At 50.7% G+C, this 115,343-nt stretch carries 99 protein-coding genes, 2 tRNA genes and 5 pseudogenes (2 of these 106 cut by a window edge); 59 read left to right on the forward strand and 47 right to left on the reverse strand.

Annotation, left to right across the window (positions count from 1 at the left end; all coding sequences use genetic code 11):
• From madM to BFW38_RS18450, 5 genes are all read left to right on the forward strand, one after another.
• On the forward strand, positions 1-45 hold the 3' end of the coding sequence (gene madM / locus BFW38_RS08290; protein ID WP_068997962.1) for a malonate transporter subunit MadM. It extends 726 nt beyond the left edge of the window; the window shows 45 of its 771 coding nt (coding positions 727-771); its start codon lies beyond the left edge, outside the window; its stop codon occupies positions 43-45.
• 263 nt (positions 46-308) lie between these two features.
• Entirely contained in the window at positions 309-1,226 is a 918-nt protein-coding gene (locus BFW38_RS08295) for a LysR family transcriptional regulator (RefSeq protein ID WP_068997963.1), read from the forward strand.
• A gap of 468 nt (positions 1,227-1,694) precedes the next feature.
• Positions 1,695-3,569, forward strand: a complete 1,875-nt coding sequence (locus tag BFW38_RS08300) for a methyl-accepting chemotaxis protein (protein ID WP_218186390.1) — start codon at positions 1,695-1,697, stop codon at positions 3,567-3,569.
• 206 nt (positions 3,570-3,775) lie between these two features.
• A complete protein-coding gene (locus BFW38_RS08305; protein WP_175400955.1) occupies positions 3,776-4,612 on the forward strand; it encodes an esterase-like activity of phytase family protein in 837 nt (278 codons plus the stop codon).
• Positions 4,593-4,916 carry an esterase-like activity of phytase family protein gene (locus tag BFW38_RS18450; protein ID WP_425427935.1) on the forward strand — a complete coding sequence of 108 codons (324 nt, stop codon included), beginning with the start codon at positions 4,593-4,595 and terminating at the stop codon, positions 4,914-4,916. The genes BFW38_RS08305 and BFW38_RS18450 overlap by 20 nt, the downstream gene beginning before the upstream one ends.
• 7 nt (positions 4,917-4,923) lie before the next feature.
• On the opposite strand, the gene BFW38_RS08310 is transcribed toward BFW38_RS18450, so the two are convergent.
• Entirely contained in the window at positions 4,924-6,198 is a 1,275-nt protein-coding gene (locus tag BFW38_RS08310; RefSeq protein ID WP_425427896.1) for a D-amino acid dehydrogenase, read from the reverse strand.
• A gap of 433 nt (positions 6,199-6,631) precedes the next feature.
• On the opposite strand from BFW38_RS08310, the pseudogene BFW38_RS18455 reads away from it, so the two are divergent.
• The 4 pseudogenes from BFW38_RS18455 to BFW38_RS18470 all read left to right on the forward strand — a co-directional run.
• Positions 6,632-7,297, forward strand: a pseudogene (locus BFW38_RS18455) (PAS domain-containing protein); the annotation flags it as partial.
• A 186-nt stretch (positions 7,298-7,483) separates the two neighbouring features.
• Positions 7,484-7,837 (forward strand): annotated as a pseudogene (locus BFW38_RS18460) (methyl-accepting chemotaxis protein); the annotation flags it as partial.
• A 355-nt stretch (positions 7,838-8,192) separates the two neighbouring features.
• Positions 8,193-8,879 (forward strand): annotated as a pseudogene (locus BFW38_RS18465) (PAS domain-containing protein); the annotation flags it as partial.
• A 159-nt stretch (positions 8,880-9,038) separates the two neighbouring features.
• A pseudogene (locus tag BFW38_RS18470) lies at positions 9,039-9,413 on the forward strand (methyl-accepting chemotaxis protein); the annotation flags it as partial.
• 15 nt (positions 9,414-9,428) lie between these two features.
• Here BFW38_RS18470 and BFW38_RS08325 read toward each other — a convergent pair.
• Positions 9,429-10,409 carry a LysR family transcriptional regulator gene (locus tag BFW38_RS08325; RefSeq protein WP_068997968.1) on the reverse strand — a complete coding sequence of 327 codons (981 nt, stop codon included), beginning with the start codon at positions 10,407-10,409 and terminating at the stop codon, positions 9,429-9,431.
• 362 nt (positions 10,410-10,771) lie between these two features.
• Between BFW38_RS08325 and rhmD the strand changes: the two genes are divergently transcribed.
• The 4 genes from rhmD to BFW38_RS18335 all read left to right on the forward strand — a co-directional run bounded on the left by rhmD (position 10,772) and on the right by BFW38_RS18335 (position 14,700).
• Positions 10,772-11,956, forward strand: coding sequence for an L-rhamnonate dehydratase (gene rhmD / locus BFW38_RS08330; RefSeq protein ID WP_068997969.1), 1,185 nt, complete (start codon positions 10,772-10,774; stop codon positions 11,954-11,956).
• 106 nt (positions 11,957-12,062) lie between these two features.
• Positions 12,063-13,421 (forward strand): GntP family permease, encoded by a 1,359-nt coding sequence (locus BFW38_RS08335; RefSeq protein WP_068997970.1) that lies wholly within the window; start codon positions 12,063-12,065, stop codon positions 13,419-13,421.
• Positions 13,422-13,616: 195 nt separating this feature from the next.
• Entirely contained in the window at positions 13,617-14,414 is a 798-nt protein-coding gene (locus BFW38_RS08340; protein WP_068997971.1) for an HpcH/HpaI aldolase family protein, read from the forward strand.
• Between the two features lie 115 nt (positions 14,415-14,529).
• A complete protein-coding gene (locus BFW38_RS18335; RefSeq protein ID WP_281180450.1) occupies positions 14,530-14,700 on the forward strand; it encodes an aldehyde dehydrogenase family protein in 171 nt (56 codons plus the stop codon).
• An 85-nt stretch (positions 14,701-14,785) separates the two neighbouring features.
• Here BFW38_RS18335 and BFW38_RS08345 read toward each other — a convergent pair whose 3' ends face one another.
• Positions 14,786-15,664, reverse strand: coding sequence for a GNAT family N-acetyltransferase (locus BFW38_RS08345; protein ID WP_068997972.1), 879 nt, complete (start codon positions 15,662-15,664; stop codon positions 14,786-14,788).
• Between the two features lie 225 nt (positions 15,665-15,889).
• On the opposite strand from BFW38_RS08345, the gene BFW38_RS08350 reads away from it, so the two are divergent.
• The 5 genes and pseudogenes from BFW38_RS08350 to BFW38_RS08370 all read left to right on the forward strand — a co-directional run bounded on the left by BFW38_RS08350 (position 15,890) and on the right by BFW38_RS08370 (position 22,478).
• A complete protein-coding gene (locus BFW38_RS08350; protein ID WP_068997973.1) occupies positions 15,890-16,804 on the forward strand; it encodes a class I SAM-dependent methyltransferase in 915 nt (304 codons plus the stop codon).
• 431 nt (positions 16,805-17,235) lie between these two features.
• Positions 17,236-18,534: a DUF3100 domain-containing protein gene (locus BFW38_RS08355; protein WP_068997974.1), complete on the forward strand. Its 1,299-nt coding sequence runs from the start codon at positions 17,236-17,238 to the stop codon at positions 18,532-18,534.
• Positions 18,535-18,614: 80 nt separating this feature from the next.
• Positions 18,615-19,769, forward strand: coding sequence for a M20 aminoacylase family protein (locus BFW38_RS08360; RefSeq protein ID WP_068997975.1), 1,155 nt, complete (start codon positions 18,615-18,617; stop codon positions 19,767-19,769).
• 185 nt (positions 19,770-19,954) lie between these two features.
• Positions 19,955-20,887 (forward strand): annotated as a pseudogene (locus BFW38_RS18385) (NAD(P)-dependent oxidoreductase); the annotation flags it as partial.
• A gap of 25 nt (positions 20,888-20,912) precedes the next feature.
• Positions 20,913-22,478, forward strand: coding sequence for an aldehyde dehydrogenase family protein (locus tag BFW38_RS08370; protein WP_068997977.1), 1,566 nt, complete (start codon positions 20,913-20,915; stop codon positions 22,476-22,478).
• A gap of 57 nt (positions 22,479-22,535) precedes the next feature.
• Here the strand turns inward: BFW38_RS08370 and BFW38_RS08375 are convergent, their stop codons facing one another.
• Positions 22,536-22,895, reverse strand: a complete 360-nt coding sequence (locus BFW38_RS08375) for a substrate-binding domain-containing protein (RefSeq protein WP_281180385.1) — start codon at positions 22,893-22,895, stop codon at positions 22,536-22,538.
• Positions 22,896-23,043: 148 nt separating this feature from the next.
• Between BFW38_RS08375 and BFW38_RS17695 the strand changes: the two genes are divergently transcribed.
• A complete protein-coding gene (locus BFW38_RS17695; RefSeq protein ID WP_084004541.1) occupies positions 23,044-23,400 on the forward strand; it encodes an HlyD family secretion protein in 357 nt (118 codons plus the stop codon).
• A 483-nt stretch (positions 23,401-23,883) separates the two neighbouring features.
• Here BFW38_RS17695 and BFW38_RS08380 read toward each other — a convergent pair whose 3' ends face one another.
• Together BFW38_RS08380 and BFW38_RS08385 are read right to left on the reverse strand one after the other, a co-directional pair.
• Complete coding sequence (locus BFW38_RS08380) at positions 23,884-24,813, reverse strand: LysR family transcriptional regulator (RefSeq protein WP_068997979.1); 930 nt, start codon at positions 24,811-24,813, stop codon at positions 23,884-23,886.
• A 34-nt stretch (positions 24,814-24,847) separates the two neighbouring features.
• Positions 24,848-25,585, reverse strand: coding sequence for a GntR family transcriptional regulator (locus tag BFW38_RS08385; protein WP_068997980.1), 738 nt, complete (start codon positions 25,583-25,585; stop codon positions 24,848-24,850).
• 308 nt (positions 25,586-25,893) lie between these two features.
• On the opposite strand from BFW38_RS08385, the gene BFW38_RS08390 reads away from it, so the two are divergent.
• From BFW38_RS08390 to BFW38_RS08410, 5 genes are all read left to right on the forward strand, one after another.
• The gene (locus BFW38_RS08390; protein WP_084004542.1) at positions 25,894-26,946 is read left to right on the forward strand and encodes a TRAP transporter substrate-binding protein; all 1,053 of its coding nucleotides are present in this window, start codon (positions 25,894-25,896) and stop codon (positions 26,944-26,946) included.
• Between the two features lie 71 nt (positions 26,947-27,017).
• Positions 27,018-29,033: a TRAP transporter large permease subunit gene (locus tag BFW38_RS08395; protein WP_218186391.1), complete on the forward strand. Its 2,016-nt coding sequence runs from the start codon at positions 27,018-27,020 to the stop codon at positions 29,031-29,033.
• Positions 29,034-29,075: 42 nt separating this feature from the next.
• Entirely contained in the window at positions 29,076-29,198 is a 123-nt protein-coding gene (locus BFW38_RS08400) for a dihydroxy-acid dehydratase (protein WP_068997982.1), read from the forward strand.
• Positions 29,199-29,220: 22 nt separating this feature from the next.
• Positions 29,221-30,531: a glucarate dehydratase family protein gene (locus BFW38_RS08405; protein ID WP_245686114.1), complete on the forward strand. Its 1,311-nt coding sequence runs from the start codon at positions 29,221-29,223 to the stop codon at positions 30,529-30,531.
• Positions 30,532-31,030: 499 nt separating this feature from the next.
• Positions 31,031-31,888, forward strand: a complete 858-nt coding sequence (locus BFW38_RS08410; RefSeq protein ID WP_218186392.1) for a formate/nitrite transporter family protein — start codon at positions 31,031-31,033, stop codon at positions 31,886-31,888.
• Positions 31,889-31,985: 97 nt separating this feature from the next.
• On the opposite strand, the gene BFW38_RS08415 is transcribed toward BFW38_RS08410, so the two are convergent.
• Positions 31,986-32,918, reverse strand: coding sequence for a DMT family transporter (locus BFW38_RS08415; protein WP_068997984.1), 933 nt, complete (start codon positions 32,916-32,918; stop codon positions 31,986-31,988).
• A 371-nt stretch (positions 32,919-33,289) separates the two neighbouring features.
• On the opposite strand from BFW38_RS08415, the gene BFW38_RS08420 reads away from it, so the two are divergent.
• Positions 33,290-34,126 carry a helix-turn-helix domain-containing protein gene (locus BFW38_RS08420; RefSeq protein ID WP_245686115.1) on the forward strand — a complete coding sequence of 279 codons (837 nt, stop codon included), beginning with the start codon at positions 33,290-33,292 and terminating at the stop codon, positions 34,124-34,126.
• Positions 34,127-34,386: 260 nt separating this feature from the next.
• On the opposite strand, the gene BFW38_RS08425 is transcribed toward BFW38_RS08420, so the two are convergent.
• Both BFW38_RS08425 and BFW38_RS08430 read right to left on the reverse strand, forming a co-directional pair.
• Positions 34,387-34,965, reverse strand: a complete 579-nt coding sequence (locus tag BFW38_RS08425) for an NAD(P)H-dependent oxidoreductase (RefSeq protein ID WP_068997986.1) — start codon at positions 34,963-34,965, stop codon at positions 34,387-34,389.
• A 48-nt stretch (positions 34,966-35,013) separates the two neighbouring features.
• Complete coding sequence (locus tag BFW38_RS08430) at positions 35,014-35,391, reverse strand: MerR family transcriptional regulator (RefSeq protein ID WP_245686116.1); 378 nt, start codon at positions 35,389-35,391, stop codon at positions 35,014-35,016.
• A 473-nt stretch (positions 35,392-35,864) separates the two neighbouring features.
• Between BFW38_RS08430 and BFW38_RS08435 the strand changes: the two genes are divergently transcribed.
• Genes BFW38_RS08435 through BFW38_RS08445 form a run of 3 tightly spaced genes read left to right on the forward strand, consistent with a single transcriptional unit; the run spans position 35,865 to position 38,809 of the window.
• Entirely contained in the window at positions 35,865-36,815 is a 951-nt protein-coding gene (locus BFW38_RS08435; protein WP_068997987.1) for a tripartite tricarboxylate transporter substrate binding protein, read from the forward strand.
• Positions 36,812-37,267, forward strand: coding sequence for a tripartite tricarboxylate transporter TctB family protein (locus BFW38_RS08440; RefSeq protein WP_068997988.1), 456 nt, complete (start codon positions 36,812-36,814; stop codon positions 37,265-37,267). Before BFW38_RS08435 ends, BFW38_RS08440 begins: the two co-directional genes overlap by 4 nt.
• Before the next feature lie 30 nt (positions 37,268-37,297).
• Positions 37,298-38,809, forward strand: a complete 1,512-nt coding sequence (locus tag BFW38_RS08445) for a tripartite tricarboxylate transporter permease (RefSeq protein WP_068997989.1) — start codon at positions 37,298-37,300, stop codon at positions 38,807-38,809.
• Between the two features lie 28 nt (positions 38,810-38,837).
• On the opposite strand, the gene BFW38_RS08450 is transcribed toward BFW38_RS08445, so the two are convergent.
• Complete coding sequence (locus BFW38_RS08450) at positions 38,838-39,722, reverse strand: LysR substrate-binding domain-containing protein (RefSeq protein WP_068997990.1); 885 nt, start codon at positions 39,720-39,722, stop codon at positions 38,838-38,840.
• 350 nt (positions 39,723-40,072) lie between these two features.
• Here BFW38_RS08450 and BFW38_RS08455 point away from each other — a divergent pair, with 350 nt between their 5' ends.
• From BFW38_RS08455 to metC, 3 genes are all read left to right on the forward strand, one after another.
• Positions 40,073-40,702: a cysteine dioxygenase family protein gene (locus BFW38_RS08455; protein ID WP_245686117.1), complete on the forward strand. Its 630-nt coding sequence runs from the start codon at positions 40,073-40,075 to the stop codon at positions 40,700-40,702.
• Between the two features lie 2 nt (positions 40,703-40,704).
• Entirely contained in the window at positions 40,705-42,294 is a 1,590-nt protein-coding gene (locus BFW38_RS08460; protein ID WP_068997991.1) for a rhodanese-like domain-containing protein, read from the forward strand.
• Positions 42,295-42,388: 94 nt separating this feature from the next.
• Positions 42,389-43,561 carry a cystathionine beta-lyase gene (metC, locus tag BFW38_RS08465; RefSeq protein ID WP_068997992.1) on the forward strand — a complete coding sequence of 391 codons (1,173 nt, stop codon included), beginning with the start codon at positions 42,389-42,391 and terminating at the stop codon, positions 43,559-43,561.
• A 159-nt stretch (positions 43,562-43,720) separates the two neighbouring features.
• On the opposite strand, the gene BFW38_RS08470 is transcribed toward metC, so the two are convergent.
• The 3 genes from BFW38_RS08470 to BFW38_RS08480 all read right to left on the reverse strand — a co-directional run bounded on the left by BFW38_RS08470 (position 43,721) and on the right by BFW38_RS08480 (position 47,340).
• Positions 43,721-44,461 carry a hypothetical protein gene (locus BFW38_RS08470; protein WP_068997993.1) on the reverse strand — a complete coding sequence of 247 codons (741 nt, stop codon included), beginning with the start codon at positions 44,459-44,461 and terminating at the stop codon, positions 43,721-43,723.
• 455 nt (positions 44,462-44,916) lie between these two features.
• Positions 44,917-46,578, reverse strand: a complete 1,662-nt coding sequence (locus tag BFW38_RS08475) for a methyl-accepting chemotaxis protein (protein ID WP_068997994.1) — start codon at positions 46,576-46,578, stop codon at positions 44,917-44,919.
• A gap of 246 nt (positions 46,579-46,824) precedes the next feature.
• Positions 46,825-47,340, reverse strand: coding sequence for a GNAT family N-acetyltransferase (locus tag BFW38_RS08480; RefSeq protein ID WP_175400956.1), 516 nt, complete (start codon positions 47,338-47,340; stop codon positions 46,825-46,827).
• 345 nt (positions 47,341-47,685) lie between these two features.
• On the opposite strand from BFW38_RS08480, the gene BFW38_RS08485 reads away from it, so the two are divergent.
• A complete protein-coding gene (locus tag BFW38_RS08485) occupies positions 47,686-47,913 on the forward strand; it encodes a hypothetical protein (RefSeq protein WP_068997996.1) in 228 nt (75 codons plus the stop codon).
• 275 nt (positions 47,914-48,188) lie between these two features.
• Here BFW38_RS08485 and BFW38_RS08490 read toward each other — a convergent pair whose 3' ends face one another.
• Genes BFW38_RS08490 through BFW38_RS08505 form a run of 4 tightly spaced genes read right to left on the reverse strand, consistent with a single transcriptional unit; the run spans position 48,189 to position 52,177 of the window.
• Positions 48,189-49,052: an ABC transporter permease gene (locus tag BFW38_RS08490; RefSeq protein WP_068997997.1), complete on the reverse strand. Its 864-nt coding sequence runs from the start codon at positions 49,050-49,052 to the stop codon at positions 48,189-48,191.
• 5 nt (positions 49,053-49,057) lie between these two features.
• The gene (locus BFW38_RS08495) at positions 49,058-49,924 is read right to left on the reverse strand and encodes an ABC transporter permease (protein WP_068997998.1); all 867 of its coding nucleotides are present in this window, start codon (positions 49,922-49,924) and stop codon (positions 49,058-49,060) included.
• 19 nt (positions 49,925-49,943) lie between these two features.
• Positions 49,944-51,104 carry an ABC transporter ATP-binding protein gene (locus tag BFW38_RS08500; protein WP_245686118.1) on the reverse strand — a complete coding sequence of 387 codons (1,161 nt, stop codon included), beginning with the start codon at positions 51,102-51,104 and terminating at the stop codon, positions 49,944-49,946.
• The gene (locus BFW38_RS08505; protein WP_068997999.1) at positions 51,101-52,177 is read right to left on the reverse strand and encodes an extracellular solute-binding protein; all 1,077 of its coding nucleotides are present in this window, start codon (positions 52,175-52,177) and stop codon (positions 51,101-51,103) included. Before BFW38_RS08505 ends, BFW38_RS08500 begins: the two co-directional genes overlap by 4 nt.
• A gap of 449 nt (positions 52,178-52,626) precedes the next feature.
• On the opposite strand from BFW38_RS08505, the gene modA reads away from it, so the two are divergent.
• From modA to modC, 3 genes are read left to right on the forward strand one after another with little or no spacing between them, the layout of a single operon-like run.
• Positions 52,627-53,445: a molybdate ABC transporter substrate-binding protein gene (modA, locus tag BFW38_RS08510; protein WP_245686119.1), complete on the forward strand. Its 819-nt coding sequence runs from the start codon at positions 52,627-52,629 to the stop codon at positions 53,443-53,445.
• On the forward strand, positions 53,445-54,152 hold the full coding sequence (modB, locus tag BFW38_RS08515; protein WP_245686120.1) for a molybdate ABC transporter permease subunit: 708 nt from the start codon (positions 53,445-53,447) through the stop codon (positions 54,150-54,152). The genes modA and modB overlap by 1 nt, the downstream gene beginning before the upstream one ends.
• 10 nt (positions 54,153-54,162) lie before the next feature.
• The gene (modC, locus tag BFW38_RS08520) at positions 54,163-55,245 is read left to right on the forward strand and encodes a molybdenum ABC transporter ATP-binding protein (RefSeq protein WP_068998000.1); all 1,083 of its coding nucleotides are present in this window, start codon (positions 54,163-54,165) and stop codon (positions 55,243-55,245) included.
• A 67-nt stretch (positions 55,246-55,312) separates the two neighbouring features.
• Here modC and BFW38_RS08525 read toward each other — a convergent pair whose 3' ends face one another.
• Positions 55,313-55,708 carry a winged helix-turn-helix domain-containing protein gene (locus BFW38_RS08525; protein ID WP_218186393.1) on the reverse strand — a complete coding sequence of 132 codons (396 nt, stop codon included), beginning with the start codon at positions 55,706-55,708 and terminating at the stop codon, positions 55,313-55,315.
• 171 nt (positions 55,709-55,879) lie between these two features.
• On the opposite strand from BFW38_RS08525, the gene BFW38_RS08530 reads away from it, so the two are divergent.
• Complete coding sequence (locus BFW38_RS08530; RefSeq protein ID WP_218186394.1) at positions 55,880-56,704, forward strand: DUF481 domain-containing protein; 825 nt, start codon at positions 55,880-55,882, stop codon at positions 56,702-56,704.
• A gap of 238 nt (positions 56,705-56,942) precedes the next feature.
• Here BFW38_RS08530 and BFW38_RS08535 read toward each other — a convergent pair.
• The 5 genes from BFW38_RS08535 to BFW38_RS08555 all read right to left on the reverse strand — a co-directional run bounded on the left by BFW38_RS08535 (position 56,943) and on the right by BFW38_RS08555 (position 59,158).
• Positions 56,943-57,018 (reverse strand) — tRNA-Ala (locus tag BFW38_RS08535).
• A gap of 151 nt (positions 57,019-57,169) precedes the next feature.
• Positions 57,170-57,245, reverse strand: a tRNA-Ala gene (locus BFW38_RS08540).
• 87 nt (positions 57,246-57,332) lie between these two features.
• Positions 57,333-57,527, reverse strand: coding sequence for a DUF3185 family protein (locus tag BFW38_RS08545; protein ID WP_068998001.1), 195 nt, complete (start codon positions 57,525-57,527; stop codon positions 57,333-57,335).
• A gap of 69 nt (positions 57,528-57,596) precedes the next feature.
• A complete protein-coding gene (locus tag BFW38_RS08550) occupies positions 57,597-57,875 on the reverse strand; it encodes an acylphosphatase (protein WP_068998002.1) in 279 nt (92 codons plus the stop codon).
• Positions 57,875-59,158, reverse strand: coding sequence for a YihY family inner membrane protein (locus tag BFW38_RS08555; RefSeq protein ID WP_068998003.1), 1,284 nt, complete (start codon positions 59,156-59,158; stop codon positions 57,875-57,877). Before BFW38_RS08555 ends, BFW38_RS08550 begins: the two co-directional genes overlap by 1 nt.
• A gap of 157 nt (positions 59,159-59,315) precedes the next feature.
• On the opposite strand from BFW38_RS08555, the gene arsC reads away from it, so the two are divergent.
• From arsC to BFW38_RS08570, 3 genes are all read left to right on the forward strand, one after another.
• A complete protein-coding gene (arsC, locus tag BFW38_RS08560) occupies positions 59,316-59,669 on the forward strand; it encodes an arsenate reductase (glutaredoxin) (RefSeq protein ID WP_068998004.1) in 354 nt (117 codons plus the stop codon).
• Positions 59,670-59,742: 73 nt separating this feature from the next.
• Positions 59,743-60,366 carry an NAD(P)H:quinone oxidoreductase gene (gene wrbA, locus BFW38_RS08565; protein ID WP_068998005.1) on the forward strand — a complete coding sequence of 208 codons (624 nt, stop codon included), beginning with the start codon at positions 59,743-59,745 and terminating at the stop codon, positions 60,364-60,366.
• Complete coding sequence (locus tag BFW38_RS08570; RefSeq protein ID WP_068998006.1) at positions 60,363-60,761, forward strand: DUF2069 domain-containing protein; 399 nt, start codon at positions 60,363-60,365, stop codon at positions 60,759-60,761. The genes wrbA and BFW38_RS08570 overlap by 4 nt, the downstream gene beginning before the upstream one ends.
• Before the next feature lie 76 nt (positions 60,762-60,837).
• Here the strand turns inward: BFW38_RS08570 and BFW38_RS08575 are convergent, their stop codons facing one another.
• The 4 genes from BFW38_RS08575 to BFW38_RS08590 form a co-directional block, all read right to left on the reverse strand.
• The gene (locus BFW38_RS08575) at positions 60,838-61,992 is read right to left on the reverse strand and encodes a carboxylate-amine ligase (RefSeq protein ID WP_139116581.1); all 1,155 of its coding nucleotides are present in this window, start codon (positions 61,990-61,992) and stop codon (positions 60,838-60,840) included.
• Positions 61,993-62,197: 205 nt separating this feature from the next.
• Positions 62,198-63,118, reverse strand: a complete 921-nt coding sequence (locus BFW38_RS08580; RefSeq protein WP_068998007.1) for a sensor domain-containing diguanylate cyclase — start codon at positions 63,116-63,118, stop codon at positions 62,198-62,200.
• 88 nt (positions 63,119-63,206) lie between these two features.
• Complete coding sequence (hda, locus tag BFW38_RS08585) at positions 63,207-63,926, reverse strand: DnaA regulatory inactivator Hda (RefSeq protein ID WP_245686121.1); 720 nt, start codon at positions 63,924-63,926, stop codon at positions 63,207-63,209.
• A 241-nt stretch (positions 63,927-64,167) separates the two neighbouring features.
• Positions 64,168-65,343, reverse strand: coding sequence for a DUF2066 domain-containing protein (locus tag BFW38_RS08590; RefSeq protein ID WP_068998008.1), 1,176 nt, complete (start codon positions 65,341-65,343; stop codon positions 64,168-64,170).
• 440 nt (positions 65,344-65,783) lie between these two features.
• Between BFW38_RS08590 and purM the strand changes: the two genes are divergently transcribed.
• From purM to BFW38_RS08650, 12 genes are all read left to right on the forward strand, one after another.
• Entirely contained in the window at positions 65,784-66,842 is a 1,059-nt protein-coding gene (purM, locus tag BFW38_RS08595; RefSeq protein WP_068998009.1) for a phosphoribosylformylglycinamidine cyclo-ligase, read from the forward strand.
• Positions 66,839-67,498 (forward strand): phosphoribosylglycinamide formyltransferase, encoded by a 660-nt coding sequence (gene purN, locus BFW38_RS08600; RefSeq protein ID WP_068998010.1) that lies wholly within the window; start codon positions 66,839-66,841, stop codon positions 67,496-67,498. The genes purM and purN overlap by 4 nt, the downstream gene beginning before the upstream one ends.
• Positions 67,499-67,887: 389 nt before the next feature.
• On the forward strand, positions 67,888-69,780 hold the full coding sequence (gene thrS / locus BFW38_RS08605; protein WP_068998011.1) for a threonine--tRNA ligase: 1,893 nt from the start codon (positions 67,888-67,890) through the stop codon (positions 69,778-69,780).
• Positions 69,781-69,863: 83 nt separating this feature from the next.
• Positions 69,864-70,451, forward strand: coding sequence for a translation initiation factor IF-3 (gene infC, locus BFW38_RS08610; RefSeq protein ID WP_084004545.1), 588 nt, complete (start codon positions 69,864-69,866; stop codon positions 70,449-70,451).
• A gap of 293 nt (positions 70,452-70,744) precedes the next feature.
• Positions 70,745-70,939: a 50S ribosomal protein L35 gene (rpmI, locus tag BFW38_RS08615; protein ID WP_068998012.1), complete on the forward strand. Its 195-nt coding sequence runs from the start codon at positions 70,745-70,747 to the stop codon at positions 70,937-70,939.
• Positions 70,940-71,004: 65 nt separating this feature from the next.
• Entirely contained in the window at positions 71,005-71,361 is a 357-nt protein-coding gene (gene rplT / locus BFW38_RS08620) for a 50S ribosomal protein L20 (protein WP_068998013.1), read from the forward strand.
• 249 nt (positions 71,362-71,610) lie between these two features.
• Complete coding sequence (gene pheS / locus BFW38_RS08625) at positions 71,611-72,594, forward strand: phenylalanine--tRNA ligase subunit alpha (RefSeq protein WP_068998014.1); 984 nt, start codon at positions 71,611-71,613, stop codon at positions 72,592-72,594.
• A gap of 65 nt (positions 72,595-72,659) precedes the next feature.
• Complete coding sequence (gene pheT / locus BFW38_RS08630; RefSeq protein ID WP_068998015.1) at positions 72,660-75,035, forward strand: phenylalanine--tRNA ligase subunit beta; 2,376 nt, start codon at positions 72,660-72,662, stop codon at positions 75,033-75,035.
• 20 nt (positions 75,036-75,055) lie between these two features.
• Entirely contained in the window at positions 75,056-75,370 is a 315-nt protein-coding gene (gene ihfA / locus BFW38_RS08635) for an integration host factor subunit alpha (protein WP_068998016.1), read from the forward strand.
• Between the two features lie 144 nt (positions 75,371-75,514).
• Positions 75,515-76,180, forward strand: coding sequence for a hypothetical protein (locus BFW38_RS08640; RefSeq protein WP_068998017.1), 666 nt, complete (start codon positions 75,515-75,517; stop codon positions 76,178-76,180).
• A gap of 144 nt (positions 76,181-76,324) precedes the next feature.
• Complete coding sequence (xthA, locus tag BFW38_RS08645) at positions 76,325-77,140, forward strand: exodeoxyribonuclease III (RefSeq protein ID WP_068998018.1); 816 nt, start codon at positions 76,325-76,327, stop codon at positions 77,138-77,140.
• Positions 77,141-77,223: 83 nt separating this feature from the next.
• The gene (locus BFW38_RS08650; RefSeq protein ID WP_068998019.1) at positions 77,224-77,673 is read left to right on the forward strand and encodes a YaiI/YqxD family protein; all 450 of its coding nucleotides are present in this window, start codon (positions 77,224-77,226) and stop codon (positions 77,671-77,673) included.
• A 148-nt stretch (positions 77,674-77,821) separates the two neighbouring features.
• On the opposite strand, the gene BFW38_RS08655 is transcribed toward BFW38_RS08650, so the two are convergent.
• From BFW38_RS08655 to BFW38_RS08690, 8 genes are all read right to left on the reverse strand, one after another.
• On the reverse strand, positions 77,822-79,228 hold the full coding sequence (locus BFW38_RS08655) for a tetratricopeptide repeat protein (RefSeq protein ID WP_068998020.1): 1,407 nt from the start codon (positions 79,226-79,228) through the stop codon (positions 77,822-77,824).
• Positions 79,225-79,887 (reverse strand): energy transducer TonB, encoded by a 663-nt coding sequence (locus BFW38_RS08660; RefSeq protein WP_068998021.1) that lies wholly within the window; start codon positions 79,885-79,887, stop codon positions 79,225-79,227. The genes BFW38_RS08655 and BFW38_RS08660 overlap by 4 nt, the downstream gene beginning before the upstream one ends.
• On the reverse strand, positions 79,887-80,300 hold the full coding sequence (locus BFW38_RS08665; RefSeq protein ID WP_068998022.1) for an ExbD/TolR family protein: 414 nt from the start codon (positions 80,298-80,300) through the stop codon (positions 79,887-79,889). The genes BFW38_RS08660 and BFW38_RS08665 overlap by 1 nt, the downstream gene beginning before the upstream one ends.
• Positions 80,297-80,761, reverse strand: a complete 465-nt coding sequence (locus tag BFW38_RS08670; protein WP_069000330.1) for a MotA/TolQ/ExbB proton channel family protein — start codon at positions 80,759-80,761, stop codon at positions 80,297-80,299. Before BFW38_RS08670 ends, BFW38_RS08665 begins: the two co-directional genes overlap by 4 nt.
• An 11-nt stretch (positions 80,762-80,772) precedes the next feature.
• Positions 80,773-82,155, reverse strand: a complete 1,383-nt coding sequence (locus tag BFW38_RS08675) for a MotA/TolQ/ExbB proton channel family protein (protein ID WP_068998023.1) — start codon at positions 82,153-82,155, stop codon at positions 80,773-80,775.
• Positions 82,152-82,985, reverse strand: coding sequence for a DUF3450 domain-containing protein (locus BFW38_RS08680; RefSeq protein WP_068998024.1), 834 nt, complete (start codon positions 82,983-82,985; stop codon positions 82,152-82,154). The genes BFW38_RS08675 and BFW38_RS08680 overlap by 4 nt, the downstream gene beginning before the upstream one ends.
• A 430-nt stretch (positions 82,986-83,415) precedes the next feature.
• On the reverse strand, positions 83,416-84,345 hold the full coding sequence (locus BFW38_RS08685) for an electron transfer flavoprotein subunit alpha/FixB family protein (RefSeq protein WP_068998025.1): 930 nt from the start codon (positions 84,343-84,345) through the stop codon (positions 83,416-83,418).
• Entirely contained in the window at positions 84,342-85,094 is a 753-nt protein-coding gene (locus tag BFW38_RS08690) for an electron transfer flavoprotein subunit beta/FixA family protein (protein ID WP_068998026.1), read from the reverse strand. The genes BFW38_RS08685 and BFW38_RS08690 overlap by 4 nt, the downstream gene beginning before the upstream one ends.
• Positions 85,095-85,674: 580 nt before the next feature.
• On the opposite strand from BFW38_RS08690, the gene BFW38_RS08695 reads away from it, so the two are divergent.
• Positions 85,675-87,318, forward strand: coding sequence for an electron transfer flavoprotein-ubiquinone oxidoreductase (locus tag BFW38_RS08695; RefSeq protein WP_069000331.1), 1,644 nt, complete (start codon positions 85,675-85,677; stop codon positions 87,316-87,318).
• A gap of 86 nt (positions 87,319-87,404) precedes the next feature.
• On the opposite strand, the gene BFW38_RS08700 is transcribed toward BFW38_RS08695, so the two are convergent.
• From BFW38_RS08700 to BFW38_RS08710, 3 genes are all read right to left on the reverse strand, one after another.
• Entirely contained in the window at positions 87,405-87,968 is a 564-nt protein-coding gene (locus tag BFW38_RS08700; RefSeq protein ID WP_218186395.1) for a GNAT family N-acetyltransferase, read from the reverse strand.
• Positions 87,950-88,594 carry an MOSC domain-containing protein gene (locus BFW38_RS08705; RefSeq protein ID WP_069000332.1) on the reverse strand — a complete coding sequence of 215 codons (645 nt, stop codon included), beginning with the start codon at positions 88,592-88,594 and terminating at the stop codon, positions 87,950-87,952. The genes BFW38_RS08700 and BFW38_RS08705 overlap by 19 nt, the downstream gene beginning before the upstream one ends.
• Positions 88,595-88,694: 100 nt before the next feature.
• Positions 88,695-89,591 (reverse strand): LysR family transcriptional regulator, encoded by an 897-nt coding sequence (locus BFW38_RS08710; protein ID WP_068998028.1) that lies wholly within the window; start codon positions 89,589-89,591, stop codon positions 88,695-88,697.
• A gap of 267 nt (positions 89,592-89,858) precedes the next feature.
• On the opposite strand from BFW38_RS08710, the gene BFW38_RS08715 reads away from it, so the two are divergent.
• Both BFW38_RS08715 and fghA read left to right on the forward strand, forming a co-directional pair.
• A complete protein-coding gene (locus BFW38_RS08715) occupies positions 89,859-90,968 on the forward strand; it encodes an S-(hydroxymethyl)glutathione dehydrogenase/class III alcohol dehydrogenase (protein ID WP_068998029.1) in 1,110 nt (369 codons plus the stop codon).
• Positions 90,969-91,044: 76 nt separating this feature from the next.
• Complete coding sequence (gene fghA / locus BFW38_RS08720) at positions 91,045-91,902, forward strand: S-formylglutathione hydrolase (RefSeq protein ID WP_068998030.1); 858 nt, start codon at positions 91,045-91,047, stop codon at positions 91,900-91,902.
• Between the two features lie 72 nt (positions 91,903-91,974).
• Here the strand turns inward: fghA and BFW38_RS08725 are convergent, their stop codons facing one another.
• Positions 91,975-92,751: a DUF3750 domain-containing protein gene (locus BFW38_RS08725; RefSeq protein WP_068998031.1), complete on the reverse strand. Its 777-nt coding sequence runs from the start codon at positions 92,749-92,751 to the stop codon at positions 91,975-91,977.
• A 471-nt stretch (positions 92,752-93,222) separates the two neighbouring features.
• Between BFW38_RS08725 and BFW38_RS08730 the strand changes: the two genes are divergently transcribed.
• Positions 93,223-93,582, forward strand: coding sequence for a hypothetical protein (locus BFW38_RS08730; RefSeq protein ID WP_068998032.1), 360 nt, complete (start codon positions 93,223-93,225; stop codon positions 93,580-93,582).
• A 93-nt stretch (positions 93,583-93,675) separates the two neighbouring features.
• Here the strand turns inward: BFW38_RS08730 and BFW38_RS08735 are convergent, their stop codons facing one another.
• The 5 genes from BFW38_RS08735 to BFW38_RS08755 all read right to left on the reverse strand — a co-directional run bounded on the left by BFW38_RS08735 (position 93,676) and on the right by BFW38_RS08755 (position 107,148).
• Positions 93,676-94,500 carry an HDOD domain-containing protein gene (locus tag BFW38_RS08735; protein ID WP_068998033.1) on the reverse strand — a complete coding sequence of 275 codons (825 nt, stop codon included), beginning with the start codon at positions 94,498-94,500 and terminating at the stop codon, positions 93,676-93,678.
• Between the two features lie 289 nt (positions 94,501-94,789).
• The gene (locus BFW38_RS08740; RefSeq protein ID WP_425427936.1) at positions 94,790-95,914 is read right to left on the reverse strand and encodes a dienelactone hydrolase family protein; all 1,125 of its coding nucleotides are present in this window, start codon (positions 95,912-95,914) and stop codon (positions 94,790-94,792) included.
• 348 nt (positions 95,915-96,262) lie between these two features.
• Positions 96,263-97,753, reverse strand: a complete 1,491-nt coding sequence (locus tag BFW38_RS08745) for a Ca2+-dependent phosphoinositide-specific phospholipase C (RefSeq protein ID WP_068998034.1) — start codon at positions 97,751-97,753, stop codon at positions 96,263-96,265.
• A 12-nt stretch (positions 97,754-97,765) separates the two neighbouring features.
• Complete coding sequence (locus BFW38_RS08750) at positions 97,766-106,183, reverse strand: RHS repeat-associated core domain-containing protein (RefSeq protein WP_068998035.1); 8,418 nt, start codon at positions 106,181-106,183, stop codon at positions 97,766-97,768.
• Positions 106,184-106,269: 86 nt separating this feature from the next.
• Positions 106,270-107,148, reverse strand: a complete 879-nt coding sequence (locus BFW38_RS08755) for a hypothetical protein (protein WP_068998036.1) — start codon at positions 107,146-107,148, stop codon at positions 106,270-106,272.
• A gap of 350 nt (positions 107,149-107,498) precedes the next feature.
• Here BFW38_RS08755 and BFW38_RS08760 point away from each other — a divergent pair, with 350 nt between their 5' ends.
• From BFW38_RS08760 to BFW38_RS08770, 3 genes are read left to right on the forward strand one after another with little or no spacing between them, the layout of a single operon-like run.
• Positions 107,499-107,924 carry a diacylglycerol kinase gene (locus BFW38_RS08760; RefSeq protein WP_281180388.1) on the forward strand — a complete coding sequence of 142 codons (426 nt, stop codon included), beginning with the start codon at positions 107,499-107,501 and terminating at the stop codon, positions 107,922-107,924.
• Complete coding sequence (locus BFW38_RS08765) at positions 107,909-108,655, forward strand: phosphatase PAP2 family protein (RefSeq protein ID WP_139116583.1); 747 nt, start codon at positions 107,909-107,911, stop codon at positions 108,653-108,655. Before BFW38_RS08760 ends, BFW38_RS08765 begins: the two co-directional genes overlap by 16 nt.
• A 41-nt stretch (positions 108,656-108,696) precedes the next feature.
• The gene (locus tag BFW38_RS08770; RefSeq protein WP_068998038.1) at positions 108,697-110,382 is read left to right on the forward strand and encodes a phosphoethanolamine transferase; all 1,686 of its coding nucleotides are present in this window, start codon (positions 108,697-108,699) and stop codon (positions 110,380-110,382) included.
• On the opposite strand, the gene BFW38_RS08775 is transcribed toward BFW38_RS08770, so the two are convergent.
• Positions 110,374-111,228, reverse strand: a complete 855-nt coding sequence (locus tag BFW38_RS08775; RefSeq protein ID WP_068998039.1) for a DUF1853 family protein — start codon at positions 111,226-111,228, stop codon at positions 110,374-110,376. The genes BFW38_RS08770 and BFW38_RS08775 overlap by 9 nt on opposite strands.
• A 207-nt stretch (positions 111,229-111,435) precedes the next feature.
• Between BFW38_RS08775 and BFW38_RS08780 the strand changes: the two genes are divergently transcribed.
• Entirely contained in the window at positions 111,436-112,518 is a 1,083-nt protein-coding gene (locus BFW38_RS08780; RefSeq protein WP_068998040.1) for an AI-2E family transporter, read from the forward strand.
• A 179-nt stretch (positions 112,519-112,697) separates the two neighbouring features.
• On the opposite strand, the gene BFW38_RS08785 is transcribed toward BFW38_RS08780, so the two are convergent.
• The gene (locus BFW38_RS08785; RefSeq protein WP_068998041.1) at positions 112,698-114,380 is read right to left on the reverse strand and encodes a methyl-accepting chemotaxis protein; all 1,683 of its coding nucleotides are present in this window, start codon (positions 114,378-114,380) and stop codon (positions 112,698-112,700) included.
• 310 nt (positions 114,381-114,690) lie between these two features.
• Positions 114,691-115,343 carry the 3' portion of a 5-oxoprolinase subunit C family protein gene (locus BFW38_RS08790; RefSeq protein WP_084004551.1) on the reverse strand. It continues 295 nt past the right edge of the window, so the window shows 653 of its 948 coding nt (coding positions 296-948); its start codon lies beyond the right edge, outside the window; its stop codon occupies positions 114,691-114,693.

Raw genomic sequence — 115,343 nt, forward strand, 5'->3', positions numbered from 1 at the left:
TCTATTCTCTTCTTTATTATGCTAGCCCTTACCGGCGGCGCTTAATCTTTAAGCTATCCGCCTATTCTTCACGGCAGAAGTACATAGGAAAGCTTCATGGAAAGGCTTCTCTCAATCTGCCAACCGCCTCAACCCCCTGCTCTGCGGGGGGTTGTCTTTGAAGTCTTCGAGCAGGGCAAAACCAGAAACTTCCGGGTCTCCTGAGCTCAGGTATAATGCCGACTAATGTCATACTTTCCGGCACCCTACGATTTCCGACATCCTAAGGTCTTACTTTCCATCATCTGACGGTACCGCGGAGGCGCTCCATGGACGACGCGATTACACTCAAAAAACTTGAGATATTCCTGACTTTCATGCGCACAGGCACATTGGCAGGAGCTGCTGAAGCCTTGGATATCAGTAGCGTCAGCGTGCATCGCGCCATTCACTCTCTGGAAGAAGCATTGAAGTGTCCACTCTTCCGCCAGGAAGGGCGCTTACTAGTGCCGCTCCCTAGTGCCGAAACCCTTGCCGAACAAGGCTTGCAAGTCATGCAGCTGATGGATGATGCCATCAAAGCCACGCGCGAGACGGCAGGCGTCTATTCGAACCAGTTCAAGCTTGGTGCCCTTTACTCACTCACATTAAATACGGTGCCACAGCTCATTGCAGGCTTAAAACTACGTAAGGGGGATCTCAATATTGAGCTGATGCTGAACTCCAATACACAGCTGTTCAAACAGCTACGCTCACTGGAATTGGACGTTATTCTGGTTGCACTACCGGAAGAGTTTCATGAAGCCGATGTGCTGACTTTGCCGCTTTACCAGGATGACATTTGCCTCGCCGTCCCCCCTGACTCACCACTACGTCACTTAAAAGAGACAGATTTATCTGGATTGGATCAAGCCACTTTTGTGACATTGAACAAAGCCTTTGCCACCAGCAGAGATAGTTACCGCGCGTTTGAAAACGCCGGTATGACACCCAATGTTGTGATGGAAGTTTCCGATATTTTTTCTTTAATCAGCATGGTCAGTGCGGGCGTAGGGTTAGCGCTACTGCCTCGACGGGTTGAGGCCGTATTTGAAAACAAAATTCGTTTGATCCCACTGGCAAAAGATTGCCAAGTGATCCAAAACATTACCATGGTTTGTCTGGCCAACCGTGAGCGAGACCCGAGAATTCTCAGCTGTATTGCAGAATGCCGACATTATGCCAGAAGACAGCACCCAGCCCCTTAAAACGTTTTGATTGTTTGAAATCGTTGACACCGAAACAAAGCGTCTTTTAACCATTCAACGACAATCAAAAAATGAGACTTATTCAGACTGAAAGCAATACGATTCCCTGCCTTTTCCAGACTCTTTAAGATCCAGCACACAGATAAAGCTGCCTTTCATTTTCATCTATTAAAAGCCATTTCTTAGATGAAAACCTCAAAAATATTTCACGCTTTTCGCCTAAAAACGACTCATTTAAATGAAAAGCGATAAAAGCCTATCATTCAAACCCCAAAACCTAGACATATAGATGAATTCAACAGAGAAATCTCGCCCCTGCTCATGACAAATGTCAGAGACCCAGTCTCATAAGACATGCATAATATACAAAATATTTTACTGACTTCTACTTAAAATCAACGACGTCGCAGGCCTCATATGAAAAAGATGGGTTTAAAAACATCATTGATATTGTCAATCACGGTGCTGGTGGCACTATCTGTTTCCATATCAAGTTATGTGCTCTACCTTCAACAAAAAGACATGCTGGCTGAGAGCATTATTCAGAAAAGCAAGGGGGATGCTAAAGCCAAAGCCTCTGCTGTCGAAACCATCATGAACGAAAAGGTAGGTGGAATCACCAAGCTGGCCAATCAATATCGTCAGAAGCCCATCACCGGCACTGATAGCGCTTTAACCGATGAAGTCTTTTTTATGGCCAACGCCATGAACCTGAAAAGCGCGGTGATCGTCAAAGACAACGGGGATGGCTATTGGACCTTAGGGACAACGTTAGCCCCTGAAACCTGGCCTAACAATAAAATGAACGGCGATGCCCGCACATTGTCTTGGTACCCCTCTACCCAACAAGCCAATGGCGTCTTCATTACGGATCCCTATATTTATGATGTCACTGGGAATGACCTCTACTGGGTCACCATTGCACACCACATTGTCAATGGGGCAGTAGCCATCAATATGCGCCTGCAATTTCTCGATGAACTGGTGCAGCAAACCAACGACATCGAGGGCGCCACAGCCGCGATTATGACCGAAGACAGCACTGTTTTGGCATCCACCTCACCGCTGCTCAAATTAGGCCAAAAGGCCTTGAATGTTACAGCGGTGAGTAACGCGGTCCAACAGGCCATTCAAGATGACAACGCCATGTCGACTTACACGATCAATGGCCAGAACTATCTATTGTTTAGCCATCCGATCAATGTCGGCGATAAGCGCTGGTATTATATGATGAGCGTGGATGAGTCTGTCGCGATGGCCAAGCTCAGCGAAGCACGTAATAGCGCCATTATGATTTCAATCATGGCGACTCTGATCAGCATTGCCGTCGGCTTATTCCTGCTACAACGGCTATATCAACCGATTCTTTCCTTGAAATCGACCATCATGGGGCTTTCTAGCGGTAATGGCGATCTCACTCAACGCTTAGTCGTGAACAATAACGACGATTTGGGGCAGATTGCCCAAGGCGTCAATCGGTTTATTGAAACCCTGCAAAAAATGATGCAGGAAATCCAGGTCGCCAGCACCTCGCTCAACAATAATATTGATCGTATCAAGCAGCAGTCAGAGCGCAATAGTACTGTTTTGCAAAATCACGCGGCCGAAACCGAGCAAGTGGTGACCGCGATAGAAGAAATGAGCTCGACCGCCGATGCAATGGCCCAGGATGCCGCTAACACAGCCAACCTCACGCAGCAGGCCAATGAAACCAGTGTTAACTCTCAACAGGCCGTTGAAAGCTCACAGCACATTGTCACAGCGTTAATCAGTGACGTTGATCAGTCTGCACAAAATGTGCAACAAATGGCTGAAGAAACACAACAAATCAACGAAATCCTCAGTGTTATCGGGGATATTGCAGAGCAAACGAACTTATTGGCACTGAATGCCGCTATAGAAGCGGCACGAGCCGGTGAACAAGGACGCGGCTTTGCCGTGGTTGCCGATGAAGTTCGTAATTTGGCCAGTCGTACCAAGGCCAGCACAGAGGAAATCGAAACAGCGCTTGAACGGTTGGGAGGCGGCACACGGAACGTCGTCAACTCCATGGAAACCACTAAAACCCGTTGTCAGGAAACAGCCGAAAGCTCAGGTGAAGTTGCCGTCAGCCTTGAAACCATGGCCACTTATGTTAGCGAAATCAACAACTTAAGCACTCAAATCGCCACAGCCGCTGAAGAGCAAAGCTCCGTCACCCAAGAACTCAGCCAAAATATGTCGGCGATTAATGGCATCGTGGTTGAGCTCAGAGCCAGCGGCGAACAGGCCTTACATGAAGCGGAAGATATTGCTCAAATCAATCAGCAACTGGTCGCCATTGTGAATCGATTTAAAGTCTAGCCTTAAGATTTAAGGTCTAGCCATAAAAGTGGATATCACCACTGACGGTCCTGGCTTGATCTCTTAGATCAGCTCTGTTCAGATGAAGCTTATAAGGGAGCCCTCAAGGCTCCCTTTTTTACATCGATTTCTTTGGTCGACTCACCAGTACGGGCTAGACTATCTCCTTGAGGAGAATCGACGAGCCAAGCATACAAGAGATGGTCATGCGAGCGTTGCGCCCTTCACTAAAAGACAACATCGTATCCAAGCTGATACTCGCCTGGACGCTGAACACACTATCAAGCCTGATAGTGCATGCCTCGGCGGAGACGGTGCCTCGTTCAGATGAGGTTCATTATCTAGGGATGGCGGTTTTTGATTATCACCTCACCCTGGATGATATACCCGTTGGCGGGTTATCAGGGTTGACCTATCTAGGCCGACACCAGTACCTAGCCATTTCCGATGATCGCTCTCGTCTTGCCCCTGCACGCTTCTACCATCTCGATATCAACTTAGATGATGGTCAGATTAAGCAAAACGATGTTCACTTCACTCAGTTAACGCCATTACGGCGAAAAGATGGGCAGCATTATGGATGGGGACAAATAGATCCAGAAGGGATTGGTTACGACGCTCAACGAGGCGTATATATTGCCTCGGAAGGCGATAACCTCAGTGCGATAGCGCCGCGTCTTGATCGTTACAGCCTTGAGGGTCAATGGCAACAGCAACTTCCTCTACCCGATGAATTCATCCCCGCCGAGCAACAAGGTGTGCGCAATAACCGCTCATTGGAAAGTCTTGCGTTAACGCCTGATGGGCAATTTCTTTTCACCGCGACAGAACAAGCGCTCATCCAAGATGGGCCCGAAAGCGATGAAACGCATTCAAGCCCGAGTCGTATTGTCATGATCAACCTCAACACAGCACAGGTGGTCCATCAGTATCTTTACTTAACCGATCGAAAGGGTCATGGCCTTGTCGACCTCATCGCCCTGTCCAAGACCCAGCTGCTAGCCCTTGAACGCAATCAATTATGTGCCCAGCCAAGGGAATAATATTCGTATCTATCACGTTCAACTTGAGCCAGCGACGGAGTTAACAGGGGTCGTCTCACAGAGATCGCTTATCCCCGCCCCAACACCTGCCCATAAAACTTTGCTTATCGATCTGCACGACCTGGGCATTAAGCCTGACAATATCGAAGGCATGGCCTTAGGTCCTCGCCTTTCTGAACACAGGCGTGCACTGATCCTCGTTTCCGACAATAACTTCAGCCGCGCTCAGACCACGCAGGTGATTGCGCTGGCGATACCGTCATCTCTTCTCACTGACCCACCTATTCTGACGGGTCGGCCATAATCGGGGCTCACTCAGGCCTCACCATTTGACTTGAAATCTCAATGTCTGAAATAGCCCGGCCCTCTATTTGATCGGCGACCCACTCGGCTGTCGCAGCCGATAGTGTCCAGCCCAGATGTCCATGACCGGTATTATAAAAGACACATGGTTGTTGGCCTGGCCCCACTTTAGGCATCATATTCGGCATCATCGGACGCAGCCCTGCCCAGGGCTCAGCATGTCGTGTACTGACGCCGGGGAAGCAGGCCTCCACCCACTTCACAAGAGGAAGAATACGGTTATTTCGAATGTCGCGGTTGTAGCCATTAAACTCTGCGGTACCCGCGACTCTTAAGCGCCCATTCCCCAAACGACTGGACACAATTTTGGTCGCATCATCCAGTAAACTGACCTGGGGCGCCGCCGCTTGGGAGTCAGGATCATCCAGGTGCACCGTAATGGAATAACCTTTTACCGGGTATATATTCACCCGATCCCCCAATTGAGCCGCGAGCTTCCGGCTACCGACCCCAGCGCAAATGACAATGCGATCAAAAGTGTCTCGCTGCCCATGGCCTGGGGCAGCACCAAACGTCTCACCAACTACCCAGGCTCGATGACTGTCAGCCCCAAGGTGGTTAACGCGAGTGCCATAGCGGATATGTCCGCCTAGACGCTCAACAGCTTGGGCCAGACCAAAGGTGAATTTATGGATATCTCCAGTGGCATCACTTCCGGTAAAAAAGCCGCCGTAAAAATCCCCTTTTAAATTGGGCTCAATCACCCGTATATCCCCAGGAGTCAATGCTTGCCGTGTCAATCCTCCTTGAGCCAACAGCGCTGAAACTCGCTCAGCTTGCTCAAACTCTGATCGAGTTCGATAAATATGTAAGATACCGCGTTTTGTTAAATCAAAATCAATCGACTCTTGCTCAGCCCAGGCCCATAAAATATCGCGTGCACGAATCGCCAATCGCACCGTATCGACGGTATTGCGTTGATACTGGCCTATCGCCATTGCAAACTCAGCCAACCAGCTCAGCTTATGCCAAGAAGGCTTTGGATTGATCAGTAAAGGGGCATCCTGGTGCCACATCCATTTGAGCCCTTTCCATAACGTGGGCCAGCTGTTCCAGACTTCAGCATTAGAGGCCGACAACTGTCCACCATTGGCAAATGAAGTATCCATAGCCGCATAGCGCTGCTGCTCATAAAGGGTCACCTCATGCCCACGCCGTAACAATGCATAGGCTGTCGTCACCCCTGTCACGCCACCGCCAATGATCGCAATCCGTTTCATCATGAGCGTCCCTCCAGGCCAAAACGCAACGACGATATTCAGCAGTCTAGCCTTGATCTGAGCAAAATACCGCGCACCGCATCAATCAAAAACCGTCTATCAGTCACACAAGGAGTTTATTGAACTAGATTGATATGCCATTCTGCGGTTCTGGCCCTGAACGACAGGTGTTCTGAAAGGCGGCCTTTTGCAAGCCCCGCGCTCTCAACAAATGATCGATTGAACGCTTCATCAATAGATTGAACCTTTAATCACTAGCATCTCATCAAGTTTTATCTATACTCATGAACAAAATAGCCCGTAATCAATTTGAGAGGCACTGCCCATGTTCTTCAGGACAAAAAAGCTCTCTAAACAAGTCCAGGCGCTGGAACAAGAACTAAAGAATTATCGCCATGTTAGTCAGGATTTACGTGAAGAGATGCTGTATTGCGCAATGGATGCGAAGGGTCAAATTGTTGAAGTCGACTCAACGTTTCTTGAATCATTGGGCTATAGCCAGCAGCAGATGCTCCACCAGCCGATTCAACATTTCATCGACGACAGCACCCTCAAAAAGCCCCATGGGCAACAGATGCTAAAAGCCATCCAGCAAGGTGATCATTGGCATGGTGCCCTGCATATAAAAAAATGCGACGGCAGCGAAGGCTGGTATCGGGCCATTATCCACCCCATTCCTGCGACAGAGGGACAAACCTCTACTCTCGCCATTTATGCCAGTGAGCTGACGCGCACCATTACTCAATCCCGTGCGCAACAGGATATGCTGGCGGCACTTAATCGCTCATCGGCTGTGATCGAGTTCACCCCTGATGGCATTATTCTTGATGCCAACGACAACTTTCTAAAAGCTGTGCATTACAGCAAAGATCAAATTGTCGGTAAGCATCACCGGATTTTCTGCTCCCCAGATGAAGTCAACTCACAGGTCTATGAAGATTTTTGGAGAAAGTTGTCATCCGGCCAGTTCTTTTCAGATCGCTTTCGGCGGTTTGACAGTTATGGTAACGAGCTTTGGTTAGAAGCCTCTTACAACCCCATCCATAACGATTCAGGCAAGCTGTATAAAGTGGTCAAATTTGCGACGGACATTACCGCTGAAATGCAACGCGAGCACACCATCGCAGAAACCTCCAAAATTGCTTACGAAGTTTCTCAGAAAACCGACAACGAGACCTTGCGCGGTATTCAAGTGATTGAAGATACTCGTCAAATGATGCAGGGGTTAACGCGCCGAATGGAGGCCGCAAGCCAGGGAATCGACGCACTCAACGAGCAATCGAATAAAGTCTCAACACTGGTGAACAGTATTCGCGATATCGCGGATCAAACCAACTTGCTGGCCTTGAACGCGGCGATTGAGGCCGCTCGTGCGGGAGAGCAAGGAAGAGGCTTTGCCGTCGTCGCCGATGAAGTCCGCCAGTTAGCCGCCAGGACCAACCAAACCACAGAAGAAATTATCAGTGTCGTCACTGAAAACCAGTCACTCACTCAAGATGCTGTTAACCGGATTGAAGAAAGTCTGGAAAAAGCCCAGGCGGCCTTGCAGCTTTCTCACGATGCCAGCGAAGTCATGAATGAAGTTCAAAGCGGGGCCAAGCAAGTCGTTGACGCCGTCAGTGAGTTCTATAACAGCTTATAAGCCCAAGAATATCTTATTGATAACCATTAATCTTCGACGCTGTCCAATAGCATCAAATACGCCATCATATTAGCCCGCAGGTTCATGTTTTTTGATCTCCACACGGTGGTGTGGCGATCAATCCTGGTATGATGGATTACTTACTTTACTCACATCTTCCATTAAACAAGCAACAATTAACAATTTTAAAGTTTTATCTATACTCACGCACAACTCAAATATCAGGCCGCCCTTAATCCTTCAGAGTGAGGCATTATTAATGCTCTTCAACACAAGAAAGCTCTCCAGCAAAATCCAGGCATTGGAGGCAGAACTGGACAGCTATCGCCATGTTTATCAGGATCTGCGTGAAGAGATGCTGTACTGTGCCTTGGATACACAAGGCCATATTGTAGAGATCGCCCCATCGTTTCTTGAGTCGTTGGGCTATAGCCGCCAAAATCTACTTCATCAGCCTATCCAAACTTTAATTGTTGAAGAGAGCCGTAACAAACCACACGGACAACAAATGATCCAGGCAATCAGCCGTGGGGACCACTGGCATGGCGCCTTGCATATGAAAAAACACGACGGCAGCGAAGGCTGGTATCGCGCCATCATTCATCCGATTCCGATGACAGAAGGGCAGCCCCCCACTCTCGCCATTTATGCCAGTGAGCTGACGCGCACCATTACTCAATCCCGTGCGCAACAGGATATGCTGGCGGCACTGTATCGCTCATCGGCAGTGATCGAGTTCAGCCCTAATGGGACAATTCTTGATGCCAATGACAACTTTCTCAGAGCTGTGCATTACAGCAAAGATCAAATTATCGGCAAGCATCACCGGATTTTCTGCTCTCCAGATGAAGTCAACTCACAGGCTTATGAGGATTTCTGGAAAAAACTAGGATCAGGACAGTTTATTTCAGATCGCTTTCGACGGTTTGACAGCTATGGTAATGAAGTTTGGTTAGAAGCCTCTTATAACCCTATCTATAATGATTCAGGCAAGCTATATAAAGTAGTGAAGTTTGCGACGGACATTACGGCTCAAATGCAACGCGAACACGCCATCGCAGAAACCTCCAAAATTGCTTACGAAGTTTCTCAGAAAACTGACGACGATACCTTGCGCGGCATTCAAGTGATTGAAGAAACCAGCGAGATGATGCAAGACCTCTCTCTTCGCATGGAGGCCGCCAATGAGGGTATTGCCGCACTCAATGAACAATCCAATAAAGTCTCAGCACTGGTCAAAAGTATTCGCGATATTGCGGATCAAACCAATTTGCTGGCTTTGAACGCCGCTATAGAGGCCGCTCGCGCCGGGGAACAGGGAAGAGGTTTTGCTGTCGTCGCCGATGAGGTCCGCCAATTAGCAGCCAGAACGAATAAAACCACAGAAGAAATTATCGGTGTTGTCACTGAGAACCAGTCACTGACCCAGGCAGCGGTTACGCAGATCGAAGAAAGCCTGGCCAAAGCTCAGCAGGCTTTACAACTTTCTCAAGATGCCAGCGACGTGATGAATGAAGTTCAAAGTGGAGCCAAGCAGGTTGTGGATGCCGTTGGAGAATTTTATAACAGCTTATAAATCATCATTGGGTGTTCAATCATCCGTATGGTGGGCTACCGGCTCACAATGGGCAATCTGTCTTAAGATGCGACAAAAATGTTGCGCAGGTTCCGTCAACAACTCATTTTTACGGGTCAAAATACCATAAGGCGGTAATGTCTGCCCCAAAGCAAGCGGCAAAGGCACCACACGCCCTAGTGCCATGGATTCTTGCAGTACAGTCTCTGACATCACTAAAATGGCATCACTGTGCTGTACGAGCTGCAACGACGCAAAGATTGAGCCGCATTCAATCGTATCGCGTGGGGTCATCAGCCCGGCCAGTTCAAACTCTTTTTCCAACACCTGACGCGCCGGCGTTTTTAATGGCTGAAGAATCCAAGACCAGGATTCCAACAACGCGTCCAATTGCAGCGACGCAGCAGCGGTCTGGGCCAAAGGATGGCCCGCCCGGACCACAGCACGCATCCGCTCATTGCCCAGCGTTTCAAAGTCAAATAGGTTATGTTCCAAAGCGGTGACATAGCGCGCAATGGCAACATCAATTCGATTTTGCCCCAATAGTGCCACTAATTGATCACTGGTCTCACCTAACATTCGGACTTGAAGCATCGGCCTTTGTCGCTTGATCTCCACTACAGCCTTCGCGACCAAATCTGGGGCTGCCCCCATGATCGCGCCTAATAACAGCTGTCCTTGATCACCCAACTGATACCGATGCAAAGACTCAGCACAGCGGTCCAAACGATTCAATGCCGACTGGGCAAAATCAATCAGCATCTCACCGACGGCGGTTGAGCAAACCCCTCGAGAGGTACGATCAAAGAGCACATGGCCGAAAGTTTGTTCTATTTCTTGCAGCATTCGACTGGCCGCGGGTTGCGACATATTCATCACCTCCGCAACCTGATGCAGATTCCCCCGCTCACCGAGTAATACCACCATCATCAAATGCTTATAACGCAACCGATTCAGAATATGGGGCATGGCGTCTGGCGTGTAACGAACAGTCATGAAAACCTCATCGACGGCATTATCGGATTCATATACAAACCGCCTCACCTAGGACGATTAAAAAAGCGCGCCCTCCCCCTGATCACCAACATTGACCCGCAACTGATAACAACAGGCTATCTCGCCTTTGTCGATTTATACATTGGTCTAACCCCCTATTTAACCGTTATACGTGATTTTACTGTAAACCCACGGAACAACAGGCCCGCTACCAAGTGATACCTAAAAGGTATTAAGCGACTTAACCTCTGCATTAGCCAAGCCTTGCAACCCTCCCTTAACGTTCAAGTCAACCCGATCAAAGTGCTGGATCAACCGCGCTGTATTGATTGAGCTTCCTCATGACTCAAGGAGAAAGGCCGATGGCAGTACCCACGATTAAGCAGGTTCGCGCCTACACCGTCCGTGGTGGCGGTGCCGACTATCATGACCAAGGCGATGGTCACTGGATTGACGGGCAGATTGCGACGCCCATGAGTAAGTATCCGCAGTACCGTATGACCCGGAAAAGCTTCGGACTTAATGTGCTGGGTTCGTTAGTGGTCGAAATTGAAGCCAGTGACGGAACGGTCGGCTTCGCTGTCACCACAGCAGGCGATATTGGCGCTTTCATTGTTGAGCGACATCTAGCGCGTTTTCTGGAAGGCCAGAAAATCACCGATATCGAGCTCATGTGGGATCAGATGTTTAACGCCACACTGTACTACGGCCGCAAGGGCGTTGTCGTCAACACGATTTCCGGAGTGGATCTGGCACTTTGGGATCTCCTCGGCCAGTGGCGAAAAGAGCCTGTTCACGCATTATTGGGTGGACCTGTCCGTGATGAGTTGCAATTTTATGCCACAGGCGCCCGTCCTGACCTAGCACAGCAAATGGGATTCATTGGCGGCAAGATGCCACTGCGTCACAGCCCAGCAGAAGGTGACGAAGGTTTGCGCAAAAACCTCGCCGAACTGGCTGAGATGCGTTCACGGGTAGGCGATGATTTTTGGCTCATGTTCGACTGCTGGATGAGTCTTGACCTGAACTACGCCACCAAGCTGGCTCAGGGCGCACAGGCCTATGGTCTGAAATGGATCGAAGAGGCGCTGCCACCGGATGATTACTGGGGCTACGCCGATCTTAAACGTCAGGTGCCCACCGGCATGCTGGTCAATACTGGCGAACACGAAGCCACTCGTTGGGGCTTTCGAATGCTAATGGAAATGGACTGCTGCGACATTATTCAGCCTGATGTGGGCTGGTGTGGTGGTATAACCGAATTGATCAAGATATCCGCACTCGCCGATGCCTACGGCAAACAAGTCATCCCTCATGGCTCATCAGTCTATAGCTACCACTTTGTCGCCACGCGACATAACAGCCCCTTCGCCGAGTTTTTAATGATGGCTCCCGAGGCTGATCGAGTGGTGCCCATGTTCAATCCTTTACTGCTTGATGAACCCGTCCCTGCGCAGGGCCGTTTATCGCTTTCGGCACTCGACCAACCCGGGTTTGGCGTACGGCTGAATCCAGACTGCGACCTGGCCCGACCCTATACCCACTGAACGCCGATCGCCACGATCATTTGCTCACAGATCGTGGCGATAATTTCGACCTGAATAACGATAACAACAACGACAATAAGTCGACCATCTCACGGGAGACGGCACCATGGAAATCCTGCACCTTGCGGTCACAATCACGCTAATTCTGCTACTGATCCTCTACTTAAAACTCAACCCAGCCATCAGCCTGATCGTCGGATGTCTCTATTTGGGTCTGACCATGCATCTCGGCATGACCGGCACTGTCGCGGCTATCGGCGGTGGCTTTGGTCACATCATGGCGGCCATTGGGTTGCCCATTGGCTTTGGCGTCATTATCGGACAGCTGATGAGCGACTCCCGGATGGCGCATCAGATTGCTCATGCCATGGTCAACAGTGCGCCACGGGGCATGGGCCTCTACGCGCTCGGACTCACAGGCTTTCTGCTTTCAATTCCCGTGTTTTTCGATGTCACTTTTGTCATTTTGATTCCATTAGGGGTGGCACTATCTCAGACCCTGGGTAAGCCATTACCTTATGCCATCGGCGCTTTGGTGATCGGCGCCGCGACCTCTCATACCATCGTGCCACCAACGCCTAACCCCTTGGCGGCTGCCTCCATTCTACATTTTGATATTGGATTGATGACCCTGGCCGGGCTCGGCGTCGGTCTAGCCACGGCACTGATCGTTATGAAGCTCTACTTTTGGCTGCTTGATAAAGGGCTTTGGAACAGTGAGAAGGATGAGCAGCACCTCGAAGAGGATCAGCCAGAACAACCGGAAGATATCCCATTACCGGGACTCCCTCTATGGCAAGCCTTGCTCCCCATTGCCTTACCGATTGCGTTGATTCTCTCCGGCACGCTCTATCACTACGGCCAACAGATTGGGATGTTGGCGGGCGATGAACTCCCCGCCTTCGTCGCCTTTATCAGTGACAGAATCGTTGCGCTGTTGGTCGGCGCACTCGCGGCCTATACCGTCGCGGGGCGTCTGATGAGCCGCAACGAATGTGATCATTCAGCGTCAAAAGGGCTGCAAACCGCAGGATTGGTGCTGCTGGTCACCGGCGCGGGAGGCTCATTGGGGCAAGTCATTCAAGAGACGGGCATCGGTCGATCATTAGTAGACAACCTGTTTCAGGAAACAGGCTCACCCTTGTCGATGATTTTATTGACCTATGCCCTCGCCTTGGTGTTCCGGGTCGCACAAGGCTCTGGCACTGTCGCAGGGATTACCGCCATGACCATTATGGCCGGTGCCGCCTCAACGGGTATTGTTGACCCGCTATGGATTGCACTGGCCGCGCTTTCCGGTGGTATCAGCATTGGTCACGTCAATGACAGCGGCTTCTGGATTACAACTCAACTGTCAGGCTTTAGCATACGCGGTGGCTTCAAGACCTATACCCTGGCCGAACTACTGGTCTCACTGACCATCTTGTCATTGACGCTAGTCGGCGCGCTGTTGTGGCCATCATAAGGCACTCTATTCAACCGGCTTATAGAAGAGCGGGTTCGTCATGCCAATTCATAATGCAAAGTCGTCATATAGACTCGTAATATCGGGTTGTAATACAAAGTTTTAATACAAAGTCGTAATACAAAGTCATAATGCCGAGCCACAACAATTAACGCACTGAGCTGCTCACGCCCTTAATCAGAATAGGAAAACAATATGGAACTACCTCAAAACCCTTTCAAAGCCGCACTCACCGGTGAACCTCGTTATGGCTGCTGGGCTGGGTTTGGCACCGCTTATGCCAGTGAAATTTTGGCCACAGTTGGTTTTGATTGGATGCTGATTGACGGTGAGCATGCCCCTAACCCGATACCTGCTGTACTCAGCCAGCTACAAGCCGTTGCCCCTTATAAGACCGCCCCAGTGGTGCGTGCGGTCAATCATGATCCGGCACTGATCAAGCAACTACTGGATATTGGCACCCAAACACTGATGGTGCCGATGGTCGATACCGCAGCACAGGCCCAAGCCCTGGTTGAAGCGACCCGCTACCCTCCTCACGGTATTCGTGGTGTCGGTGGTGGCCTAACCCGGGCGACGCGTTGGGATGCCATTGATGATTATCAGGCTCGAGCCCATGAAGAACTCTGCCTAATCGTTCAAGTTGAATCACGCCGCGGCATTGAGAACGTTGAAGCCATTGCCGCAGTCGAGGGTGTCGACGGCGTTTTTGTCGGGCCCGCCGACCTCTCGACCAGCGTGGGCAGAGCGGGTCAACCCAATCATGAAGAAGTGCAACGTATGATCAGGCACGCCTTCGACAGCATTAAAGCAGCGGGCAAAGCCGCAGGCATTTTGGCCCCCGCTGAAGACAACGCCAAACGCTATGCTGAGTGGGGGTTTGATTTCATTGCCGTTGGGATTGATATCAGCCTGATGCGTCAAGCAGCCCTCGAAACTTTAGCGCGTTATAAGGCGGATACCAAAGTACCGACAGGCGCCAGTAGTTATTAAATCATTAGCCATTAAATGATCAATGATGAAGTGAATCGTTTTTAACTAAAACGCTACGAAATGGCGCGATATCGGCCATCAAGCCTATATCGCGCCCTCTTGAACACACCATCCGCTGCACGCTTGTCGAGCGCTTGATTTTGGCGAAACCTATATCAACCGGGAAAACTTTGAGGCGATGCAAGGCTTCCATGCGGGAACACGGAAATCAGGCATTGGCGGTGCCGATGGTAAACATGGGCTTTATGAGTCTACACGCACACAAGTGGCCTATATTGAAATCTAAATCAATGGGTTGGAACTGGATATATTGATTGAATCAGAGCCCTCATGCCTCAAAAGGAACAGAGGGCTCGGCGCTTCACTTGCTATTAACCCTGCGCCTGCGACACCATCGCATATTGTTGAACGGGGCCAGTCACCGAAGGTGCAGCACCATTCACCATTTGCGCGACACGATCCACTTGCATTAACCCCCACTGGGTAAGCATCGACCCCAATCCCATCGCTTCAGGCGTATCAATCCGGATTAAGACGCCTTGTTGTCCATCCAACAACGTCCATATCAACTGCAACGCCTGCACCGGATGCTCGGCCACAACCGGCCCAATGAGTTTGCCGCGGCCAAAACGACGACGTAACGCCACGCCTTTGATCATACCTTCAGAAGTCACTTTGACGGCAGCATCTCGTTGCGCCCATAGGCTAGGCCAAAGTCTGGATCGATCCAGCCCTGAGGCCTTGTTCAGTAAAGTCAGTACTGCGTTAGCTTCCGCTTCAGCGACCACTGAAATGGCATCGGTCTCGGCCAGCCCGCCCATCTCAAATGATTCAACCGCCTCAGGCATTTCAGCAAGCACCGCTGACAAAACGCCCTGATGCTGACAAATCATCGCCTGATCTTTAAAGCCCAAACGCCGATATAACGGCGCTCCCGCAGTCGTCGCCGTCAGTAGCAGATGTCGTCCCCCGCTAGCCTTCATGATCGTCTGCATGAGGTGGCGTCCCCAACCTTGACCTTGATGCGAAGCCGCCACGATGAGTAAGCCAATCGTCGCCCAATCGCCTTGCGGGAAACACAATCCTGAGCCGACTAATTCAGAACCTTGCGGCTGCAAGCACCAGGCCTCACTGGAGGCCAACATCTGCGACCAATCCTCTGCGCGATGCGGCCAATTGAGCGCTTGCGTTAACCCTACTAACTGAGGGAGGTCGTCATGTGTCGCTACACGCGTCTGAATAGGCGTCATAAGCATCCTCTGTTGAAGTCAGGGCGAGCCCAAAGCCGGTCGATCACACCAGACACTAAAATGCCAAACCTTGAAACCATAACGTTTATTCCATTGACAACTTGTTAACCCACAAATGATGTAATTTATGCGAATATTTATCACCGATGGCTACGTCAATTCATTGACAACACGCGCTTTACTGAATGACGTAGGCCGCCTCTACCATGGTACAAGGGCGAAGGAATGACACCGCAAAAAGCTTGCAAAAACGCCTACTCAGTGGCCAAAGATATTTTATACATTGCCCACTACTCGCCTTATAGGCATCTGGTCAGCAATGAAATGCGTGTCACTTTAGAGTATATTCTCAGCCGTTCTGAAGTGGGGTTACGCCAGCTGGATAAACTCCACAGTCGCTCTTTTGTACTGAATACACGCTATCGCGACAAGTGGTTGATTCCTGGACAAAGTTTACAAAATGCTTTGTGCAAGCATGCTATTGAGCAGATGACGCGCGAAGCGCTGTCCTCCGGCATCGAGCAAGTGATCGTCCTCGGCGCCGGCTTTGACCCTCTTTCCACCTACCTAGCTCAACAGTATCCTAAGGTCCATTTCTTCGAAGTCGATCACCCTTATATTCAGCAATTTAAGCGTGAAGACCCAACATTACGCAGTGCCAATGCTCGATCCAAGTATAACCAGCCCGATAGAGACAACCTGCATTTCCTTGAATTTGATAGCCACCGGCATGACCTGATTCGGAAATGTCGTACTCACGCTGCTTTTGACGATGCTCGCCCGACTTTGTTTATCTGCGAGCATCTCTTGATGCATTTAAACCCGGCGCTGGTCAGCCACGTTTTAGCTTGTACGCGCACATTAACCGGTCGAGGCACTCGCATTTTAATGACGGCGTCAGAACCCCCTCAACGGCTCAGTCGCCATCGTTATGACCCCAGGCCCCTATATCAGCAGTGGTTAGGCGCGCCCGTACGATGGCACTTGGATAGCCAGCATGCGGTCCATTTTCTACAGCGCCATCATTATCAACTCTTGGGAATTCAACATACCACGGCGCTGAAAACTCGATTTATTGCGCCGACTCAGCAGCCTAAACTGCAGGGCCATTTATATCTGATGTCAGCCGTCTGTCGTTAAGCGGGACAGCATTATCACAATCACGCCTGATTCGACGGCTCTTCAGCCAACGGCGCTGCATTCGGCGGCGCCGTATTCACGCTTCCTGTACGCAAAATATCCCTACTCAAGATCTCCTTACTCAAGATCTCTTTACTCAAAACCTCCGTGCTCAAGAACCCCGCCCGCTCCGATCACAGTCCCCACGGTCACCGTCATCAATGACATCCCGAAGTGAATTGAGCCCCCAGGGTCTTTATGCCCTATTTTTTGGAACACCCTGCACCTTTCATTAGCACACCAGCTTACTGATACTGATGATGCCTATGTCATGACCGCATGACATGATGCTCTAGCGCCATATTGTCTGACATAAGCTGCAATATGACGGCCACTGTCAAAATGGCAACGTTCTAACCATAACAATGACAACAAGCTAAAAGGATCTCCCCATGACCATGATCCGCTTGCTGGATTGGCGCTTACATGCGCTGGTCACGCTCCTCGCCCTGGTTGCCGAATTGATCGGTATTATCAAAATCCCGATGGGTCCTGGTACCCTTCTACTGCTGCCCTTGTTTTATGCATTCATCGGCGGCGTGCTACTGAATCCACACCTGTTGCCGGGAACGCGTAAGTGGATTCCTGACGCTTTCAGTCAGGCCGCAGCGCCGCTGATTTTGATCTCATTACTGCCGTTCATTGCCCGCTTTGGCTCCACGATTGGTCCCGCGATTGAACAAATCATTAATGCCGGTCCGGCCTTGCTATTACAAGAGCTTGGCAACTTGGGCACGATGCTGATCGCGCTACCTTTTGCCGTTGTGGTACTCAAGATCGGACGCGAAGCCATTGGGGCCACCTATTCCATCGCCCGCGAACCGAATATTGCGGTGATCTCAGATAAATATGGCTTAAAAGGGCCTGAAGGTATCGGGGTCATGGGCGTTTATGTGGTCGGCACTATGTTCGGCACGCTTTGGTTCGCCTTGATGGCGGGCTATTTAACCTCACTGGATATCTTTGATCCGCGCGCACTGGCAATGGCTTGTGGTGTGGGGAGCGGTAGTATGGTCGCGGCTTGTTCTGGTGCGATTGCCAGTGCACTGCCAGAGGCCGCCGATGACTTAATGGCTTTTGCCAGCGCCAGTAATCTGCTGACCTATGCCACCGGACTCTATGTCTCACTGTTTATTGCATTGCCTGTTGCAGAAAAGCTCTACAGCCTGTTGGCCCAGCGCCGTCAGGGTCAGCATCAGCAACTCGATGAAAATGACCATACCGATTTCACAGAAGCGGTGATGGAAGAAGAACGCCCCGAACACCATTTAGGTAAAAGTGCTGCAGTGGTAGGAGCCGTTTGTGTCGTAGGCTGGCTCGTCAACACTATTAATGGTGCCGATCTGTTAACCGCATTGCCTGGCGTACTGGTGCTTTATGGGATGACCATGCTAGGGCTTGTGGTGACACGGCTGATGCCATTTTACTTGCCCGCCGTTGCCTGGGTCTCGCTGGTCAGTATTGTCTTGACCTTGCCCTTTTTCCCAGGCAGTCAATGGATGGTCGAGGCACTGAAATCAGTGAACTTCCTGGCGATTGTGACCCCCGTACTGGCTTATGCAGGCCTGGCACTGACCTCACGTGAATTCACCATGTTCCGCCATACGGGCTGGAAACTGGTGATTGTCTCATTACTGGTATTTACCGGCACCTTTATCGGCTCGGCTGTCGTGGCCCAAGTCTTACTTTAATATTCAAGGCCTTGGTAACTGACAATCAGCGTTATTCAAGGCCTTGATTTCATCACTCAAAATGTTTGCAGGAGTCCGTCATGAATCCGCCCATCGATGCTGAAACATTACGCGAGTGGCGTCATGCGTTTCACCGTCACCCGGAAACCGCTTTTGAAGAGCATCATACCAGCCAACGTATTATCGACATTTTGCAGCAGGCCGGTATTGAGGTGGTCTCGGGCTTGGGCGGCGGCACCGGCCTAGTGGCCATGATTGATGGCCAACGAGGCGCAGGTCGTCATATTGGTTTAAGAGCCGACATTGATGCTCTAGATGTCACTGAGGCCAACGAAGTGGCACACGCCTCAACTCAACCCGGAAAAATGCACGCCTGTGGCCATGATGGTCACACCACCATGTTGCTAGGGGCCGCCTGTAGCCTCGCGCAAAATCCAGACTTTGCCGGTCGCGTCTACTTCATTTTTCAGCCTGCCGAAGAGAATGAAGGGGGTGGTCGTGTCATGGTGGAAGAAGGGTTATTCGAGCGCTTCCCCATGGAGGCCGTGTATGGCTTACATAACTGGCCTGGATTACCCGTAGGTGAAGCCGCCGTTCACGATACCGCGGTGATGGCCGCGTTCGATGTCTTCACACTCAAGCTGACAGGACGCGGTTGTCACGCCGCCATGCCTCATCTCGGGACTGACACGGTACTGGCTGCCTGCCAACTGGTCACCCAGTTGCAAGGCCTGATCAGCCGGGAAACGCCCGCTCATGAAACCGCAGTGCTCACCATCACACAATTTCACGCGGGTGATGCTTTTAATGTGATCCCCGAGAGTGTCGAGTTACGCGGAACCTTGCGCTGTTTCGATGCCCAATTACATGACTATTTAATCCGCCGCTTTCACGAAGCGGTCGACAGCGCCGCCCAGTTCCACCAGCTGGAAGTGGATTTCGATTATCAGCGTCGTTATCCGGCGACGATCAACACGCCAGAGCATGCTGACTACTGTGCGCGCGCACTCGAAGCCACGCCCGGTATTCAGCGCATTCACCGCGACATGCCGCCCAGCATGGGCTCGGAAGATTTTGCCTTCATGTTGCAACAGTGTCCGGGCGCTTATATCTGGTTAGGCAATGGTGAAGACAGCGCCTCTTTACATAACCCGCGCTACGATTTTAACGATGCCGTTGCCCCCATTGGACGAGACTACTGGCTTTCGTTGATTAACACTCTGCTCGCGAGCTGAGCTTTAAACGTTGTAAGCCAACAGACTCGCTCAAACACATAACCTGAATCCTATTTTTGCTACGCCTGCGGGCGTGGCATGGCCCCTTTCGGCTTTAAGAAGGGCTTAAAACACCGATTGAGCCTCCACGATTTAAAACCATTTAAAACAACAAGCTATTTAAAACGACAGGTTATTTAAAACAGCACTCAAGTTCAAACAACACCCGATTTAAAAAAACAAGAGGATACGGTATGAAAATCAACGTCATTGGACTGGGCCAGATGGGCGGTAATATGGCCTTAACGCTGCATAAAGCAGGCTTTGAAGTCACCGGAATTGACACCTTTAGCGATGCTCGTGAGCGCTTATCCAGTCAAGGGTTAACCGTGGCCACGCCTGATACCTTACCTGAAGCCGATGTCTATTTATTGTCATTGCCCACTTCCGTGCAAGTCCGTGAGGTCATTGAACAAACCCCAAACCTGCTCGAAAAAGCGCGAACAGGCAGTATTATCGTCGACACCTCAACCAGTGATCCCAGCATCAGCCGAGAGTTAGCCGAAAAAGTCGAAGCTGCGGGCCTGCATTGGTTAGACGCCCCTGTCAGCGGCGGCCCTAAAGGCGCTGCGACTGGTCGATTAGGCATGCTCTTGGGTGGCCATGAAGACACCATCAAGAGGCTTGAGCCGGTGTTATCGGCCCTGTCAGCTAAAGCCACCCATGTCGGCGGCCCCGGCAGCGGCCATGTGGTAAAACTGGCCAATAACTATCTCTGTGCCGCCCATCTGCTGACCACAGCAGAAGCGGTCGCATTAGCGGCCAAAGCCGGTGTTGACCCCGCCGCCTGCTTAGCAGGGCTCAATAGTGGCTCGGGACGCAGCGCCGTCAGTGAAGTCAATTTCCCTGAGTGGATTCTCTCAGAACGCTTTGATTCAGGCTTCACCATGGGGTTAATGCGCAAAGATTTACGTTTGGCCCGCGATGCCGCCGCACACATGCAGCTGCCCGATGGCTTGTTAAATGCTGTCGTCGATGCTTGGCATGCCGACCCGGACAATCCCCAAGACACCGATGATTTCAATGCCATTACCCAAGCCTGGATGGTCTTATCAGAGACATCAACGTCGCGCCAATAACATCTTAATGAGAGACGATCGAACCATGAATACACTGACTCAAGCTCACCAAACCCGCCTCAGAACGCTTCTTCAACACTTTGAGCTGGCCGATACAGACCACTCGACAGCCGCGCTCAAGAGCAACTGGATCGGCGGACAACTCCATGTGGGCCAAGGCGATACCATTGAGCTTACTGACCCGGCAACAGGTGAATCCCTCATCCGTTATCAAGATGCAGGTGCGACATTGCTGGATCAGGCCGTGGCCGCGGCCACCCAGGCTCAAGTTCAATGGATGGCCTTAACGGCCAGCGAACGAGGCCGCTGTATGCTACGAGCGGTTCAGCAGCTGACAGGGCATGAAGAGGCCCTCGCCGAACTAGAAAGTGTGATCGCCGGGAAGCCTATTCGAGATTGTCGTGGCGAAGTTGGCAAAGTCCGTGAAATGTTTGAATACTATGCCGGCTGGTGCGATAAGCAACATGGTGAAGTCATTCCTGTTCCGACCAGCCACTTGAACTATGTTCGACATGTGCCTTACGGCGTAGTCGGTCAGATTACGCCCTGGAATGCGCCCATGTTCACCTGTGCTTGGCAGCTGGCTCCGGCCATTGCCGCCGGGAATGGCGTCGTTTTGAAACCCTCCGAGCTGACGCCGTTCACCTCTGTCGTCATCGCTAAACTACTTGAAAGTGGCGGTTTACCCAGCGGTTTGATCAACATCATCAATGGCTTAGGCCCCACTACAGGAGCGGCACTGACCGCCCATGACGATATTCGCAAACTCGTGTTTGTTGGCTCACCCGAAAGCGGCCGCATGATTGCCGAGGCGGGTGCACGTCGGCTCGTGCCGAGTGTACTGGAGCTGGGCGGCAAATCGGCCAATATTATCTTTGCTGATGCCCGCCTGGATGATGCCATCGCAGGGGCTCAAGCCGCTATTTTTGCGGCAGCAGGCCAGAGTTGCGTGGCCGGCTCTCGCCTACTGGTGGAAAGGCCGATCTTTGATGAGGTCTGCCAACGCTTGGCACGGGCCTGCGAAACAATTGACGTCGGCCTACCCGAGAGCGAGCAAACGCGCATGGGGCCGCTGCAGAACCAGCGCCAGTATGAGCGGGTGACGCAGATGATCCAAACAGCCATCGCAGAAGGCGCCCGTATTCTGACCGGGGGACAACGTCCGGATTCACTCCCCAGCGAGGCTCAAGGCTTTTACTTGGCGCCCACGGTCTTGGCGGATGTGACACCCGAAATGTCCATTGCCCAAAACGAAGTCTTTGGCCCAGTCCTGGTGGTCATGCCCTTTGACACTGAAGAGGAAGCCCTGACCTTAGCCAATGGCACTCGCTTTGGTTTAGCCGGTGCGGTTTGGACTCAAGACCCGGCGCGTGCCCATCGTGTCGCCGGACAATTACGCGCTGGCACCCTGTGGATCAACAGCTACAAAGCCATTAACGTCATGTCACCTTTTGGCGGATTTGGGGACAGTGGCTTTGGCCGCTCCAGCGGGCTTGATGGCCTTAAAGAATACACATTGCCACAAAGTGTTTGGGTCGAAACAGCCGCTCACGCCAGTGTCGCCATGGGCTACGGCAGCGGCCAAAACTGAGACTGAGGGGCATGTGTCGGCATCTGAAACACACGTCTAGAACACGGATATAAAAAGCTAGGCTCTAAAAGCCCGCATCCAGCGTTCTAAATGCCGAAGCAACTGAAGGGCGGCGCGCGGCATGCGCCGCCCGATCCGTGTCACCACATGCGAATGGGCTTGACGAAAATGATCACAATCGACATCCCGCGCCACCAGCACGCCATCTTCTAACTCTCGAGCAACCGCAAACGCCGGTAACAGGGTCATATGTAAGTTGGCCCTAGCCGCATGAGTCAACACCGTGAGCGAGCCGGTCTGCATGCCCACCTGAGGGCGCACACCCGCCGCTTGAAAGGCATCATCCATCAACTGCCGAACCCCATGACCCACTTGCCAAAGGGCCAACGAATGAGTCGCCAAATCCTCTAGAGTCAAAGAAGGGAGAGGCTTTCTCTTGGACGAATAGATGATCGGGCGACAAACAAATAGATGACAGCTTCACGAATAAGATTAATTTTCATTGACATTAGCGTTTTTTATTTCATAATGCCGATCAACAGGATGTTACTCGCTAGTAGATATTATGGAACAATCAAATCACCAATCACCTTCTAATACTTTATTCCGCCAAGAAACTTTGGATGAAGATCACTTATCCCATATGGGACAAGTATTCATTCATCAACCTTCAAGCTATGCATGGATGGCTCTTGTAGCTTTTTTTCTGATACTTCTCGTAGCTGCATTTGTATTTTGGGGCACACATACGAGAAAAGTAAGTGCTCCTGGTTTACTTGTTCTAAGTTCAGGAGTTCTGAGAATCCTCTCCCCTACTCAAGGTCAAGTCCTTGATATCAAGGTATCTGAAGGCCAGCATGTTGAAAAAGGAGAGCCTTTATTTATCATATCAGACGAACGTATTTCTAGCTCAGAGCCCTAGAGTCTCAAAAGATAACAACTCATGATAAAAATCTCTCTCTTCTTCCTGGAATGCAACTTGCATCCGACATTAATCAGGAGACACGAAGACGATATAAATGGAACCTCGATCCAATTAATTCAGTCATCAAAAGAGGTTAACTTTGAAAAAAACAATATACAAACTCATCAAAGGTTTTTTTACAGCACTCCTTGGAGGAGTTATAGGTGGTTGTATCTTAAGTCTAATCCTATATATTATTAAATTATTTTAAATGAAATAAAATGAGAGAAATAACTATTGAAGAACTGAAAGTTGCAAGTGGAGGAGCAGTCCATTAAAGATAGCAAAACCTCTTACCCTTAATCTCTACCCCATATACCTCAATAGCCTCCTGAATTTTGGGAGCCCGTTGAAATATTTATAAGCGCGTCACTCACCTCATCGATGTAGACGACACTTAGACCTGTAATCTATCTTTCCACTGGGCCATAAACACTGTACTCAGCGATCAATCATCTGGCCTCTAAAAGCCCGCATCCAGCGTTCTAAATGCCGAAGCAACTGGAGGGCAGCGCGCGGCATGCGTCGCCCCACTCGGGTTACCACATGCGAATGGGCTTGACGAAAATGATCACAATCGACATCCCGCGCCACCAGCACGCCATCTTCTAACTCTCGAGCGACCGCAAACGCCGGTAACAGGGTCATATGTAAGTTGGCCCTAGCCGCATGAGTCAACACCGTGAGCGAGCCGGTCTGCATGCCCACCTGAGGGCGCACACCCGCCGCTTGAAAGGCATCATCCATCAACTGCCGAACCCCATGACCCACTTGCCAAAGCGCCAACGAATGAGTCGCCAAATCCTCTAGAGTCAAAGAGGTTGAAGCCTCCCCTTGCGCCAAGGGATGAGCAGGTGACATCAACGCCACTAGAGGCTGGGGGCTGGAATGCCAGAACCGCAATTGAGGGTGCACCCTCTCGTGATACATCAAACCAATATGCGCTTGATCCTCAACCACCGCATCAATAATCTGGCGCGTACTGCCGGTATCGATTTCCAACTGCACGCCACGATAGCGCTCAGTAAAATCGCGCAACGGTGCATCAATTAAATCGCCGACAAATCCCTCACCTACCCGCAAGACAATCAGCCCGGTTTCCAATCGTTGATAGGCATCCAGCTCTTCATTAAAGGCTTGATCCAAGGCTTCGCGGCGACGGCAATAAGCCAATAGCATCTCACCCACCGGAGTCGGTCGCACACCATTGCGGGAACGCTCAAGCAACGGCGCCTCCATCACGGACTCGATCAACGCCAGTTGTCGGCTCACTGCTGAGGGCGCAATATTCAACCGCGCTGCCGCCTTACGGACCGATCCCGCCTCCACCGTCACTAAAAAATACACCAATCGCTGGTGCGGAATATCCATGTTGAGACTCCATAACCTCAATGCCCAGCCAGGGCTAGCCAGAAAAGAAATCAGGGAAGCGCGCTTGCAGCGCTGGAATGCGAGAGATGGTCCCTTCCAAATGCGTACGCATCGCCGTCATCGCGGCATCAGGATGCCCTTGAGCAATCGCCTCAACAAGGACCTGATGCTGTTCAACCACCTGCGCCATTTTGCCTTGCGAAGGCAAATCAAGGCAGCGCACACGCGCCATATGGCCCAGTCGTGAACGGGATAATACAAATAAACCCGCTTGCCCGGCATGTCGAAACAGGGCCTGATGAAAACGTTCATCCAACAACGCAAAAGATTGCATCACCTCAGCCGACAAGATGCCATTGGTCTGATCGAGACATGCCTTCTGTAAATCAACCCAATGTTGCAACTCGGCCATACACTCAGCCGACGCCTCCAAGCTGAGTCGACGAATCATCTCACACTCCAGCGCCTGGCGCAGACAATGGTTTTCATGCAACTGGGCCAAATCGATCCGTGTCACCTGGGTTCGCGACTGTGGAAAGATCTGAACCAGACCCACCTGCTCCAACTGTTGTAGGGCCTCACGGACAGGGGTCTGGCTGACCCCATACTCCTGGCATAACGCCTGTCGTGACAAGGTGGTTTCTGGGGCTAGCGCCAGCGATACAATGCGCTCATAAAGGCTTTGATAAACCCGCTCTACGGCTGAACGCGGCATGGGGTAATCCCGTTCATCCGCCAACCATAATGGTGGATTCAGTCGTACCGGGTTCATAGCGACTCCTTATCTTATTCAATCTGATCAAACTCGGCCGTCTTGGATGTATGCGCTATGCACAGTGTATGAGTTGTGCGCAGCCGGCTGCCCCAACACGCTGTCACCCCATCATGCCAAGCAACATTTAAGCATACCTAAGACGTTGATTTTATTCCGCACTTACTCGCATAACCGGCTTTCGATTGTTGTTTTCGAGAGGCATGTTAGCCCAAAGTTCAAGTCGGAATCATCGGTAGAAGCATTGCGCTTCACAACTAATATATTAGTATCACAGTTACAACGACAATAACCAAGGAGTTCAGTCAATGAGATTGTTTAACCGTACGTCAGGACGCGCTCTGGTGGCTTCAGCATTGGTCTCGGCACTCGCCTCAGCCATGAGCCTAATACCTGTGGCAGCGCAGGCCGAGGTGCTCAAAGTCCAAACCAGTTTCAACGCCAGTCACATCAGCCTGAACCGCTTAAACGAGCAGTGGGTGCCCAAACTCAAGGAAATGACAGAGGGTCGTATCGAACTCAAATTACTGCCTATTCGTGCGGTTGTGCCTCACCGAGAAACACCCGAAGCCGTCTCGATGGGCATTCTCGATGGCGACCTAACCGCCACCAGCTATTTCGCTGGAATGGACCCTGCGTTTGCACTGATGGGGGATCTCACAGCGGGCTATCAAGATCCTGCTCAAGTGCAAGCATTCTGTATGGAAGGCGGTGGGAAACAACTGCTGCAAAAACTCTACGATGAGTTTATGTCGGGCATTCATGTCGTCGGTTGTAGCTCAGAGAAAAGCGAAGCCTTTGTTTCCAAAGTCCCCATTCATGGCGTCGATGATCTCGAAGGTCTTAAGATCCGTTCGCCTGAAGGCTTAGCCGCCGATGTTTTCCGCCGTGCGGGAGCCACACCGGTCTCGTTGCCGGGCTCAGAAGTCTATACCGCACTGGAAAAAAATATCATCGATGCGGCCGACAGCTCCGCTTATGCCAACAACGATGCCAGCGGTATGCACAAAGTCGCGAAATATCCGTTATATCCCGGCATTCACTCAACGCCCTTCATGCAATTCACTCTCTCGGATATGACTTGGCAACGCTTAAGCGAAGACGACCGCCAAGCGCTGAATAAGTGGTTTGTGATGGCCTATGACGACTTACGCCAGTACCTGGATGCACGCGATAAACAGCTGGTGGCCCGTGATAAGGCCGAAGGAGAGTTGACGATCATCGATTGGTCGGATGAAGAACGCGCACGATTCCGTGAAATTGCGCGTCAATCCTGGCAGGCCTTTGCCGAAGCGTCACCATTAGCGCAAGAAGTTTACGACGCTCACATCGCCTTTATGCGCGATCGCGGCCTGCTATAACCCCGATATGTTTTAACAGTGGCTCAGGCCGCTGGGTCTGAGCCCTGATTTACACTGACAATCGGAGTTGTATGATGTCGGATAATATTACGTTTAACCGTTATACCGCGATCGATCACCTCAGCCATTTCTCAGGGCTGGGCATTGCGATGCTGTACCTCGTCGCAGCCGGTGCCACCTTATGGGAAGTCATCGCCCGCTACGTATTTCACGCCCCCACACAGTGGGCTTTTGAAGTGGTGATGGTGCTCTGTGCCGCCACTTGGATGCTCTCATCGGGCTATATCACCTTAAAAAATCGCCATATTGGGATCACGGTGATTCATGGCATGGTCTCAGAACGGGCACGCTGGTGGCTGGATCTTTTCGCCCTGTGTACCGGGATTGTGGCGCTGTTTCTATTACTTTCAGACGCTTCAATTCGAGCCTATACCGCGTTAAGCCACGTTGAACGCACCGGTAGCGCCTTTAATTCTCCTATGCCGATGCTGTTGAAGTTATTACTGGCTTTGGGCGGCTTCTTATATTTAGCCCAATTGATCGTCAACTTATATCGCCATGTACGATCCACTTTCGCCCAGCGCAGCACTCAGCTGCTTGGCTTGCTAGTCGCCTTCTACTTTATCAATGGTGTCCTTGCCTTTATCAGTGGGCCGGATTCCTGGTTTGTCCACCTCTCTGAGTTGACCAGCCAGCTGGCCAATAGTCTCGATCCAAGACAATGGATTGATATCCGCAGCTACGGATTAGGTAGCGTCTCACTGATCATGGTGCTGGTGTTAGTGGCTTTGATGATGACCGGTATGCCCCTGGGCATTGTCACGCTGGTCGTCTCAGTACTGATGGCTGTCGCCTTCTTTGGCCCCAGAGGCTTATATCTGGTGTCCTCCAATGCCGCCGGATTACTCGATCACTATACGTTGGTCGCCATCCCATTTTTTGTGCTGATGGCCTCAATACTGGAAAAAGCCGGTATCGCAGAAGACCTATTCGATGCCATGTCAGTTTTTGCCGGTAACTTACGCGGTGGCGTTGCCGTACAAACCGTGGTCGTCGCCGTCATATTGGCCGCCATGTCAGGTGTGATGGGTGGTGAAATTGTGATGCTCGGGCTGGTGGCGCTACCACAAATGCTGCGCCTGGGGTACGACCGCAAGATGACCATCGGCCTGATTTGCGCCGCTGGGGCGCTGGCGACTTTGATTCCCCCCTCAATCATTATGATCGTGTATGGCCTTTCCGCCGAGGTCGGTATTGGCGATTTATTCATGGCCGGAGCCATTCCGGGCATCATGCTGGCCATTTTTTATGCCCTATATATCTTAATTCGGGCTCACTTGAACCCCTCTCTGGCCCCTACCGCAGCTGAAGTTGAAGCCCAAACCGGCCAAAGCCGTCAACTGTCCCGTCACCGCTTGCACGCTGTATTACTGAGTATTGCGCTGATCGGCTGTGTCATGGGCTCTATTTATGCCGGTATTGCGTCGATCACCGAAGCCGCTGCCATTGGTGCCGTGGGTGCTATGGTCGTCGCGGCGGTTCGCCATCAATTCCATTGGCCGCTGCTACAAATCACTCTCGTCGGTACCATGGCCACCGTGGGTACCATCATCTGGCTAGTGTTGGGCGCTGTTTCTTTTGTCGGCATTTTCAATTTAGTCGGCGGCGCCGAATTTATGCGCAGTCTCTTCATGAATCTTGGCCTGCCACCGCTGGGGATCATTCTCGTGATGATGCTGATACTGGTGGTCTTGGGGACCTTTATGGAGTGGATCGCCATTGTGCTGATTACCGTACCGGTATTCGCGCCTGTGGTCACCAGCCTCGCTCCAGAGCTGGGGCTCACTCCCGATGAGGCCAAAATCTGGTTTGGCATCCTATTCGTGCTCAATATTCAGATCTACTTCTTATCGCCTCCCTTTGGCCCCGCCTGCTTCTGGTTGAAATCGGTTGCCCCCAAGGATGTGTCTTTACAAGAAATCTTCGTCTCAGTACTGCCTTTTATCGGCTTGCAAGCCATCGGGCTGGTGCTGGTGCTATTGATTCCCGATATCGCCTTGTGGCTGCCCCACTGGCTCAGTAGTTAACGGCTCAGTCATTAACGCCACCCTCACGAAGGAGTCATCACCATGATTGGACGTGATTCACAAGAAGACCTTGACCACTATGGCCTAGCGCCATGGGGCGTGGGCCTCATTATTGCGGCCTCAATACTCATCACCATGTTTACGCTGGCCGCGGGCTTTGCCTGAGCTCACGGCAGCAACCCGACAAATGAATGACTATTTTATTGAACGCTTTGGAGCACTGAATATGTCTCGCATTGAGTCTATCACCATCACCCCTATCGCCTTTCGCGATCCGCCCTTACTGAATGTGTATGGCGTGCATGAGCCTTGGGCCTTACGTACGATCATTGAGGTCCATACTGAAAGTGGCCACTACGGCCTAGGGGAAACCTATGGAGACACTCAAACCATTCAGCAATTAAGAAGTGTTGCCCCTGCACTGAAGGGGTTAGACATTTACCAGCTAAACAGTATTCGTCAGCGCATCCAAGACACCATTGAGCTGCCGGACCCGGACGCCGGGTTAGAGATTGCGCCAGGCACCCTGGGCGCCACCACCGTTCCGCGCATTTTCTCAGCGTTTGAAGTGGCCTGTTTGGATGCGATGGGTAAAATCACCGGACGCCCGGTATATGATTTACTCGGGGGTAAAGTCCGTGATCGTGTCGACTACAGCGCCTATTTATTCTACAAATTTGGCCGCCATCAATTTACTGACGACCCTTGGGTTGACCGCTGGGGCGAAGCATTGACCCCCGATCAAATTGTGCAGCAAGCCCGCAAGATGATTGACGAATATGGTTTTCGTTCGATCAAATTAAAAGCCGGCGTTTTTGAGCCAGCACAAGAAATTGAAGCCCTTAAGGCCTTACGGGCGGCCTTCCCAGACCACCCTTTACGCATCGACCCCAATGGCGGTTGGTCGGTTGAAACCACCCTCAGCTTACTATCTGAGCTTGATACTGAGCTGTTGCAATATTTAGAAGATCCGGCCCCTGGTCAGAGCGGTATGAGCCAAGTCAGCGCCGCCACCCCGATTCCCCTGGCAACCAACATGTGTGTCATTGGCGATTTTCACCTCCGCAGCGCTATGGAGCAAAACGCCGTGCAAGTGATTCTCTCTGATCATCACTATTGGGGTGGGCTCAAAGCCACTCAGGATCTGGCGTATTTCTGCAAGGTATGGAATATCGGCGTCTCCATGCACTCCAACTCTCATCTCGGCATCAGCCTGATGGCGATGACGCATGCGGCCGCCACCATCGAGAACTTAAGTTACGCCTGCGATACCCACTACCCCTGGCAAGATGAAGAAGTGATTAAAGGCGGTAAAATCACGTTCACAGAAGGCGCGGTCGAAGTCACCGACGCCCCGGGGCTAGGTGTCGCCCTTGATCAAACCGCACTGGCGCAGTTAGCACACAACTATGACACCTGCGGTATCCGAGCCCGCGATGACGTCAGTGAAATGCGCAAATACATCCCCGACTGGAAAGGTACTGTACCTCGTTTTTAAGCATTGAAGACATCAGGGGCTCAATCATCAACCTGAGCACCTGATGTCTCAATCCCAGATTTTGCTCACCACGCTCTTAAACGAATGGGCTTGATCTTATCGCTCCGTCTGGCTTATCGCCTCATTCAATAGCACTGACGAATACATATTCAAGTGAATGGCTTGTTCAAAAGAGTGGTTTGCCAAAAAGAGAAGCTCGGTCATAAGGAGAAGCCTGGCGCAATCGTAATGTTTCAAGAAAGCAAACCATGAGCCTGCACATAGAAGCTCTAAATACGACCATGATTTGCATATAGCTGCGAGGCTAATCATTTTATTTGAAATTAGTTTATGCTATTCTGCGACATCTTGTCGCACCCAAATTGCGTCCGTAATTCATCTACAATGCTTTGAATTTAAAGTAGTTTCATAAACTCAAAGTGTTTTAGGTGTCAGGGTAAAGATAAAGAATACGAATGAATACTGGTCATCCCTGAACTCAGGGCTTCGTCTCGCCAAGATGAAGCCCAAAGTAGATATTCGAGGTATCCCCATGGCGTTCAATACACCTCAGGAAACGGCTCAAATCGCAGTCAATGCTGGTGTTAAAAAACATCAAACTCCCCTCCTGCCCTTAATGATTCTGGGTTTCTTATCCGGTGCTTTTATTGCCATCGGTTTTTTATTAGATATCCGAGTCATCGGTACGATGCCCGCAGAATGGGGCTCTTTAAAGAGCTTCCTTGGCGCTGCGGTATTCCCTGTCGGGCTGGTATTAACCTTACTGGCCGGCGGTGAGCTGCTGACTGGCAACATGATGGCGCTGCCCATGGCGCTATTTTCACGCCGTATTGGCGTAATGGATCTGGTCCGCAATTGGGTACTGGTCACTATCGCCAACTTTATCGGCAGTGTCGCTGTCGCTTGGTTCTTTGGCCATTATCTGGGACTCACTGAAGGCGCGTTCTTAAAGACTACCGTCGCCATCGCCCAGCACAAAGTCGCCGCAGACTTCGGACATGCTTTTGTCTCAGGTATCGGTTGTAACTGGCTGGTCTGCTTGGGCGTTTGGTTATGCTGGGCAAGCAAAGATTTCATCGGCAAGATTCTGGGAATCTGGTTCCCGGTCATGGCTTTTGTCGCAATCGGTTTCCAGCACGTTGTCGCCAATATGTTTGTGGTACCCGCTGCGATTTTTGCAGGCGAAGTCACTTGGGCACAATACTTACCCAACTTTGTTGCGGTCTTTTTTGGCAATGCAGTGGGCGGCGCAATCTTTGTCGGTCTCGCTTACTATCTGGCTTACTTGCCTGCGGCTAAAGCCGAGCCAGCACAGCATAATGACCTTGGTGCCCAGCAGGCCGTTCAAAAAGCTTAATCGAACACCACGGGTCAACACCTAGATCATTAGAGCACCGAAGGCTTGTGCTTAACGATAAAGGCCCCGCCATCACTTAATGGCGGGGCCTTTTCATTTAGCGCTCAGTTAACACATCAACTCGACCTTTGAGCCGATGTTTTAAACCATCGGCCAGTCGCTGCAAGAGGGTCGGAAACATCACGAGGTTGCCACACAGAATCAGCACCAGCCCCACCACACCACTAGCGTGCCAATGATAGTTTTCAAATACGGTCGAAATGGTTAAAGCGACCAAGGGGAACAATAAGGTGCAATAGGCCGCGCCGCCAGCCCCAATCCGCCCGACCAGGACGAAGTAAGCGGTAAACCCGACCACCGACCCTATCACCGCTAAGTAGATTAACGCCAGCAAATAGCTCTCGCGCATATCCAATGCGAAATCAGCGCCTTGACCCCAAGCCATCGCCGCCATCAACACAGCACCATAAGTCATGGCATAGGCATTGGTTGAGGGCACATCCAAACCATGGCGCTGGTGGCGTTGGCTAATCATATTGCCTAACGAGAACCCATAAGTACCCAATACACTTAACCCGACGCCAATAAACAAATCTGGATTCGGTTCAGCCGCTTGCAGTTCAGGCCAAAACAGACTGGTAATCCCCGCCAAGCCCAGTAATGCAGCCCAAACCACATTGGCCCGAACCAGTTGGCCAAAGAAAAGCCGTGCGTTCAGCGCATTAAAAAGCACCGCCATCGAAAAAATAACCGATTCTAAACCTGAAGTAATAAAAGCCGCTGCATGGTAAAAGCAAACGAAGTTAAGGCCAAAAACACAGGCCCCTTGTGCCACACACCATAGGTGCTGAGCAGGTGATATAGGGCGCAAGCGCTTCATGATCATAAGCGCCACAAGCATCACCACAGCAGCCAAAGCAAAGCGGTATGCCACTGACACCTCTGGTGCTGTCGACCCTTGCTGCAAAGCGATCGCGATCCAAGTAGTGCCCCAAATGAGCACCACAGCCCCATATAAAACAGCGTTCATACTCCCCCCTCATTAACCCATCACCCTGACGGCCTATCCAGGCACCGTCGGATTCCACCAAAAGTCGGATTCCACCAAAAGAGTGTGTAATGTTGGGCGAGTGATTGCTTTCACAAACCAAAGTAAGTTGCACATTCTTGCGCTTTTTTTAACCCTGGGCGCAAGACCACTCGTGATCAGTGTTCAGTCGATATATGATCATGGGTAATGGCACTTATGGTGATCAACAGTGACACTGATGGTCATGGAAAGAAGCACCATAGCAACGGGCATACCGGGAACACCAACGCCAGACAGGATCTCAAGATCTGGATCAGCAATATCATGATGCAAGAGAGGCCACCATCATGTCATACGAAGGCTTTGACACCATGTCACAACACAAGTCCAGGCTACATGATGCCCTCGTGCTGGATTCGGGGATGCAGCTGGCCCATTGGTCCAATAATAACGACCGCGTTCACTTTGAAGCCAACCACCATACCTTAAGCCTCTACCTGGCTGACGGTTACGAGGTGTACCAGCGAACACCCACCGGTTGGCGCAATGGCGGAGGGCCTGATCGCTTTTGCATGATGCCTCAGCACTCAGGCAACACCTGGGATATTCGCGGCCATTTGCGCTTCACTCACCTCTATTACACCGAAGCGCATATGCGATCACTGGCCGAGCGTATATGGGATAAAAGCCCCAGCCAAATTCGCCTGGATGAGCAGATTTTTGCCGAAGACCCACAGATCAGTAGCCTTTATAGGCACTTTTTCATGGCCGCTGACTGGCAGGATCAAACCAATACTTTAATGTTATCCAGCACGGCTACCCTACTGGTCACTCATGTCCTACAACGCTACAGCCAACTGCACTGGGCACCACTCAAAGTCACCGGCGGGCTCGCACCTCACACCCTGAACCGGATCAAAGCGTATATTGACGCTCATTTGGAACAGCCGCTTCACCTCTCAACACTGGCCGCTCAAGCCCAACTGAGCGAATTTCATTTTGCCCGCATGTTCAAACACAGCACCGGCCTAGCCCCTCATCAATACGTGATGCAAGCCCGGCTACAAAAAGCGGAATCATTGATTCTGGAAGGTAGTGAACGACTGACGGATATCGCACTCAGCTGTGGATTCAGCTCAATCAGCCACCTCAGCCGCCGCTTCAAATCGGCAAAAGGCTATACCCCGTCACAGCTGAGGCGAATGTAATCCCCCACAACAGGATTAACTCAGCGAGAGTGTTTTTCGGCAGAAAACACGGTTAAGTCTGATTCACGTCGACGACCGACTTCGGCGTAACCGGTCTTCGGATACAACGTGGGTTCTCCGTCATCATTTCATTCGTATAGAGTTCCACAGCTTTGTAGCCCACGGCCTTAGTAGCTTGCTCTACATGCTTGAACAAAACCTGCCTATACCGATCCGGTAGAACGCTAATACACCCGAGATGAGATTACCCACTCAGCGTATTAAGATCTGATATGATTCGCCAACTGCGCCACCTTCTTCAGCCAAGCTTCTCGCTTGTTTGGATCAGCGCTGATGACAGGCCCAAAGTAAGTCGACGACGTATTTTTAATCCCAGTAAAGCTTAAAACGGTATGCTTTAAGTGCTTATAAATCACATCCCCTTGGATGTATCGATACCAAAAAGGTGGGCTATCAAGGGTGATAATAAGCTCAGAAGTCCGACCTTTTAATAACTTTTCCGGCGTACTTTTACCTTCAATATACTTGAATGCAAAACCAGGTAAAAAAGTCCGGTCAAGGGCACCTTTAAATTTTGCCGGTATCGTTCCCCACCAGACAGGGCTGACAATCACCAGGTGCTCTGCCCACTGAATCTTTTTTTGCAACGCCACAAGATCTGGCTCCAAGGGCATCACGCTATCATAGCCTTCGTCTAAACTGACCTTGAAATCCAAATCCCGTATGTTGATTTGCTCAACGTCATGCTGACCTGTCGCTACGGCGGCGTACTGATCCGCTAACGACTGACACAAGCTACTGGCTTTAGGGTTTGCATTGATTACAAGGACTTTTGTCATGAGCTTACTTATCCGCGCAGAGTCAAAACGCGCAGCTTAAACTCTTCCCTAAAGGTCAGAGTCAAGCAATCGGAGACACTCATCAATCGAAACCCGGTAGTGTTGAATCCGTTGCTTTTGTTGCTCAAGCGCCCGGATGCTGGCGTCAACCGCTTCTTGCTTCTGTACCAAAAACTCACTCACCAAATGCCAGTCAAAATCGTCTTGATCCCCTTTTAAAGCCACCAGATCAGCCAACGTAATCCCAAGCGTTTGCGCTTCCTTAATAATCTTGATCAGACTGATATTATCCTGGCTATAGACACGGTACTTTCCTGACCGTGACACTTTCAGTAACCCCAAAGACTCATATAGCCGAATAGCTCTTTGAGTCGCACCAGATTTTTTTGACGCTTCACCAATCAACACTTGGCTGCCCTTATTCACTGGACCAAACTAGCCATTCATGAGCAGAATCATGCTCACCCACGACGCTTTCACACAACTTTAGGCACAACTTTTTTAGGCATAACTTCATGCACAACTTTATGTGCAACAGTGCTCAAGCCACTCACACATCAGGATGAGTAATTTACTGTATATTTGATCGGAATATCATCATTGGGAAAAACCGTGGCGCTCGCTTGCGCTAACGATACCGATTATCCCATCTCGCTCAACAACGGAAGACGGTACCCAAGGAGGATAGGCTCTAGGGATTTCGTTGCGTACCGGAAGGGCGTTGCGCCCTATCAGACAGCACTCGGTGTGAAAGTTGCCCTACTTTGGTGAAGCGCTCACAGAAAAGACAACACATAAGCATTGTTTATGGTTTTTCTTAATTTATTTAATTGAAGCCATAAGTATTCAAGGATAGCTTTGGAAGGGTCCACACAATCACAACACTCAAAGGACTCGATATGACTTTTAAACGACTGTCTACGGCACTGGTCGCTTTAGCCGCGAGTAGTGCACTTTACGCTGCGGATTACCCTACTCGTAATATTAACTACGTGGTGCCTTTTGCGGCAGGTGGCGCTGTGGATTTCACAGGTCGCTTGATTGCAGATGCAGCGCCGGAGTTTTTTGACGGTAAAAAGTTTATCGTTAAGAACATGCCAGGCGGCGGGGCGGTCATTGGTCAAACTTATGTCAGTGCGGCCCCGGCTGATGGCTATACGCTGCTGGCAACGACATCATCAATCATTAACAACGCGATGACCAAACAGGTGGAATATAACCTAGATAGTTTTACCCCGCTCGCGTTGTTTAACCTTGATCCTGAGGTCATTGTCACCAGTGGTAAAAGTGACGTTAAAACACTGGATGATTTTCTGCAGGCAGCAAAATCCGGCAATGTCAGTATCGCCACACCCGGTAATGCGACATCCCACCATATTGCCGCGCTTTCTTTAGCCCAGAAGGAAGATCTGAGCTTCCGTTATGTACACAATGCCAGCGCCGCGATGCAGCTCCAGCAAATCATGGGGAACCATGTCCAGGCTGGATTTATGTCGCTGGGTGAAGCCATTGGGTTGGTGTCTGATGGCAATCTGCATATTCTCGCGGTACTCGATAGCTCACGCAGTCAATTAGCGCCCAATATTCCCACCTTTGAAGAGCAAACCGGGCGCTCAATGCAGTGGGGGACTTTCCGTGGGATTGCAGCCCCTGCAGGCTTACCTGATGAAGTCGCCGAGTCGCTGGAAAAACGTTTGGGTGAGCTGCTGACTTCACCTAAATTTATTGCCCGAATGAAAGATTCTGGCTATCAGGTGAATTATCGTGATGCAGATGCCTTTGAGGCCTATTTGAATAATACGGCCGAGCAAATGAAGCAAGTCCTGCCGCTTCTGGATACATCCTCATGATCCGTGAACGTCTGTCACCTCTGTCCGGCCATTGGCTGGACAGGGTGCTGGCACTGGCGGTGGTGGTGCTGGCCGCCACAGTGCTCGATATGGCAGAAGGGTTTTCCGAATCAGCGGCCGCACTACCTGAGATTATCGGTGTGCTCATGGTGCTTTGCGGTTTAGGGCTGTGGTGTTTCCCTGGCCGTAAAAGCGAACTTTCAGACGTTAGAGGCCGGGGCCTGCTGGTCGCACTGGCATTGTTTGCGATCACGCTTGCGCTCTTTAGTCTTGTTGGCGCTGACATTGGTTTGTGGGTGATGTTTATCGGCTGTGCCTGGTGGATGGGGTATCCCTTAGGGCTGCGTCTGTTGGTCATCGCCTTGCTGTTCACAGCGCTGATCGGTGCCGTATTCGGTATTTTATTAGGGGTGCCTTTGACGGGCCCAGTGCTGGGTTTATTGAGCACGTAAAAGCAGTCTATCAGGTACGAGGATCTTGTTATGGATTATGCTGCGCTTTTCTCGGCCGGGCTGCATATTTTCAGTCTCTGGCCTTTATTAAGCCTGTTGGCTGGGGTTACGCTGGGGTTAGTGGTGGGCTCAATTCCAGGGCTTAATGACACCATTACACTCGCGGTGTTGGTACCTATCACCTTCGCCATGCCCTCCGATATCGCTTTCCCCCTGTTAGTTGGGGTTTACTGTTCCGCCTGCTTTGGCGGTGCCTTCCCCGCTATTTTATTAAAAATACCGGGCACGGCTTCTTCTGTACTCACCGCGGTTGATGGTCATGCGATGGTCCAAAAAGGGCAAGCAGGCCTAGCTCTCGGGATTGCCACTTATAGTTCAGCGTTTGCTGGGGTAATTTCTGCCTTAGTACTGATGTTCTTTGCCCCAGTCCTGGCAGAGTATGCGCTCAATTTTGGTCCAGCAGAGTATTTCTCACTGAGCATTTTAGGGCTTTCCACGGTGATTGGTATGGCGGCAGGTAATGCCATGAAAAGCGCGCTGTCGTGCTTACTGGGATTGCTGGTTGCCATGATTGGCATGAGCCCTGAATCAGGTTTCCCCCGCTTCACTTTTGGCAGTTTCTGGCTCTTCGATGGGCTGCCGTTAACCCCTATTTTAATAGGGCTATTTGGTCTCAGTGTGGTTTTTGAGATGATGGCTAAACCAGCCCATGAAACGGCCCATGCCGCAGCGCCCAAAACTCCTATCCGCTTTGCCGATATGCTGCTCTCAGGCCAGATGATCAAACGCTTGATGCCGACCTGGCTCAGTGCCGCAGCCTTAGGTAATTTAGTTGGAATATTGCCGGGCGCCGGGATGTTGGTCGCGATTTATATGGCGTATGAGCGAGTTCGTCGACGTTTTGGCACGCAATGCGGCCAAGGTTTACCAGAAGGTGTTGCGGCACCGGAAGCCGCCAACAATTCAGTCGTAGCCAGTTCAATGGTACCGCTGTTATCACTGGGGATTCCGGGCAACTCAACATCGGCACTGTTTCTGGGGGCGCTTTTGATTCAAGGGTTGCGTCCTGGGCCTTCACTCTTTAATGACAGCCCCGATGTCGCCTATTTGATTGTAGGCAGCTTTTTGGTGGCTAACATTTTGATGTTCCCCATTGGTCTACTGTTAGCTCGACTTGTGCCCAATCTGATTAACCAGATCCCCCAATCATTATTAGCAGCGGCCATCGCCTGTTTATGCTTCACCGGGGCTTTTGCCATCAGCAACAGTCTCTTTGGGATTCTGGTCGCCTTAGCCTTTGGCCTGCTGGGCTTTCTCTTTAACCGAATGCATGTGCCATTATCGCCCTTTATTCTGGCGCTAGTGCTCGCACCGGTGATTGAGCGGGCCTACTTCCAAAGCATGTCAATTTCAGGGGGCTCTATCAGCTATTTCTTTACCCAACCCTTAAGCCTAACCATGCTGATCTTTACGATACTGTTCATGCTTTGGCCGCTTTACAAACGGTTACACCGGCGCCTGCCCTCACAGCAGGCGGCTTAACCAAGGCCACCTGCACCAGTGATTAAAATCAGTTTGGAAGGCTAGGTTCAATCACTCCCTGCTGGCCGCCGACATGGCTGGCCAGCAGGTGATACAGCTTGGTCGCCGCCTCGTTGGTATTATCTTCACGCAGATAAAGATAAAAATTCACATCTGGCAAGGCCGGTAGCCCCTGCCGTTCACCCAGCACCCTAAACTCAGGGGTCACCACTTCCACACTTCGCGCGGTAACACCGAGACCCGCTCTAACGGCTGCTTTAATGCCGGCAAGATTAGGCGCGATATAACTTTCTTTGTAATCGTGGCCCGCCTGAACCAGCGCTTCTAATGCAAAACGACGAAAGATACTGGGTTCATCGGCAATCACTAGCGGCAATGGTTCTTGCGGATCCAAGTGGTAATCGTTGGCGGCAATCCACACCACCGGGGAAGTACGTAAAATCAAGTGAGGATGTGAGGGTGACTCACGGGTTGAGATCGTCAGATCCAATGCGCCAGCGGCCATCATATCCATCAAATCAGGGCTTCGTCCGACGTGGATGGCCATAGACAAGCGCGGATTGGCACGGGCAAAGCGCTGCAAAATACCGGGTAAAACGGTATCGGCAATATCCGCAGGCGCACCAATACGCACAGGGCCGGTCAATTCTTGATCATGCAAGGCAGACCACATCTCATCATGCAGGGCCAACAATCGGCGCGCATAATCCACTAGCCGAATGCCCGCGGGGGTCAACTCTTTCTGTCGTCCTTTTTTGACGAACAAAACAACATCGAGCTCTTGCTCCAACCGCTTCATTTGTTGACTGATGGCGGGTTGAGATTTATGCACCTTAAGCGCTGCTCGGGCAAAATTGGCTTCATCGCAAATCGCGACAAAAGTGCGCAACAATGAAAGATCCAGATGGCGCATCAATTCACTCCCTTTTGATCAAATCATCCGCAGGTATGAGTACATCACTTCACGATCCGTTGACCCTTTAAACGTTGACCCTTTAAAAGCCAGCCAATTAAAACTGAACCACCCCACCATCACCCTACAACCGATAGCAGCAGCATTGATCAGCCAAGATAGTTAAGCAATACTTATATTTTAAAGCAAAATTATGATTATAAAGATAAACTATAGTGCAGTAGTGTGGAGTCATTAATCAATCCACTGTTGTTTCGAATTACTTGCTTCAGCAGGTCTGCTTGACATGACAACGATGACAAGTGCTCGCACAACGGTGTCCGACCCTATCAGCCATAGAGATCAGACCTATGACGACCCCGACACCACACTCATCTTTCACAACGACGACGCCTCAAGATCGACAAAACCTAGTCACGCAAGCGCTGAATCAGGTGAGACAGCATCTGGATCAACAAGGGCTCACACGCGAGGCACTCAGCCTTATTCTCAGTGAGCTGAAAGCACTAGCAGCTCAAACCGCATTATGGAATGCCGGTGATTTTCCTCCGCCCGAAGAGAATGAACGCCAAGCTCGCTATTTTATTGGCGAGCAGGATGACAACAGTATCGTGCTTTACTTGAATGTCATGCGTCCTGGTAAGCGTATCCCCCCTCATAACCACACCACTTGGGCTTGTATTGCTGCGGTTGAAGGTGCGGAGCTGAATACGATTTATCAACGGCTGGATGATGGCCAAACGCCAGGACAAGCCACCCTGGAAGTCGATCACGAGTTGGTCGTGGGCCCAGGTAGCGGCGTTGCCTTGATGCCGGACGATATCCACTCGGTGTTGATCGAAGGCGAGACCCCGATCCGACATCTTCACTTATATGGCCGAGCACTGGAAACGCTCACCGAACGTCTAACATTTGACCTCGACACCGGCACCTGCCGCATTATGGATATTGGCGTCAAAACACGCCGGGCAGGAGCATAATAATGCACACCATCACTCCAGAAGCGCTCAAGTCCAGGCTGGCAAAACCCGATGAAGAAACCGCTTTTTTGGATATTCGCGAGTTTGGCGAATATGGCATGGGGCACCCTTTTCACAGCGTTAATGTCCCACTGAGTCGTCTGGAAAGCTTGATCGGCACTTTTGTCCCTCGTTTGGAGGCGTGCATTGTGTTGATGGATCAATCCGATGAAGGGCGCGCCAACCATGCAGCCCAACAACTCAGTCAATTAGGGTATCGCGATGTCCGCGTCTTAAGCGGTGGCCTCAACGCTTGGAAGGCGGCGGGTTACAACCTTTTTGAAGGCGTTAATGTGGTCAGCAAAACATTCGGCGAGCTGATTCACGAGATTTACCATACCCCTAGTATTGAGGCTAAAACCTTAGCGCAATGGCAGGCAGAAGGGCGGGCAGTTCATATTTTAGATGGCCGCCCCTATCGCGAATATCACAAAATGAATATTCCCGGCAGCCTGTGTTGCCCGAACGGTGAGTTAGTGAAGCGAACCCCGGCACTGCTCAATGGTGATCATGAAACCCCTATTGTGATTAACTGCGCAGGCCGAACCCGCAGCATTATTGGCGCTCAAACCCTCTGCTGGTTAGGCTTGGAAAACCCGGTCTACGCGTTAGAGAATGGTACACAAGGTTGGCGTCTAGCGGGCTTATCACTCGAGCATGGGAGTGATCGTCGTTACCCCGACCATGCCCCCGTCCCTGCTTTACAAGCCTCGACCGCTCGGGCTTTAGCTGAGCAACATGGCGCGAGAGCGATCGATGCCACCACGGTCAACCAATGGTTGGCCGACACCACGCGTACGACTTATGTGTTCGATGTTCGAACCCATGAAGAGTTTGCAAAAGCTCATGCCCCCAGTGCTATCCACGCACCGGGCGGACAATTGATCCAGGCCACCGATCATTGGGTAGGCGTTTACCGATCACGCCTAGTCCTGGTTGATGATGATGAGTGCCGAGCGCCGACTGTAGCGGCCTGGCTTTCATTAATGGGGGTTGAGGTCGTGTGGTTAGCGGGCGGCCACCAACAGTGGTCACAACTCAATCAACGCCAACTCCCTTTGAACCACCCTACCCCCCCAGAGACCATTGATCTGGAGACGCTAAGCCAGTGGATCAGCATGCAAAGCGTGCAGCTGTTAGATGCGCGGCCGGGGATGCAATACCGCCAATCGCATCTCAGCGGTAGCCAGTGGATCAATCGCGCTCATTTAGCACGTCATCTCACAACACTAGATCTTGCCCAACCCCTTGTCTTAATCGGTGACCCGGAACAGGTGGTTGGCCTGGCCGAAGACCTGAAAACACAAGGAGCACAGCATTTGCATCAACTCCCTGCGGATCTTGAGGCCTGGGCTGATCATGGCTTGGCACTGAGCCAGACGCCAGACCAACCCTGCGATGATGACTGCATCGATTTTCTATTCTTCGTACATGACCGTCACGATGGTAACCTCGAAGCCTCAAAACGCTACCTGGCCTGGGAAGTTGGACTTGTGCCTAAACTCGATGATGAAGAAAGAGCAACGTTTGCGATTGAAATGAATTGCGATTGATCACGCTTTACTTCAGCTTCAGCAAGCTCAGAGACTCAAATAAGCATTAGCCAGAATAAAAGCCTCACGCCAAAGGCATAGGTAAGGACTCATCATGACAATAAACACCGACCTACTGCATATTGCTAGGACCGAGAATAAGCCCGGCCCAGTTAACCCTCCGATTGTTCGCACCAGCACGGTGACTTTCGATAGTCTGACCCAGATGCGAGAAGTGAAAAAGCGTCGGGCCGATGGCGAGCGGCTGTTCAGCTATGGGCGCCGAGGCACACCGACAACGCATGCGCTGGAAGATGCGATCTCACTGTTAGAAGGCGGCGAGCAAACCCAATTGCTCCCCTCTGGGGTTGCAGCGATTAACTTAGTATTGCTCACAGTACTTAAACCCGGTGACCACTTAATCATCGCTGACAGCGTTTATCAGCCCGTTCGGCAGTGCGTCAATGGATTGCTCCAACCCTGGGGCATTGATGTTGATTACTTCGATGGTTCCGTCGAACATCTCGCCACGCTGTTACGCCCTGAGACACGACTGATTTACACTGAAGTCCCTGGGTCGTTGGTTTACGAGATGCAGGATTTGTCGGCGATCACCGAATTTGCCCAGCAGCATGATATTCCAGTGGCCGTGGACAACACCTGGGCCAGTGGGCTACTGATGCAGCCTTTAGCTTTAGGAGCCAGTATTTCACTGATGGCGGGCACCAAGTATGTCGTAGGCCATTCTGACGTCATGCTAGGCACCGTCACTGCCAGCGGTGATATGGCCCACCGCTTACGGGAAATGGCGATCACCTTGGGCCAGTGCATTAGCGCGGATGATGCTTATTTAGCGCTTCGAGGTTTACGTACATTACCCTGCCGAATGGCGCAGCATGCCCAAACTGCGCAGCGGTTGGGCGATTGGTTAGCGCAACAGCCTGGAGTGGCACGAATCCATCAACCCTCTCGTCAGGACCATCCTGGGCATGAGATTTGGCAACGTGATTGCACCGGAACCAATGGATTGATCACGATTGAGTTCAATGCGGACATCACTGACGCTCAACGAGATGCTTGGGTTGAGGCCCTGACACTCTTCAGTATCGGCTCGTCATGGGGAGGCTATGAAAGCTTGGTACTGCCTGTGACACCCGCCTCAGCACGCAGCTGTAGTGCTCAAAAATGGCAAAATAAAGGCCCTTGTGTACGCCTTAGTATTGGTCTTGAAGATGCTAGCGATCTCCAAGCTGATCTGGCACAAGCCTGGACATGTTTTTCCAAATAAGTCGATTCAAGCATCAAGATAAGCCATATAAGACACAAATTGCATAACAAATCAGCGACATAAAAAATAAGCCACGTGGCGGCACCATGTGGCTTATCATCATTGATTAAATGTTAGATCATTAAATGCTGACTCGTTGAAGACGCGATAGGTTGAAGACTAGATATTAGAATGCTTCATATTAGAATGCTTCGCACCTTGAGCCGCTGCAGCAGACTCTGAGTCTGAACACGCGTCTAACGCGGTCATTTGAGAAGAGCGCTGTTCAGCCACCTTCATTTCGTGCCGTTTACTCAGCGCAAAACTGAGACTACCACACACAATAAAGCCATAGCCCAATAATTCAGTGCCCTCTTCGACAACCGACTTCACGATGTAAAGATAGTCACTGCCCATCACCCCATGCCACAAAGTTCCCATACCAAATAAACGGCTAAAGGCCAGTACGATCACGAGGCCATAGATAATCGTATTCGACTGTGGCGTTCTCAGGAAAGCGGCAAAAGTTTCCAGAGTCGTCCCTTTAAGGCACGCAGCCGTCACAATCGCCATGACAGCCGTTAAAGTGGCGGGGTACACCCAAAACCCATGCTGGATCAGATCAAACAATACATCTAATTCGCGAATCAACATAGTAGAGAAGAAACCGGCCACCAGAATATAAAACCCGCGCTGCTGCGGAAGTTGCCGGGCCAGCCATGCAAAACAGACCGCCGAGACCGCAAGCAGTACTTCCTGCGTAATTTCAGTTAAAGCCGTTTCAGATAATGGATCAGCAGATAAACTTAAATCCAAACGCAATATTCCGACAAGCGCCGCCATCCCCAGTGCAACATAAACAAACCGCATGATGCTCTGAATGACGAGCCGCCGAGCCTCGAGAAGAGAGTCACGGGACATATCATCACCTTTAGGTCATTGGAATAGGCTATATGTTTTTATTGCGGCACAGCGCGGGCTGAAGCTGTCGCAATATCACGACAAACAACCCACACCATCAAGCAGGTATGGCGGTGAACCCTACGCAAAGCAGCTGCACCTATTTTGTTAGCCAACTATTGATTCATTATACCTTAAGAAAACTTTAAGAAAATAGAAAAACATTTGTCACATATAAAAAAACAAGAAATTTTTTGGCTGTTGCCAGATCAATCAGAGAAATCTGACAGACAGGATCAGACCACAGTCCTCATAGACTAAATCGCCAGGTATGTGTGGCCCATGAGACTCACGCCCCTTGTCGAGCGCAGATATTTGCAGAGGGAATCAAAGAGGTGATACCAGAGAAGGGAATCAGTCGATCATTGTGAATGCCGCTCACGTGGAGACTTTGACGTGAGCGGCATACTGATAAGTTAGGCGATTTTAAATTGAGTGACCAATTCATCTAACTGTGTTGATAGTGACTGCAGTGTTTGACTAGAAGCGGTGAGCTGGTCAGCAATTTCAGCAGTTTCCATAGTCAATTGATTGATTTCATCGATACTCTGATTCATATCATTCACGACACTGGTTTGTTGCTCTGTGGCCGTGGCCACTTGAATATTCATTTCAGTAATCAAGCCGATGTGATGTGTAATACTCTGTAATGACACATTCGCCTCGCCAGTTCGGCTCACAACTTGACCACTCTGCTCCTGGCTACTTTCCATGGCAGTGACCGTTTTACTAGATTGTTCCTGTAACTGATTAATCATGGATTGAATTTCATCGGCCGATGACGCAGAACGGCTGGCCAAGTTGCGCACTTCATCAGCAACCACGGCAAATCCACGGCCATGCTCTCCTGCTCGGGCGGCTTCAATCGCCGCATTCAGCGCCAGCAAATTCGTTTGCTCAGAAATGCCTCGAATGGTCTCCAAAATACTGCCAATAGAATCCGTTTGCTCCGCCAATGAACCAATCACCTGGCTGACGTGAGCAATTTCATCAAACAACACTGTCATGCCATCTTGAGCCTGAGAGACCAGTTCAGCTCCTGAGTGGGCTTGGCCATCAGCTTCTTTAGCCGCTTGTGCCGCTTGTGAAGCATTCGTGGCAATATCTTCAATAGAAGCCCCCATCTCATTAATCGCGGTCGCCACCATAGTCGAACGATCACGTTCTTTGACACAGTTCGAATGCGTTTCTTGGGCTTTGGCTGAAACCTGTACAGCCGTATCGGCCAACGCTTTAGAGTTACGGGCAACCGCACTGATGGCACTCTGAACTTTATGAGTAAATTGATTGAAATGACGAGCAATATCCGCCATTTCATCTTGCCCTTGTAATGCAATTTGAGCCGAAAGATCTAATTGATCAGCCGCTTCACTGATCCCGGTTTGCAACTGATTAACTCGCTGATTAAAGCGACGTAAAACCAGTAACGACAATAAGCAAGTTGCTAACAAAGCCCCCACTAACCAGGCTAAAATCTCAAAACGCACCTGGTAATAACGAGCCTTACTATGCTCAAAAATGTCCACCGAGTCTTCTAGAAGCTGATCCAACAAATCATTAGTATCATTGCGAATCACGCGATAACTACTGGCATACTGCTTATAAACTTTATAACCTTGCGCCAAATCTCCTGCCTCAAACGCATTCAACATGGGCACTAATTCATTATTTTTAATCTGCCCAAATGTATTAATCAAACTTTTCACTTTTGCTCTTGCTTGCGGGTTAACCTGCGCTTCAAGTGCGTCATTCAATGCTTTTTCCATCTGAGGAAAATCATCTTGACGAACTTCATTGACGCTATCCACCAGCGTACGAGTGTCACTTTTATTTTTAAGCGAAGGCTCTAGCTCACGCATTAACATAGCATCGATACCCACACGCATACGTAAGTTACGCATGCCAACCTCAGCAAGTGAACGCATAGGTGCACTGGTATTTTCGGCTAATATTTGGGTTTCTGATTGCAGGCCGGAGAGCCCTCTAATTCCCGCCCAGCTCATCACTAAAAGAACCACACATGGAATAAAAACGACCAACAACAACTGTTTTTTGACTGTCATCTTATTGAGCAACACGAGATATAAGCTCCTGGACTAACGCGAAATAACGACGGTATCTTTGCATTTTAATACTCATGCACCCGTAAAACCCATCAAGAAGACGTCAATATATTTTATCATTCGTAATCAATTCAGCCGACAAACACAATAAAACACAACAAAAAATACCATCACAAACTTGAATCACATCCATGCACAACAACCATTAAAATAACCCACAAAAAATTTATTGCATCACACACAAAAAAAGGATTTACTCAACTATTCATATAGTTGTTTATAGCAATAAAGACAATCTAACTTTTGCCCGTGAAGCGAGACATAGTCAGGTAATCGCTGCTTTACCTTGAAACCATGGTGCTGTAGCACCTTTTGTGAGGCTAGATTGGCAGACACGACATAGGCTAGCAGTGTCCTGATGCCTAATAAGCGAGCCTCATGCTGAATAAGATCAACACCTCGCTTAGCCGCACCTTGCCTGGCAATCGATTGGGCGACGCGATAACCAATAAAAGCGCTACCTTGATCAAGTCTCAGGTTATGCAAATTCACTCGACCGACAATAACGCCACTCTCACGATGAATAATCAGTCGAGGCAAGCGTTTCCCCTGGCGGTTTTCTTGCAAAAACTGCCTGATATGCAAACGCACACCTGTAGGGGTATAAAATGAGTCGGGTCTAGGCTGAATAAAACGCTCAAACCAAGCGCGATTATCCAGCTCAAAACGCAACAAATGGCCCGCATCATCCATAGTGAGCGGCCGAATATCCCACATCAGCGGCATTCTCCTTTATATCATTCTGTCATCATTCGTACCGGAATCCGTACAAGTCGTGCAGCACTGATCATGAGGTCAAGCCTTGCCAATGAGATCAAAGCCTTGATCTCTACAGGAACTTTGAATACATGATACCCTCTAATTTATTGATATCATTCAACTCCAGTCGAGCGATCAATGCTAGGTACCCAATAGTTTGATGTCGAAATTTTTTTATCTTAGGGAGAGATCAGGGCTCGACATATGGCGATGAATGTCGCAATGTTAAAGAGACTGCCCATGTGGCGTCATGCTCCAGCCTTGTAAATGGCTGGATCGTCAGATGAACCAGGGGGATTGCCCATGCCTGTCGTGATCAAGATGAATATGAAAGGTGTTCCAACACCCAAAGGCCTGACCGTCGGCATTCGTGATACTCAGCCCGGCGACTTCAAACTCGCTGAACTTATGGATTTGATCGCCGAAGTTGAAGCTGAAGAGTGGCTTGATGAGCACCCTGAAGCAGAAGATGCTGAAGCATTTTATGGTATCCCCAGTATCCATCTCAGCCCCTACTGGCTAGATGAATAGTACTTTGAGTCTACAGTGATTTTAGTCTGTAGCACTTAGAGCCTACAGTACTTTGAGTTCACTGCACTTCGAGTTCACAGTACTTGAGTCCACTGACCTGATGAAATCACGCAGACATGCCACAAGGTGGCATTGTCACAATTGCAAAGCGTACTTATTCTTAACTGTACTTGTTCTGAACCGAGTGGGATGTTCGACAAACATGTAGAGGATTAAAACCGAGTCTGCGCCCGCAGACTCGGTTTTTTCTATCATTCACTTTTTCTTTCACTACTTTAAGCCTCAGCGTTTTTATCCCCTCTTGTTGCCACTAACGCCAACAACGCTGAAGCCACCATCAAAAATAAAGCGACTGCATTCAGCACTGGGGTCGACCCTTCACGCAATCGGTTAAATAAAGCCACCGTCAAAGGCGTATCGCTTCCCGTCAACATCACCGTGGTATTGAAGTTCTCAAAAGACATTAGAAAGGCCATGGCGGCCGCTCCCATCAGCGCAGGACGCAACCAAGGTAAAGTGACCGTGAACCAAGCAACCCATGGTGTTGCCCCAAGGTTTAACGCCGCCTCTTCTAAATGGGGGTCAAACTTGCGAAGCCGAGCCGCAATCACCAACGTTGATAATGTCGTGATAAAGCTGACCTGCCCCATCACCACCAGTGACATGCTGGGCCGGAACATATCGAGTTCAATGCCCCATTGATTGGAGACGTGATTTGCCAAGCCACTGTAAAACACCAAAATCGAGACGCCCAAAATAACGCCAGGAATGACCAACGGTAATAACATCACCAAATACAGCAGCTCTTTGCCACGAAACTGTAAGCGCTCAAAGAGCACGGCATTCACTGTGCCTAACACCACGCTCAACAGTGTGACCCATAAAGCAATCATCGCACTGTTGCCCAATGCCGAGAGCAGCCCCTGATCATGTAGCAAACCGGTACGTGTGCCATCGGCCGGATCAGCGACAAACCAATCCAACGTAAACCCTTGCCAAGGTAGTGATGGAAAAGGCGAATCATTAAAAGCGAAAACAACAGTCATCAAAAGCGGCAGGGCCAAGTAGACAAAGAAAATGACTAAATACAGCCCATAAATACGATTAAACCAAGGGGAGTGTGGTACTGAACGAATCATCGGTATTACCCCATCACTTTACGCAGAGACTGCCCCGTCAAGCGAAGCCCGAGCCAGATCATCAGTGAGGACAGCAACAACAGTAAAATCCCAAGCGCGGCGCCCTGCTCCCAGTTAAATCGGGTAATAAACTGAGTGAAAATTTGTTGTGTAAACCAAGCGCTATCTTTCCCCCCCATTAAAGTGGGCGTGAGATAACTGCCTAAGGTCAACATAAACACCACAATACACCCCGATACGATCCCCGGCATGGCCCAGGGCACCACAATTTCCCGCATGACAGTGAAATGTCCTCCGCCAAGATCATAGCCCGCCTCAACCAAGCTCTCATCAAGGCCATCAAGCGTTGTCACCAGCGGTACCACCATAAAGAGAAGGCCGTTATAGACCAACCCGACCACGACAGCGACATCGTTGTAAAGCATCTCTGTCGGGGCAAATCCAAACCACTGCAACAGGGCGCTGAATACACCACTTTCTCGCAACAGAATCATCCAACCATAAGTGCGGACGAGTTCACTGGCCCAGAAAGGAATTAAACAAGCGAGAAACAACCAGCCGCGTGCACGTCCACGAGCCAGTCGGGCGATATACCAGGCAATGGGGAAAGCCACGACCAAGGTTAATATCATCGTCAGCAAGGACATCAAACCGGTGCGTAAAAAAGTACGCCAGTAGTACGGCTCAGTGAAAAAATGAGCATACTGATCAAGCCCCCAGGTCACAGAATCCCAGCTCTCTCGCACTTGGAATGAAACGCGCAACATTTGTAAATGTGGCAACAGCACCAATAGCCCAATCCAAAGCACAAAGGGGGTTAGCAATAGCCAAAGCGAAAGTCGCCGCGCATGTTGGTGATGGACTTTATTCATTGTCTCAGCCTCACCGCACTCATGACGCCCACCCTGAGAAAACGCGGGCTTTCTCCGTCGCCCAACTCAATGCGACCCACTCACCAGGATGAAAGTGGACCGATGATGCATCCTGCGGTAAACGGGCCATCAGGGTTTGTCTGCCAATACGCAATTCAACCCGGCTGTTAGCCCCATCAAAAAGAGTCGTCACAACTTCAGCCTGACAATGCATTGAAGAGCCTTCAGGCTGCATCCCATCAGCAGACAATGAACCCGACGATAAAGGCGTCATTCGAATAAACTCGGGGCGAATAAAGAGTGAGACTTGATCGCCCACTGAGGCTGCGGGGCCCAGACACTGAGCCATCACGAGGTTATTGCCCGACAATCTCACACCAACCTGGCCGCCCTCCTGACGCTCGACGACCCCTTCTAACTGATTATTATCCCCCACAAAACCGGCGACAAAAGGTGTTTGAGGGTCATGATAAAGCGCTTCAGGGGTATCGACTTGTTCAAAACGACCTTCTCTCATGACCGCCACTTGGTCAGACATCACCATGGCTTCAGATTGATCGTGAGTGATATAAACAAAGGTGGTACCGAAGGCTTGTTGCAGATGCTTCAGCTCAACTTTCATCTGCTCGCGAAGCTTTAAATCCAAAGCCCCCAAAGGCTCATCAAGTAAAAGCAAAGCCGGACGTAAGACTAAGCATCGTGCCAGCGCAACTCGTTGGCGCTGGCCTCCACTAAGGGCAGCGGGCTGACGATGACCGAGACCGTCTAACCCCACCTGCGCCAGGACTTCATCAATCCGTTGCCGTCTGGCAGAGGCTGGCACTTTATGGCGTTTGAGGCCATACGCGATGTTCTCGGCCACCGTCATAGAGGGGAACAAGGCCAACTGCTGAAAGACTAAATTCACCGGCCGTCGATTGGGCGGCACTGGTAACATTGAACGACCTTGAATCAGGATATCGCCAGCATCAGGGGTTTCAAACCCTGCTAACATCCGCAACAAGGTTGTTTTACCGCAACCAGAGGGCCCTAAAATGGAAAAGAAGCGCCCAGCGGGCACTTCAAAGCTGACATCATCAACGGCTTGGTGCGCGCCAAACGCACGCACCAAATGTTGACACACCAGATCACAAGCAGTTGTTGCCGAATCTTGAGAAGAAGTCATCACAGAAGAGGTCATTGGGCCGCCTGAATCCGATCCAACACTTGACCTTCAGTCTGCTCAAGCCCCGGCGGAACGGGGGGATACCACTTGATATTATCTAAAGCGGCCGCGTTGAAGCTATCCCGATAAGCATCGCGCAATTTGGCTTTAACAAATTCATCGGCGCCTTTGGATGCCGTGAAATTACCGGATGAATTAGTAATACGCGCGGCGATTTCCGGCTGCATCACGAAATTAATCCACTGATAGGCCGCATCCAGATTTTCACTTCGACGCGGAATCGCAAAAGTATCAATCCAGCCCAAAGCCCCGGATGCCGGCGCCACAAAATGAATACTCGGGTCTTCAGCATGGAGCTTCCAGCCCCCCGCATCCCAGGCCATTGCAGCTTTTACTTCACCGGTACGCAATAGCGATAACAGCTGGTCACCACCGGTCCAATAGGTTTTTACATTGGATTTACAATCAATTAAGCGTTGCTCAACCTGCCGCATAATATCGCGATAGGCATCTTGATCAGCATAAGCCGCAAAGGGATCAAGCCCCATCGCATAAGCAAAACCAATTAAAGTCGGGCGCTTCAACCGATAACTCACATGACCAGCCAGTTCAGGACGGCATAAATCGGTATAGTCTTTCACTTGATCAGCGACTTCATCATGCACAATCAAGCCACTGGTGCCCCAAACGGCAGGTACACCATAAGCGTGACCTTTCAAAGCCGTAGCTTCACGCGTCGCCTTAAGCATGGAGTCTTGCAGTTGGGCAGTTTTCACACGGCTATAATCAATCGGCTGATAAATATTAAATTGCCGCTGAACGCCCACGATACGATCCTGGCTGGGCTGTGCCAAATCAAAACCGGCACCACCAGTGGCACGTAGTTTAGAGATCATATCCTCATTATTGGAAAGCGTGATTTGAACATCAATCCCGGTCTGCTTTTCAAATTCTGCCACGACATCATCCGGTGCATATCCCCCCCAAGTGATCAGCCGTAGTGTTTCTGCCTGCACCTGCACCGCGGCAACAGACAGCAGCGTCGCAGAGAATGCCACTAGTGCGCCCTTACTGAATCGAGTCAACATGACCATTCCTTAACATCAATGTGAATGAAAGATGAATCCTGGACCGGACATCAAGCTAGACACACGATATTGCATTGTCATGACAAGCCATGGCCTCAACCTCAGACGGCTTCCGATCCCTTGTCGCTTCATGACAATAAAACAGCCTTTTCACTTAAGCAATTCCTGATAAGACATACCTCAAATACAGATTTGATCAACGCTCGAATTTTTCAAACACCTTCCCTTTTGCCCAATCTCAACCATCACCCGGGGCTTCATCTATTATCTGTCCAGTATTTTCTTCCTGTATTTTTCTCAGTCCTTTCTGCCTGATCTTCTTTGAGCGTTTAACAGAATCTCTTCCGTTCTAATGAGTGCGCTGACTTAGAGCACTTGATCTTCCGCTATATTTGGTTAAACATAGCGAACCTCAACATAGTCAGACAGACTCAAACGGGACGCCATCAATGTCGATGCGGTTATTCAATTCAATCAAGGTCCATGGGCTTAAAGCTTTATCATTTAAAACTTTACTGACCATTACGCTCATCTCTAGCCCCTTCGTTGCTCAGGCCCAAACATTGACAGTCATGGCTGCGGCCAGCATGACCGATGCGATGACTGAAGCCGCCCGAGTTTACGAACAAAAAACGGCCACTCACATTCGATTGTCATTTGCCAGTTCATCAGTGCTGGCGAGACAATTAGCAGCAGGGGCCCCTGCGGATTTATATATCTCCGCGAATGAACAGTGGATGGACTGGCTGGAAGAACAACAGCTACTAGCACCGGGAACTCGAAAAGATCTGCTAAGCAATGCACTGGTGGTCATCGCCCCTGAAAGCAGTCCCTTGTCCTCTTTTACACTGACGCAGGAGACACCTCTCCTACACTATTTAGGGGAAGATCAGCGATTAGCGATGGGAGACCCCAGTCACGTCCCGGCCGGGATCTATGCCAAACAAGGGCTGGAAAATTTAAAGCTTTGGTCTAATCTCGAGCCTCATTTAGCCCGAGCAGACAATGTACGTGCCGCCCTAGCGCTGGTAGAGCGCGGAGAAACACCCTTGGGCATTGTCTATCGTACGGATGCGCAAGTCGCTCAACACACCAAAATACTGGCCACTTTCCCCGCTCACAGCCATACGCCGATCACTTATCCAGTGGCCTTGATGAAAGATCATGATTCAGCCGAAAGCCAAGCCCTACTCAAGTGGCTCTCAAGCTCTGAAGCAGGGACCATTTTTGCTCGCTTTGGTTTTGGTCAAGCTGATTCAGCACCGTGATGATGACGTCATCATTATGGGGGTTATCATCCGCTGAAATCGAAGCGCTGTTGCTGAGTTTCAGAATCTCGATGGTTGCGGTGGTCTCCGCATTACCCTTTGCGATTATTGTCGCGACCTTACTCACTCAACGCCACTTTCGGGGCCGAGTGATAGTTGATGCCATTGTCCATCTCCCACTCATTTTGCCTCCCGTGGTGATGGGCTACTTGTTGCTGATCAGTTTTGGTACGCGAGCACCATTGGGCCATTGGTTGCTGACTCAATGGGATATCCGGCTTGTCTTCAGCTGGACAGGGGCGGCTTTAGCGGCGGCGATCATTAGCTTCCCGTTTCAGGTGAGGTCGATCCGCTTGGCATTGGAAAGCATTGATCCTGGACTTTATCAAGCCGCTGCCACGCTAGGGGCACATCGGATAGACCGTTTTATTAGCATTACATTACCACTGGCCTTACCCGGCATTATCGCTGGAGCCACCACCGCCTTTGCCGCCAGTCTGGGAGAATTCGGCGCCATTATTACGTTTGTCTCAAACATCCCTGGGGAAACTCGAACGTTACCGCTCGCCATCTATACCGCCATACAAACCCCTGGGGGAGAACTCGCAGCAGCACGCCTCGCTGGATTGTCGATTGTGCTGGCTTTCCTTGGGCTCTTGGGATCTGAGTGGGCGATGCGACATATCCGCAAGAGAGAACACTCATGAGTGCAGATCAATGACATTGCATGTCGATATTCAATATGCAGTAGGCCATTTATCACTTTCAGCTCAAATTCAAATCGAGCAGCCAGGCATTACCGCTTTATTTGGGCCGTCGGGTAGTGGGAAAACAACAGTAATGAATGCCATTGCAGGTCTGATCAGACCTTCCAAAGGTGATATCCAACTGCAAGGGCGCGACTTGTTTAACCATCGCCGACACCTCCATTTGCCCGCCCATCAGCGACGTATTGGTTATGTCTTCCAGGAAGCCCGCTTGTTCCCTCACCTTTCGGTAAAAAAGAACCTATATTATGGGCATCACCGTAGCCTAGCCCCGCTTGCACAAGCACAATGCCAGCAAGTAATAGCACTGCTTGGTTTAGAGCACCTGATGGAGCGACCACCACGCCATTTATCGGGTGGTGAAAAGCAAAGAGTTGCACTGGGACGGGCTTTACTCTCCAATCCAGATATCTTGTTACTGGACGAGCCGCTATCAGCACTGGACCCTTCGCGTAAACATGACATCCTGCCGTACCTGGAGCGCATCCGGGATGAACACCAAATCCCGATGCTGTATGTCAGCCATGCGTTGGAGGAAGTGACACGCTTAGCCAATCATATTGTCCTAATGGCTGATGGACAGACCCATGCACAGGGCACTGTGGAAGCCTTACAAGATCATCCTACGCTGGCCCCACTGAAGCATCAGCTGGATATTGGCACACTCTTTAGCGGTACAGTACAACACTATGACCCAGTCACAGATCTAACATGCGTTGAGACAAAAGGGCTTCAGTGGCATATCAATGGTAATTACGGCCCGACTGGACAAGCCGTTCGACTGGAAGTCCCCCTACAATACGCGACCTTGAGCACCGAACCACTCGGCAACACCAGTACTTTAAACCATTTAAGTGGCCATATCAGACAACTCGACAGTTGCAGTATCACACTTCAAATAAGTGAGAACTTACCACCTATCAATGTGCCATTACCCCACTATCAACAAACGTTGATGGCGCTCACCAAAAATCAACGCATTTTTGTCTCGATCCCGGCGATCAAAGTACTGTCACGGATGTCACGGATATAAACATTTAAAGCCATAAAGATGAAATTAAAACCAGTAGACTCCATCGCTTACTATTCACCATAGCTCTTTAATCATCTAACTTCAGTTGAGCCGCTAATTGCGCCACGAGCTCCTGTGTCGCCTGCTCGGCCTGTGTCTGGATAAGCTCATAGCAATCGATCAAATACTGGCCTTTAGACGTCACCTCAGCCCCACCACGTCGAGCCCCCCCCGTGTGAGTTTCAACCACAGGCTCAGCAAAATGAGTATTCATTTCATTAATTAACGACCATGCGCGCCGATATGACATTCCTAAAGCACGAGCGGCTGCTGAAATAGACGCCTCTTTTTGAATGGCCTTCAATAAATCGACTTTGCCATAACCAAGACGAGTGCCATCGGGCAACTCAATTTTTAAGCGTAATTTCAATGTGTGCTCTGACATCTTCTGCTCTTTTAACATCGGCTCTTTCACAAGCGTCATCCTATTCATCCTACAAAGCTTTTATCATGATAACGCTAAAACCTTGATCAACCTGAAACATTCCCAGTGCCACGATGTTACTTTTTTGAGACACTACAGACTAAAGTCGCTTATCGGGCATGGTAGGCCACTATTCGATTAATACTATTCACGAACATTAGGGTTGAGGCTGTGCTGTTGATTGCTCAAGAGAAGCCACTTTCTTACACGCCACGTACACCAAGGACATCCACACTGACGTTAACCCTCAGTGCTGTAATACTGTCATTAACGCTTGGCCTACAAACGGCTTATGCAAACACACCTAAAATCAAAAAAGCACTCAAGCCTTTTTCTATGAAAGGCGAGTTTGGCTTAATTGCGACCACCGGTAATACTGAAACAATGGCTTTCAAAGGTGGCCTTTCAGCCCATCAGGAACTTACCGCCTGGAGTAATGATTACAAATTTGAAGCGCTCTATAAGAACGAAACCAAAGAAGATGATGACGGCAATGAAGAAACAGATGTGAGCGCTGAAAAATACTTTGGATCTGGCCAAGCCAACTACAAACTACAGAATCCAGACCATCGTCTATTTGGTTTCGCCTCTTATGAAAAAGATCGATTCAGCAGTTATAACTATCAATCAACACTGGCTCTCGGCTGGAACCAAAGGCTTTGGGAAGATGATCAATCAATGTTTGAATACAGCGTGGGTCCTGGTTACTCGTTTGCCCAAACCAGTAATGGTGAAAGCCGTGACAGCCCAATCTTGAGGACATCCCTAGATTACCGTTATCAATTTAATGATACTGCAAGCTTCGAACAATCAATCTCCACAGAATTTGGTTCTTACAACACTAAAACCAAATCCGAAACGGCCTTGGTCGCACGGCTTACTGATCCACTGGCCGTCAAGCTATCCTTAACGATGGACCATAACTCAAAAGTGGATGAAGGTGATGACGAACTCGACACACAGACCGTCGTTAGCCTGAACTATATCTTCTTTTAACCTCAATCCATTGTCCGCCTTATTGACTTGTCATCCTGACACTATACTGATCAGGCTCAGTAGAGCCTGATCAACCCCGTCATGAACGGCTATTTCCCATATGCCTGGCAAGATCGCAGAGGATGGTGCGATCCTCAATAATGATGAACTCAGCTCACCATTCACCCAAAGAGTAACCTCGGAGTGAGAGCCCACAAATAAAAAAAGCCGACCATTTAAATGATCGGCTTTTAAAATTTGGTGGAGCCTAGCGGGATCGAACCGCTGACCTCAACACTGCCAGTGTTGCGCTCTCCCAGCTGAGCTAAGGCCCCTTATGCGATACTCAATTAAATCAACATATCGAATAGCGATTTAATTTGATATCAATGTACTGAGCTTATGACAATCAATAGAGTCTTACGAGCCAATAAACGCTCACATATAAACGGTGAAATCGTTGTGGCTTAATTTCTATTCAATTATTGGTGGAGCCTAGCGGGATCGAACCGCTGACCTCAACACTGCCAGTGTTGCGCTCTCCCAGCTGAGCTAAGGCCCCACAACTCAGGAACGGAGCCATTATAGAGTTAGAATGCTGCCTGTCAAATACTTTCATTCAAATTTTGCTTGAGCTTCAGTGGCTTGGCTAATGTCGCAAGACCGTATAAAGCCCCATCCCCAATGCAATTGCACCCGTCATATAGTATTGCCAAACCGCTTCAGACCAACCGCCTGAACGCTGCTCGATCCCCTGTTGTATTGGCATTTGGTGGAAATCATAGCCCCAAAAAAGCAATACCGCTCCGATGACAACAAGTGCCACACCTATCAATTTACGCATTGTATCACCTTAAGCGCTCGTCACCTGATACACAGGCTCTATCAGTCATAACGAGTTATTGGGTCAAAACTAACCGGTAAAGAAACCCGCCGGGACCTCTCCAATAAAAGAAACGATCTCAACTTGATCGACACGAGACATCGGAGATCCAGTCCAAAGCCACTGGCAACCTTGATCAACAGCCTCATGGGTGCCTTGGAAAACCACTTCGACACTGCCATCATCACAATTCACGGCCCAACCATCCAGCCCCAACCTCAGTGCCGTCTGCTGAGTATGCTTACGAAACCATACACCCTGTACTCGTCCCCGAACACGTGCTTTCACTTGGTGCTGTTCTTCGCTCATTAATCACTCCTTTTGATCTCAGCCTTTGATTCATCATCGATGGCATTCGACTGCGCCTCCTGCAACATTACCGCCAGAGACGCTTTATGAGACGCTCGAAGTTCGGCTTGATCACGTGCGACAACTTCAGCTAGAGGCAACGCTTGCAGGGCTTGTGGCCAGCATCCAACCGCAGGCAGTTGCCAAGGCCATGATAGCAACAAGTCGGCTGACGACACCTGAGCGAAATCTCGGCCTGGCCCCCAACATTCGTCGATCTGCTGACTCAACCAACCGTGCTCACTCAGCCAAGATATCAGCTGCTGCCATTGCGCGAGATTTTTCACGCCACAACGCTGGCGCAAAGTTAACTCTGAAACATGCTCGCCTTGGATAAAAGCCTGCCATACCGCGAACAAACACATAACGCCTTGCAATGCAGGCTGTCGATCCCCTAAAGCGACAACGGTCGGTTCTTCGCCTTTCACCGCGACCCACTCAGCCCCCAATAAGATTAACCACCAAGATAAATAAATCCAGAGTAGGAAGACCGGTACCGCCGCAAAAGCCCCATAAATCAACTCATAAGAGGCGAAGTTACTGACAAATACGGTAAAGCCAAACTTAGCCAGCTCAAAGGCCACAGCCACTGCCATACCACCCGCAACAGCGTGCTTAAAACGAACCTGACAATTGGGCACCGCCCAAAACAATAATGTAAACGCTAACCCACTGGATAATAGTGGAAGCCAACGTAACAATAATCCCCTACCGCCGAGTGCTTCTGTTGTCGAATGAATCAAAGGCAACGACATCACATATGAGGTCAATAAAAAACCAGCACCCAATAATAAGGGCCCCAAGCTTAATACCGCCCAATAGAGTAAAAAGGCCTGCAATCCGCGACGCCCTTTATGAACACGCCAAATGCCATTAAAAGTTCGCTCGATGGTCAAAATCATCATCAGCGCTGTCACGATAAGGATGCCGACCCCAACCACTGTCAGTTGTCGGGCCTGCTGTGCAAACTCCACCAAATAACTCTGTACGGTCATGCCCGTGGAAGGAACAAAGTGCTCAAACAGAAAGCTTTGTAATAAGTCGCCAACGCCTTTGAATGACGGGATAGCTGACAACATGGAATAAACCACGGTCAAACAAGGCACCACTGCAAACAACGTGGTATAGGTCAAAGCTGCGGCATTGTGAGGCCCTCCATCCTGAAAGAAACGTTGAATCACACGTGTCACAATCACCCACACACGAGATTGTGTCAGGCGCGACATCAGCAAGCGCTTTGACATTTCTGGCTCCTCTCCTTCAGCCTCGTTAAAATAACCACAATTCAGCAGACCGACCTCAGCTGTCGGCTCGAATCAAGCACAAGCTCGAATCAAGCACAAGCTCGAATCAAGCACAAGTAAGTCGAGCCAACCACTCACTCGCAACAGGTCATCACACATGACAATTACGCTTTATCATAACCCACGCTGCTCCAAGTCTCGCCAAGCCCTTCAACTGTTACAGGATAATGGCGTTGAGCCGATTATTCATCGTTACCTTGATCAGCCTCTCGATGCAGATGCCCTCCGTCAACTGATTCAGCGGACGGGGTTAAGCACGCAAGCCATCATGCGAAGCAATGAAGATGAGTTCAAAGCAGCCAATTTAGGTCGAGAAGACATTACAGATGATGAGTTGATCGAGGCCCTTGTAAAAACCCCCAAACTCCTGCAACGTCCTATTGCTGATGATGGACAGCGCGCGATTATCGGCCGCCCTCCAGAAGACGTGCTAGCACTGCTATCACCCTAAGCACTATGTCTAACGCTCAGCGCTACCGATTCATCGCCCCTACTTCAAAACCGAGATTCAATCAGGAGCCCTCATGAACCTGCCTTACGTGCTGGTCCTTTATTACTCACGCCATGGCAATGTAGCCAGAATGGCAAAGGAAGTCGCCAAGGGTATCGAGCGTCTCAGCGGTATAGAAGCCCGGCTCAGAACCGTACCGTCAGTATCGACGACTTGTGAAGCAACCGAGCCCGCCGTTCCTGATGCAGGGGCAGTTTACTGCTCTGAAGAAGACTTACGTCATTGTGCTGGCCTTATGTTAGGGAGCCCGACTCGCTTCGGTAATATGGCGGCACCACTCAAGTATTTTCTCGATGGTACCAGCGGGCTATGGTTATCAGGCGCGCTCATCAATAAGCCTGCCGGTACCTTCACGTCCACAGCCAGCTTACATGGTGGTCAGGAGACAACATTGCTCAGCATGGCATTACCTTTATTGCATCACGGCATGCTTTGGGCCGGGATTCCGTACCAACATGCCGAGTTGCTCAAGACCACCACTGGGGGAACGCCTTACGGCGCAAGCCATCTAGCAGGCGGCGATAGCCAACAGCCACTCTCAGAAGATGAGATTGTTCTTTGCCAGGCTCAAGGAGAGCGCATCGCCCAACTGGCGTTACAATTACACCCGATGACGGCCACGGAATATACTTCATGAAGCTTGCGGCCCCCATACCCCATCAAGACCTCCAGCAGCGCCTTCGCTTTGCTAGGCCTCTGGTTTTTTATAGCTACATTCTATTATTGGGATTACAAGGATGGCAGCTGGCCAATACGGAGTGGAGCTCAGTCACTCGCATGGCCATGGCGACTTTATTGCAGTGGGGCCCGCTACTGATCTTTATTCCAGCGCTGATCAAACGCACACCCCGAGACCATGCTTGGCTATGTTTTGTCAGCTTGGGCTACTTTATGCAAGGCATCATGAATAGCGTGTCTCCAGAGTCCGGACTTTATGGTGGGGCAGAGGCCTTACTCGCACTCATTCTCTTTATCAGCGCAATGCTCTATACGCGTTGGCGGTCAATGGAGCTCCGCGGCGCTTTTAATTAAGCATTTTTAATTAAGCGCTTTTCATTGAGGGTTCACTTAAGGCGTTCTACTCAGCACAAGCGAGCCGGAGTGAAGGCTAGGCCGCCAGGGTCAGGCCTAATAGCATTCGCACAACCTCCTGATATGCTTCATGTTCTGAGCGGCCTGATGTCAAGGCCGCTTTAAAGGCCCCAATTTGCAGCTGAGCACTGGTACCTCGTGCCAGAATTTGCCGACATCCTTGTAGCGCAGACTCACACCCCAGCGCTTCGGCATTATCCGCCAACATATTAGCCAATTCTTCAAATAGTTGTTTATAAGGGCGAATTTGGCCCGAGGCGAGATCAACCAGGCCAGCATCAGTACCATAGCATTGTGCACGCCACCGGTTTTCACTGATCAACATCCGTGCATAACTACGCCAGCGCTGATTTTTCAGCTTCAACTGATATAAATAGTGCAATAAAACTCGGTAAAATCCGGCAATCGCCCAGGCATCTTCAACACGGGTACAGGCATCGGCCACTCGCATTTCCAATGCAGGATGTCGGCTAGAGGGCCTTAAATCCCACCAGAGACGGGAAGCATCTTCAACAATGCCCGCTTTCACCAACACCGCGACATGTGCTTCAAAATCGGCCCAAGAGTCAAATAGATCAGGCAACCCCGTACGCGGCAACTCTGAAAACGCACTGATCCGATAACTTTTAAGCCCAGTACTGGCACTGAGCCAAAAAGGTGAGCTGGTCGACAATGCCAGAATATGGGGCACAAAATAGGCCACCTGATTCATCAGATCTATCCGTAGGTCTGGATCCTCAATACAGACCTTCACTTGCATTCCACAAGTCAGCAGACGACGAGATAGATCGCGCAGTTCCAGTGCCATAGCGTGACGCTGCCCATCTCTCGTTTGCCGTTGCCGGTGCCAATCCGCAAAAGGATGGGTTCCTGCCGCCATAGGCGCAAGCCCGAAGTCGTCAGCAATACACCCTAACTGGCGGCGTAAGTCGACCATTTCGGTATAAAGCGCCTCCATATCGTGGTGAAAAGCCGTCGCCGTTCGAATCTGTGCACCGAGAAACTCAGGCCGAATACGTGGACCCAGCTCATCTTTTAGGCGCTGAATCAATGCCGGGGGCTGTTCGACAACCACGTCAAGAGAGTCTCGATCAACCAATAGAAACTCTTCCTGAACAGAAAGACTGAGGCTAGGCATATCCGCTGCGCCGATCACTTGACTATGAAACATCCTTCATCCTAGATCTGATGTGCGAGCACCATTTTACTCACAATTCAATATTCTATATAGCGCCTCAATGAAACCAAGCCGACCAAAGTCCACACTGACACATAAAACATCTTCCAACAAAACAAAAAGGCCGCCGAATCAATATTCAGCGGCCTTTGATATCAGCCCGTATTCTGGGCCTGAGTTCTGAATTTTAGCTTGGGCGCTAGAAATTCAAACTCACTAACCCTAAACGATGAATCTCATGCTTCACTTCGGTATGTGCATCACGCAGCAAACTCACCGCTTTATCAATTAACAGTTCAGCCTCACCAGGTTCAGGTAACTCAGCGACCCCAATTGATGAGTGAACCCTTAAGTTAGGGAATTCACTATATTGCATACGCGATAGCGCCCGAGTAATTTTCTCCGCCAATACCAAGGCATCTTGCTGACCACTATGGGGTAATAACATGCAAAGCTTACGCCCACTAAAGCGAGCCCCGACATCATCAGGACGGGCCACGTGGTGCATGAGTTTACCGACATGCGCCAACACCTTATCACCAACGGCCTGACCATACTCCTGATTAATCAGATGCAGGTTTTTCAGATCCAAGATCATCAGTGACAAGCGCAGATCACCCAGTCTCAACTGTTCCATTAATTCACGAAAGATCTGCAAGAAAGTTTCGCGCTGGAACAAATGAGTGGTGGTATCTTGCTGAGACTCCATCTGGGCATTAGCGAGCATTGTCTGGACCTGATCGGTCACAGCCACTCGCTCGCTCACATCTCGCCCGTTGGCCATGATGAAAGGCTTATCGTCAATGAGCACTTTCTTCAAACGGAACTCAAAGTCACGATCATCACCAACACCGTCACGAACCACCGTCACCAGTGTTTCACCAGCGGAGGGATCGGTTTCAATAATCAGCTCGATCATCGCTTCAAGTTCCGGACCAGAGAGCTCAGGCAACAATGTCGGCGTAGCCTGATCCAGTAACTTATCCCGTTCGAGTTTCAGCATTTCAGCGCCATGCTGGTTGACGAACAAGAGCTTCAAGTCAGTCGGATCAATTAACAGCATGAGATCCAAAGACTGCTCAAGAAGCTGTGCAATGTGTTGTTCGGAAATCTTCGCCAAGGCAGTGTCCTTCCGTTCAGCAAAGGTGGTTGCTTATTTTTAGCAATTCACCGGATAACATTCTAGCGAATCCGTTATTTCATCTTAGCTAAGACCATCCAAGCGCTTCACGCACAAACGGAATCGTCAGCTTTCGTTGTGCACTGAGTGACGCTCGATCAAGGGTGGCCAATGTTGCAAAAAGACCACTCATTGCACGAGACCCTCGGTGCAAGATATAGCGTGCGACTTCATCCGGCAACTCCATGCCTCTTTGCCGGGCACGCATCTTGAGGGCTTGCAACTTTTCCTGATCGTCCAACGGATGCAGATGATACGTTACGCCCCATGCCAACCTCGATGCGAGATCCGGTAAGTCTACGGATAAAGCATGCGCCGGACCACTAGCAGAAATCAAGAGCATCCGTGCATGATTACGTAAACGATTAAATACATTGAACAGTGCCTCCTCCCACTGAGGCCGACCTAACACATGATCAATGTCATCTATACAGACTAGATCCAAATGCTCCAAATTGTCGAAAACTTCCGTATTCATGGCTGCTAATTCAGCCATCGGCAAAAACACACTACGCTTCCCAGCAGCGGCAGTTGCATGACATGCAGCCTGAAGAAGATGGCTACGACCGCTATCCTCACGTCCCCATAACAACATGTAACGAAATGCGACAGGGTCAGCCAACAACATTTCATCCAACTGAGCCAGCACAGCCTCATTACCGACGTTATGAAAATTATCAAACGTCGCGTCGTCTCTTAACCCAACCGATAGTGCCAGCTGAGCGGGGGCTTCTTGCGGCATCAGCATGTTTTAATCCCAACGATTTATCATGAAGCGACATGATTTCAACGTTCATGCCACATCAACTGGATCTAGCCATTGATCGTTTACAGTAGCTTAATCGGTAACATAACCTACCGATTAAGGTACGATACAAAAAGCATTTTGTCAGTTTTATCCGTGATTTTTTTACATCCCCAGCCAGCACTCATACTTCCACATACTGATCGTTCACAACATCGCATTAATCTCAGCTTAACGCCACCGATTAATGCTGCCATTGGACGTAGGCATCAACGGCAACAGGGGCGCTTGCTCCGCCCGATGTCCCATCACCGTCACCCACCACCGAATATCTGGTACTCGTCTGGCTGGACTCATTACGAGAAAGACTCAAGAAGGGCTCACGTTTTAATCGACCGTCTAACTTGAGATTAGCCTTGAGCTGATCCGCCTGTCCTCTCAGATTGACTGAAACCAAAAGCCGACCGCCATTGACGCGCTCAATATTCAAACGATCCACCATAGCCAGACTCGTGAGATACTGCTCAAACTGAGCATAATCTTCTAATGTCGTGACACCAGAGACCAGCATTTTAAACGGCCCCTGCTGAGTGTCTACTGAACGCGCAGCATAACGATCAGCCAACGCTTCGGTTACCATATCGACCCCTGTACGCAGGACTTGACCGATATTTTGCCCCGAAGGGGTAAATACAATTTGATCCATTCCCGTCGCTAAAGTCCAACGCCCCTGCCAGCCACCACCGGAGCGCGGCTGAATGCGCGCTAACACAACCGCATCAGGGTGATAAGACGAGGAAGACCGCTGCACCTGATCAGCAAACTGCCCCCAAACATCAGACAAAGCAGGCCGAGGCTTACCCGAACCCGGCACAACCATGGGAAGCCCTCGCTCATGCGCCTCACGCTGCAGCACTTTTTGCAAAGCAGGGTTGGTCTCATCGCTGATCAGATAACGTCCCTGTTTACCTTCTAACGCGGCCCAAATCAGTACCGCAGGCCGATTATCACCCCATATAGGCGCTTTAAGGTCACGCAGGATCGACGTCACGCCCGCCGGGTCGAACTCAAGCGTCAACCGCTGAGCCAGGGTCTGAGCACCATTCGCGTTTTTGATCAATGCATTGGTCGACTCATAACGAAATTGAGTGACCCACCGTTCAGCCTCATCCAAACGCGTTTCCAACCCGTCTCGTTCCAAAGTACGTTCAGTGCCCGACACTCTGACTAGAAGTCGCGCCAACATATCTCTAGCGGCGGCCTGTCGAGTCGCTTCACCGGTATCAGAGACGAGCGCTGACAGACGATACAAATGATCAACTTGCTCCGCTGAAGCAGTTAAAGAGAATGACAATGTTCCGGCCATTAACAAACAAGCCATCGTGCACCGAAACAACAACGGGACAGCGCTTTTCAACATGTCGAATATCCAGTGGAAGTCTTATTCAGGGCTTTCACCCCCATGCTATTCGCTAAATCGAGCGAAAATGAAGCATTATTGTAGCGTCTGAGCGCAGAGAGAACACCCTGTCGCTAATTCGCACGCCCCGGTATTAATTCACACGTCCTTGCATAGAGTTATGCTGCGAGACAATGCTAGAATAGATGGCCTTCGCCAATGATCAAAGGGCTATCACCCCAAAGCAAAGTGTTATCACATAAAGACTCATGCTTCATGAACAACACGTGTTTCATGAACAACATGCGTCTTTGTTTAGTGAGACGCCGCTAGCGAGTAACAGACGCTAGAGGCAGATAGCCGCCTGGTATTGGCAAACGAACCCTAATGAAGGTGGCCTCAGCGCTGATCAGCGCCATGATCACCTTTTTCATCTACTTCTCACGTTTTCAGGACCCTCCATGACTCGCAGCAAGACTCCCCTGACCTATAAGGATGCTGGTGTTGATATCGATGCTGGTAACGCGCTGGTTGAGCGCATCAAGGGTGTGGCCCGCCGAACATCCCGCCCCGAAGTCATGGGTGGACTCGGTGGCTTTGGCGCGCTTTGCGAACTGCCACAGGGCTATCGACAGCCTGTATTGGTATCGGGCACAGATGGCGTCGGCACCAAGTTACGCTTGGCAATGGATCTGAAACGACATGACAGCATCGGCATTGATCTGGTCGCTATGTGTGTAAACGACTTGGTCGTCGCGGGTGCAGAACCTTTGTTTTTCCTCGACTACTACGCTACCGGTAAGCTCAATGTCGACGTCGCCGCTGATGTCGTCACCGGTATTGGCGAAGGATGTGCTCAAGCGGGCTGCGCTCTGGTCGGCGGGGAGACCGCCGAGATGCCAGGCATGTACGAAGGTGAAGACTACGACTTAGCAGGCTTCTGTGTTGGAGTCGTTGAAAAGTCTGAAATCCTTGACGGCCATAAAGTCGAGCAAGGGGATGTCATTCTCGGCCTTGGTGCTTCAGGCCCTCACTCAAACGGATACTCACTGATCCGCAAATTGATTGAAGTCAGCGACGCCGATCTGAATATGGCACTGGATGATGGCAAAACACTAGGCGATGCCTTGATGGCTCCGACTCGGATCTATGTCAAATCCCTGTTGAAACTGATTCGGGAAAGCGACATTGATGTCAAAGCGTTATCCCATATTACGGGGGGTGGGCTTTACGAAAACATTCCGCGTGTACTCCCCCAGAACACCTGCGCCAATCTTGACCTGACAGACTACCAGCAACCAGCCGTTTTCAATTGGCTGCAAGAGGCCGGCAATGTGCCAGCACGCGAAATGTACCGCACATTTAACTGCGGTATTGGCATGATTCTGGTGGTCTCTGAAGCACAGGCTGCTGAAGCCAGCACATTACTGGCAGCCGAAGGGGAAACAGTCTACAACCTAGGTCACATCACTGCCCAAACCGGTGATGAGCAAGTCCAGATCAAAGGGGTTGATGCATGAGCACCGGCAACATTGTGGTGCTGGTATCAGGCAATGGCAGCAACCTTCAAGCATTGATTGATGCAGCAACAACAGGCGAAGGCCTTGGTAACGGCCGCATTGCGGCCGTCATCAGCAGCCAGGCCGATGCCTTTGCGCTTGAGCGCGCGCGCCAAGCCGACATCACCACCCAAGTCGTTGAACATAAACAGCACACAGATCGTCGACAATACGACCAGGCACTGAAGCATGCGATAGATGAATACCAGCCAGACCTGATTGTACTGGCGGGCTTCATGCGTATTTTAACGCCTGAATTTGTGATGCATTACATGGGCCGGTTACTGAACATTCATCCATCACTGCTGCCGAAATATCCTGGGCTCAACACCCATCAGCAAGTATTAGATGCTGGCGACGACACCCATGGCTGCTCGGTACATTTCGTCACCGAAACACTGGATGGCGGCCCAGTGATCGCTCAAGCCAGTCTGCCAGTTGAACACGACGACGACCCAGAACAACTCAAGCAGCGCGTTCACACACTTGAACATCTGCTCTATCCGATCGTCGTACGCTGGTTCATGCTGGGACGGCTTCAAATGGAAGGCAACCAAGCCTTATTTGACGGCATTGAGCTCCCCCCCAGCGGCGTCATGCTGCCTGATAGTCACTAACCGTGAGGCTTCAGTCACCCGCTCACAAACTCTAAAACATGCGCTCTGGAAACATGCCCCTGTAAACTCTGGCAAAATTCCTAGGTACAATTCCTAGGTACAATTCCTCGGCACGATAGTCAGTCGCCAAGGCATTATCCAGAGCGCCATTTCAATGCAGCCTCCAGCTCACTGACCTCTTGACGACCACCACGCATTTCGCCGTGAAACCATACTGGACAGCTCACCACGCAAGTGACAAGATACTTGCCCTCAACGACCCACTGCATGCCTTGATGCTTGCCATGTAGCGTGTTGCCATTGTCAGGCAGCCCGCATGGAGGGCCTTGGTATGCGCTTCACTCACATGCGCCCCTTGGTATGGTGCGCCACTGAGACTAGGACCTATCATGCCTATTATTACTCTTCCAGACGGCAGTCAACGCAGTTTTGATGCCCCCGTAACCATCATGCAGGTGGCCGAATCAATCGGTGCAGGCTTGGCTAAAGCCACCCTCGCGGGCAAAATCGAAGGAAAACTGCTTGATGCCAGCCACACCATCACCGAAGATGCGAGCTTAACACTGATCACCGGACGTGATGATGAAGGTCTGGAAGTCCTCCGCCATTCTTGCGCCCACTTACTGGCAATGGCAGTCAAAGAGCTCTACCCGAGCGCACAGGTCACTATCGGGCCAGTGATCGACAATGGCTTCTATTACGACTTTGATTTTGAGCGTGGTTTCACGCCGGAAGATCTTCAAGCCATTGAAAAACGCATGAAAGAACTGGCCAAAAAAGACTTGCCAGTCAAGCGTTTCCTCATGAGCCGGGAAGAAGCCATCCCATTTTTTGAAGAAATGGGCGAGCACTACAAAGCCGAAATCATTCGTGACATCCCTCACAATGAAACCTTGTCATTTTATCAACAAGGCGATTTCATTGATTTGTGTCGCGGCCCGCACGTCCCATCAACCGGGCGCTTGAAAGTATTCAAGCTGATGAAAGTAGCAGGTGCATACTGGCGTGGCGATTCCAGTAACCGCATGCTTCAGCGTATCTATGGCACCTGCTGGTCAGACAAAAAAGACCTTAAAGACTATCTTTTTCGCCTCGAAGAAGCCGAAAAACGAGATCACCGTAAACTGGCCAAACGCTTGGACCTCTTCCATATCCAGGATGAAGCACCAGGCATGGTGTTCTGGCATGCCAATGGCTGGACACTGTATCAACAGCTTGAGCAATACATGCGCAAGGTTCTTCGCACCAACCAATATGTCGAAGTGAAGACCCCGCAGGTTGTCGACCGCCAACTATGGGAGAAATCAGGGCACTGGGAACATTACCATGAGAACATGTTCACCACCCAATCGGAAAATCGCGATTATGCGGTCAAACCGATGAACTGCCCCTGTCACCTGCAGATTTATAACCAGGGCCTCAAAAGCTACCGTGACCTGCCTATCCGGATGGCAGAATTCGGCTCTTGTCACCGTAACGAGCCCTCAGGTTCGCTGCATGGCCTGATGCGTGTTCGCGGCTTCACTCAGGATGATGCCCATATTTTCTGCACCGAAGGTCAAATGGAAAGTGAGGCGGCTGATTTTATTCGCCTCACACTCGCCGTTTATAAAGACTTTGGTTTCGAAGATATCCAGCTGAAGCTCTCCACTCGTCCAGAAAGCCGTATCGGCGATGACGCACTATGGGACAAGGCTGAGCATGCACTGGAACAGGCGCTCAACGAAATTGGCCTCCCCTGGGATCTACAGCCCGGCGAAGGGGCTTTTTACGGGCCCAAGATCGAATTCACATTGCGTGACTGTCTCGGTCGAAACTGGCAATGTGGCACACTACAGTTGGACTTCATGCTGCCAGAGCGGCTAGGTGCGCAATATGTCGCAGAAGACGGCAATCGCAAGACGCCTGTTATGCTGCACCGCGCAATCCTGGGATCCTTTGAACGTTTCATCGGCATTCTAATCGAACACCATGCGGGTGACTTACCCACTTGGCTGTCCCCGATACAAGCGTCGATCCTGAATATCACGGATAATCAGGCCGAATATTGTCGTGAATTGCAGTCAAAATTGCAGAAAGCCGAAATTAGAGTCGATCTTGACTTGAGAAACGAGAAAATCGGCTTTAAAATCCGTGAGCATACCCTAGCCAAGGTACCTTATTTACTGGTCATTGGTGATAAGGAAGTAGAATCCGGAACCGTGGCCGTGAGAACTCGCCATGGTGAAGATTTGGGCAGCATGGATATTGAGACATTGCTGGCCCGCCTGAGCGAACGCTAGGCATTTGGGCACTGGCACTAAAGTATTATCTGCATTGAGCAACATAGATAATAAGCTCATTGATAATTGGCTTAAGTGCCCAAATGAATATCACGATTACAACAGCGGACGGAGAGAGAGCCATCAAGCGTAACAATAATGCCCGGGGACGGGATCCGCGACGGAACCTTCCCCCCATCAACGAGAACATTCGTGCCAAGGAATGCCGCCTAATCGATGCTGACGGTGAACAGGTCGGCGTCGTTCCCCTGGAGGAAGCGCTCCAGAAGGCCGAAGAAATGGAACTCGACCTTGTACAAATCTCTAATGCAGACCCTATCGTCTGTAAAATTCTGGACTACGGCAAATATCTTTTTGAACAAAAGAAAGAAAAAGCTGCCCAGAAGAAAAAACAAAAGCAGATTCAGGTAAAAGAAGTCAAATTCCGTCCTAATACGGATGAAGGCGACTATCAGATCAAACTGAGAAACCTGACTCGCTTCATTGAAGAGGGTGACAAGGCCAAGGTAACACTGCGTTTTCGTGGTCGGGAAATGGCCCACCAAGACATTGGCCGTCGCCTCTTCGATCGCATTGAAGAAGAATTGGGGGATCTCGTGGTTGTAGAATCACGCCCTCGCCTGGAAGGGCGTCAGATGATTATGATGCTCGCTCCGAAGAAGAAGAAATGACCTGCTGATGCCGACTCAGGTCAGCTTCTGACAATGCAAAAGTCTTGCAAGCAAGGGACTCAAAGCAGCACCTTGAAGGACTTTAATTTGTTTAGTCGCTGTCATTGAGGCTAAGGCCAGCGACATCCGGCATTTTGAACTAAAAGAGATGTCAATCAGTGACTTGAGCAGTAATCAAGTTTCGAATATTGATAGTCTCTTGAGGTTTGAAGTGTCGGCTCTGTCTTAAGGGCCCGGGTCATGCCCAATCCCTAGAATGCATGGTTATCATGCGCATGTGGAGTTAATGAGAAATGCCTAAGATCAAATCTAACAGTGGTGCGCGTAAGCGCTTCAAACCCACGGCTAAGGGCTTCAAGCATAAGCAGTCCTTCCGTAGCCATATCCTGACCAAGAAAAGCCCCAAGCGTAAGCGTCAGCTGCGCGGCATGCAGATGATTGCTGCAGCCGATGTGCCGCTGATTAAGCGCATGCTGCCGACCGTCTAAGGTTCTTTTTTGTATTTTCGCATTCCGGCCAAGCCGGTCGTGCAATTGTCAGGAGTTAAATTACTATGGCACGTGTAAAACGTGGTGTTCAGGCGCGTCGTCGTCACAAGAAGATTCTGAAGCAGGCCAAGGGTTATTACGGTGCTCGTAGCCGTGTATTCCGCGTTGCTAAACAGGCTGTAATCAAAGCCGGTCAATATGCTTATCGTGACCGTCGTGTCCGTAAGCGTCAGTTCCGCGCTCTGTGGATTGCCCGTATCAACGCTGGCGCCCGCAATAACGGTCTGTCTTACAGCCGTCTGATCAATGGCCTGAAAAAAGCCCAGATCGCAATCGATCGTAAGGTACTGGCTGATATCGCAGTACATGATCAGAAAGCTTTTGCAGCGATTGTCGAGAAGGCCAAAGCTGCTCTGGCATAATTCAGATGACCTTTCATGGCTAATGACGTATTGATTAGCGATGAACATCATCCGAATCTAAAGGGGGAAGAGCAGCGCTCTTCCCCCTTTTTATTTATTTCAATCGATTACATTCAGAAGTCGAGTCAAAGCGGGCACACCGGACATATCGGCTCTCGCAGGTAGGTCAATAAAATAAATGTACCACTTTTATTTCATTGGCCTGGGCTGGACATCTCTTTTAATAACAGCGGTTTTTGGAGTTAGCAGATGGAAAATCTCGCCCCTCTGGTCGATCAGGCGCTGGTGGCGATCCAGCAAGCTAAAGATGCCAGTGCGCTTGACCAGATCCGTGTGCAGTACCTGGGGAAAAAAGGTGAACTGACCCAACTGCTCAAGGGGCTCGGCAAGCTTTCCCCTGAAGAGCGTCCTCAGGCAGGCGAAGCGATCAACCAGGCCAAAGGCAAGGTACAGGATGCGCTTAATACACGTAAAGCGGCCTTGGCTGAAGCAGCATTAAACGCCCAACTGGCCAATGAGCGCTTGGATGTAACCTTACCAGGCCGTCAGCAGCCTATTGGCGGGTTACACCCAGTGACTCGAACGATTGAGCGCATTGAAGAGTTCTTTGCGTCGATCGGCTTTTCTGTTGCTGAAGGTCCTGAAATTGAAGACGACTATCACAACTTCGAAGCGCTGAATATTCCAGCTCATCACCCCGCTCGCGCCATGCACGATACATTCTATTTTGATGAAAGTACCGTGCTACGTACTCACACGTCTCCCGTTCAAGTACGCTCAATGGAGTCACAAGAGCCACCGATCCGCATTATCTGCCCGGGTCGAGTTTACCGTTGTGATTCCGACATGACCCATTCTCCAATGTTCCACCAGGTAGAAGGGTTGTTAGTCGATCAAAATATCAGTTTTGCCGACCTGAAAGGCATTCTTCAGCAGTTCTTACGCGTCTTCTTTGAAGATGACGTTCGGGTTCGTTTCCGCCCCTCCTATTTTCCCTTCACTGAGCCTTCGATTGAGGTCGATATTGATCGCGGTGATGGTAAATGGTTGGAAATACTGGGTTGCGGTATGGTGCACCCGCGAGTCTTCGAAATGTCAGGCATTGATCCTGAAGTCTACACGGGTTTTGCATTCGGAATGGGCGTCGAACGTCTTGCCATGTTGCGCTATGGCGTCAACGACCTCCGCCTGTTCTTTGATAATGACCTCAAGTTCCTCAGCCAATGGCGCTAACTTGAACTCATAACGCACCTTAATTTCGCCATTTAGCCCTTTCAAGATGACAGGATTGAAGATCAATGAAATTCAGTGAACAGTGGCTGCGTGAGTGGGTGAACCCGCAGCTAGATTCCACCGCACTAGAGAGCTTGCTATCGTTGGCCGGTTTGGAAGTTGACGATTTGACCCCTGCAGCAGGCGCATTCAGCGGTGTGGTCGTGGGGGAAATTATTCAAGCTGAGCCCCACCCCAATGCCGATAAGTTACAGGTATGTACCGTCAATAACGGACAAGAGCAGATACAAGTGGTCTGCGGGGCTCCCAATGCGCGTCCTAGCCTAAAAACCGCCTTTGCACAGGTCGGTGCAGTACTCCCTGGCGACTTTAAAATTAAAAAAGCCAAACTGCGTCAAGTTGAATCCTTTGGCATGCTCAGTTCAGAAAAAGAGCTGGGAATCTCGGAAGAAAATGCCGGCATCATGGAGCTCGCAGCCGATGCGCCGGTCGGTACAGACCTTCGAGATTACCTGCAACTGGATGATCAAATTTTTGATGTCGATTTGACCCCTAACCGAGCAGACTGCCTCTCACTATCCGGCATGGCGCGCGAAGTCGGTGTAATCACTCGACAGGATGTTCAGTCCCCACAGGTGGAAGAAGTTGAAGCGCAACATGATGAGATATTCCCTATTCAGCTGGATGCACCGCAGGCTTGTCCTCGCTATTTAGGCCGTATCATCAAAGGGGTTAATATCCAGGCGACAACCCCGCTATGGATGCGTGAACGCCTACGCCGCAGTGGCATTCGAAGTATTGACCCGGTTGTCGATGTGACGAACTATGTCATGTTAGAACTGGGGCAGCCGATGCACGCATTCGATCTAGCCCAGCTTTCAGACCGAATTGTTGTGCGCTATGCAGAGCCCGGAGAGCAATTAACCCTGCTGGATGACAGCACGCTGACATTAGCGCGCCAAGATCTTGTCATCGCAGATCAGAACAAGGCATTAGCACTTGCCGGTATCATGGGCGGGCAGCACAGCGGCTGTCATCTCAATACTCAAGATATTTTTCTGGAAGTCGCCTACTTCGACCCAATTGCCATGGCCGGGCGTGCTCGAGCCCATGGACTGCACACGGACTCATCACATCGTTTCGAACGAGGTGTCGACTTCAAACTGCAACATCAGGCAATGGCCCGTGCGACAGCCTTATTACTAGAGATTGCAGGCGGCCAGCCGGGCCCCATCAATGAAGCCGTGAGCGAGGGCGACTTACCCACCCGCACACCGGTCATATTACGTAAAGACCGCCTCGCTCAATTGCTGGCCGTACGCCTTGAAGATGCCAACGTTGCCGACATCCTCACACGGTTAGGATTAATCGTGACCGATAAGGGCGATCACTGGTACGCAGAGGTTCCCAGTTATCGCTTCGACATCACCCTCGAAGTCGATCTGATCGAAGAAGTGGCCCGGATTTACGGCTATGACAACTTACCGGTCACCGCACCCCGATCCGAAATGCGCATGCAGGGTCAACAAGAGTCTCTCCGCCCCTTACGACGCCTCAGAGAGCAATTAGTGGCCAATGGCTATCAGGAAGCCGTGACTTACAGCTTCATTGACCCTAAGTGGTCCACCTTGTTTGATCCTGAACATCCCCCTATTCCGCTCGCCAATCCGATTTCAACAGACTTAGCGGTCATGCGCACCAGCCTGTTACCTGGATTGGTCAAAGCGCTGCTGCATAATCAGAAACGGCAACAACCCCGCGTTCGCTTGTTTGAAACAGGCCTGCGCTTCATCCGCGATGGGGAACAAACCGAACAGACGCCCATGCTGTCAGTACTGGCGAGCGGTAATCGCCTGCCCGAAAGCTGGCACGGCGAGGAAGCCCCGGTTGATTTTTATGACCTCAAAGGTGATCTGGAATCCATCTTGGAAGCGACGGGCGAAGTTGATCGATTCAGCTTTGAAACCGCTGAACATCCAGCGCTTCATCCGGGCCAGAGCGCACGTATTCTGAAAGATGATCAGGCGGTTGGTTGGATCGGTGCGCTACACCCAGCGCTATGCCAAACACTGGAAATCAAAGGTCGCCCACTCGTCTTTGAAATCACACTGGAAGCCATTCAGGAACGTCAGGTCACGCATTTTGAAGCAATTTCAAAATATCCTGAAATGCGGCGCGATCTTGCCGTTCTAGTGGAAGCGTCATTACCTGTCGCCAAACTCTTGGATGTCGTTCGCCAATCCACTGATGAAACCTTAGTCGACCTACGCCTATTTGATGTTTATCAAGGCCAAGGGGTGCCAGAAGGACAGAAGAGCCTTGCTTTAGGCTTGACCTGGCAGCATCCATCGCGCACTCTTACAGATGATGAAATCAATGCGCAGGTCGAAGCTGTCGTAACATCGTTACAGGAGCGCTTCGCTGCAACGCTGAGAAGCTGACAGATGCTGAGGAGCCAGCCATGGGTGCGCTAACCAAAGCTGAGATGGCAGAGAAACTCTATAATGAACTGGGCCTCTCTAAACGAGAGGCTAAAGATATGGTAGAACTCTTTTTCAGCGAGATCCGAGAATGCTTGCGTGAAAACGAGCAGGTTAAACTTTCCGGCTTTGGAAATTTTGACCTACGCGATAAACGCCAACGTCCAGGGCGAAATCCCAAAACGGGCGAAGAAATTCCAATTTCAGCACGTCGGGTCGTCACTTTCCGAGCAGGGCAAAAACTCAAAACTCGGATCGAATCGCTGGATGAGAGTGATGTTCATGTGACTCATTGATGACACTGGTCAGTTTTAGTGTTGCGCATCATGATTAAGGGCACCTTCGGGTGCCCTTGTTGTCTCTATGCTACCGACATTGCGCGACCCACAGGCAAGTCACGATTGTTTTCGATACGAGATAATGACTCAGGGAAATATGACATGTTCAAACTGACCCGCGCATTAACACTCATGCTCATGGCGATCGTTATCACAGGATGTTCCAGTCAGGCTGGTTTTGTCACAACACAGGATCCGGATACGCCTGTAACGTCGCTCCAACAATTGACGATTCTGGCATCTGGAGACTTTCCACTAGCGCACCGGCCAGCCATCGAAAAGCAGTTATGCTGGTATATTCAAGGTCAGATCTCACGTTGCGAGGGATATAGCGATGCCATCGAGCCCCCTACTCGATATCGAGAACTCTCCTCTAAAGCCTTGGAAGCCCATGCACGCAAACGCGTCAAAGGCCCACTATTGATCGTGAGCTGGGTTAAAAATCGCAGTGAGGTCCGTGAATATAACGACGGTGTACGCTGGGGATTTGGTATTGGCACCGGTCGATACTTTGGATTAGGCACAACGGTCGGCAATGATGGCCCACCATTAAGGGATCATGATTATGAGCTCACACTCTGGCAACCGAATGAGCAACATCCTAGTTGGTTAGCTAATGCGCGTGCACGCAGTCGATCAGCCGCTGATGATATTGATGGCTCGGCCATAGGTCAGCTCGGACGAGGAATCGAACAAACGCTCACCGAACAAGGTTGGCTGGCACCAGCGAAAAGCGGTCAAGCATCGGTGGAAGCGTCTACAGAATAATCATGAGCTGTTAAACTGATGATTCGGGTTTAAGCTTGGCGAATAGGCAATATCAACGCCAAGCTTAACTTGTCTCAAGACTTGGCTAACGAAGACTGCGTGTCCTCGATTCCACCTGAGCCATAAGCCTTACGGATACCTTGAATGAAGATCGTCAGTTTCAACATCAATAGTGTACGTGCCCGCCTACATCAGCTACAGACCTTAATTGATCAGCATTCGCCTGAGATTATTGGTCTGCAAGAAACAAAAGTGGATGATCCAGAATTCCCGCAGCAAGACATTGAAGCGATGGGCTATCACGTCACTTTCCACGGCCAGAAAGGTCACTATGGCGTTGCCCTACTCTCCAAAGAGCCTGCGACGCACATAGAAAAAGGTTTCCCCACTGAAGATGCTGATGCTCAGCGACGCATGATTATTGGGCGCTGGCAGTGCCCCGATGGCCAACCGATAACAGTTCTAAATGGTTACTTCCCCCAGGGGGAAAACATCGAGCACCCAACCAAGTTTCCTTATAAACGGAACTTTTATAGCCATCTGCAGCAATACCTAGAGACGCACTTAACGCCAGAAGACCGCGTATTGGTGATTGGCGATTTTAATATCTCGCCCTCAGACCTCGATATCGGTATAGGTGAACCCAATCGCAAGCGCTGGCTGCGCGAGGGTAAAACCAGCTTTCAGCCTGAGGAAAGAGAATGGCTCTCTAGCTTAGAAAAGTGGGGGCTCTCTGACACCTATCGATATCTGCATCCCGCGATCGATGACCGCTTCAGCTGGTTTGATTACCGCAGTAAAGGCTTTGATCGAGAGCCTCGACGAGGACTTAGAATTGATTTATTAATGGCCTCGCCCGCGTTACTGCCTCACGTTAAGGCCAGCGATGTCGATTATGACATCCGCAGCATGGAAAAACCTTCAGACCACGCCCCAGTATGGACTGAGTTCAGTTTCTAAAGGCATCCGCAACGATATCAAGATGATAAGCGACACTGGTTTATTCTCAGAGCAAGCCAGTCAGCCAGTTAACAGGAATACTTATGGCCACAATATGGGTTGATGCAGATGCCTGCCCCACTGTCGTCCGAGACATCTTATTTAAAGCATCAGAACGCACACAGACCCCTTTAGTTCTGGTAGCCAATCACGCGCTCCCGCATCCCAAATCACCACTGATTCGAATGCGGCAAGTCCCGGGGGGATTTGATGTCGCCGATGATGAAATCGTCTCATTAGTTGAAGCAGGAGACTTGGTGATTACCGGTGATTTGCCACTGGCTTCAGAAGTATTGGAAAAAGGGGCATTTGCGATGAGCTCACGCGGTGATGCACATACTCCGGATAACATCCGAGCACGCCTCAACATGCGAGATTTCATGGAAACCATGCGCAGCAGTGGCGTTCATACAGGTGGCCCAAATGCTTTCGGGCAGCGTGAACGTCAAGCGTTTGCGAATGCCTTGGACCGCTGGCTGGCTAAATCTAAGTAACGGTATGATGACAAAAGCCCTGAGCGACACTCTCAACCGCTCAGGGCTTTTTTCTTAATCCGACTGTCTTAACCTGACGGCCTTAATCGACCGTCTTAATCTAGCGGTTTTAATCTAGCGATTTTAATTCGACAAATTGATTGCAGTATTAACGCTTGGCAACTTCAGGATCAGCAGCATCTGACATGGCCGATGACAGTAACGCCGTAGTTTTCAAATAATCTAACCAATACTGAGTCTGCTTAGCGAGGGTCTCATCGCCTTCTTCGCGCGCTTGATGGTTCAACTTAGACAATAACGGTTGAGCCTGCTCGGCTTCATTAAGTTCAATCCAAGCCGTCGCTTGTAATAAACTCAGCTTCTGGCGCAACTCATGCTGCGCGCCAGGCATCACTGATAGCGCCTGATCTAATGAATCAATCACCCTCCGCCAATCGCCATGTGACTGGGCAAGCCCAGCGATCTGTCGATAAGCATTGGCCGCAGCTCTGGGGTCATCATTGCGAATACCCCGCGCATACGCGGCATAGGCCTCAACGGCTTTATCATACTGACGAGCCCGTCTCCAAGACTCGGCCAACCATTGACGATCACGGTGAGTCACTTGTCGTGGATGAGATTCTGCCCATCGTTGCAGTAAATGAGCAGACTCTAATGGCTGATCTTGCTGTAATAAGCTCTGAACCAACCATCTGAGCGTATTAGGTGAAGTCACAGCGCCTTGTCGCCACCCGGCCTGAAGCGTCGCGAGTGCGGAACGGTGCTGACCTGCCTGGCGTTGCAACTGAGCCAGTAAAGTCCATTGATTCTCTTGATCAGGACCCGCTAAATCCAAACGCAAGCGTTGCAACTCGATTGCCCGCGGATAACGCTTTAACTCATCATAGATTTTAACACCCAGGGCCAGCCACCCATCTTGAGGGGTCCCCTCAACCTTGCGTAGCGCTTGGTCGATAAACTTCGCTGCGTCTTCCCAATCAGACTGACGCGCATAAAGTACAGCGGCGAGATGATCCGCTCGTGCAGGCACTGTCTGAGCATGGGCCATCCATCCCTTAAGCGTTTGTAATGCCAAGCGATCTTGCTCTGCAGCCAGGGCTGTTTGTACCAACGTCCATCTCAAATCCTGAACCCGCTCGGCAGGTAATACCGAATCAGTCTGATGCTCGGCTAACGTCGCTTTCAAGCGGGGTAAAATATCACTCGCTCGATCTTCATTAATCGCCCGTGATGCTTCAAATCTGACCAGAATGACTCGCATCAACTGTTTGCCAGGTGAATCACCCTCAGCTTCATACCAGGCCGCTTGCCACAGTGTTTCCCAGTTTTCATCTGCGACGGCTTGCTGTGATGGCGCTTCACTGTTGAGTAAATCTTGTAACGCTTCCAGTCGCTTAAAATCACCGGGGGATAAAGTGATATTGCCCGCAGCCTGTGTCACGGAGGTCATTATTAACATCAGCACCCCACCGGCAATAGCACGCCGGAGGCCGCCAACCCAATGACCCGCCACTCTGTTGAAAAATCGACTGACCCGACGATGCTTAAGCGTCATAGCTGAAACTCCAATCGTTGACGGACCAAGCGCTGCCCCGACTGACCATCAGGTAACGGATCAAACCGCCAGCGCGCAATCGCACGTTTCGCGGCATGATCAAAGACATTGGCAGGATCAGCGCCGACGACTTTCATTGAGTCCGCAATCACTTTACCTTCAGCATCAATGGCAAACACCAGCTCAACCCAACCTTCAATGCCTCGCCGCTGCGCCCGTCGTGGATAGCGAGGTGGCTCGCGATACACTGGCGTCAACATCGCTGGGCCAGAAGGGCCAACATCAATACCATTTAATGATGGAGCGCCAACGGGAGAAGACAATCCATTCAAGCTTAAGTCTGGTGCAGGCAGCACAGCATTCGGTGCTGACACCGCCTGAGTTTTGGGTGTCTCAGGCGTCGGGACTTGAGGCTGCTCCTCTGGCGGCTTCATATCGGGTTTATCCGGGGCAGGCTTGCGCGTTTGAACGGCTTGCTCCTGCTCCACCTGAGCCCAATTCAGCCTCAGACTATCATCAACCGGTGGCTTCTCTTGGGGGGGCTGAATTAACCATCCCAATAATATAAATAAGGTCAACGCCACCCCGAACCCAACCAGGACAGCCATCACCCTGGTTAATGTCCGGCGACCTCGTAAGCGATAATGCAAATGCCCCATTACTTCATCCCCGGTGCGGCAGCCAAGGACATCTGTTCAATACCTGCGGCTCGCAAGCGATCCATGACGGCCACTAAGTCTCCGGTGCTCGCCTTCTCATCCGCTTGAATAATGACCTGACTACCCGGTTGTCGCGCCACCATACGGGACACCTCAGCGCCCACAGCGCCTAAAGCCAAGCGCTGACCATCAGCCCAGACTTCCCCCTTATCACTAATGGCCACCAAAACCTGACTACCCGTCTGAGCCTGTGCAGTACTGGCCTGAGGGCGACTGACATCAATACCGGTTTCATTGACAAAACTTGTGGTCACAATAAAGAAAATCAGCATGATGAACACCACATCCAACATCGGGGTTAGATTAACCTCGGCTTCATCCTGATCCTGTCCCTGAAGATGACGTCGTCTCATGCCTGTGCTCCAAGATGTTGCAGTTTAACTCTTACCCGACGCTGCCATTGCCCAAGCAACATCAAACCTGTCACCGCAACCGCCATACCTGCCATTGTCGGCAGCGTCGCGCGCGCGATCCCCGCAGAGAGTACACGTGGGCTGGTTCCCAACCCGCTGGCCACGACATCGAATACCTGCATCATGCCTGTCACCGTACCGAGCAACCCTAACAGCGGACATATCGCGACTAACGCTTTCATCCAGACAATACGCCCTTCCAGCAAGGCGCGAGATTGCTGGTGCAATGCACGCACCGCCAAGCGGTATCCGGTGTGATACGTTTCACGCCGTAAACGCGGCCAAGTCATAAGGCGTTCAACGGCCAAGGCGACTTGCAGCACGGCAATCAAAAGTAAAACAGGCATTAAAGGTCCACCGTCTTGCATCAGCTGCAACAACGGTTGCGGAATGAGCGTCATAATCCCGGCCATTAGACTGAGGCCACCGGTTCAGCAACCGCCGACTGCCGCTGATTCGATGTCCGTGACAAACGCTGTACCAGCCAATGAGCGCCTTCAGCTTCAATTAACCGGCTCAAACGACGCGCTCGCCCTTGCAGTAATAAATGAGCAAATAACAATGGCACTGCAGTAATTAACCCCAGAACAGTCGTCACCAAAGCTTGAGAAATACCTCCGGCCATCAAGCGAGGTTCACCCGCACCAAACACGGTAATCGCCTGAAAAGTACCGATCATCCCAGCGACGGTCCCCAACAGCCCGAGCAAAGGTGCGATGGCGGCTAATAACTTGATCAATGATAAGCCACGCTCTAATGGTGCCATTTCACGCAACAACGCTTCATCTAACGCATTTTCCAACACCGACTCAGAACCCGATGCCGGTAACCGCAACATGATGCGTCCTAATACATTATCTTTAACAGGCGCTTCCATCGCCTGATGCTGACGACGCATACGTTGGCTTTCCAGCGTCAAGCGAATGCCTTGAATAATCGCAATCAAAAGCCCCATCACACCCAACGCGACAATGACATACCCAACAGCGCCCCCTTGTTGCAAGCGCTCCAGCAAACTAGGTTCACGCGTATTCAATTCATGCGCCAATCCGCGCGCGGGGTCAAAAGGCACCGCCTCACTATTCCCTTCAATAAACTGGGCCGCATCACTCACCGCTTCACTTGGTTGACCACCACGAACGATGAGCAACTGACCTGATCGACGGATCGCACCATCGCGAGAAATCAAGTCAAAATCACCCACTCGCGCCACAGTTTGATGCACCGCCGTACCTTGAAGCGGGGTATAATCGGCTTTAAATTCAGCCACTTCCCCCGTTGCTTGCCAAATCAAGGGATGTAACTGCCACAACCGAGAAAGATCTTCAGCATCTGGAATGCCATGTTGATTGGCCAAAGCGTGCACCGCCTGACTCAGCTGCGGCTGGTCAACGGTAACCAATGAATCATCAAGCCGAGATTGCAGCTGTTGCACCCCATCATCAAAGGCGCCGAACACTTCTCCCAGATGCCCAGATTCTCGTGTTAACGTCTGCTGCAGTTCTTCTAATTGATTCTCTAACTGCGCCTGCTCATCTTCCAGCTTCTGACGCCGAGCCTCAGCCCGAGACAAAGCCTGGCGCTGTGCGGACAATTGCTGAGCACGTTGATTACGATCAGAGGTGAGCGCTGCTTTCCGAGCTTCTTCACGAGCCCGGCGATCTAATGCATCATGCTGGCTCTCGTTCAATAGCTGTTGCCATGCGGTATCATCAGATGCTGCATGTACAGTTAACGGCCCCATCATGATGATCCCTAAGAGCGCTGCCAGGTAACCCCGTCGATATAACTTCATGATTGCGACTCCTGATCAGCAGTACTCTGTTTCGGGCTAGGTTTCTCCGTTGGTGCTACGGATAACGGCAAAGTCAGCAAGCGCGGTACCCCTTGCTCTTTTGCCATGGCAATCCCCTGCCTTAATTCATTCAAAGCCCCACCTTCCAATGGCTGCCATTGCTGGCTATCAGATGACCACAAGCCACCTTGTCCTTGGTTATCGAGGTAATAAAGCCCTATCCGCCCTATCCGAAGCATTTGTACCTGACGGGTCTGCCCCTGAACATTCAACTGCTCATCCCAGGTCTCCAATGTGCGGCCAAAATCTAGCTCACGCCGATAACTGGCGAGTACCTGACGAAGCTTCTCGGCTTGACTGACATCCACTCGATCCAGTAATTGGCGTAGTTGTTCCACTCGCGCCAATCGCTCATCCTGATGAAAAGGCAGGTCGGCACGGATCAACTGTTCCATGCGCGAGACCATCTCGCTGAGCATGGGCAATAATGCACGTCGAGTCGATTCAAGCGAACTGATCTGGCGCTGAACATCGGCCACTTCATCACGCAGACCCTGAACCCAACGATCAAGACGTTGGTTATAAGCCTCGACCTGGAGCGTTTCATGGCGCAACTGACGATATTCAGCGAAGAACTCCTGTGCGGCCTCATCTAACTGCTCGGCTTGAGCTTGAGCCCTACGGGCAGAAGTATTAGAGGCTGATTCATTTTGCGTCACGGCTTCACTGGCGGCCATGGTGACTGGGCTGTATACCCCTTGCACCACCAGTAGCATCATCCCCAGATAAAGTCCCCAGCGGGATGAGCGGCAAAATCGCACTTGATTCACAGAAAACTCCTTGAAAGACTGAATCGCCCGAGAAATTCAAGCACCAGAACATGACGTGCGATGGCACAGTTCAGCTTGATATCAGCTCGGTTTAGATGCGCTAATTATGCACAAAATGAGACTTATTATCAAATGTATTCGTAGTGAGATATCGATTTCAAACGCCGCAGTGATGGGATATAACACCGATCACTGCAGCTTGCCGCCCCATCACCGAATCCAATACTGATAAGCCATGCGCAAAAAAAAGAGCCAGCATCGCTGCTGGCTCTTTAATAAGATGCGCACGATAAAAATACGCATTGCACGATACGTGCCATAAGAGACGTATCATGTGATACAAAGTGTGCTTCGACACGCTGCCAGGAAGATTGAGCGCAAGGTGCGCCAATGCTCACATGAACAAAGGTCAAAAACACCAAATGCAGGCTTACAACTTGCCTTCAAGCTCCGGCATCGCATCAAATAAATCGGCAACCAACCCATAATCCGCCACTTGGAAGATAGGCGCTTCTTCATCTTTATTAATGGCCACAATCACTTTGGAGTCTTTCATCCCCGCCAAGTGTTGAATAGCGCCAGAAATACCGACCGCAATATATAGTTCAGGTGCCACGACTTTACCCGTCTGCCCGACTTGCAAATCATTCGGCACAAATCCGGCATCAACAGCAGCACGAGAAGCTCCGACAGCGGCTCCCAACTTATCAGCCACTTGATAAATATGAGAGAAGTTTTCGCTGCTGCCAACACCTCGGCCACCCGAAACGACAACACGTGCCGCTGACAGCTCAGGACGATCAGATTGGGCTAATTCTTCACCCACGAACTCAGAAACGCCTGCATTTTGGACGGTGACGGACACCGGTTCCACTGAAGCACTGCCAGAGGCCGCAACAGGATCAAAGGAAGTCGGACGCACAGTAATCACTTTAACAGCATCAGTACTTTGTACTGTTGCAATCGCATTACCCGCATAAATCGGTCGCTGGAACGTATCAGCGGATTCAACTGCTGTAATTTCCGAAATTTGCGCGACATCCAACAATGCAGCCACACGCGGCATAAAGTTCTTACCGTTACTGGTCGCCGGGGCAAATACGTGACTGTAATTCACCGCCAGCTCTTTCACCAACAAGGCCACATTTTCAGCCAAAAGATGATCGTAAGCCGCATCATCAGCCAGCAAGACCTTATTCACACCAGCCAATTTAGCGGCTTCATCTGCGATCGCAGCACAACCTTGACCAGCCACCAGAACGTCGACTTCTCCACCAATGAGCTGTGCTGCGGCCACAGTATTCGCCGTCGCGGCAATCAGCTCATTGTTGTGATGATCCGCAATTACCAGAATGCTCATGAGATCACCTTCGCTTCATTTTTCAGTTTATCCACCAGCTCATCAACGCTGCCCACTTTAATCCCCGCCTGGCGCTCAGCAGGCGCTTCAACTTTCAGAAGCTTCAAGCGTGGCGCAACATCAACCCCAAAATCGGCCGGGGTTTTCGTATCCAACGGCTTACGCTTTGCCTTCATAATATTGGGCAGTGATGCATAACGGGGCTCGTTAAGACGCAGATCCGCACTGATAACGGCAGGCAATTTCAGATTCAGCGTCTGTAAACCACCATCAATTTCTCGGGTGACTTTGGCTTGTCCATCAGCGACTTCAAGGCCAGAGGTGAAAGCCCCCTGAGCAAACCCGGTCAACGCGGATACCATTTGAGTCGTCTGGTTATTATCCGTATCGATCGCCTGTTTACCCATCAGGACTAACTGCGGCTGCTCTTCCTCAATCACTTTACTGAGCAATTTAGCCACAGCCAGCGATTCCAGCGCTTCATCGGTTTCAACCAGAATGCCACGATCGGCGCCTAACGCCATCGCCGTTCTGAGTTGCTCCTGGGCCGTTTTTGGCCCAATCGAAACCGCAACGATCTCGCTCGCAATACCCTTTTCTTTCAGACGTACGGCCTCTTCAACCGCAATCTCACAGAAAGGATTCATAGCCATTTTAACGTTGGCCAGATCGACGTCGGAGTTGTCCGCCTTGACGCGGATCTTGACGTTATAGTCAATGACTCGTTTGACAGCGACAAGAACCTTCATAGAGTCCTCATTTCCTATTAGCTGATCTTATCCATTGGAATGAAATGACGCAGGTTTTATAGCATTCATTTCAAGACATTTGGATAAAACAAGCGATTGAAGTTGGCACGCACGGGATAGCAGCTGGCGTGTCACGAAACCTGCAAGATGATGACCGGAGAGGCAATTTCAGTCAAACACCACCTTAAACCAGTCAGTCACACTTTTACATCTGCTTGTCATAAGGCAAGTCTTGACGCCTTATCTATCACATGATCCTACACAACACTCGCGTTATTGTGCAGCGCACATCCACTCAATGTCAGGTTATACTTCAGGCTAATCATCATCAACAAATACGACATAGCACTTGACGCATTGCTATCAAGAACGTCAACTTAACGCAATTCGTTGACCTAAAGCAAACGACCGTTTTAAATCAAGCACTCATAATAATATTGTCCAGCCATACTTTTGTAGATCCTGATACCGGTTATAGACCCAGAGGCAGGAGAATGGCCAGGGATCGACATACAATAATCCTGATTTTAAGGACAATGGCATCTGATCTGAGGAGACCGCCGTGGAAGATGAAAATGTAATGGAGTTCGACGTTCTGATCGTCGGAGGTGGCCCGGCTGGCTTATCCGCAGCCATTCGCCTGATGCAGCAGGCCCAAAATGCGGAGCAAGAACTCACCGTATGCGTCGTCGAGAAAGGCTCAGAAATTGGTGCGCATATCCTATCGGGTGCGGTTTTTGAACCCACAGTACTGGGCGAGCTTATCCCTGACTGGAAAGAAAAAGGCGCTCCACTGAATACGCCTGTCACCGAAGATCAAGTCTATTTGCTTCAAAACAATGAGAAGGGGCAGAAATTACCCGGCCTGTTGGTGCCCAAAACCATGCACAACCATGGTAATTACATTATCAGCGAGGGCAACCTGACTCGCTGGCTGGGCGAACAAGCCGAAGCCCTAGGTGTCGAAATCTATCCTGGCTTTACCGCTGCTGAAGTCGTTTATGGTGACAAAGGTGAAGTCAAAGGCATTATGACGGGCGCCATGGGCATTAGTGCTGAAGGCCAGGAAAAAGATTCGTATGTGCCCCCAATGGCGTTGTACGGACGTTACACTTTATTTGCTGAAGGCTGTCGTGGACACCTCGGCAAACAGCTGATCACGCATTATGACTTGGATGCAGGCAAAGACCCGCAGCATTACGGAATCGGCATTAAAGAACTGTGGGACATTGATCCAGCCAAACACCAACCTGGATTAGTCGTCCATGGCTCAGGCTGGCCACTGAGTGAAACAAAAGAAACCGCTGGGGGGTTCTTCCTGTATCACGCAGAGAACAACCAAGTCTCAGTAGGATTGATCGTTGACCTTTCCTACTCCAATCCGCATTTATCGCCGTTTGATGAATTCCAACGCATGAAACACCACCCAGTGATTAAGCAATACCTGGAAGGGGGTTCCCGTGTGGCTTATGGCGCCCGAGCGATCACCAAAGGCGGGTATAATTGTCTGCCTAAAATGACATTCCCGGGGGGCCTATTGATTGGTTGCGATGCCGGCACGCTGAATTTCGCTAAAATCAAAGGTATTCATACTGCGATGAAATCCGGCATGATCGCAGCGGAAACAGTCTTCGAAGCGATTGCTGCTGGCGATGAAGGCGGTCAGGATTTGATTACTTTCTCAACCCGTTGGGAGCAATGCTGGGCGCAGGACGAGTTACATCGTTCACGTAACTTTGGGCCCGCAATGCATAAGTTCGGGACTTTCCTAGGGGGTGCATTCAACTTCGTTGATCAGAACATTTTCAATGGAAAAATGCCGCTGACACTGCACGACACTCACCCAGACCATGCACAGCTGAAGCCAGCATCCGAGTCTCCTCAAATCAACTACCCGAAACCTGATGGCGTACTGAGCTTCGATAAACTTTCTTCAGTTTTCCTCTCCAATACGAACCATGAAGAAGATCAACCCTGTCATTTGCGTTTGAAAGATCCGCTGATTCCAATCCAGCAAAATCTTCCAAAATATGATGAGCCTGCCCAACGTTATTGTCCGGCTGGCGTATATGAAGTCATTGACGGTGATGATGGTGAGAAGCAATTCCGTATTAACTTCTCAAACTGCGTTCATTGTAAAACCTGCGATATTAAAGACCCAGCACAAAATATAACCTGGGTCACACCAGAAGGTGGCGGCGGGCCGAACTATCCCAATATGTAACGAGAAATTGCCCCACTCAACATCAAAACAGCGGAGCACAACTCCGCTGTTTTGATATGAGCACAGACTCAATGTATACCATCCGGTCAGTACGATTCAGGTCGCGCAATGCGATAAAAACAATGCCGGGCCAAGGGATGATCATGAGCCAGCTTTGGATGATCAAAGTCCATCCCTGTATCCGACATGCCAATTTTCTCCATCACACGCCGTGACGGCTGATTCGCTAGCGTGGTAAAGGCATAAACCGAATCAAGATCAAGATGCTGCCAAGCCCATTGCAACACAGCTTTAGCCGCTTCAGGGGCATAGCCCTTCCCCCAATAAGAAGCCGCTAAGCGCCAGCCAATCTCAGTTAAAGGCGTCACCGGAAAACCACTATCAATGAGTTGATCATTTAACCCCACAAACCCCATCAAGGCGTGAGTACGCTTGTGTTCAAGTGCCCAAAATCCGTAACCGTTTTGGTCAATTAACGACTGCAGTCGTGCCATAAGGGCATCGCTTTCTGAGCGAGACAGTGGCGCAGGGAAATACCGCATCACGACAGGATCCGCGTTCATTTGGGCAAAAGCCGTTTGATCATACTCAAACCATGGCCGCAGCCTTAATCTTGACGTCTCAATGACGGTCATGACTGAGCCAACCATTTTTCAAACTTCTGCCGTACTCGCTCGGCCAGAGGGGCCTTGAGTGCCGCTTGTATTTGATCCACAGGTCTCGATTTGCCCGTCATTAATCGATAAAGCGATTGTATCGTCGGAAAATCAATTGAAGCCGCTTGATAGATCGCAGCATCTCCAGCTTTAAGCGGCCCCTCGTTGATCACACGCCAATAAACCCCTGAGCGCTCAGCCTGGATGAACTGTTTAGTAAACGTCGCATCCTGCATCCGAGTCGACAGAATATTACAAGGAATCCTAGGCGCGGTGGCTTCCAATAGCACCGAATCAAATTGCAAACGGTCCCCCACTCGCACCTGCTGTGGCAGCCCTTTTAACATTAAGTTTTCGCCAAAGGCTCCCGGAGCCAACTCATGCCCCAATAACGACATCCACCATTCATAATCTTCAATGGCATAAGAATAAACCGCTTGATCGGCGCCGCCATGGTGCTTGGTATGAATGATCGTATCACCTGCAAGTCCCGCGACCGTAACAGCCACCTGATGGGTTTGCGGCACTTTCACGATCCCTGAGTCAACGGACTTACCGCGATAAGTTAATGTTTGTTTCTCACCAATATTGACCGCTAAAACGGTTACCGACTGAGTCACCTTGACCTCCTTTAAAAATAGCGCTGTATCATCCAAACGACTTTTAACAATGTTTAACAACAACGACGGTACAGACGGCATCCAGCGAAATCCAACCCACTCAGATCGCTTCTCGCCAAGGGACTTGATCTGCAAAGCGCGCCAGCAATGCATCGCATAAGAGCTGTAAACGGCGTGATCGCTGACGACTTCTAGGATAAATCAACCAAACGCCGCTAAAAGGATAACGATACTGATCGAGCAAGGAGACTAAGCGTCCACTGGCAAGGTCAGGCTCGACATAATAATCAGGCAACTGAGCAATGCCTAAGCCCCGCCGAACAGCATCCAACTGTGCAGGACCCGAATTGGAACGCCAACTGGCTTCAGGACGAATCTCATAACGCTGTCCCTCACGTTGAAAAAGCCAGCGTGTACGAGACCCCGTCAAACAACGGTGATGAGCCAGCTCACTCAGCACATGAGGCATGCCAAATCGCTCTAAATAAGCGGGGCTGGCACATAAATACTCTCGCCGGTCGCACAAACGCCGTGAGAGCATAGACGAATCATCCATGGCCCCCATGCGAACGGCCAGGTCATATCCCTCTTCAATCAAATCAACACGACGATTAGTCAAATGCAAATCCAAAGAGAGTCGAGGGTGTTGCAGCATCAATTCATTCAATACCGGGGCAATAAACCGCTCACCAAAAGTGGTGGCACAAGTCACTTTCAAAGGCCCGACAGCTTCATGCGCTTCAGCACTAATGGCATGTTCGGCAGACACCAACCCCTCAAGTAAGCGACGACATTGTTCATAATAGCGCTGTCCGGCCTGGCTGGGACGCAGCTTTCGAGTCGTCCGATATAGCAAAGGGACACCTAAAGATGACTCCAACTTAGCCACCAAACGACTCACATGAGATGGTGAAACTTTTAGTCTATCCGCTGCGGCCGAGAAACTCCCTTGTTTCATCACTTCAACAAAGGCTTCCACTGCTTCCCAATGATGCATACGTCGGCATACTCCTCAAATCATTCCACGCTTTTCGATCACTCAATGCTTTTCATTTTCAATCAGTCAGCGTTTCTCAACCAAAACACCGAGCACTTTATTGTTATATGACAACAATCATTTGTCATTCGTGATATTAATATTGTGCTCAGGCTCCGCTACACTGCGTGCAATTGCTTTGATAAGTGTTCCCAAGCACTCGCTGCATTGTGAGTGCTTTTATACATATTGATATCACACACTGACTTGAACCGATGAGGAGCCACCATGAAATCACGTGCCGCTGTTGCCTGGGGTGCCGGTCAACCATTAACGATCGAAGAAGTCGACGTTCAAGGCCCTAAAGCAGGTGAAGTACTGGTTCAAATCGTCGCCACAGGGGTATGTCATACTGACGCATTCACCTTGTCAGGCGCTGACCCTGAAGGCATTTTTCCCTCTATTTTAGGCCACGAAGGTGCGGGCATTGTCCAGGAAGTAGGCGCAGGCGTCACCAGCCTGAAGCCAGGAGATCATGTTATCCCGCTCTACACCGCTGAATGTGGCCAATGTAAGTTCTGTTTATCCGGTAAAACGAACTTGTGCCAAGCCGTGCGCGCCACACAAGGCCAAGGCCTCATGCCTGATGGCACAACACGCTTTTCAACCGGGGGCAAAGAGTTGTTCCACTATATGGGCACCTCGACCTTCTCTGAATATACGGTCGTGCCTGAAATTTCGCTGGCGAAAATTCATGTCGATGCCCCGCTGGAAAAAGTCTGCCTATTAGGTTGTGGTATCACCACAGGGATCGGGGCTGTCCTGAACACGGCCAAAGTTGAGCCGGGCTCCACTGTCGCCATTTTTGGCCTCGGCGGGATTGGTTTATCGTGCATCCAAGGCGCTCGTATGGCGCAAGCCGAGCGCATCATCGCCATCGACATTAACGAAGACAAATTCGAGATGGCCAAGCAGTTCGGCGCAACAGACTGCATTAACCCGAAGAATTTCTCAGACCCGATCCAGCAAGTCATTGTTGATATGACCGACGGAGGCGTTGATTACTCCTTCGAATGTATTGGTAATGTTCAAGTCATGCGTCAGGCACTTGAATGTTGTCATAAGGGCTGGGGAGAATCGGTCATTATCGGGGTTGCAGGCGCAGGTCAGGAAATTTCTACTCGTCCTTTCCAGTTGGTTACCGGGCGTGTTTGGAAAGGCTCTGCATTTGGTGGCGTCAAAGGTCGCAGTCAGCTGCCAGGTTATGTTGAAGACTACATGAACGGCAAAATTGAAATTGATCCTTTCATCACTCACACCATGGGCCTGGAAGACATCAACAAGGCCTTTGATCTGATGCATGAAGGTGAAAGCATCCGTTCTGTCATCCTCTACTGATCACATTATCGACGGCATCAGCCAGCTTAATACTGACGGAGGCCGTCGAGTAAATATTTTGTTCCAGGAGATGACCATGTCACAACAACAGCATCTTGAGCTACTCAGTAGTCAAAAAAGCTTTGGTGGTTGGCTCAAACGTTACCAGCATAGTGCCAGCAGCACCGGTACGGACATGATCTTCGCTATTTATCTGCCCCCAAAGGCTGAGCGCGAAGCCGTACCCGTGCTTTATTGGTTATCTGGCCTCACTTGTAACGATGAGAACTTCATGCAGAAAGCCGGTGCTCAACGCATGGCAGCCGAGCTTGGATTAGCCATCGTTTGCCCGGATACCAGCCCGCGGGGTACAGATCTTCCCCAAGAGCACGACAGCTACGATTTTGGTTCTGGCGCAGGCTTCTATGTGAATGCCACTCAAGCCCCCTGGGATCAACATTACCGGATGTATGACTATGTCGTCGAAGAATTGCCGACCTTAATCGAAGCTCACTTTCCCGTCACCGATCAACGTAGTATCAGTGGCCATTCAATGGGCGGCCACGGTGCCTTAATCTGTGCGTTGAAAAATCCAGGCCGCTATCAATCGGTTTCAGCCTTTGCCCCAATCAGTCACCCGACCGAGTGCCCATGGGGGCAAAAAGCCTTTACCGGTTACTTAGGGGAAGATCGAGAATCTTGGAAACAGTGGGATGCCTGTGAACTGATTAGCCAAGCACAGGAACAGCTGCCATTACTGGTTGACCAAGGTGATGCTGACAATTTTTTAGCAGCGGGACAACTCAAACCCGAAGCCTTACAAGAGGCCTGCGATCATGTCAGTCACCCGATAGTGCTTCGCTTACAACCAGGCTATGATCACAGCTACTTCTTTATCGCTAGCTTTATTGATGATCACTTAAGCCATCATGCCAAAGCTTTAAAATTGATCTAACATGATTAAGGTTGAACCGATATCACCTAAGCGGCCTTTTCTGGCCGCTTATTGACAAGCAAAGCACACCTTTCACCCCTCATCCTGCGCTGGCGGCATCGGATTAGTATTACGCAACGCCAACTCCCCAATACCGGGCAGCTTAATCCCCATGGCCATGGGGTTCACGCCAAAAGATAAACCTAGAATATTCATCTCAAGCCCTTCACGCCAGCCTAATAATACGCCTGCAATTCCGCCTAATGATACTTGTAAACCGGCACCGCCAGGGGGCACCGCAGCGACTTGCATGCCCAGATAATCCTTCCCAATCGCATGGTTAGGCAAGGCAACATTTAATGCATCGGTTTGCCGGATCACCCAGGCTACGAAAGTATTACTATTGGGGCCAGGCCAAGCCCGATATTGATCAGGATATGGGTAATCCGCGACGGCTTGTTCAATTTGAACAATGGCTTCAGCAGCCTGATCTCCACGCAAATCGGCCAGCAAAGTCGGAGACTGCCCATACCACGCCTGATCAGGGGTTTGCACTTGGGATTGAACGACAGGGCGTCTCCAGCCAATCACTTGATGGACGCGATAATCTGAAGCGCCCTCTGCTTTAGTACTGATCCAAGTATGTACGGCAAAATAACCTCGCCAACTCCAGGCCCTCGCTGCATAAACCTGAACCACCGCTTCAGAAGTCTTAACGGGATTGGGGGCCAACCCTGCACTTGAACGATCAGCCGTACGCCAACTGGTCGCGCCCTCACTATTTAAGCGAGTATCTGCTGCCACCCATAACGGACCCAGTAATAACACCATGATCATGAACAAGCTACCACTCAAAACCTTTAACCACATCGCCACGGGCTCCCTTTTCACGACAGCTGACTTCTAATGCCGTTGATGGCATCACGCTTTCACAACGCAATCACCCAACGAAATCACGACCACGGAGAACTCGACCCTAGAGATCCAAACTTAGACCACAGAACAGTGCATTTTCTCAACCGATATTTAATCAGAACGGATATACGGCCAAAAACACAATAATGACAATAATAAAAATGCCGTCTGAATAAAAATGTCATCTAAAAAAGAAGAAAACGAAGGGATGATAAGGCAAGATAAAACTAAGAAGAGTATCCATATAGAGACAAGTGATCATACCAAGATACTCACGAGATAATCTAAAGCGCATAAAGCCTGTTCAGATTCAGCACTATAGCCTGCGACGACAGTGGCTAAAAAGTGTATTCATCACATCATCAACCTATCGTCTCGGAAGACACTCTAGGAAGACACTGAGCGCAACACATCAAGGGAAATCTCATGCAGAACATGATCAAAAAAACCTTTGGCGGCCTTTCGACTCAATATTATCTTCGCCATCTGTTCTTTGGCGCGATATTGTCAGGGCTTGTGATTATGATGACACTCAATGGTCAAAGCACACTCACACTTGGCACCATTTCTTTATTACTCATCAATACACTCTTATATCCATATGCGCGTTTTGTTTACGAAAGCATTATCCATTTCATCATGGGAGACAATATCTTCTTTATTAACGCACTTGTCATGTTAATCGTTAAATTTATCACCATGGTATTATGCTGGAGCTTTGCTATTTTCATTGCACCTATTGGGCTTGCTTATCTCTATTACCATCATACAAAAGCAGCGCATTAATCGAATGCCATATAGAATAAAGGCCCTGCTTCAAACACTCACAGGGCCTTTATCGGTCACTTTCTCCAGAACACGATAAAAAATCTCAAAACATCAAGCGCTTAACACAGCATCAAGATCATCTTCTTCTGATTTCAAAGCAGCCCAGTCATCAAATACCTGGCTGACATCCAGTGAGAGACGTTGGGACAACTCAAAAGGGAAGTGGGCCATTTGATCTTCCTCACTTAACCCCTTTTGCTCAGCCTGATGAATATAAAGTGCGATTGAAATCAAAGCCGCATACGGAGAAAAAGGCTGCTGTTCTGGGTCAATATGATGACTAATCGCAAGCTGAATAGCTTCAGGAAAGTGCCAGCGTTTTGCTAATTCAACACCGACCTGAGCATAGTCATAGCCCAGCATATTACGTTCAAGCTCAACACGATCGCCACCATGGGCCACAAGCTGGTCGATCTTTCTTGCTTTTTCAGGCTCCCCCATGTGGATCAACAACTCACCAATTGAATGCATCATCCCGCACGTAAAGGCCACTTCTCGATCCACCTGAGCATGCTTAGCCAATACCTTACAAAGACTGGCGATATGAAAAGTATCACGCCAAAATTTCTGCTTATTCAGTCCAGGCACATTGATAAAAGCGGTCGTCATCCCAGAAGCCGTCACTAAGGTTCTGAGCTGATCCGTCCCCAGAAGCACAACAGCATCACTGATCGATGCGACTTTCCGTCCCACGCCATAACGTGACGAATTGGCCAAACGTAAGACTTTGGCCGCAAAAGCCTGATCCTTATTAATCTGTCGACCAATCTCATCAGCACTGACTGTTTCCGAGTTAAATGTCTCCATGAGCTCTAAGACAACTTTCGGAATACTGGGCAGTTGGTAAACGCTTTCAAACAAAGTGGCTATGGGCATAAAAGCCTCCATTACAAAAGGAGTCCAGCAATAACGCAGGTCCAGAGCGACGCCCCAACAACACCGAAGACGTCCTTATATTTACCTCAATACTTAACATCACACCTAACAACTGACGTCTTCATCATCAAGACATTGATTAAAGCAACCAGTAGCATAAGTATAGAATAACGCGTTGATCTAATCTGATACAGAGGCCCACCTTTTTTAGTTCAATGAACACCTTTGAGCCGCTTTATTTATAGCGCTCATCAACAGAACAGCCCGCCATAGTTCCACGACCATAGACTCAAGGAGCGGCAGACCACATGCGTGTTAACCAGTCATACGCATAATCTTGCTGCTGATCAATAAAAACATGGGATCCCGACCACATTTTGACACTGAGTCGATCGGGGTAGCCCCAAGCCTTCCAGACCTTCGCCATTTTATCCCAGGCTTGATATACCGCCTCAGGAGGAAATAAAGGATCCTGATCTCCTGCGAGCAACAACATCGGTTTAGGGGCGGCTAGGCTGGCGACATCAGGGTAGTCTAGAAATCTCAAGAGGCCGGGGTGTAGCATTTGCCAGGCAGACCCACCCCGTAACTGATTATTGCCAGGCACCATCAATTGCTTGGCAGGCGCCATCCAATTGATCGCAATACTGGCCTTTACCGCATCGCTCAAAGCCGCTGCCTGCCAGGCCCGAAAAGCCCCCATGGAAAAACCAATTGCGGCCACACGTTCAGCATCGGTCTCGGGCTGAGCGGCTAAGAACTCAGCAGCCCGTACATCTTCATAAGCCATCAAGCCTGCCATGGAACTCCCTAGATTCGCCATATTGGCCGCCAAAGCTTGCTGATCTTCATATGACATCGGGCCGCGATCGCCCCAGCCCAAAGCATCAACAGCCAACACCATATAGCCACGCTCAGCGAGGACATCACCGGGAAATCGACCACTGAAATAACGTTCTGCCCACACCTGGGATGCGGCTAAGCGATAGGGATCATTCCAGGTACGAATCAGCTTTTCCTTACCAATATCAAACCGTGCCCCATGATCGTGATAAAAAACAGCTGAAGGGAAAGGACCACTTCCTTTGGGGATTAATAGTAACCCCAAGACACGGCTGTCTTGTGTCAGGTTAAAGGCGACTTTACGCGCAATGTAAGTACCACGGTCAACCTCATCAACGACAACAGGATCAAACGGTACAGAGGTCGGTACCTGCCAAGTAAGAGACCAAAGTTTCTCTTGTCCCTTACGCCGCCACTGGACTAAATCCTCAACGTCTGAAGACCATGCCATGGGATATGTCATACGCGCCTTGAGCTGATCCACCATGACCGGCAATAGGTCAGGTGTCACACCTTCAGTCTGGTACCTAGGCGAGGGAACGGGAGGAGAAGCGAAAGTGTTTGAAGACATACAAAGGTTGAAAGACATACCAAATATCGCGCCAAGTAAACATACGAGCCTGAGAGATTGATTAGATTGAGCCATAGCATCCTCCTTGATTAAGCTCATTCGTTGTCATCGAATTACGGATAGCCTGCCGGAGTGATACACCTTCCCACAATAAGACAAACATATGATGTCATACTATTGATACAGTAATATTCTGGACAATGTCATATTGAACGTGACTTAACCCTTTGCATGTCTAGCGATACATTAACGCGCCATTAGCTTAAAAAAAACGCCCCTAGCAGGTAGAGGCGTCGATTCAATAACATTCAGAACAAATCTCATGCTTTAGACAATTAAGTCCACGTTTTAGCAATACGCATCGGAAGGTTTACTCCCAAGACTGGCTGCTTGTGCAGATGAGCTCAGGAATTCACCACTAGCGTTGTGGCCAAGTATGCGACCTTCAGCTGGTGCTGGCGCTCCTCCAAACAGCCATTTGACCTCGCCCGAACCATGAGAGCTGGCCACCCATCCCTGTAGGCCCAAAGGTACATTCACCGACACGGTCCCGATACTGATCCAGTGACTGCCATCGATAGAATAGTAGCCGGTCACCTTGCGACCCTGTCCTTCTACCGTCAGGCGTAACCAGATAGGTGTATTAGCGCTGACTCGCGGATAACCGTTCACGCCATGAGGAATCATGGCCTCTATCGCGGCACTATCATCCCCCGCAGATGAACGGGATTGCATCCGAATACCATGACTACCGGTACGAAGCACAGCACAGTACGCCGCGCTCGCATCGGTTGATGCTCGTGCCATCAACCCACCTTTAATCCACCCATTCACATGTGAGGCTGGATTTCCCACAAATCCGGTCAATGTCCGGTCAGGGTTGCTCATCGAGTCAAACTGGAAATAGCCGCTATCCTCTTTCGACCAGAGATCCTCAGAGTTCACCCGAATGGCAAAGAGTGCCCCTGGCTCTACCAATGGCTCCCCCTGATCTCCCCCTAGAAAATCAAAGGGATAGCCGGTTGACGGGTTATCCGTGCGCGCCCACTCATCGCTGAAGGCATTCACCTTATTGGTGGTGAGATGGTTCACCTGGTCTTGCCAACCTTTGCACCAGGAGGACTGGCTATCCAGACCATAGGCGCGACCGACAAATCCCTGCTCTTGTATGGCCTGACCGAGTGCAATATGTGACGAGCTCAGGTTAAATACCACCGCATAATCAAACTGTAGAATCTGATCTGTTTGACTGATATCCGGTGCGACAAAAGCCAACCGCTGATTTGCAGTCGCTCCGTTTTCAACGTATTGATTCAAGTGCGAATCAGGAGAACTCAAATCCCCGGTGGTGCAGGCAAAGATAAACTTGCCCCGCAGCGCCTCCAGCGAAGGCCAACCGTGTTGATGAATCGCTTGCTGCAGAGAGGGCTCAGAGCCAATCAGATCCGGCGGGCCCCAGATGGCCTCACGCCCCAGTCCTTCCACCAGCAGTTGATCCAACGCTTCGGGAGTATGATTAGTGGCAGTGAAGCTGTCTTTGATATCCAGCCAGAGGGTCATTACCTCGTGATCAGGCACCGCCAGATGAAAAGCGCGCAGCACTGCCAGTGCATCCGACAGCTGGTTAACCGTTGAGTTCTGATCCACCACTGACAGATGATAGACGTACCAGTCCCCCTGAAGCTTCGGCCAGCCGGAGGCATCATTGCCGTTATGAATATCAATCTCCAGCGAGCGAATCCGCCAATAAAGCGCCTGGTCGATGTAACCTTCACTACGCTGATAAGTGTTGTGCGAACCTTTCTGGCGCGCAGCACGATATGTAACCTCTTCGTTCATCCCTGCTCCCCTTTACGCCGTTTTAAAGTTGGTGGCTGCCCCCCAAACCACATAGCCTGCGGGCAAGAAAAAACCAGCCAGAATATAGCCCGCAATCGCAGTGTCACTGGTCGCCATAGATTTCACCGTTTGAGGTAAAGTCACCACCTTCTGCACCGTCTGATCGGATATCACACCTTTACTAGCGGCTTTCGCAGCAATGGCCTCGCGCCCAGTCCAAGCGGATTTACCCAGTGAAGTCGCCCCTCCCATAGCAGCACCGGAAGCAGCGCCACTCAAAGTCGATTTAAGTACACCCTGATACCATGGCTGATGCTGGGACACATTGGTCAGCACGGTCTTGAGGTCAGAAGTAATCGCACTTTGTAGAGCACCGCTGGCCGCATTGATGGCTGCTTTACCAAAGGCGCCACTGACGCCTTCAAAGCCACGGGTCAGACTATCGGTCGCCGCGCCTAAGCCCTTACCCAACCCGCCACTGACAAGCCCCGTAGCCGCCCCGATACCGACCGCTTCAAAGAAGCCTTTGGCGGTAAAGTCACGGCCGTGCTGGATGTCATAACTGAGACCACTGGTACCCGCACTTTGAATGGTGGAACCGAGCACATTGATACCAATGGTCGACCAGCTGGTGGAGGCCGTTTCTGTTGCAGTAGCCCCCGCAGCGACTTCCGCTGAAGCGGATGCACCGGCAGCGGCAGACCCTTCCGCCCCCGCTGCGGCAGCACCAGTACCGGCCTCGGCAGCAGCTTCAGTCCCCATGGCGCCAACTGCAGCCCCTTCAGCAGCGACTTCACTACCTTCGACCGCCGTAGCAGTACCAAGCAATGCGGCGTCCGTTGAGGCGGCAGCGGCATCCGAAGCACCACCGGTAAAGAGTGTCAGACCAACACCCACCGCGGTGATGGCCACCATCGCAATACCAATACCAACCTCGGCCCAAATAGAAATTTCACCGGTCGGATCAACAATGATCAATGGACTGTTATTGGCGAAAACATAGCCACTCGCGAACTGACGACAAGGGTCAGGCGTCAGGAAGCGACCAAGCTGCGGGTCATAGAGACGGGTACGGAAGTCGTATAGTTCAAGCTCAGCATCCCAGAGCTGTCCCTGGAATCCGTAGGGAACGGGGTCCGTGCCATGCACCTTCGACATCTCACCAAAGGGCAGATAGGTTCGGGCACTGATGAGCGCCTGATCCGCGACCACGCCCCAGACGGAATCGGTCGTGTCGGTCAGCAGGTAATAGGTGCGATCAGCGACCCAGGCCAACAACCCGGTCGGGCCATGGAGTACCACCGACCACTGACCATTGATGAGACTTGCCACCGGCACCTGTCCAGCCCCCATAAAATCAATCTGAATCTCACCACCGGTCTGCTGCTTGACCACCCTGCGCTGTGCCGAACCGTAGGCAAGGCGGGTCGTTTGCCCACCGCGACTGACCGCCGTAGTCATCCCGGTCGCCGGTTCATACTCGAACTGGCGGCCGGAATCTTCCAGTAGCTGGCCACGGGCCGAATAGAGAAGCGTTTGCAGCGGAGTGTCGGCCACCTCGATACTGCTCAGGCGGTTACTGCCTGCAAGATAGTCAAAGCGACTGGTCTCACCATCACGAGTGACCTGCCAGAGGTTGCCGTTCGGATCGTAGCTGTCGTAGCTCACATTGGAGGCCCCCTCAGCTCGGCTTAAGCGTCGCTGCCCGTCATAACCAAAGGTATCGTTGTAGCTCAGAGTGAAATCGCTGAAAGCGAAATCCACATCACGTTTGGACATCGCGCCATCGGCATCGTAGTCGAAGCTAAAGCCCAAATGTTGCGAGGCATCGGCGATGGACTGTGTCTGCATCGACAGAATCCAGCCCGGCGAGTTATAGCCGACTACCCGTTGCCAGTCGCCGGTGGTTTGGATGACGGGATAGTTCTCGGCCGAATAGACAAAGCTCGCCAAGTCATCGCTACCGGCCTTCGTACCCAGACAGACGATATTGCCTTGATCGTCGTAGCTATAGAACACCTTCGCCAGCGGCGCACCGTCGGGCAGTATCAGACAAGTGATGTCGCCCATCTGGTTATAGCTGTACCCTATAGCGCCTGAAGCCTCGGTATCACCGCTCACTTGCTGCGTCACCGTCACAATATTACCCGCGGCGTCGTAGCCAAAGGTTTCGAGGATACGAATCTCCGTACTGCCAGCGACACTGGCGGGCGCCGCATTGATTGCGGTGGTTTTCCACTTCATGCCCAGCAGCGAAGGCTGATGACCATCACCGTCATACTCGATGGTGACCGTCGAGTGATAACCCGGCGTCGAAGTCAAGGGCCAGGCAGAATTATCCGCATGGACACGCAGTGCCTCAGTATCCCAACTGGCAGTGAGGATCCCCTCTTCGACCATACGGCCAATGGCATCGTAGCGGTAGAAGATAAACCACTGTTCACCCTCTCCCATCGCTGGTTGTACAAAGCGCAGGTTACCCACAGTGTCATAGATGAACTGCATCTGACCATTATCTGGGTCCGACAAGGCGAGTGTTTCCTGCAAGGCACTGGCGTGAGTTTCGCGGACGTAGTCTGCATCACCACTCTGAGGGCCAGAAGTCAGCGCATTGGGTAATTGCTGAAGGATAGAAGCGACGGGGCCTGCTGTCGGTGCAGCATAACTGCGCTCACCTGCACTCTGATTGACCCGGCTGTGCTGATCATCAAAGAACTCCGTTGCCACCTGCTGTCCCATCAGATCATTAATCTGCGAAGACAGGGTTTTCATCGCACTCGTGACATCCGACTGCAAGTATTTACCGGAAGGTAGTGCGCCATCAGCCCCTGTCGCCGCATGGTAGGCATACTGCACCGTTTGCCGCTCAGTTTCAGGCACTGAGAGATTAATGGCGTATGCGCCCCCCGGCTGACTGGTTTCAAGCTTCACAGAACGGGGTGAGGCTTCATAGCGGACCCCCCAATACGGATAGCCTTCATCATCGGAACGGCGATAGCCCTGATCCTGCTGACCGGCGTAGTAATCGGCAAGATCGCCCTGCATGACCCAGTCAGAACCGGTAGCCGTCAGGAACGCCGCCACATCCACAAAGCCGGAACGGTAGGCAAGCACGGGAACCCCAGCCCCCGAGCCGAAAGAGCCCGGAGCACTTTTGGTCGTCGCCACTTGACGGTCCAACTTATCGAAGATCAACTCACACAGGAGGCTGTCATCGTTGTGCAGCTGGTGCACCTGACGCTGACGTCCGCCTGCATCGTTGTAGGACAGTCCGAGGCGAATATCCATCACCCCGGTTAAGTGGCGCAAGGCACTACCGGTACCACCCAGGGTCAGGCTCACCTGAGCGTTATCCGGTGTCAGTTTGTGACTGAAGAGCAGCTGGCCATCGGCGAAGAACAGCACAACCCCCTGCCCCACCACCATAAGGAGATGAGCGGCCAGGGCCGGTGGAGTTGCCAGAGCTGTCAGCGCCTGGCTGCCCAGCGCACCCGACCAGCCCTGACCATTCCAACCAAAGCTCAGATTACCAGCAGCAAGGCTAATTTGCGTGGCGGTGACAGACTCCAGTTCACAATAAACAGCATAAGTACCCTTAGGCTGACTCTGCCACTCAAGCACTGCCGGTCGGTTACCTTCGACACGCAAAGCCCCATTACTGATCTGCCACTGATCAGCCTGCTCAGGCTGCCAGCGGGTAAGCCACTGCCCCCCATCGCGGAAATCCTCAAGAATACCGCCTTCGGTGGTATGCAGGGTCAACTCAGCATTGGGCGATGCACGATCAAAGGCATCCCGGACATTGCCCTGACGGGAAAGGAAACTCATGGAGATCTCACGCACCTTACCAGAGGTGCCTACCGACACTGAGGGACGACCGCTCCGATCATAATAGGTACGGCTGGTCCGTCCACTCATGTCCATGGAAGAGAGGATCTGCTGGGAATCAGGATCAAAACTACGAATGGTCGCCCCAGCGACTTTGGGTGTCAGTAACACTGAGTCCAGATGCACATCACAAGTCGTGCTGTTATCCAATACGATCTCCAACGTCAGCGCGCCTTCAGGAAGACCGTCGAGCTCTACTGCCAAAGTTCGATACTGCCAGCGGTTGCTCGTATCCGCCCAGGGTAGACTTATGGACTTTTGATGCTGGCCATCGACCCGCACGTTGATCGTCATACCACTGGTGTTGGCAGTCAATGAAGCAGGTGTACGGTAACGGCAACCCAGCACATAGGTCTGGCGCCTGTCCGGAGTAATGACAGTACTCAGGTACGCATTGGCGGAGGCCGGCAAACGTGCCGAACGCGTTCCGCTGTAGGCATCATCCTCGTCGTACAGCACATCAGATAGTGTCCAGCCTTCGCTGGATTCATAGGCCTGAAAACCGAGATAGGCGCATCCCTCATGGGAGGCATTGGCAATCCGGGCAATCGCTAGCTCTTCTTTAAGGTCGTAAAAGGTCGCGGACGGGTTACTCAAGCCATCGATATTGGCCGCCTCCTGACCAAAACGTGTACGACGAGTCGTTCTGGCGCTTAGCAACCATCCCTCAGGCGACGAACCCGGAGTGTAGGAGGCAAAAGGAAATGCCGGATCATTACTGGTCAAGACTGCAAAACCGGCTTCAGGCGCAGGTACCTGAACCCCTTCGTTGTCACTGTTCCAATGGGTATAGGTTGTGGCATTGGAAGACAATAAAGTCTGCTGTCCCCCCTGCCCCTGCCAGTTCACAATCAGTGCTTCATCCGCCAATGCATGAATGGCGACTAACGAAGGATAAGAGGAGATTTCCACGCCAAACCGGGTCACGCTGACAAAGGACTCTTCGTTACCTGCTCCTGAAAAGTTATGTGTCGTGACCGTCACCGGCTGACCGCTGTAAGAAAGAGACAGCCCCTGATTCACATACTCGGTGCGTTTGACACTGGTCACGCCGTCACTCATTGACGTCTTTTGCTTCGCTGTCACCCATCCACCGCGCAGCGTAATCGCGGGTGCCGAGGCATCGAGCGGACTGGAGGCAACACTTTCGACCACTTCCCAGGTGGTGGAGTCACTGGCCACCAGATGGTTGCTGGCATCATAGGTCTCTGTCGCGACCAGCATGCCATCAAGCATGTCGTAGTAGTTGTCACCGGTCTGATCAGTCACACCGTTCAGGTAGCGGCTGACCACATGGCCATCGACGGCACTGCCCGGGTCGAGGGTGCCGGGATAAACGGCATTCTGATAGAACTTGACGATATTGCCGCTAGCATCAGCAGTGGCGGTTGCCGCATCAGGCAGAAAAGCCGTAGTGATCGGATCACCAAAACCATCATCCATTTCCACCGCCATCACGGTGTAATGCTCAATGGGGCCACTGACGGCATAGCCTGCGTAATGGTGAAGAAACAGCGACTGGGCCTGATCAAAACTGCTGTAATGGGATGGAAAAGCCGCAAAGACGCCGGGCCCCTGAGGCGAAACGCCTGGCCCCATCAACCCGGCATCACTGCCAGCGGCCAATTTCTGATCCGCAAAGGGCGTGGGAGCGCCCGCCAGACCACCATTGGCGATGATCAGGGTTTGAACGGATTTATCCGCATGAGATTCAACGGTATAGGTCAGGAAGGCAGGTGCCGCATCGACAAGAGACTGGGACTGATAGACCCCGTTGGCTGAGGCCGCTTCGCTGGCAATATTGGCCGTCGCGCTCTGGCTCATGACCTGCGACCAGTTGGTCGAGGAGCCACGAAAATATAGATAAGGCCCGACCACCGCCCAGTCATCACCACTGGCAGATGGCCAGTTATCGGCAGGTGTCGACTGATTTGGCAAGTCTTCTCCCAACGCCGTCGGCCCAACCCACAAAGCAGGCTGCTCAGGATCAAAGGCCAACACTTCGGCCTGAGCCTGGCCAATACCGGTCATCGGTGCCGTGACACGAATCACAAAATCCTCGCCATAAGCAAAGCGCGAATCATATCCCGTAGGCGGATTAGTGCCGGGGTTCATGGCGGTGTTTTGGCTCCAACTTTTACCATTACGACGGAACACGTTACCGTTGGTCGCCACCAACGTATCGTTCAACACCTGTGGTATCCAGGTGCTGGCCGGGTTTCCGCTGCCGAACCAGTCAGTGAAAGCACCATAGGCACTTTGTGTCAGTTGATAGTCACTATCCCAGTCCAAAATCCACTGTTGATAGGTGTTCTGCTGGCTATTGGCCGACGTGCGGTTTGTGACCACGACCAGGCTGCTACCCGGCACCAACACGGTGTCATCAACAGAGACCACCGACATACCGTCCAACTTAAGAGCGCCAGCATTTTTCCATTGCAGCGAGGAATCCAGAGCAAATAGCGAGAAGCTGCCGTTTCTGTCGAGCACTACATAGTAATCATTGCCGGCGGTCAGCCAGCTGTAAGTTGCGGCACTGACCGTCTGAGTCTCCCAACTCTGGCTGGACCAGCGCCAAGTCAGCACTTCATAGGACCCCGTCAGGCTGGAGGCGTCCATCTGACTGACAACAAAGAAGGTGCTGCCGCCCACAAAAGTCGGTGCCGCATTCGTACTGGCATAACTCAGAGTTGGTGTATTCAGTGCCGTGGTGACCTGATGAATAGTCGCGGCGCGCCACTGCCCAGGGCGAGCGCTATCACGCTCAAACACATAGACGGCTAGGTCACCAGAGGTACGGTTAAAACGCAAGGTCAGGAAATCCGCCCCCGTCTGCACATTCAGGGTTTCCAGATCGAGGCCCTGAGTGTCGATCAATGGCGAGTCCGCCGAGAGCTGCCAAATGAGCCAGGACCCGGTCCAGGTCAGTACCTGCAGGGATAGCTCCTGTGAGTTCTGGTTGTAGTAACAGACGACGGCATAATCACCGCCAAAGAAGACGCGTGGAGTCGCCCCCTCAGACACCTGCGCCGGGCGCGATACCTCAATGGAACGCTCAGCCAGCACCAACTGCTGATCATTACTGTAGGTATAACGAGCCACACCGCCTTGGGGATAGGTCACGGCCTTAAGCGCACCGGGCTGACCACCCTGAGTGTTCATCGCCAGATCATAGTCAAACCGCAGGCCCGGTGAGGCTGTGCCGTCCTGATTGTACTGAATAATGCCTGTCAGGAAGCGCTTGTAAGTGTTGCCCTTCAGCTCACCGGTAAAGTCTGTGACGTTAGCAACCGGGCTGGATGGGCTAGGCGCAAAGTCGAAGCCCAGACTGAACATTCGCTGGCCTGCCGCATCATCAACGGTGACGAGGTCCAGATAAAAAGTCTCGTAACAGTCCTGATAGGGACTGGGGTCATTCGATGGCGTTGCCGAATGGGGGTCGTAATATTCGCGGGGAGATTCTGCAGCGGCCTCCCAGAGCTTGGATTCATAGTGAAAGTTAACTTTGCGACCGTAACTGTCTTCGATCTGGCTGAGGTACACCGCCTTGGTGTAAGGCTTGCCTTCGACACCAACCCGCTGCTCGACCTCCGGCAGATAGCCCTGCTGATTACGAGTAAATCTATTGTAGCGAAAGGTGACACGGCTGCCGAAACGATCTTCCATGGTATTGAGATACCATGCCCGCGCGACCTGAATCTGGCCAGAGGTCTGATTGCTCGCGCCCTTCCAAACCGGTGCAGCGGATTCATTGGTCCACCATACAGACCAGGCGATACTGTTATCGTTAGCAGTGGCGAAACCTTCAGGGGTATTGGCCGTTTGTCCACCAAAACTGCGACGTACCGCTTGGTCACTGACAATCAGCCAGCGCTCATAGTCGGGGTAATAGAGAATCTTCCAGAACTGGTAATTCTGCAGCTGATAAAGCTCACCGCCATCATAGGCATTCAGGGCCGAGCCCTCGGTTTTCAGAACAAATTGCTGCTGCAGATCCGCATCATCCAGTGTCCATTCTGGCGCGGCACCGGCCACTTTCGTTTGCACCGAGAGCGCAAGACCATGTTCGAGAAACTGAGCACGTATCGCTGTGGGCACGGGCATGCCGTTTTCCAGCCCGCCGGCGAGCGACCCCTCCATGCAAAACAACATGGGCACGATAGACTGACGCACCAACTGATTGGCCGAGCCATTATCATACAGGGTATAGGCTCGGTTTCCCGAAGCAGGCGCGCCCTGATCTAGTGCTTCAATCCAGGTCAATGGCAACTGCCAGCCCAACCCCAACACACCAGTCGGCGCATCTGCATTCCAGGTGGTTGCGGCACGAAACACATTACTCTGGTACTGCACGCTCAATATAACGTCCAGTGCATTGCTTTGGGAGCGCCCTGGCAAGGTGAAAAGGGTCTGGGAAAGGTTAACGTCGCCACGGAAGAGATTGACCGAACTGGCGAGATTGCCTTGGGAACTGCCATCCATCTGAAAAGTTCTGACGGCGGGAGTCTGAGTGGAGCTGCTAGTTGAAGATGACGCAGGCATAACGTTCCTCCTGAACATCAATGCAAATCACCCAAAAGACCGGCCGAGTTGCCGGTCTCAGGTTAAAAAGAAAACTCAGGAAGAGATCAAGACGGTGTGACCACCACCATCACAGACACATTAGAGTCGTTATTGCTCTGTTTATGACCGGAGTCATCAGTGAGGAAAGCACGAGCATTATCGAGATTTACCGAAGTACCGTCAGCCTGCCAACCTGAGCAACCACCCCCAATGGTTTTCACGTGGTGGTCATCGCCGCCAAAGGTCACCGTCAGGTTTTGTAGTAGCACAGCGGCTTCCTTGATCGTTTTATCTTGCAGCTCATCGGTGAAATCCACTCCAAATTTGGAGTCGGTTTGCTTATTGGTTACCGCCTTGGCCAAAATACCGTTCTCGGTCGTCGACGCTGCCAGCGAGCCCCCATCGATCCAACCGCTAGCGAAATTACCACTGGTATCAACCATCTGCGCTTGTCCGGTAATTTGCCCATTGCTGCCACTCTGGGAGAAGCCGGCTGCAGTAGTGAACGTTTTTACGTGGTGATCTTCCGTCTGACTCAGATCCCAGCCAGACAAAAAAGAAGCGCTGATCGACAAGGAATTGCTGGGCAAGGGAAAGGCTGGACTCTCTGCACCCGAGGCAATGCGGTTCTCATTGACCAGCGCCACGTTAGCGTCCTGACTGCCGATGACCGCAATACAGGTGACATGAATCGAGGAGGAACCCGAGTCAATGCCATGACCAGAGTCATCATTCAGCTTAGCTGTAATCTGGGCGGTCACTTGCTGAGTGGTTGGTTTATTGGCTTGAATGGAGAGTTCCAGTTCCTTGACGTGATGGTCGTTACTACCGAAAGAGAAGTCCCAGTATGAAATTCCGACAACATAGGCCAGAACCGAGTCATCAAAATTGAAGGTCACACTGCGATTAGGAGCGGTAATTTGAGTATCGATTGAAATTGGCATTGGAGAATCCTTTCACTGTAGTTTTTGGGCATCCAGTCCAGCAACAATCAAATAGAACAAAAATCCGAAATAAACCAAGACTTTCGTCACAAAAAATTACTGGACGCAACAAAAAAATAAGCCAGTCCCATAGAAAAATCCATTTTATCTTTCCAAAAGACCACCTCGAAGACTTCAAGATCTCTACACGCTTTGCTCGTAGGCCTTACCTACAAGTAATTGAGCCCATGCATATGAATAACCTCTCTCTTTAATCCTGCCTTAAGCTCCCCCTTTTACTGTCTCGGCATACGCTGGCCCTTGAGATTAAGGTGCCACCTGATTCCCGACACCATTGCCGAGGAGACATCATGCCCCCCGAGACAGTGCCATCAAGTTCTGTGACAAGCCGTCCAATGCCCGGCAACACCCAAGAAGCAATTAAAACCCAGCCTCCAGGCTTAAAGCGTCTATATCAGGCCTGTGGTTACTCCTGGCGAGGATTCAAAGCCGCTTGGAAAAACGAGGCCGCTATTCGTCAGGAGTGCTTAACCCTATGCGGCTTAGTGCCTTTAACCCTGATACTGGATGTCAGCCATATTGAACGTGCCTTGTTAGTGGCCAGCCTGTTTTTCGTTTTAGTCGTTGAGTTGCTGAACTCCGCGATAGAAGCCACCGTGGATCGTATCAGTACCTCACACCATCCGCTCAGTGGACAAGCCAAAGACATGGGATCTGCTGCCGTCATGGGCGCATTAATCATGGCTGCGGGGGTTTGGTTATGCATTCTGCTATAATCCATTTTTGGCGTTTCCACTTGATATACCCAGCCATCACCGCCGGATGCATCGCCTCACTATGGATGCTATGGCCTTTGGATCAGATCACCGCTGACGAGCTTTATCGGTGGCAAGGCCAGCAATGGTATTTTGAACATCACTGGATCACACAAGAGGTGATTCATATTGGTGGGAAGTGGCTATCGATAGGCATGGGGCTGACGGTCTTAGTCGGCGGATTATTGGCGTGGAGAAGCCCCGAATATCGCCACTGGCAACGGCCGCTAGCTTATCTATTTTTAGCCACAGCCAGCAGCGTACTGTTGATTTCATTATTAAAGGGGATCACCCATCTCGCTTGCCCCTGGGACTTCTCTCGTTATGGCGGCACCATCGCTTGGATCAACCGATGGCATCATTGGCAGCCTCAAGGCAATATCCGTTGTTTTCCTGCAGGCCATGCCAGCGCGGGTTATGCCTGGCTTTCGCTCTATTTTGTTGCGATAGGCCATTCAAAACACTGGCGCTGGGTGGGCTTAGCTATTGGCTTATCCCTAGGCTTGATTTTTGGTTTCGCACAGCAATTACGTGGCGCTCACTTTCTTTCTCATGACCTGACAACAGCAGTCCTTTGCTGGAGCGTTTCATTGATTTGGTTCCGGATACTCTTGTGGCCCTCTTCAGAAAAACCGAAACAAGAAAAGCGCGTACTGAATCAGTGCTCATCCGCGACCTCAAGTGCTTCCTAACAAACACATCACCACTAGCCACTAAGTGCGAGATTGGATTAATGCGATATGCCATAAATAAAGCAGTTGCTTTTTTAACTAATTTTGATCGTCAATGGAAATTAAAAATCTGGCCATCATCGATATCCTTACTGATATTAAATGGAATCATCTCACTTACACTCACAATCTTCTATAATCAACACTTTTTTAGCGCCCTCTATCATTTATATCCCTTCTCGATCACTCACAATATATTATTTGTGGCCAGTGCAGGACTGACTATCACCTTAATCACATTCATTATTCTTTGCCTCATCACACCTAACTCCTTTGCCAAACCTATATTGATGCTTATTTTTATAGGATCATCCGCCACCAGCTACTTCATCAACCAATACGGTATTGTGATGGATACAGGCATGATCCAAAATATTTTAGAGACTGATGCTAATGAGGTGACAGGCACATTCAATTTAGACCTACTATTTCATTTATTCGCTCTAGGGCTTATTCCTAGCATCATAATATGGAAAATTAAAATAAAGTCTTCAAAGTGGCGCCATAGCTTACTGTTCAGAGGACTCGCGATAATGATCGCACTGGTAATGATCACATTGACACTCATGAGTTTTTCTAACACCTACGCAAGCTTCTTTAGAAACTATAAAGAAGTCAGATACAGTGCAGTGCCACTTAATTATATTTACGCCACCGGTCGCTATATTTATAACCATCAGCAATCATCGCTGGTTTATCAAAAACTGGGCACCGATGCACATCTGGGCCCAGTGGCACAAGCTCAGACCAAGCCGATCCTGACGATATTGGTTGTTGGAGAAACCGGACGAGCGGATCATTTTGGCCTCAATGGCTACACTCGCAATACCACGCCCTTGCTTGCCCAGCAGCATTTGATCAATTTTGATCAAGCCTCATCTTGCGGCACCTCTACCGCAGTATCAGTACCTTGTATGTTCTCGCGGCAAGATCGTGCCAATTACAATGAAGCCCGCACGCGATCTCAAGATGGGCTACTTCAAGTACTCCAATATGCAGGCATATCGATTTTATGGCGTGACAACAACTCAGGCTGCAAAGGCGCCTGCCAAGGCGTACCTTACCAAGACATGAGCCACCAGAATGACCCTTTGAATTGTAATCAAAGAGAGTGCTTTGATGCCGTGATGCTCAATCAGCTTAATCAAGCCATTAAAAACTCAGGAAAGAACACACTGATTGTATTACATCAGCATGGTAGCCATGGTCCAGACTACTATCACCGTTATCCATCTCAATTTGAGTTTTACCAACCCACTTGCCAAACCAACCAGTTACAGCGATGCAGTCAGGCCGAACTCATTAATACTTACGATAACACTATTCGTTATACAGACTATTTTCTCAACCAAGTCATTGAGTGGTTAAAAACACAAGAGGGACAATATAATACAGCCATGATTTATGTCGCAGATCACGGCGAATCCTTGGGGGAAAATGGTATTTATTTACATGGAATGCCCTATATGATGGCACCGAAAGAGCAAACACATGTACCATTTTTTTACTGGCTATCTGACAATTTCACACAGGCCTATCATATTGATACGGCCTGTTTAGCCGCTAAACAACACCAAACCGTTTCCCAAGATAATCTCTTCGACTCGATATTAGGCATACTGAATGTAAAAACTCATATTTATCAACCTGACCACGATATACTGGCCAGCTGTCAATACTCAGGTTAATAACGGCCAATGACTCGGCACAACAAAGCATCGCTCAGTCTCAACCCAACACTGTTGTGCCGGTTGCCAGGCTAAGTGAGCCAACAGGCGAGCCCGCCCGCTGGATTCAATATGATCAGCCAGTGTATTAATGCCTGGGGCTAAGACACTGGAATAGGTTCCAAGCCAGTCAGCAGGCGGCAATATAACAGCTGACGATAACCAATCCGTACTGATATCACTCACTCGATACCAAAACAACGATGGATCAGTGGCCAGTGCGCTGACAGGTGGCGCCATAGCCGCTGAGCCGCCTTCCGGATAAAACAAGGCACCCGGCATGACCATGCGCCGAACCTCGGGTAAAGGTAATCCCAGAGCATTCAGTTGCGCCTGGGTGGGGTCACGCTGGCTCATAGGCAGCTGATGATTCAATAAGCGAGCAAGCTTGAGATCCAGTCGATCACATGCATTAGGCCCATGCCACAAGCCCGTCGATGGCCAACCAAGATAGAATTTAACTGCAATTTCATGGTGCTCAACTTGGCCGGTCTGGGGGTGCCGGAAAAGAAAATCGAGCTCACCTAAGGTCTTACCCTCATGATGAATCTGGATATTGCGCGCGAGCAATGTCCACCCCATCACCTGGGTCATAAGCGTTTCATACAAGGTCTCAAAATAGTGGCCGAGCTTTTGCTGTCGGGCTTCAAGTAAACGATTCTGGGTCGTATCATCATCGACTAAACGATCAATCGCCACAATTTGCCTCGACGTAATCTCATCACACGGCATAAAGCTGTGTTCACCGCGTATTAAAGGCGGCGAAGTGGCCAACCAATGCAAGTCATTCACCCAAGAGGGCTGCATCAACATCCTCGCTTCTAATAATCGGAGTCAAACGGTTTCTCGTACAAGGCCGTGTTAGTCATGCCAAGACAATGCGAATAACGACAAGACAATGCTAGGATTGCGACGTTTCTTTTAAGCGCCCTTTCGGTGTATGTTGCCACCGATTAAGTTCAAGCCGTATTCAAATCGGCGGTCATTCAGTCTTAATCTCATAAGGAGAACGCCATGTCGGCGTCTGTGTCAGCGTCTTCCGGTTTAAAGTGGCTCATTGGTATAGCGGCCGTGGTGCTGATCTTAGGGGCGCTCAAAGCAGCTGAAGCCATCGTAGTCCCTTTTTTACTCGCTGTATTCATTGCCATCATTTGCATTCCCCCTTTGACCTTCATGACTCGGCGAGGTATGCCTTCCTGGTTGTCCATCATGATCATTGTCGCCTTGCTGGTCGTGCTCAGTAGCTTATTGGTGATCTTCGTCGGGAGTGCCATTGATACATTCACAGAACAACTCCCCGAATATCAAAAACGCCTGCAGGAAGAGTCCGTCAAACTGGTGCCCCTGTTTACAGATTTGGGGATTCCGGTCACCAAAGACCAGTTTCTAACTCACTTTAACCCCGGCGCAGCGATGAAATGGGCAGGCAATGCATTGGCCAACCTCGGCGGTCTACTGACCAATTTCCTCGTCGTTGTCTTTGTAGTGATTTTTCTATTGATGGAAGAAGCCAGCCTGGCCGATAAACTCCGCTATGCCTTACCCAATGGTGAGCTTTCGTTGAAACGGACCAGCGAGTTTGTGCGGCAGGTCAACACTTATCTGGTCATCAAAACGACCATAAGCCTGATCACCGGGCTACTGGTCTGGGCATGGTTAACGTTTCTGGGAGTCGATTTTGCCGCTTTATGGGGGCTGGTCGCAGCACTGATGAACTTCATTCCCAATGTAGGTTCTATTATTGCGGCCATTCCGGCCGTTCTACTGACGGTGGTGCAACTAGGCCCTTATGATGCGCTGATCGTTGCAGCAGGCTATGTCGCCATTAACCTACTCATGGGCAATGCGCTGGAGCCGCGGTTTATGGGCAATGGCTTGGGGCTATCACCGTTGGTCGTTTTCTTATCGTTAATGCTGTGGGGGTGGATGTTTGGCGCCGCCGGGATGTTCTTGTCTATCCCATTAACCATGATTGTGAAAATTGCGCTAGAGCGCCAGGCATCCACTCGCTGGATTGCGATTATGATTGGGAGTGCACGGGATATTCAGCAACTAGAGCAGGATTCGCAACCCCATGATCAAGACCCTCCTCAATAACGAGATGTTCAGAGAAAACGCTTCACCTCAATCCTCGTAACAAAAGAGCCAGACAGTGCGTGTTGCACGCTGTCTGGCTCTTTTTGATGCCATCATTTGGCCGTCTTTGATCCCGATGGCTTAAACACGCAAATCGATCAGGATCAGTGAACACATCGACGAGCGGTGTTCTGGCCTATCTATGCTTTAAACCGCTGCGCCATATGGCGTAACTCGTCGCTGGTTTGGCTCAGGGCATCCACCGCTTGGCGGTTCTCTCGAGCAGACTCTGAAAGCTCTTCAACCATATGCTGCATTTCATCAACACTGCGGCAAAGATCGTCGGCCACCGCAGTCTGCTCTTCAGCCGCTGAAGCCACTTGGGCATTCATATCATTAATTTCACCAATTCGTTCGCTGATCCGGGCGAGCGTTCCTTTTACCGCCTCGGCCGCCTCCGCGCTTTCAGCGCCCTCAAGCCGTCTGGCATCCAGCTGAGCAGCGACCTCTCGTACTTGCCCTTGCAAATGCTCGATCACCTCACGAATTTCACGTGCGCTGGTATCCGTACGACTGGCCAGGTTACGCACTTCATCCGCCACTACAGCAAAACCGCGACCCGCTTCCCCGGCTCGAGCAGCTTCGATCGCCGCATTCAGTGCTAGCAAATTAGTCTGCTCGGCAACACCCTGAATGACTTCCAAAATCTGTCCAATACGTCCGGCCTCTTGCTCCAGCTGTAATACGCTATCAGCGGAAGCGCTTAGGCTTGCGGCCAACTGTTCAACATGATCCATACTCAAGGCCACATGCTGCATCCCTTCCTGGGCCTCGGCCTCGGCTGCGGCAGTTGCTTCTGAGGCTTGCTGAGCGGATTGCGTGACTTGATGAGCTGACGCACTCATCTGTTGCATCGCGGCCGCAGCCTGTGCGGTTTCTTCACGATGATGCTCAACATTATGCTCTGATTGTGTCGTCACCGCTTCAATATGACTGCCCGCTTGAGCCAGCGTTTCAATTTGTTGGCGCATGTTCTGAATCATCTGCTGAAGCTGATCGACAAAACGATTAAACCCAATAGCCAACAGCTTAATCTCGCCCGGCACATCGGTGTCCAGGCGATGCGTCAAGTCCCCTTCTCCCGAAGCCATCGACTGCATGGAATGAACAACATACATCAAGGGGCGAGTCAAACGCTGGCTAAACCACAAGCCGAGCAATATAAAGACGACCAATCCCACTAACGCAGTAACAGCCAACTCCCACAGGCTTTGCCTCAAATAGACCTGCTGCAAGCGTGACTGCTCAGCCATTTGCTGATCAACATCTTCAATATAAAAGCCAGTACCTAAAGCCCAATCCCATTTAGGCAGCGCCATGGTATAACCCAGTTTTTCGGCTTCATGGCCATCTCGATCCCAGTAATAGCGGGAGAACCCATCGCCTTCATAAGCACTCTTCAAGAGATCCTGAATGATGTAGCTCCCACGACGATCCTGTAACTGCCAAAGATTTTTGCCTTCCAACGCAAGGTTATGCCCATGGGCCACATTAACGCCTTGGCGATCATAGGCAAAAAAGTAGCCTTGGCCTTGATCAAAACGTAATTGACGCATTAATGCTTTAAAACGATTCTTTGCAGCTTGATCGTCAGCGCCGGCAGAGGCGTCATAAATGGGTTTCAAAGCACTGAAGGCCTGCTCAACCTGGCCTTTAAGCTGGTTTTTCTTCTGCTGAATTAAGACATCACGAGTTTGCGCCATAGTCGTACGCCCTAAATCATTGAGCGTACCGACCATCAAAAAAGCTAAAAGTGTCGTCATCACCAATAGCGGTGCAATAGTGACCAGAAGCAGTGTCTGGCGAATCGATAAAGAAGGCATGGTCAGATTTCCCGGCTGACAAAGTATAAAGTCCCGTAATTCCGCCCCTTTTAACCGATACTCTCGTGTTTTTTATGCGCTTTGTTGACCTGCCTGAGGGAAGAGTCCGCAACAAGGGGGGGGCAGAATATTATCAATAATAAACCATGCAGGATAGTCACCATCTTGCTTCAAGTCATACTTTTATAATCTTAAATAAGGTACGTCATTATCGATAAATAAAAACCACTAAAGGCAACAATATTCAACAATCACCGATCACAATAACGAACATCGACAGAGTGACAGCATTGAAAATAAGCATGCCTATTCACATCGATAAAGTACTGGCAAAAAAATTCAGAAATTGCCGTTCTTGGCGCTGAGCGTCATGTAATGCAGTTGGCACAAAAGAGACAGGGCGACCAAACTGACATTGAGCCAAAAGGTCCAACGCTCTTGGTGTAACCGCCCCCAATTTCGGGTAGCCGCCAACTGTTTGCCGATCATTCAGCAAAATAATCGGCTGGCCATCAGCAGGCACCTGAATCGCTCCCAAGCCAATCCCTTCCGAAATCATGCGTTGACTCAGTCCTTTAATCGCCCCACCTTCCAAACGAGCCCCCATCCGATCACTCGATGTCGACACCGTCCAAGACTGATCAAAGAACTGCGCCAAGGCCTCAGCGGGAAAGGCATCAACCTGAGCCCCGAGCACGACATCCAGCGTCAAATCCGCCTGATAATCGGGTATCCAGCGATCCGGCACACGACGAGCCAGCAACGTATCGGAAGGCGATTGTGCGACAAAGGGCAAAATATCACCCGCCTGGAGACGTTGGCCATTCCCCTGTAATCCTCCGGTTCCCTCACGCATCACCGTCGCGCAACTCTGTCCCAAGGATGGGGAGACCTGAAAGCCACCTGACACCGCTAGATAGGCGCGCATTCCCTGACGTGGATGACCAAAACTCAGCTCATCAC

Source organism: Terasakiispira papahanaumokuakeensis (assembly GCF_001709345.1).
GTDB classification, from domain to species: Bacteria; Pseudomonadota; Gammaproteobacteria; order Pseudomonadales; family Halomonadaceae; genus Terasakiispira; species Terasakiispira papahanaumokuakeensis.

Bases quoted from the DNA above. Each gene is read 5' to 3' on its own strand.
- BFW38_RS08295 (WP_068997963.1), top strand. From the start codon at position 309: ATGGACGACGCGATTACACTCAAAAAACTTGAGATATTCCTGACTTTC.
- BFW38_RS08305 (WP_175400955.1), top strand. From the start codon at position 3,776: ATGCGAGCGTTGCGCCCTTCACTAAAAGACAACATCGTATCCAAGCTG.
- BFW38_RS08310 (WP_425427896.1), bottom strand. From the start codon at position 6,198: ATGATGAAACGGATTGCGATCATTGGCGGTGGCGTGACAGGGGTGACG.
- BFW38_RS08325 (WP_068997968.1), bottom strand. From the start codon at position 10,409: ATGACTGTTCGTTACACGCCAGACGCCATGCCCCATATTCTGAATCGG.
- rhmD (WP_068997969.1), top strand. From the start codon at position 10,772: ATGGCAGTACCCACGATTAAGCAGGTTCGCGCCTACACCGTCCGTGGT.
- BFW38_RS08335 (WP_068997970.1), top strand. From the start codon at position 12,063: ATGGAAATCCTGCACCTTGCGGTCACAATCACGCTAATTCTGCTACTG.
- BFW38_RS08340 (WP_068997971.1), top strand. From the start codon at position 13,617: ATGGAACTACCTCAAAACCCTTTCAAAGCCGCACTCACCGGTGAACCT.
- BFW38_RS08345 (WP_068997972.1), bottom strand. From the start codon at position 15,664: ATGACGCCTATTCAGACGCGTGTAGCGACACATGACGACCTCCCTCAG.
- BFW38_RS08350 (WP_068997973.1), top strand. From the start codon at position 15,890: ATGACACCGCAAAAAGCTTGCAAAAACGCCTACTCAGTGGCCAAAGAT.
- BFW38_RS08355 (WP_068997974.1), top strand. From the start codon at position 17,236: ATGACCATGATCCGCTTGCTGGATTGGCGCTTACATGCGCTGGTCACG.
- BFW38_RS08360 (WP_068997975.1), top strand. From the start codon at position 18,615: ATGAATCCGCCCATCGATGCTGAAACATTACGCGAGTGGCGTCATGCG.
- BFW38_RS08370 (WP_068997977.1), top strand. From the start codon at position 20,913: ATGAATACACTGACTCAAGCTCACCAAACCCGCCTCAGAACGCTTCTT.
- BFW38_RS17695 (WP_084004541.1), top strand. From the start codon at position 23,044: ATGGAACAATCAAATCACCAATCACCTTCTAATACTTTATTCCGCCAA.
- BFW38_RS08380 (WP_068997979.1), bottom strand. From the start codon at position 24,813: ATGGATATTCCGCACCAGCGATTGGTGTATTTTTTAGTGACGGTGGAG.
- BFW38_RS08385 (WP_068997980.1), bottom strand. From the start codon at position 25,585: ATGAACCCGGTACGACTGAATCCACCATTATGGTTGGCGGATGAACGG.
- BFW38_RS08390 (WP_084004542.1), top strand. From the start codon at position 25,894: ATGAGATTGTTTAACCGTACGTCAGGACGCGCTCTGGTGGCTTCAGCA.
- BFW38_RS08395 (WP_218186391.1), top strand. From the start codon at position 27,018: ATGATGTCGGATAATATTACGTTTAACCGTTATACCGCGATCGATCAC.
- BFW38_RS08400 (WP_068997982.1), top strand. From the start codon at position 29,076: ATGATTGGACGTGATTCACAAGAAGACCTTGACCACTATGGCCTAGCG.
- BFW38_RS08405 (WP_245686114.1), top strand. From the start codon at position 29,221: ATGAATGACTATTTTATTGAACGCTTTGGAGCACTGAATATGTCTCGC.
- BFW38_RS08410 (WP_218186392.1), top strand. From the start codon at position 31,031: ATGAAGCCCAAAGTAGATATTCGAGGTATCCCCATGGCGTTCAATACA.
- BFW38_RS08415 (WP_068997984.1), bottom strand. From the start codon at position 32,918: ATGAACGCTGTTTTATATGGGGCTGTGGTGCTCATTTGGGGCACTACT.
- BFW38_RS08420 (WP_245686115.1), top strand. From the start codon at position 33,290: ATGTCACAACACAAGTCCAGGCTACATGATGCCCTCGTGCTGGATTCG.
- BFW38_RS08425 (WP_068997986.1), bottom strand. From the start codon at position 34,965: ATGACAAAAGTCCTTGTAATCAATGCAAACCCTAAAGCCAGTAGCTTG.
- BFW38_RS08435 (WP_068997987.1), top strand. From the start codon at position 35,865: ATGACTTTTAAACGACTGTCTACGGCACTGGTCGCTTTAGCCGCGAGT.
- BFW38_RS08440 (WP_068997988.1), top strand. From the start codon at position 36,812: ATGATCCGTGAACGTCTGTCACCTCTGTCCGGCCATTGGCTGGACAGG.
- BFW38_RS08445 (WP_068997989.1), top strand. From the start codon at position 37,298: ATGGATTATGCTGCGCTTTTCTCGGCCGGGCTGCATATTTTCAGTCTC.
- BFW38_RS08450 (WP_068997990.1), bottom strand. From the start codon at position 39,722: ATGCGCCATCTGGATCTTTCATTGTTGCGCACTTTTGTCGCGATTTGC.
- BFW38_RS08455 (WP_245686117.1), top strand. From the start codon at position 40,073: ATGACGACCCCGACACCACACTCATCTTTCACAACGACGACGCCTCAA.
- BFW38_RS08460 (WP_068997991.1), top strand. From the start codon at position 40,705: ATGCACACCATCACTCCAGAAGCGCTCAAGTCCAGGCTGGCAAAACCC.
- metC (WP_068997992.1), top strand. From the start codon at position 42,389: ATGACAATAAACACCGACCTACTGCATATTGCTAGGACCGAGAATAAG.
- BFW38_RS08470 (WP_068997993.1), bottom strand. From the start codon at position 44,461: ATGTCCCGTGACTCTCTTCTCGAGGCTCGGCGGCTCGTCATTCAGAGC.
- BFW38_RS08480 (WP_175400956.1), bottom strand. From the start codon at position 47,340: ATGTGGGATATTCGGCCGCTCACTATGGATGATGCGGGCCATTTGTTG.
- BFW38_RS08485 (WP_068997996.1), top strand. From the start codon at position 47,686: ATGCCTGTCGTGATCAAGATGAATATGAAAGGTGTTCCAACACCCAAA.
- BFW38_RS08490 (WP_068997997.1), bottom strand. From the start codon at position 49,052: ATGATTCGTTCAGTACCACACTCCCCTTGGTTTAATCGTATTTATGGG.
- BFW38_RS08495 (WP_068997998.1), bottom strand. From the start codon at position 49,924: ATGAATAAAGTCCATCACCAACATGCGCGGCGACTTTCGCTTTGGCTA.
- BFW38_RS08500 (WP_245686118.1), bottom strand. From the start codon at position 51,104: ATGACCTCTTCTGTGATGACTTCTTCTCAAGATTCGGCAACAACTGCT.
- BFW38_RS08505 (WP_068997999.1), bottom strand. From the start codon at position 52,177: ATGTTGACTCGATTCAGTAAGGGCGCACTAGTGGCATTCTCTGCGACG.
- modA (WP_245686119.1), top strand. From the start codon at position 52,627: ATGTCGATGCGGTTATTCAATTCAATCAAGGTCCATGGGCTTAAAGCT.
- modB (WP_245686120.1), top strand. From the start codon at position 53,445: ATGATGACGTCATCATTATGGGGGTTATCATCCGCTGAAATCGAAGCG.
- modC (WP_068998000.1), top strand. From the start codon at position 54,163: ATGACATTGCATGTCGATATTCAATATGCAGTAGGCCATTTATCACTT.
- BFW38_RS08525 (WP_218186393.1), bottom strand. From the start codon at position 55,708: ATGACGCTTGTGAAAGAGCCGATGTTAAAAGAGCAGAAGATGTCAGAG.
- BFW38_RS08545 (WP_068998001.1), bottom strand. From the start codon at position 57,527: ATGCGTAAATTGATAGGTGTGGCACTTGTTGTCATCGGAGCGGTATTG.
- BFW38_RS08550 (WP_068998002.1), bottom strand. From the start codon at position 57,875: ATGAGCGAAGAACAGCACCAAGTGAAAGCACGTGTTCGGGGACGAGTA.
- BFW38_RS08555 (WP_068998003.1), bottom strand. From the start codon at position 59,158: ATGTCAAAGCGCTTGCTGATGTCGCGCCTGACACAATCTCGTGTGTGG.
- arsC (WP_068998004.1), top strand. From the start codon at position 59,316: ATGACAATTACGCTTTATCATAACCCACGCTGCTCCAAGTCTCGCCAA.
- wrbA (WP_068998005.1), top strand. From the start codon at position 59,743: ATGAACCTGCCTTACGTGCTGGTCCTTTATTACTCACGCCATGGCAAT.
- BFW38_RS08570 (WP_068998006.1), top strand. From the start codon at position 60,363: ATGAAGCTTGCGGCCCCCATACCCCATCAAGACCTCCAGCAGCGCCTT.
- BFW38_RS08575 (WP_139116581.1), bottom strand. From the start codon at position 61,992: ATGTTTCATAGTCAAGTGATCGGCGCAGCGGATATGCCTAGCCTCAGT.
- hda (WP_245686121.1), bottom strand. From the start codon at position 63,926: ATGCTGATGCCGCAAGAAGCCCCCGCTCAGCTGGCACTATCGGTTGGG.
- BFW38_RS08590 (WP_068998008.1), bottom strand. From the start codon at position 65,343: ATGTTGAAAAGCGCTGTCCCGTTGTTGTTTCGGTGCACGATGGCTTGT.
- purM (WP_068998009.1), top strand. From the start codon at position 65,784: ATGACTCGCAGCAAGACTCCCCTGACCTATAAGGATGCTGGTGTTGAT.
- purN (WP_068998010.1), top strand. From the start codon at position 66,839: ATGAGCACCGGCAACATTGTGGTGCTGGTATCAGGCAATGGCAGCAAC.
- thrS (WP_068998011.1), top strand. From the start codon at position 67,888: ATGCCTATTATTACTCTTCCAGACGGCAGTCAACGCAGTTTTGATGCC.
- infC (WP_084004545.1), top strand. From the start codon at position 69,864: ATGAATATCACGATTACAACAGCGGACGGAGAGAGAGCCATCAAGCGT.
- rpmI (WP_068998012.1), top strand. From the start codon at position 70,745: ATGCCTAAGATCAAATCTAACAGTGGTGCGCGTAAGCGCTTCAAACCC.
- rplT (WP_068998013.1), top strand. From the start codon at position 71,005: ATGGCACGTGTAAAACGTGGTGTTCAGGCGCGTCGTCGTCACAAGAAG.
- pheS (WP_068998014.1), top strand. From the start codon at position 71,611: ATGGAAAATCTCGCCCCTCTGGTCGATCAGGCGCTGGTGGCGATCCAG.
- pheT (WP_068998015.1), top strand. From the start codon at position 72,660: ATGAAATTCAGTGAACAGTGGCTGCGTGAGTGGGTGAACCCGCAGCTA.
- ihfA (WP_068998016.1), top strand. From the start codon at position 75,056: ATGGGTGCGCTAACCAAAGCTGAGATGGCAGAGAAACTCTATAATGAA.
- BFW38_RS08640 (WP_068998017.1), top strand. From the start codon at position 75,515: ATGTTCAAACTGACCCGCGCATTAACACTCATGCTCATGGCGATCGTT.
- xthA (WP_068998018.1), top strand. From the start codon at position 76,325: ATGAAGATCGTCAGTTTCAACATCAATAGTGTACGTGCCCGCCTACAT.
- BFW38_RS08650 (WP_068998019.1), top strand. From the start codon at position 77,224: ATGGCCACAATATGGGTTGATGCAGATGCCTGCCCCACTGTCGTCCGA.
- BFW38_RS08655 (WP_068998020.1), bottom strand. From the start codon at position 79,228: ATGACGCTTAAGCATCGTCGGGTCAGTCGATTTTTCAACAGAGTGGCG.
- BFW38_RS08660 (WP_068998021.1), bottom strand. From the start codon at position 79,887: ATGGGGCATTTGCATTATCGCTTACGAGGTCGCCGGACATTAACCAGG.
- BFW38_RS08665 (WP_068998022.1), bottom strand. From the start codon at position 80,300: ATGAGACGACGTCATCTTCAGGGACAGGATCAGGATGAAGCCGAGGTT.
- BFW38_RS08670 (WP_069000330.1), bottom strand. From the start codon at position 80,761: ATGACGCTCATTCCGCAACCGTTGTTGCAGCTGATGCAAGACGGTGGA.
- BFW38_RS08675 (WP_068998023.1), bottom strand. From the start codon at position 82,155: ATGAAGTTATATCGACGGGGTTACCTGGCAGCGCTCTTAGGGATCATC.
- BFW38_RS08685 (WP_068998025.1), bottom strand. From the start codon at position 84,345: ATGAGCATTCTGGTAATTGCGGATCATCACAACAATGAGCTGATTGCC.
- BFW38_RS08690 (WP_068998026.1), bottom strand. From the start codon at position 85,094: ATGAAGGTTCTTGTCGCTGTCAAACGAGTCATTGACTATAACGTCAAG.
- BFW38_RS08695 (WP_069000331.1), top strand. From the start codon at position 85,675: ATGGAGTTCGACGTTCTGATCGTCGGAGGTGGCCCGGCTGGCTTATCC.
- BFW38_RS08700 (WP_218186395.1), bottom strand. From the start codon at position 87,968: ATGGTTGGCTCAGTCATGACCGTCATTGAGACGTCAAGATTAAGGCTG.
- BFW38_RS08710 (WP_068998028.1), bottom strand. From the start codon at position 89,591: ATGCATCATTGGGAAGCAGTGGAAGCCTTTGTTGAAGTGATGAAACAA.
- BFW38_RS08715 (WP_068998029.1), top strand. From the start codon at position 89,859: ATGAAATCACGTGCCGCTGTTGCCTGGGGTGCCGGTCAACCATTAACG.
- fghA (WP_068998030.1), top strand. From the start codon at position 91,045: ATGTCACAACAACAGCATCTTGAGCTACTCAGTAGTCAAAAAAGCTTT.
- BFW38_RS08725 (WP_068998031.1), bottom strand. From the start codon at position 92,751: ATGTGGTTAAAGGTTTTGAGTGGTAGCTTGTTCATGATCATGGTGTTA.
- BFW38_RS08730 (WP_068998032.1), top strand. From the start codon at position 93,223: ATGCAGAACATGATCAAAAAAACCTTTGGCGGCCTTTCGACTCAATAT.
- BFW38_RS08735 (WP_068998033.1), bottom strand. From the start codon at position 94,500: ATGCCCATAGCCACTTTGTTTGAAAGCGTTTACCAACTGCCCAGTATT.
- BFW38_RS08740 (WP_425427936.1), bottom strand. From the start codon at position 95,914: ATGTCTTCAAACACTTTCGCTTCTCCTCCCGTTCCCTCGCCTAGGTAC.
- BFW38_RS08745 (WP_068998034.1), bottom strand. From the start codon at position 97,753: ATGAACGAAGAGGTTACATATCGTGCTGCGCGCCAGAAAGGTTCGCAC.
- BFW38_RS08750 (WP_068998035.1), bottom strand. From the start codon at position 106,183: ATGCCTGCGTCATCTTCAACTAGCAGCTCCACTCAGACTCCCGCCGTC.
- BFW38_RS08755 (WP_068998036.1), bottom strand. From the start codon at position 107,148: ATGCCAATTTCAATCGATACTCAAATTACCGCTCCTAATCGCAGTGTG.
- BFW38_RS08760 (WP_281180388.1), top strand. From the start codon at position 107,499: ATGCCCCCCGAGACAGTGCCATCAAGTTCTGTGACAAGCCGTCCAATG.
- BFW38_RS08765 (WP_139116583.1), top strand. From the start codon at position 107,909: ATGCATTCTGCTATAATCCATTTTTGGCGTTTCCACTTGATATACCCA.
- BFW38_RS08770 (WP_068998038.1), top strand. From the start codon at position 108,697: ATGCGATATGCCATAAATAAAGCAGTTGCTTTTTTAACTAATTTTGAT.
- BFW38_RS08775 (WP_068998039.1), bottom strand. From the start codon at position 111,228: ATGCAGCCCTCTTGGGTGAATGACTTGCATTGGTTGGCCACTTCGCCG.
- BFW38_RS08780 (WP_068998040.1), top strand. From the start codon at position 111,436: ATGTCGGCGTCTGTGTCAGCGTCTTCCGGTTTAAAGTGGCTCATTGGT.
- BFW38_RS08785 (WP_068998041.1), bottom strand. From the start codon at position 114,380: ATGCCTTCTTTATCGATTCGCCAGACACTGCTTCTGGTCACTATTGCA.